Source organism: Streptomyces sp. NPDC004647 (assembly GCF_040609575.1).
Lineage (GTDB): Bacteria > Actinomycetota > Actinomycetes > Streptomycetales > Streptomycetaceae > Streptomyces.
On sequence record NZ_JBEXKU010000012.1, the window covers coordinates 1 to 115343 of the forward strand.

The window sequence follows — 115343 nt, forward strand, 5'->3', positions numbered from 1 at the left end:
TCTCGGCTAACCTGTATTTTGGGTTTGTGTTGGGTTTTACGGCGTTTTCGTGGAGGTTGGGTTGGTGGGGGGGCGGGGGGGGCGGCGGGCGGTAGGGCGAGGCTCCCCCCCCGGCCGGCGTGGTGGCAATCCGTTCGACATCGAGCCGCGGACGCCGGTTCTCCGGGACAGAGTGCGTTCCACAGGTGGTCGACCGGACAGGCCGTCCCGATGCGGTGTCCGGTTCCGCAGGCTCGGTACTGCGCGGAGGAGCCTCGGGCTCGCGTCGTCGGGGCATCGGAGTATCGGAGTATCGGAGTATCGGGAGCGTACGAACCAGTGGGTCAGCGGCAACCGGGGCGGGAGCGGCAGGGCTGCTGCGCCCGGCCCGTCCGGCCCGTCCGGGTCATTGCGCGGGACGACGCGCTGACGCGGCGTTGTCCCGGGTTCCGAAGTACTGCGCCCACCACGGCCCGTCGGGGCTGCCGAAGTTTACTCCGACACCGATCTCCTTGAACCGGCAGTCCAGAATGTTCGCCCGGTGCCCCGGGCTGCGCATCAGGGCCTGCATCACGTCTGCGGCGGTCGGGTAGCCGCGGGCGATGTTCTCGCCGAGGTTGACCCACTTCTGGTAACCCACCCGTGCGGCTCGGGTGCTGGGCTGCGAACCATCGGGGCCGGTGTGGGACAGGCCGCCGCCTTTGGCCATGACGTCGGCGTACCGCTGGGCGGCGAGGGACAGCGCGGGGCTCACCCGCAGCGACTGGCAACCGGCCGCGGCCCGCTCCTTGTTGACCAGCTTGACCACCTCCGCGGTGGCAGTGGCCTGCTCGGGAGACATCCCCGCAGGCGACTGGGCGGCGGGGCCGGCGGACGGCTTGTCGGCAGGCTTGGCCGACGGCTTGGCCGAGGGCTTGTCCGCGGGTTTGGCCGACGGCTTGTCGGCAGGCTTGGCGGACGGCTGGGAAGACGGCCCGGCGGACGGCTGGGCGGAGGGCCCGGCGGACGGCCCGGCGGACGGCCCGGCGGACGGCCCGGCGGACGGCTGGGAAGACGGCTTCGCAGACGCAGGCGGATCGAACGACGGCAGGGTCGAGGGCTGCACCGACGGCGACGGGGTCGTCTCAGGGGACTGCGGCGCGGACGACGGCTCAGCCGACGGCGCGGCGGAGGACGGTTCGGCGGAAGGCTGGGAGGACGGAGCGTCAGCAACCGGTCCTGAAGGCGCTTGTGAGGGCTTCGCCGCGGACGACGGCTCGGCGGAAGGCCGGGAGGACGGAGCGTCAGCAACCGGTCCTGAAGGCGCTTGTGAGGGCTTCGCCGCGGACGACGGCTCGGCGGAAGGCCGGGAGGACGGCTCAGCCGCCTGCTCGGCGGGCGCTTCGGGCGCCTGCTCGGCGGTCGGCGGCTCGGCGGGCGGCGCGGAGGACGGCTCAGCGGACGGAACCGTAGAGGGCTCCGCGGACGGGCCGGCAGGCTGGTCTGCCGAGTCGGCAGGACGGTCGGCAGCTGACGGCCCGGCAGGCTGGTCGGCCGACGGCGCGGTGGACGGCTCCATGGACGGCTGGGTGGAGGGCTCTGCGGAGGGCTCTGCGGAGGGCTCGGACGTCCCCTCAGACGGCTGCTCCGCATCCGTACGGCTCTCCTGCGGTGCGGAAGGCTCCTCCCCCGGGGGCCGGTCCGCCTGCCGCTCGGGCGTGGATTGCGCCGGGGCCCCAACGGTGCCCCTTTCGGTATGGGTTTGAGGCGGTACCGGGCGGGCCCACGCTGCGGCGGGGATGCCCCAGGTCGCCGCCAGGATGACGGCGGCGGGCACGATGAGCCGCAGCTGCGTTCTGCCGTTCCGGTTCGGATGGCGTCGGAGGACGCGGCGGGACCGCCGTCCTCTGGTTTGGGTGATCATGACGCATCCATACCCGTGGGCCGTTCCCGGCTGACTCGGCGAGAGAGCAGATGGGGCATCAGATCAGATAATTTCACTCCGTCAGACTTCCGCCGCCCGGGCGGCTTCGGCCATCCTCCCTCTCGGTCGAGCGGTCGCGTCAACGGCCGTGTGCCATGGCGGATACGTCGTCCGAGCATCGGCCGCCCGTAGGAACCCGGGCGGCCGACGGTGCGTCAGTGCACGGATTGGCCGCGGCCGATGGCTCGTCAGCGGTGCCGGGGGAACTCCACCACCTGCTGGTAGGTCGGCCGGTTCTGCCAGTGGACGGTGTCGTGGGTGAGCCCGCCGACGGGCCGGTGGACGATCGCGTCGGCGCACCACTGGTCGCCGGCCTTGCAGTCGGCGTCACCCGGATAGATCTCGGCGGCGCTCTTCCCCGCCGCCTGCTTCAGTGCCGTGAGGAGCGTGTCACGGCAGGCGGAGAGGTCCCCATTGCCGCAGTAGGTCCTCGCGAGCTTCCCCTTCACCGGCTGCCCGAGGACCTGTCGCAGGTCCTTGTCGACATAGCTCCACCAGCCGAACTGGAAGGCGGAGCCCGCGTGCGAGCCGGTGGGGCCATGGCCCGCGGAGGGGGACTCGTCGATGCCGAGTCCGGTGCGCAGCGCGTCGTAGAGTTCGCCGCCGAGTCCGGGTTTGAACTCGGCCTCGACCAGAAGGGGCCACCAGGCGTCCATGAGGCGTACGGCATCGGGGTGTGTGTAGGTGCGCGAGCCGGGGGTGCTCTCGCGTCGCTGCGCGCCCGCCGCGAGCCAGGACTCCAGCTGCTCGACTGCGGTGGCGAGCCCAGGGTCGGTGACGGGCTCGCTGCGCAGCACCTTCAGCAGTTCCGGCAGTACGGCCTCGCCGCGCAGATCGGCGAGGGCGGCGTCGCCCATGGCACGGGTGAGCGAGGCCCGTGTCACTCCGCCCTCGGCGACGAGCTTCGCCACCCGGTCGTCCAGCAGATCTCCGCGGTGCACGGAGCCGTTGCCGGCACCCGCTGAGGTGTAGTCGCGTGCCTGCTTGTTGTTCCAGGAGATGTAGTAGTCCTGGTCGACGGAGTGCGGATGCTGTGCGGGCGGGGTGTACGCAGCTGTGTTGGCCGCTGGGTCGAAGTCCCGCCATTCGTACGCCTTTTCGGCGCTGATGGGCAGGGACGGGTCGACTCCTTCGGCCCGTACGGGGTTCAGCCCGCTGTTGTAGTACGCGGTCTGCCGGGAGTCGGCGTAGAACCAGTTGAAGGCGTAGCCGATGTGCTGGGCCGCACGCTGGAAGGACTCCGCGTCGCGCACGTAACCGGGGTCGTTCAGCATCTGGAAGCCGATGATCGAGTCGGCCTCGTGGCGGTAGGTGGAGCGCAGCGAGGTGTACACGACGGGCTTGCCGCGGACGGTCGCGCGGTGCGTCACCGTCCCGTACGCCGTGCGGTACACCTGCATCCGGTACGAGCCGGCGGCCGTGGAGTCGGCCAGGGACGGCTTCCAGGCGTTGCGGCGCTCCAGCTTGTCCATCGGCTCGCAGCGGCCGTCGCGGCGGTAGTGGGTGGCGTCCTCGGTGGGCGCCGAGCCGTCCGGGGAGCAGAGTTCGACCGCGTACGTGTCGGTGATGTCCTGGCCCGCGGAGGTCGCGCTCCAGGCGTAGTCCTGGCCGCGCCCCAGCTGGACGTACAGACCGATGCCCGCGAAGGACGCGCCACGGGCGCTGATGCCCGGGCCCTGGAGCTCCTGGAGCATCAGCAGTTGCGGGGCGAAGTAGCCGGTCTGCGGGCCGAAGACGGCGACCGGGTTGCCGCCGGCGGTGCGCTTGCCGGAGACGAGCAGGGCGTTGGACATCCCGCGCTTCCGGGAGAACAGATCCCCGGGCAGCACCCCCTTGTCGTACATGCCCTGGAGCGGCCTGAGCTTCCGCGGGGCCTTCACCGGGTCCTTCACCGGGGTCTTCCCCTGCTGCGCGGCCGCGCCCTCGCGGTCGTACACCAGCGGCTCGGGGGTGACCGAGCCCGGATCGGGCATGGCGGAGCCGCGTGCCTTCGCGGGTTTGCCCGCGTAGGGGAAGCTGCGGTCGTGGACGGTCAGCACGGCCTCGGGGTCGTTGCGCTGCCGGAAGGACTCCCACACCTCGGTGCCCTCGGTGAGGCCGTACTTCTGCTGCGCGGCGAGCAGCGAGAGCGCGGACTGCACTTCACCGCCGCCGCCGTTGCCGAAGAGCCCTCCGACGACGGAGGCGAGCGCGATCAGGTCGGTGAGCCGGAACGGCGCGATCTCACCGGCGTTGGTGACCGCGTCGATGTGGCCGGTGAGTACGTACTCACCGGGGAAGTAGCGTCCGTTCTTCGACTTCTCCCGGTAGGCGTTGATGCCGTCGATGTACGCCTGCGCGTCGGCCATGGCCTGCTTGCCGCGCTCTCCCCCGGTCGCGATGATCCGGTCGATCTGGCCCTGGAGGTCCTGCTCGGTGTACGGGGCCTGGCGCCAGAAATCCTGCTCCAGGCCCTGGTTGGCCGCCGCGCCACCCGCGAAGGGGGTCAGCTCTCCGCGGCCGATGTGCCGGAACAGGTCCATGATCCAGAGCCGGTCCTGCGCGGCGGCGTATCCGGCGCCGAACTCGGTGCCCTCGCGGGTGGTGCCCTGGATGTGCGGCACGCCGGTCCTGCGGTCACGGGTGATGGTCACATCGGAGCGTGGCCGGGTGACCGATTCGACCTGGTTCTCGGGCACGCCGAAGGAGGAGTCGTTGAAGAATTCGGTCAACTTCTCGTCGGTGAGGGAGGAATGGCCGTCGACGAGGTCGTCGTACCGGCCGAGCTGGTCGGAGCTGTGGGCGGGCCGGGTACCGAGGACGCGGTGGGCGAGGATCTCGGCGAGGGTGGCATTGCCGTTCTGGCCGGGCGGCAGAATGTCGGCGCACTGGTTCCCGCAGAGGTCGGCGCCGGCCTCGCTCTCGCTCTTCCCGGCGCCGGCGGCCTGCGGAACGGCGAGAAGCCCCGCACACAGCGCGAGCAGGGCCGCGGCGGCAAGCGGGCTTCGTGGGCGTATGGATCTGCGGACGGTGGGGCGTGGGGTACGCCGTCGCATTCCTGCTCCTCCCGAAGACGGTGGGCCGGAGGTTACCGCCGGTACGACATGGCTGGAAGATGAACAGCCGTCACCTTTTCCGCATCACCACGCCTTTGGGCTCAGGTGTTCGAGGGATCCAAATCGCTCCGCCGTTCGTCTCACTCTTATCGCCGAAGTACGAGCGACGGAGGTGGCAAGGGATGGCCGGATTCAGAAGTCTCGCGGAGCATGTGCGCGACCCCCGGATCGAGACCCGGCAGCGGCGCACCGCTCTGCGCAAGTGCCTGGAGAAATTCGCCCCGTACGGACACCGCGCGACCTGGCACCATCTGTGCTCCCGGGTCGGGATCGGCGCCGAGGACCGGCAACCCGATCCGGGGCGGCTTGTCGCCGCACTGGCCGAGCTGGAGGAGGCGCGAGCCGTGTGGCTCGCGTACGACGTGGAGTTCGCGGCGCGGCGGAAGCGCGAGAAGCTCGACGGCATCCGTAAGCCGAGCGCCCTCGACGACTGGCACCGCTGCACCTGGGGCGGCTGCGGCATCGCCTGGTGCGACGACCCGCGGGTGCATCCGTCCGGATTCCTGCCGGAGGTGCTGCACCGCCTCATCGCCGCCCTGGAGTCGGAGCCGGGCGCCGGCTGCCCGGTCTGCTCGGACGACCGGATCGTCTGGCGCCGGGGCCTCGACCACCACCCGAGCTCCGGGCCGGTCTGCACGAGATGCGGCATCGTCGTGCCGCAGCCCGTACTGACGGCCGAGGCGCTGGTGGAGGCACAGAGACCCCGCCCCGGGACGCTCGTACTGGCGCCCTGATCCCCGGGGAGCGTCCGGGAGCGACTGCCCCCACAGTCCCCACAGCCCCCACAGCCCTCAACTCCCCCGACCTGATGCCCGGGGGACCGGTTGACCCGGCCCGTTGTCCCAGGCCGGTTGTCCCAGGCCGGTTGTCCCAGGCCGGTTGTCCCAGGCCGGTTGTCCCAGGCCGGTTGTCCGAGCCCGGTTGGAGTCGTCCGAAGGCGGGCCGCGGCCCCCGTTCCCGCAGGTGACCAGTGGGGCTGGTCGTTACCATGGAGTAGTGCGAGGATTCCAGCCCACCTCCCGAGAGGACGGACGGGCATGGCCGAGCTGCACGATCTGACAGCGCTGGAGCAGGCGGAAGCGATCCGGCAGGGGACGCTCTCGCCGGTGGAACTCACCGAGCACTATCTGGGACGCATCGACCAACTGGACGAGACCCTGGGCGCGTTCATCACGCTCACGCCCGCGATGGCCCGCAAGCAGGCCGCCGAAGCGGAGAGCGAGGCCGCTCAGGCCCGGCGCGACGGCAGAGGGCTGTCGCCGCTGCACGGCGTGCCCGTGCCGGTGAAGGACCTCATCCTCGTGGCGGGAGTGCGCTGCACCTTCGGTTCCGAGGCGTTCGTGGACCACATACCGGATGTCGACGACCATGTGGTCGGCAAGCTGCGCGCCGCGGGCACCGTGATGCTCGGCAAGACCAACACCCCCGAGTTCGGGCTCCCCTGCTACACCGAGAGCCGGATCGCTCCCCCGGCCCGCACCCCCTGGGACCTGGACCGGTCGGCCGGCGGGTCGAGCGGCGGCGCCGCGGCCGCGGTGGCGGGCGGTCTCGCGCCGCTGGCGCACGGCAGCGACGGGGGCGGCTCGATCCGCATCCCGTCCTCGGTGTGCGGGCTGTACGGCATCAAGCCGAGCCGGGGCAGGGTCAGCGCGGGCCCTGTGCTGCACGACATCAGCGGACTGAGCACGTCCGGCCCCATCGCCCGGACGGTCGCGGATGCGGCCGCGCTGCTGGACGTGCTCGCCGGGACCATGCCGGGGGATCCGTACGGCGCCCCGACGCTGCCCCCGGGCGAGACGTTCCTCGACCACGCCCGGCGGCGCCCGGTGGACCGGCTGCGGGTGGTCTCGCTCCTCGCTCCGCCCGTTCCCGGCGTGGAGCTGCACCCGGACTGCCGGGCCGCGGCGGCGGACGCGGCGGACCTGCTGCGCGAACTCGGCCACCACGTGGACGAGTTGGAGCTTCCGGCGGACGATTCGATACGGCGCTCGTTCTCGGCGGTCTGGGACGTGATGTCCCTGGCCCGCCCGGTGCCGCCCGGCGCCGAGGGTCTCCTGCTGCCGCTCACCCGCCATCTGCGCGAACGCGGGACCCGGGTCTCGGGGCAGGAGTTCGCCGATGCGATGTACGCGTTCCGGGCGCTCGGCCAGATGATCGAGGACGCGCTGCTGACTCCCGGGGCGGGCTACGACGTGATCCTCACCCCGACGCTGGCCCAGCCCCCCGCTCCGGTCGGGAGCCTGCGCAATGACGCCGACCCAGAGGCCGAGTTCGCGGCCCTGGCCGCCTTCACCCCCTTCACCCCGCTGTACAACGCCACCGGCCAGCCCGCCGTGAGCCTGCCACTGCACTGGACGGACGGCGGGCTGCCGATCGGGGTCATGCTCGGCGGCCGGTACGGCGCGGAGACGACGCTGATCTCGCTCTCCGCCGAGCTGGAGGAGGCGCGTCCGTGGTCCGGGCGACGGCCGGCCGTATGGTGACCGGTCTCCGGTGAGGGGCTGTTCCGAGGGAACGGCCCCTCAACGCGGGGCGTAGGGGCGCGGGGGCGAGCGGCTTGCGGGCGGAAATCAGCGCTTGCGGTCGACGAGCAGCGCCGAGCCGCTCCCCAGCTCACCGCTCCGGTCGTCCGGATTGGACAGCACGCACGTGTCGAGCGACAGACAGCCGCAGCCGATGCAGTCGGTGAGGTGGTCGCGCAGCCTGCCCAGCTGCTGGATCCGCTGGTCCAGCTCCCCGCGCCACGCGTCCGAGAGCCGGGCCCAGTCCTCACGGTTGGGGGTGCGCTCATCGGGGAGCTCGGCGAGCGCGTCCCGGATGGTGGCGAGCGGAATGCCGACGCGCTGGGCGGCCCGGACGAACGCGACCCGGCGTAGCGCGTCACGGTCGTAGCGGCGCTGGTTGCCCGTGGTTCTGCGACTCCTGATCAGCCCCTTGGACTCGTAGAAGTGCAGCGCGGACACGGCTGCGCCGCTGCGGGCGGACAGCTGGCCGACGGTGAGCTCATGAACACGGGTGGGAATCTGGGGCACGAATCAGAAGCCTACGTCGCCCCGAGGGCTTCCGCGGCGGCAGTGATCAGCGGCGGACATTGACAGCGAGGCCACGTCCAACCATGCTGAGCAACTGCTTAGTACGTCGGAGTACGGATGGTCAGTGGAGGTATGGAGATGGCGGAACCCCGGGTCTTCGCATCGCTCGACGAGCTGCGGTCCGCGGTCGGTGAGCAGCTGGGCACCAGTGACTGGCTGGAGATCGACCAGAAGCGGATCGATCTGTTCGCGGACGCGACAGGCGACCACCAATGGATTCATCTGGACCCGGAGAAGGCCGCGGCCGGACCGTTCGGTTCCACGATCGCCCACGGCTATCTCACGCTGTCGCTGCTGCCGGCGCTCGTGCCGCAGCTGATGCGGGTCGAGGGCGTACAGATGAGCATCAACTACGGGGCGAACAAGGTCCGTTTCCCCTCACCCGTGCCGGTCGGCTCGCGGCTGCGGGCGACGGCGACGATCGCCGAGGTGACCGAGGTGTCGGGTGGAGTCCAGCTGGCGACGGTCGTCACGATCGAGCGCGAGGGCGGCGAGAAGCCGGTCTGTGTCGCGGAGACGCTCAGCCGCTTCTACCTCTGACGGCTGCCACGGGCGCTACGGCTTCTACGGCTGCCGGGGGGCGGTGACCATGCGCAGGACGAGGTCGGCATACAGCTCGCCGACCTCGTCGGGCGTACGCCGGCCGTCCGCGGTGAACCAGCGGGCCACGTCGATGCAGAGCGACAGCACGGCGAGTGTGGTCCCCGGGATGTCGGGGACGTCGAAGTCGCCCGTCGCCACACCGTCCTGGATGATCGACCGCACCGTGCGGTCGACCTCACGGCGCAGCGCGACGATCTCCGCGTAGTGCTCCTCGCCGAGCGCCCCCAGCTCGTACTGGACCACGCGCGCGGTGGTGTGGCGCTGGGCGTGCCAGCGGACGAAGGAGCGTACGGCCGTCGCGAGCCGCTCGGCCGGGGTTCCCTCGCCCGCCGCGGCCTCCTGGAGGATACCGAGCGAGAGACGGTGGCCGACGCTGCTGATCTGGAAGAGCAGCTCTTCCTTGGTCTTGTAGTGGATGTAGAGGGCGGCCGGGCTCATGCCGGCGCGGCCCGCGATGTCGCGGGTGGTGGTCGCGTGATAGCCGCGCTCGGCGAAGGCCTGGACGGCTGCGACCACCAGCCGCCTGGCCGCGTCAGGGGCGATCTCGGCCCACTGCTCGGTCTGCTGCACCTCGGTGCCCATCGCCAACCACGTCCCGTTCTCCCGGCTCGCGGACTCTCCGCCGACGGGACGAACACCATACCTCGAAGCTGAGCAAGCGCTTAGGGCCGTCCGGTCGATCGGGCCGGACAGGGGCGGGCCAGGGCGGCGGCGGACGGGACCGGCGCGATCGGCCGGACGGACCCCGGGCGCGGGGGCGGGAGGGCGCGGACGGGGCCGGCTGGGCAGGGAGCGCGGCGGACGGGAGGGCCAGCCGTTCAGAAGGCGGAGACGCCGGTCAGCGCACGCCCGATGAGCAGCTTCTGGATCTGGCTGGTGCCTTCGTAGAGGGTCATCACCCGGGCGTCCCGCAGCAGCTTGCCCGCGGGGTACTCGTCGATGTAGCCGTAGCCGCCGAAGACCTGGAGGGCATTGTTGGCGCAGCGCACCGCGGCCTCGCTCGCGTACAGCTTGGCGACGGAGGACTCGGTCGCGAACGGCAGCCCGCGCTCGATGTGGTCGGCGACCCGCCAGGTCAGCATCCGGGCGGCGTCGACGTCCACCGCGATGTCGGCGATCAGCTCCTGGACGAGCTGGTGGTGGGCGATCGGCCGGCCGAACTGCTCGCGCTCGCCGGCGTACCCCACGGCCGCGTCCAGACAGGCCTGCGCTATGCCGACACAGCCCGCCGCGACCGACATCCGGCCCTTGGCGAGCGCCGACATGGCGACGGAGAAGCCCTTGCCCTCGGGGGCGATCATGGCGGAGGCGGGGACCCGGACGCCGTCGAGGACCAGCTCGGCGGTGGCCTGACCGCGCAGCCCGAGCTTGCCGTGGATCTCGCGACGGGTGAGGCCCGCGGTGCCGGTGGGGACGAGGAAGGCGCTGATGCCCTGATGGCCGGGTGCGCTGCCGGTACGGGCGAAGAGCAGCACGACATCCGCCCACGTGCCGTTGGTGATGAACATCTTGCTGCCGTCGATCACATAGGCGTCGCCGTCGCGGACCGCCCGCGTGGTGAGGTTCGCGGCGTCGGAGCCGGTGCCGGGCTCGGTGAGGCCGAAGCAGCCGACGGCCTCGCCGGAGCAGAGCCCCGGGAGCCACGCCTGCTTCTGCTCCTCGCTCCCCCACGCGGCGATCGACTTGGCGACCAGGCCGAGCGATACGGACAGGATGCCGCGGACCGCGGAGTCTCCCCGCCCCAGCTCCTCGGTGACCAGGGCGTACGCGAGGTGGTCGCCACCGGAGCCGCCGTACTCCTCGGGGATCGTGAGCCCCAGGAAGCCCAGCTCCCCCAGCTGCTTCACGATGCCTCGGTCGACGCTCTCCGCCCGGTCCCACTCCACGACGTTCGGGGTGATCTCGCGGTCGGTGAATTCCCTGGCGAGGCGGCGGACGGCGGTCTGCTCCTCGGTGAGCTCAAGGTTCACGGCGCACCTTTCATCCACTAAATTAGCAGTGCTAGTTTCTTGGGCTCTACTATGTGCCGCATGGCGCGACCCCGCAAGCCCCTGCTCAGCCGTGACCGCATCGTCGCGACGGCCCTCGCGTTGGTCGACGCGGAGGGCCTGGACGCGGTGTCGACCCGTCGGCTGGCGGCCGAGCTCGGCGTGAGCGGGCCTTCGCTCTACAACCACTTCAAGGTCAAGGACGAGATCCTGGACGCGGTCGCGGACAAGGTCGTCGGCCAGGTCGATCTGTCGATGTTCGACGGTGGCACCGAGTGGCGGGCCGCACTTCTGGAGTGGGGGCGCTCCTACCGGGCGGCGCTCACCGCGCACCCCAACATCGTGCCCTTCCTCGCCCGGGGCCCCGGCCGCCGCCCGACCGGGCTGCGGATGGCGGACGCCGTGTTCGGCGCGATGGTCGACGCCGGCTGGCCGCACGCCCAGGCCACCCGGATCGGCGCGCTGATGCGCTACTTCGTCGCGGGCTCGGCGCTCGGCTCGTTCGCCCGCGGCTTCGTCGACGACGCGACGGCGTACGACCCGGAGGACTACCCCCACCTCGGCCAGGCCCACCTGCTGGCCGAGCATCAGCAGCAGGTCGACGAGGGCGCATTCGAAACAGGCCTCACGGCGCTGGTGGACGGGCTGGCGCTGCAGTACGAGCGGCTGCGGCCGGCCTGAGGTCCGCCCGGGGGCTGCCGAACGGACGCCGTACGTGCCGCACGATGGCGGCCCCCGGGACCCGCACGAAGGAGCCCCGGAGCGCCGCCGACAGGCTCTAGAAGACCACCAGCGCGCGGCCTCCGCGGCCCGCGAGCATGGCGTCGAAGGCGGCCGGGATGCCGTCGAGGCCGATCCGGTCGGTGACCATGGCGCCGAGGTCGAGCCGGGCCTCACGTATGTGCTCGGCGAGGACCGGGAGATCCCGCGCCGGGTCGCAGTTGCCGTAGACGCAGCCCGAGAGCGTACGGCCGAAGTGGAAGATCTCCAGGGCGGAGAAGGAGACCAGTTCGTCCTTGCCGCCGATGCCGACGACAGTGGTACGGCCGCCGCGACGTGTGGAGTCCCAGGCGGCGCGGATCGTCTCCGCACGGCCCACGCACTCGACCGCGACGTCCGCGCCGTGCCCGCCGGTGAGCTTGCGGATACGCTTCGCGGTGCCGTCGGCCGCGACCAGGAAGTCGGTGGCACCCGCGGCGCGGGCCAACTCCTCCTTCCCGGGGGAGACGTCGACGGCCACCACGGCACCGGCTCCGGCGATACGGGCCGCCTGGATCACGGCGAGGCCGACACCGCCGATGCCGAAGACCGCCACGGACTCGCCGCCGCGCACCTTCGCCGAGTGGTGGATCGCGCCGTAGCCGGTGAGGACGGCACAGCCGAGCAGGGCGGCGTCCGTGAGCGGCACCCCGGCCGGCAGCGGCAGCACGGCCCGCATCGGCACGACGGTCTCCTCCGCGAAGACGGCGCTGCTCAGGCCGGGGTACAGCTCCCGGCCGTCGGCGGTACGGGCGTACGGTGCGCCCGCGCCCGCCATGGCGTTGGCGCACAGCCAGGGCTCGCCCAGGCCGCAGTAGTGGCAGCTCCCGCACGCAGGCGCCCAGTTGATGACGACCGCGTCGCCGGGGGACACACCGGCGACATCCTCGCCGACCGCGGTGACGGTGCCCGCGCCCTCGTGGCCGAGGACGGCGGGGACAGGCTGGCGCAGCGTGCCGTTCGCGAGGGACAGATCGGAGTGGCACACCCCGGCTGCGGCGAGCCGTACGCGCACCTGGCCGGGGCCGGGCCGGGGCAGATCGATCTCGGTCAGCTCCAGCGGAGCACCGACGGCGGGCAGTACGGCGGCACGGATCACGGTTTCTCCGAAAGTAGTCGGGGCGGCTTCGGGGGGCGGTGCTTGGCGGGGCGGTTCGGCAGGGCGGTTCGCGGTGTCGGCCCGCCCTGGCACCGACCGGCCCGCGGCGGACGGGCCGTGCCGGGGAAAACGCCCCCAATGACGCGGCGGGACCGGCCGTACCGGACGGGCCGCTCGGACGGATCGGCGTCGTAGGCCGGGCGGGAACGGGGACGGGGCGGGAACGGGGCGGGCGCAGGGACGGGGCCGCCGTACCGGGGTGGCTCGGCGGCCGGTGCCGGACGACCGGTGCCCGCCGTGCGTACGACGACTCGAACCGGCGGGCGGCCGGGACCGGTTCCGGCCCCGGTCCCGGCACAGCCGCCGGGTCAGAACTGCAGCGACTTGGTCTGGAGATATTCGGCCAGGCCATGCGCGCCCAACTCACGGCCCACGCCGGACTGCTTGTAGCCGCCGAAGGGCGCGAGCGGGTTGAAGCGGCCGCCGTTGATGTCGACCTGGCCGGTGTCGAGCCGGCGGGCGAAGGCGACGGCCTCGTCCTCGTCGTCCGACCAGACCGCTCCCGCGAGTCCGTACACCGTGCCGTTGGCGATGCGCAGGGCGTCCTCCTCGTCCTCGTACTTCAGGATCACGATGACCGGGCCGAAGATCTCCTCCTGGGCGATGGTCATCTCGGGGGTGACGTCGGCGAAGACGGTCGGGCGGACGTAGTAGCCGCTCTCGCGGCCCTCCGGGACATCGGGGCCGCCGACGACGATACGGGCGCCCTCCGCCGCGCCGCGCTCGATGTAGCCGCGCACGCGGTCGCGCTGCTTGGCGTTGACGACCGGGCCGAGGCGGCTGACGCCGTCGTGCGGATCACCGGGCACGTACTTCGCGGCCGCCTCCGCGGCCAGCTCCACCGCCTCGTCGTAGCGCGCCGCGTCCACCAGCATCCGGGTCCAGGCGCTGCACGTCTGCCCGGAGTTGGAGAAGACGTTGGCGACCCCGACCTTGACCGCCCGGGCCAGGTCCGCGCTCGGGAGGATGACATTGGCGGACTTCCCGCCGAGTTCGAGGGCGACCCGCTTGACCGCCGCGCCGGCCGTGGCGCCGATCCGCTTGCCGACGGCCGTGGAGCCGGTGAAGGAGACCAGGTCCACGTCTTCGTGCCCGGCCAGGGCCTGCCCGGCGACCGGACCGAGGCCGGTGACGAGGTTGAACACCCCGGCCGGCAGGCCCGCCTCGTGCACGGCTTCCGCGAACAGCTGGGCGACCAGCGGTGTGTCCTCGGCGGGCTTGAGGACGACGGTGCAGCCCGCGGCGAGCGCGGGCCCGACCTTGGCGACGATCTGGTGGAGCGGGTAGTTCCAGGGGGTGATCGCGCCGACGACCCCAACCGGCTCGTGCAGCACGGTGGAGTTGCCGACCTTCTCCTCGAAGGCGTGGGAGGCGGCGAGCACGGCGTACGAACCCGCGACCGCGATCGGCAGATCGGCGTGCACGGCCTGGGCGAAGCCGAGCGGTGCCCCCAACTCCGCGGTGACCGTGACAGCGATCTCGTCGCGGCGGTCGGCGAGCGCGTCGCGCAGCGCGGTGAGACGGGCCGCGCGCTCGGCGGGCGGGGTGGCGGCCCAGCCGGGGAAGGCGGCGCGGGCCGCTCGTACGGCGGCGTCCACGTCCTCCGCGGTGCCGGCCGGGACGACTCCGATGACCTGCTCGTCGGCCGGGTTCACCACCTCGATCGTGTCCGTGCCGGCGGACGGCCGCCAGCCCCCGTCGATGTACATCCCGTCGTGGGCCTTCATCGCACCTCCTGGAATGAGCTCGTTCGCGACTGCTCCGTCACGACCCCCAAACTAGCGGTGGTAGTTTTTGGACACCAGAGCGGGTCCGCGCCGCGGGCCGAGGGGTGCGTCGAGTCCGGCCTCCTTGTCGGAGCCGGTCGCCCGGTCCCGGCTTCCCGCCCACGAGGTCGCACGGCGGATCACACCCGCTTCCCCGTGCCCATCCCCGTCCCCGCCCCCCTGGAAGTGGAGGAGGCGGTATCGGTCGGCGAGCCGGTCGTGGAATTCTCGCACCGCCGGCTTCCGAGTGCTACGAGGCCGGGGCCCGCGGCAGGGCGGGCGGCAGTGACGGCCGAGGCGAGCAGCAGACCTGCCAGCATGACGAACGGCGCTGCCGCGCCGGCGGCCCCCGCCAGCAGGCCGGCCGCGGCGGGGGCGGCGACCTGGCCGAGGCGATTGCCGGTCAGCCGCAGCGCGAGCGCGGTGCTACGGGCCTCCTCCGGGGCGGCCTGCACCACCGTCGTCATGGACAGCGGCTGGCCGACCCCCAGGCAGAAGCCGAGGGCGGTGAGCAGGATGCCGAGCACCCAGGCGGGGACGGGCGCCGCGATGCCCGCGCAGAGCAGGGCGGCCGCGAGGCAGCCGGCGGCGAGCAGGGCCGTACGGCCGAGGAGCCGGATCATCGGGGTCATGACGAGGCGGCAGGCGATGGTGGCGGCGGCCCGCAGGCTGAGGAGCAGGCCGATCGTCGCCGGGGCGATGCCGCGGTGCTCGCCGACGACCGGGAGGTAGGCGGTGAGGACGTCGGTGGCGGAGAGGACGGCGAGGCTGGTGAAGATGCCGGCGGTCACACCCCGGGTGCGGAGGATCCGGTGGACGGGCACCCGCGCCGGATGCCCGGTCGTCGTACGGCTGGGCATGGCCGCGCGGTGCTCGATCCGCCAGAGCGAGATGACGGCGAAGGCGGCGGCCGCGCCGGCGGCCAGGAGCGCGACGGCACTGGTACGGGCCATGGCTCCGCTGTGTCCCGAGACGAGCAGGCCCGTGGAGATCGGACCCGCGAGCTGGCCGAGGGAGGCGCCGATGGTGAAGTGGCCGAAGTTGCGGTCCTGTTCGGCCGGCGCGCTCTGACGGGCCACGATGCTCTGCGCGCCGATGACAAAGGAGAGATGGCCCAGGCCCATGACTCCGCTCCACGCGGCCATCGCGCCGAGCGACCCCGCCGTACCGCTGAGGGCGCAGCCGCCCGCGATCAGCGCGACGCCGGCCGGGAGCAGCGGGGCGCACCGCCCGTGGTCGGTCCGCCGGCCGAGGGGGACGGCGGCGAACAGCGGCAGCAGCGCGTAGACGGCCGCGATGACGCCCACGGCCCGGGCGTCGGCGCCCAGCGCGAGGGCCCGGTAGGAGACGGCGGGCCGGGCCATGCTCACCGCTCCTTGCGCGAACGCGAAGGCGATGATCAGCCGCAGCAGCCAGCCCCTACCGGGCCTGATGTCCGACACCGGTTCGGACACTCCTCTCCGTCAGATGATTCCGAACAGCAGGCCCGCGCCGAGCACCACCAGGGAGGTGAGTGCGGCCCACTTGACGGTGAACTTGGTGTGGTCGCCGAATTCGACCTTCGCCATGCCGACGAGCACGTAGACGGCGGGGACGAGCGGGCTGGACATGTGGAGCGCCTGGCCGACGAGCGAGGCGCGGGCGATCTCGATGGGGGCGACGCCGTGGGCGGCTCCGGCTTCGGCGAGGATCGGGACGATGCCGAAGTAGAAGCCGTCGTTGGACATGAAGTAGGTGAACGGGAGGCTCAGGATGCCCGTCACCAGGCCCATGTGCGGGCCCATGCCGTCCGGGATGGCGCCGACGACGGCGCGGGCCATCTCCTCGACCATGCCGGTTCCGGTGAGGACACCGGTGAAGACGGCGGCGGCGAAGACCATGCCGGCCACATTGAGCACGTTCTCGGAGTGGGCCGCGATACGGGCCTTCTGGTCGGGAATGTGCGGGAAGTTGACGGTCAGCGCGATCGCGGCACCGAGCAGGAACAGCACCGGGATGGGCAGCGTCTGCATGATCAGCAGGACGAGCAGTGCGGCGGTCAGCAGGGCGTTGAACCAGTAGAGCTTGGGGCGCAGGGTGGCCCGCTGGGGGTCCAGCACCACGGAGTTCTCTTCGGGCTCGTCGTCCGCGTCGGTGCCGGATCCGGAAGTACCGGTGCTTTTGCCGGTCGTGGAGGTGGATCCGTCGCCCGCGCCCGTACCGCCGCCGGCGCCGGTACCCGCGCCCGTACCGGTACCTGCACCCACGAGCACCTGCTCGGTCTCGGGCTCTTCCGTCTGCTCGAGCGTCAGCGAGCCCAGGCGCTTGCGCTCACGCAGGCCGAGGAAGTAGGCGAGGCAGAAGACGAAGACCAGGCCGACGGCGAGCGCCGGGATCATCGGGACGAAGATGTCGCCGGCGTCCAGCTTGAGCGCGGTGGCGGCGCGGGCGGTCGGACCGCCCCAGGGCACGGTGTTCATCACGCCGTTGGCGGTGGCGGCGACACCGGTCATCACCACGAGGCTCATCTTCAGCCGCCGGTAGAGCGGCAGCAGCGCCGAGACGGTGATCATGAAGGTGGTGGAGCCGTCACCGTCGAGCGAGACGATCGCGGCGAGCACGGCGGTGCCGATCACCACGCGCAGCGGGTCGGCTTTGCAGAACCGCAGGATGACCCGGACGATCGGGTCGAAGAGGCCGACGTCGATCATCACGCCGAAGTACACGATGGCGAACATCAACATCGCGGCCGTGGGCGCCAGTTCGCCGATGCCGTCGAGGACATAGTCCCCGAGCTTTGCACCTTGGCCGACAAGGACGCAGAACAGCGCGGGAATCAGGACCAGCGCCGCCATCGGGGTCATTTTCTTGGTCATGATCAGCGCCAGGAATGCGGCAATCATGACAAATCCAAGGATTGTCAGCATGTGGATACCTATCAGTCGCCCGTGCACTCCACCGTGGGGTTCGGCGGTTCGGATGACCGTAGGTGGCGAAACTTCGCGTCAACAAGGCCTTGACGTATGAGCAATAAGCGCAAAATCCCAGGTCAATGAGGTACGGCTCAGAGGTGGACGTCATCGGCACGTGGAATAGCCCGACTGAGCCCGCCGCCCTTTCCCGCGCACTCGCCGAAGGCGACAGGCGCCCCTGCGAGCGCACCAAACGCTTTCCGGGCCGGGCCCTTGCGTGCGGCGCTCAGGGCGGGCTTTGCCCGACGGGCGTTACCCGACGGGCGCCACCTGGACCGGGAAGCCGTTGAGAACCGCGGTACCGGAGAGCGGGTCGAGGAGGCTGCCGTCGAGCAGCTGGTTCACATTCGCTCCGGCGTCGGCCGCCGCGACGGTGAGCCGGGTGCCGGGCCGGTTGTGGCCCCATCCGTGCGGCAGGCTCACGACCCCGGCTCGTACGGATTCGGTCACCTCGACCGGCACCTCCAGCTCCCCGCCGTCCCCCTTCACCCGTGCCGCCCCGCCGTGGGTCAGGCCGAGCCGGGCCGCGTCCTGCGGGTGGACCTGGAGGGTGCAGCGGTTGCTGCCGCCCGCGAGCGCGGGCACGTTGTGCATCCAGCTGTTGTTGGAGCGCAGATGACGACGCCCGACGAGGACGAGGCCCGCCGGACGATCGGCCAGAGCCTGGTGCAGCCTCGTCACATCGGCGGCGATGGGCTCCGGGCACAGCTCGACCTTGCCGCTGCGGGTCCTGAGTACCTGCGAGATACGCGGGGCCATCGGGCCGAGGTCGATGCCGTGCGGGTGAGCCAGCAGCTTCTCCAGGCTCAGGCCGTCCGTCCCCGAGCCGTCGCCGTCGCCGGCGGGGTCCGCGTCACCGTCCGTGTCGGAGACCGCGGCGCCGAACCCGTCCCCGTACGGACCGAGGCGCAGCATGAGGTCGAGCCGCCGCTCGGCGCCGGTGCGGCCGGTGAGCTGCGCCGCGAGCTCCTCGGGGGCGCGGCCGTACACGGGTGAGTGCGGGTCGGCGACAGCCTTGCCGAGGGCACTGTCGATGGCCAGGGTGTCGACGGCCTCCGGGTCGGCGCCGTGCATACCGCTCACACACAGCACGAGACGGGCCAGGATCTCGCACTCGTCGGGCCGGCCCTCCGGCAGCGGAACGGCCGGAGGTGAGTAGCGGGCCTGGTTGCGTACGGCGAAGTTGTTGAACACGAAGTCGTGGTGCGGGGTCTGCGAGGGGCGGGTGGGGGGCAGCACCACGTGCGCGTGCCGGGAGGTCTCGTTCAGATACGGGTCGACGCTGACCATGAATTCGGCGTCGGCCAGGGCCCGGTCGAGCCGGTCGCCGTCCGGCGCGGAGAGCACGGGGTTGGCCGCGACGGCGATCACCGCGCGGACCTTGGCCTCGCCCGGGGTGTCGATCTCCTCAGCGAGCGCGGCGAGGGGCAGCTCGCCCTTGGCCTCAGGGTGACCGCTGACCCGGCTGTGCCAGCGGCCGAGGTCGAAGCCCTTGCCGGGGCCTGCGGGACGGGGGGCGCGGGCGGTGGCTGCGAGCGGGAACATCGCGCCGCCGGGCCGGTCGAGGTTGCCGGTGAGGGTGTTGAGCACATCGACGAGCCAGTTGGCGATGGTGCCGAACTCGACGGTCGAGCTGCCGACCCGTCCGTAGACGGCCGCGGTGGGGGCGGCGGCCAGCTCCCGGGCCATCTCCCTGATCTCATCGGCCGAGACGTCGCACGGGACCGCCACCGCCTCCGGGGTGAAGTCGGCTGTGACGGAGCGGACTTCGGCCACCCCGTCAACGCAGTCCTCGAGCACGCCGAGGTCCACCAGGTCCTCGGCGAAGAGCACCTGGACGAGCGCGGCCAGCAGCAGGGCGTCCGTACCGGGGCGTACCGGTACATGCCGGTCGGCGAGCTTGGCGGTACGGGTGCGGCGCGGGTCGATGACGGTGAGGGTGCCACCGCGCCGGCGCAGCGCCTTGAGGCGGCCGGGGAAGTCGGGGGCGGTGCAGAGGCTGCCGTTGGAGTCGAGCGGGTTGGCGCCGATGAGCAGCAGGTGGTCGGTGCGGTCGAGGTCGGGCACCGGGATGGCGAAGGGGTCGCCGAAGAGCAGACCGCTGGAGACGTGCTTGGGCATCTGGTCGACGGTGCTGGCGGTATAGAGGTTGCGGGTGCGCAGCGCGCCGAGGAGGAGGGGCGGGTAGAGCGCTCCGGCCAGCGTGTGCACGGTGGGGTTGCCGAGGACGACCGCCACGGAGTCCGGGCCGTAACTCTCGATCAGCGGCCGCAGCCCGGCGGCGACCGCGTCGAACGCCTCCTCCCAGCTCGCTTCCTCCAGCTGTCCGTCGCGGCGGACGAGCGGCCGGGAGAGGCGGTCCGGGTCGCCGTCGAGCTCGCCGAAGGCGGCGCCCTTGGGGCAGATGAAGCCGGAGCTGAAGATGTCCTCGCGGTCGCCGCGGGCGCTGGTGACCCGGTCTCCGTCGATCGTCAGGGTGAGGCCGCAGGTGGCTTCGCAGAGCGGGCAGATACGCAGGGCGGTACGGCTCATCAGGTCCCTCCCGGGGACGGCGGCTGCTGTGGCGCGCGGTCGGACTCCGACCATACCGACCGGTACGCACGTTGGTAGCCCCGCGGTGCGGAATTTCCGGGTTCGCTACCTGTCATGTCCTGGATCTCGCTGATATCCCGAATACAACTGGGTGCCCGGTTTTCCCTGATCCCCCCGATCCCCCATCCCCCGATCCCCCCGATCGCTCAGTCGAGGACGCGCGCCAGATAGGCGCGCACCAGTTCCTTGGTCTCGGCGATGATCACCGGGTCGCCCGAAGGATCGGCGCGGAAGGCGAGCTGGAGAAGTGCGTCGGCGGCCTCGACGGCGATGAGGAAGGTGCGCCGGAGATCGGCGTCGGGGGCTCGGCCGAGCCGCTCCGCGAGAAGGTCACAGAGGCGGTCGGCGACGAGCTGGTTGGCATGGTCGGGGAGACCGGCGGCGGGTGCGGGCACGCAGAAGTCGATCCGAGCGAAGCCCGCCATGTCCCGCTTCATGGCGAGATAGACGTCGATGACGACATCGATGGCGTACCGCCACTCGAGAGGCTCGGCGGTGGCGAGCCGCTCGTCCACGCGCGCGATGTAGACGTCGAGATTGCGGTGCGCCAGCGCGTCGGCCATGGCCCGCTTGTTGCTGAAGAAGCGGTAGACGGAGCCGATGGGGACCCCGGCGCGGACGGCCACGGCCCGGGTACTGAGGCTCTCGTAGCCGGTCTCGTCCAGGACTTCGGCGCAGGCGTCGAGGATCCGGGCGAGCCGCTCGGCGCTGCGCTGCTGCACGGGTATACGGCGCAGGGGCGGCGGTATCTGCTGGTCGCTGGGCGTGTGCACGGGCCCATCATGCCGCTCCTGCCGTCCGACCAGGAGACCGGGCACCGGACGCCGCTCCGCATCGCCTCGTTGACGGGCCCTCGCGGTCATTCCTATGGTCTGACATAGGAATCGTTGAGCGGCGGGAGCACGCGATGGTCGGTACGGGTGGCAGCGAGCAGGCGAAGAAGGCGGCCGAGGGGCTGCTCCACTCCCCCGGCTTCGGCAATGAGCACAGCTCCGAGGCGATCCCCGGCGCCCTGCCCACCGGCCGCAACTCCCCCCAGCGCGCCCCCCTCGGGCTGTACGCGGAGCAGCTCAGCGGCTCCGCGTTCACCGAGCCCCGGAACCACAACCGCCGCTCCTGGCTGTACCGGATCCGCCCGTCGGCCGCCCACCCGGCTTTCACGCGGACGGACAACGGCGCCCTGCGCAGCGCGCCCTTCGAGGAGACGGTCCCGGACCCGAACCGGCTGCGCTGGAATCCGCTGCCGCTGCCCGTACAGCCGACCGACTTCGTCGACGGCCTCTGGACCGTCGGCGGCAACGGTGACGCACGGCAGCGCACCGGCATGGCCATCCACCTCTACCGCGCCAACACCTCCATGACCGACCGGGTGTTCTCTGACGCCGACGGCGAACTGCTGATCGTCCCCGAGCAGGGCGGACTGCTGCTGCGCACGGAGTTCGGCCTGCTGCGGGCCGAGCCGGGCCACATCGCGCTGATCCCGCGCGGGGTGCGGTTCCGTGTCGAACTGCTGGAGGACACCGCGCGTGGCTATGTCTGCGAGAACTACGGGCAGCCGTTCACCCTCCCCGACCTCGGCCCGATCGGCGCCAACGGCCTGGCGGCCGCCCGCGACTTCCTCGCGCCCACCGCCGCGTACGAGGACCGCGACGGCCCGTTCGAGGTGATCAACAAGTTCTGCGGCAACCTCTGGTCGACGCTCTACGACCACTCCCCGCTGGATGTCGTCGCCTGGCACGGCAACCATCTGCCGTACGTCTACGACCTGCGCCGCTTCAACGTGCTGGGCAGCATCAGCTTCGACCACCCGGACCCGTCGATCTTCACCGTGCTGACCTCGCCGTCCGACACCCCCGGCCTCGCCGGCGTGGACTTCGTGGTCTTCGCCCCGCGCTGGCTGGTCGGCGAGGACACCTTCCGGCCCCCGTACTTCCACCGCAATGTGATGAGCGAGTACATGGGCCTGATCGAGGGCGCGTACGACGCAAAAGCGGAGGGCTTCGTGCCGGGCGGTGGCTCGCTGCACAACATGATGTCCGCGCACGGGCCCGACCGTGAGACCTTCGACAAGGCGGGTGCCGCCGAGCTGAAGCCGCAGAAGGTCGATGACGGGCTGGCCTTCATGTTCGAGACACGCTGGCCGGTGACCACTACCGCGCAGGCCCTCTCCTCGGACCACCTGCAGAGCGGCTACGACGCCGTGTGGCAGGGTCTGGAACGGAATTTCCGCCCCTAGGCCGTGCCGGAGTCCACCGTGACCGCCTTCGCTCCCGACTCGCTCGTCCTGAACCGCAAGCTGCCGCTGTGGTACCAGGTCTCGCAGTCGCTGCGCGCCTCGATACTGGGCCGTCGCCCGCACGAGCCGCTGCGGCTGCCGACCGAGGGCCGGCTCGCCGAGCACTACGGGGTGAGCGTGCTGACCATGCGCCAGGCCCTCAAGGAGCTGGAGGCGGAGGGGCTGATCAGCAGGCACCGGCGGCGCGGCACCTTCATCGAACCGGCGGCCCGGCGCGGCGCGCCGGTACGGCTGCTGGGCTCGGTGGACGCCATCGTGGCCCAGCAGTCCGGCGAACGGGCCACCGTGCTGGGCCACGGTCCGGCGCCCGTCTCCGCCGAGCTGGCCGAGCACTTTCCGGACCTCGAGGAGGTGACGGAGTACCGGCGGCTGCGCTGCGACGAGACCAGCGGCGACCCGACCAACTGGGCAGAGAACGCGGTACGTCCCGAAATCGCCGAGCTGATCGATCTCGCGGATCTGGCGCGCTGGCCGATGACCAAGGTACTGCGCGACGTGGTGGGGGTACGGATCAGCCGGATCACGGACACGGTCGAGGCGCGGCTCGCCGATCCGGAGACGGCCCGGCTGCTGGACGTGCCGCTGCTGAGCCCGATCCTCCACTACACCGGGGTGACCTTCGACGACGGCGGTCGCGTGGTGGACGTGGCCCGTATCCGCTACCGCGGTGACCGCTTCTCCTTCACCGTGACCCTGGACGCGTGATCGCCTCCCGGCGATACAGCACGAGCAGCACGAGCAGCTGACCGTCAGGCGGTGACGGCCGCTACGCGTGGCCACCCGGCGGCCCCCACCGGAGAGTACGACCGCTTCAGGGGGTGGTGGCCACTTTCGGGTGGCCACCCGGCGGCCCCCAGGGAGAGCACGACGCTGACGCTTCAGGCGGTGACAGCCGCTGCGCGCGGCCGACTGGCGGCCCGGAGAGCACAACGCTGACCACTTCAGGCGGTGGTGGCCGCTGCCGATGGCCGGCCACCCGCAGCGGCCACCACCGCACGTACGAGAGCTGGCCGCTTCCGGCCGGGGCGGCGTGGGTACGATGCGTGGCGATGCGAGGACGGGCCCCGACGCTGTGCAGCGGCGCTGCGTGCCCGCCGCGGGCCGGCGGGGAGCGGGTCCGGTACGACGGGCGAGGCGGTGGCGTCATCCGCCACCGGGGAGGACTACCGCGTGATGGCGGAACGGGTACGTGAGCCGCACGGCGACCGCCCGTCCCCGGACGAGGCTCAGCGCCCGGAGCGTGTCAGCCCGGTGAGCGCTGCCCGGAAGGAAGCCCCGGCAGCCGACGACGCCCCGCTGCTCGCCGACCTCATGCCCTGGTCCGTACCGCCGCTCCGGATCGGCCGGACCTGGCCGCTCGGGCCCGACGCGGCCGCGCTCAGGGCCCGTTGGGACACCCTGGTACGCGCCGCGGACGAATCCGCACGCGAGGCGCTCTTCCAGCCGACGCGCTTCCGCGGGCTGCACACCGCCGTGTCCCAACTGCCCGGCCACACCTCACCCACCGCCCCGCTCGCCGCGGAGACCGGTCCCTGCCCCGAACCGCTCCGAGTCCTGCACGGCCCGTTCGACCTGCAGTGGCTCATCCCCGACCATCGGCTGATCGACGCCGCACGGCCCGAGCTGTGGCGGGTCGCCGACGAGCACCAGATCCACGCGGTCGAGCTGGGCCGCGTGCCGCAGCCGACCGTGGCACCGGCGGCCTCCGGCACCGGCCGTCTCTCCGGCTCCGACATTTCAGGCAGTTCTGGCGGTTCGGGTGGTTCCGGTATCGCGCGGGACCCGGGCCCGGCCGTGGTGTTCTCCGCGCTGCTGCCGGACGGCCGGTCCCCCGCGGGACGCCCGTGCCGGATCCGCCCGCTGTTCCGCCGCCCCGGCGGGCGCGAACCGAATCTGTCGCCGGGCCTGCTCGACGAACTCTCCCGGCGCCTGGACCGCCCGGTGTCGGCGCAGGACTTCCTCGCCTGGGTGGCAGCGGCGGCCACCCGCCGCCCCGACGGCTGCGCCGTACCGCTCCCCCTCTCCCCCGAACTCTGGGACGCCGGAACCGCCCTGGGCCGCCGGATACTGTGGCTGCACACGCACGGCGCCCGCTGCGCCCCCTCGCCGGGTGACCGCCCCAAGCTGCCCGGCGGCCAACGCCCGTACGTACGGGCCGCCATCCCGTCCGACCTCCGCGCCCTGCCCGCCACCCTGCACTACGACCCCGATGAGCAGGCCCTCGGCCTCGGGGAGGGCCTCATCTCCCCGGTGCCGGGCGCCGCTTGGGACTTCCACGCGGGCGGAGTACGCGTGCTGGAGCACTGGTACGAGCGCCGTACGGCCCCGGCGGCGCCCGGCACACTGGACGCGGCCCGGCCCGCCACCTGGCCGCGCGAGTGGACCTCGGATCTCCTCGAACTGATCACAGTCCTGGCGCTGCTCGCCGAACTGCGCCCGGAACAGCACCGGCTGGCAGCCCGCCTGGCCGAGGGACCTCTCCTCACGGGCGCCGACCTCGGCCGCGCCGGGGTGCTCCCCGCTGCGGCCGCGACCCGCCGCCCGGCCTCCGTACTGGACCACCACGAGGAAGGCCCGAACGGCCAGTTCGCCCTGATCTAGTCCGCCGTTCGAACGCCACCAACAAGCGAAGCGTGGCAGCACCCGGACGACTCCACCCCGGCTCGTCGTGGCAGCAGCCCGCCATGTCGCGAAGGCGGCTCCGGCCACGCTGACCCCGGCTTCCGGCGTCGACGGAGGCCGGCGTCCGGGCGGCGCCGGGACGCCGGCGGGTGCTCAGGGGACGCGGAGGTGACAAGGACGTCACCGGCGCGATAGGACCGGTGACCATGACCAGCAGCTCCGCACCGCCGCAGCCCCTCCCGCTCGACGGGATCACCGTCGTCGCCATCGAACAGGCCGTCTCCGCGCCCTTCGCCACCCGCCAGCTCGCCGACCTGGGCGCCAGGGTGATCAAGGTGGAGCGGCCCGACGGCGGCGACTTCGCACGCGCGTACGACACCACGGTGCACGGACTCGCCTCGCACTTCGTCTGGGCGAACCGCGGCAAGGAGTCGATCGCCCTCGATCTGAAGGAGCCCCGTGGCCTGGAGGTCCTCGGCCGGCTGGTGGCGGACGCCGATGTCTTCGTACAGAACCTCGCGCAGGGCGCCGCGGCCCGGCTCGGCCTCGACGCGGCGACGCTGTGTGCCCGCCATCCGCGGCTGGTCGCCGTCGACGTCTCCGGCTACGGTCCGGACGGTCCGTACGCCCACAAGCGGGCGTACGACATGCTCGTGCAGTGCGAGGCCGGGCTCGTATCGGTGACCGGAACGCCCGGGCAGCCGGTCAAGGCGGGTATCCCGGCCGCCGATATCGCCGCCGCGATGTACGCCTTCTCCGGGGTGCTCGCGGCACTGCTGAGGCGCGGTGTCACGGGCCGCGGCGGGCCGGTGGAGGTCTCGATGTTCGATGCGCTCGCCGAGTGGATGGGACATCCGCTGTACTTCGGGATGTACGGAGGTGAACCCCCGGCGCGCACCGGGGTGGCGCACGCCGTCATCTCGCCGTACGACGCCTATCCGACCGCGGACGGGCCCCTGGTGCTGCTCTCGGTACAGAACGACCGGGAGTGGCGGCGGCTCGCCGAACAGGTGCTGGAGCGGCCCGAACTGGCCCGGGACCCGGACTACGCCACCAATGTGGCGCGGACCGGAAATCGCGCCGGGACCGACGGGGTGGTGGCCGAGGCCCTGGCCGTGCTGACGGCCGACGAGGCGATCGGGCGGCTCGAGCGGGCGGGGATCGCCTGCGCCCGGCTCAACTCGGTCGCCGAGCTGGCCGCGCATCCGCAGCTGGCGGCCAGGGACCGATGGCAGGAGGTGTCCTCACCGGTGGGTCCGCTGCGTACGCTGCTGCCACCGGTCACGCTGCCCGGGAGCGAGCCGCCAAGGTTGGGCGGCGTGCCCGGTCTCGGCGAACACACCGACGCGCTGCTGCGCGCCCTGGGGATGACGGACACGCAGGTCACCGCGCTGCGCCGGGACGGTGTGATCGCCTAGAAGCGGCCTGGACCGGGAGCGGGAGAAGTCAGCCGCGGTTGCCGAACAGCGAACGGCGCAGCCGTCGCAGAGGCGCGAAAAGCGAGACCCGGGACACCCGTGCCCCGCGGCTCGAAGCGGTCCGCGGCACGTCGCGCGAAGCTATCTCGCGCATCAGCATGGTGGCCTCCTCCGTCTCACGCTGTGGGACGGCGGGGCCGGCCAGCACAGCGAGATGGCGGTCGAGGCGCGTACTGGACGCGCTGCTTCCGCAGTTGATGGCAGGCACTCGAGCCCTGCCACGCATTGCTATCTGTTCCATGACACTCCCCACCCAAACGAGGGCACCCGGCCCGGGCAGGTTAACCCTACCTTCCCGTCGCGTCACCCACGCATCCGCGACCCCGTATTCACCTTCCAGGCAAGGGCGTTGACGTCCGCGGCCCGAACTGGCGGCCGGATCGGGCGAGTTGGCCGAACCCGGCCGACTGCCCCATGGGAGGTGCTTTGCTCCGGATCGTATCGGTGCGACAGAACTTGGGCCATGCTGGGCGGTGACGTCCGCCCGGGCGTCATCGCGGTCGCACGGCCTGGAACCTTGTCCGGCGGACCCTCGCGGATCAGCCCCGGGACCCCGAGAGCGGAGAGCCGACCTCGTACCGGGTTCGCACCCGGTACGGGTGGAGCTCGGCAACGCGGGGCGGGGCCCCGCCGATGGCTGGGAGTGCGGCGTCCGGGGCGCACCCTCCGGACACCGCCGGGGCGAGCCCGTCCGGACGGAGTCCGGGGCCGCGGCCCCGCGGAGATCCACCGGACAGGGTCGGCCGGACAGGGTTAGGGGGCTCGCCATGAGTGATGGTCCGGGAGTTGAGCGAGTGGTGGCGGGACGCTACCGCCTGCTGGCAGAACTGGGCCGCGGCGGCATGGGCGTGGTGTGGCGGGCCCGCGACGAGGTGCTCGGCCGCGAGGTCGCTGTCAAGGAGGTACGCGCACCGGCCGGGCTGGACGAGGGGGAGGTGCGCCGGCTCTACGCACGGCTGGAGCGCGAGGGCTGGGCGGCGGCCCGTATCTCGCACCGCAATGTGGTGACGGTCTACGACGTAGCGACCCAGGACGACCGCTCGTGGATCGTGATGGAACTGGTGCGTGGGCTGTCGTTCGCGGACGTCCTGGATGCGGAGGGCCCGCTGCCGCCGCAGCGCGCCGCGGCGGTGGGCGCCGAGGTGCTCGCGGCGCTGCGGGCGGCTCATGCGTCGGGTGTGCTGCACCGCGATGTGAAGCCGGGCAATGTGCTGATCGCCAATGACGGCAGGGTGGTACTGAGCGACTTCGGCATCGCCACGATCGAGGGCGGTCCGGCGCTGACGATGACCGGCGAGCTGGTGGGCTCCCCGGAGTTCCTGGCCCCGGAGCGGGCGCTGGGCCGCACGCCGGGGCCCGAGTCGGATCTCTGGTCGCTCGGCGTGATGCTGTACGCGGCGGTCGAGGGGCGGACTCCCTTCCGGCAGGACACTCCGCTGAGCACGCTGCGGGCGGTGGTGGACGAGGAGTTGCCGCAGCCGCACCGGGCCGGCGTTCTCGCGCCCGTCCTGGAAGGGCTGCTGCGCAAGGAGCCGGAGCTGCGGATGGGGGCCGCCGAAGCGCAGCGGATGCTGCGGGTCGCGGCGGCAGGCGGCACCCCGCGGGCGGATTCTCCGGTGGCGCCGGCGGCCGGTTACCCGCCCACGGCTCTCGCGGAGCCCAGGCCGCACCCCGTACCGCAGCCGCCCACCCAGGCGGCAGCGTCGGGCCTCCCCCACGGCGGCCCGACGGCCGGCACCTCGTCACCGGCCGGGCCCGCGGCCCGACCGCGACGTGGCGTCACGACAGTGGCGGCGGGTGCGCTCGTAGCGGCGCTGCTGGCGGGCGGGGTGTGGGCGATCCTCCCCGGCAACAAGCCGCGAGGTGACGGCACCGGTACCTCCTCCTCAGGGAGCTCCGCACCGGGTCGCGGGAAGAACGGCGGAGCGGCCTCCTCCTCGTCGGCGGACAACAATGCGAACGGCAGCGCGGACAGCAAGAGCGGTGGAACGGGGAACGGCGGCGGGAACGGCCATTCCGCGCCGGCCACCGTCGAACTGCCCGGCCTGACCATCATCGTGAAGGTGACGGCGGTGCGCAGCGGCTACAGCGGTGCCTGCCCGCCACCGGCCGCCGAGGCCCCGCACTTCTCTGCGGTGATCACGGTGAGCCGCACCCCGGCCGAGGTGGAGTACCGCTGGCGCACGGGCAGCGGAGAGAGCTCCGCCCCGGGGTGGAAGACGCTCTCGTACGTGAACGGGGCCGGCACCTCGCGGACGGTCGAGCACACCGAACTCACGTACAAGGACGGCGGAAAGCACCGGGACTGGATCGAGGTGGAGGTGCGGAGCCCGAAGCATGCGGAGTCCCACCGGGTTCCGTTCTCGGTGACATGCGAGGAGGCCCCGACGGAGGGGGCCTCCTCCACGGCGCCCGCGGTGGCGCCGTCCCCGGGATCAGGCGGCTGACGTGAAGACGGGCAGGTAACCACCGGACTGGCCGGCGGCCGTCGGGTGGTAGGAGTTCTCGATGGGCCAGGAGACGCTGTGTATCCATGAGTCGCTGGAGCAGATCTCGTGGCCGTTGAAGGTGGTGGTCACGTCGCCGAAGGTGAAGCCGTGGTCGGCGGCGCGCTTGGCGGTGGTGGCGTTGAGGTCGTCGGAGGCGGCGTTGAGAGCGGCCCGCTCCTTCTCGCTGAGTCCGGCGATGCAGCTTCCGTTCAGCTTGTAGAGGCGCGGGTAGCCCAGGACGACGACGTGGGCGGCGGGGGCCTTGCCGCTGATGGCCGAGTAGACCTGGTCGAGCTTGCCCGGCAGCGTGTTGGCGACGTACGCGCGTGCCTCCTGCACGCGCTGGAGACAGGCGCTCTCGGAGTTGAGCACGCAGGTCGTCATGACATCGGCGAAGCCGGCGTCATTGCCGCCGACGCTGATGCTGACGAGCCCGGTGGATGCGCTCAACGGGGCGAGCTGGTTCGCCAGAACATCACCCGTACGAGCTCCCGAGCACGCGGTGAAGGAGAAGGCCGCGGATGAGTGCGCGGCCGCCCAGAGTGCGGGGTAGGACTTGGTGCTGCGCTTGCAGTTACCGCTGGAGCTGTCGTAACTCCCCGCTCCGACGCCGGAGGAGTAGGAGTCGCCGAGCGCTACGTAGCCGGTCGCGGCGGTCGGTTCGGCGGAGTGCGCGGCACCCGTCCCGGCGAGGACGAATCCGGCGGTGAGAAGGGTTGCGGACACACTGGCCGCAAAACGGGACAGTCTCATGGAACCTCCCTTAGCAGGACCTCTGCCACATCTGTCGTAGCAGCGCACATCCAAGACCGGAAGTGTCCATGCCAAAACTGTCGATCGGCCCTTTTGGTGATTTCCCCTGCGTAACGCGCATATGACGACCTGTCGGGAGCCCCGTGGAGGCTCTTCGTCCCCGTGACCTCGCGGGGAACGCCGTTGACGGACGGCGGTGACGGCTCACACCCGCCACGCCGTGAAGGTCTTCTGCACAAGACCTTCGCATCTTGACGACGTCCGTCGGTTGCGCGACATTGAAGCCCGGCATCCGGCGCTTCGGGGGGCAAAGTCGCCAATGCAGACCATCAGTGATGACAGATCCGACAACAGATCCACCGCGGGAAATGTTCTTCTGCTCTTGGCGGGGGCCGCCGTCGGCATAGGAGGGGTCGGCGCGGTGCTCGCGCTCGCCGACGTCGCCTCGCCGCTGCGCGCGCCGTGCACCCTCTTCTTCCTCATCGCCGCACCGGCGTGCGCCGTCGCCGCCTCGCTGCGAGGACTCGATCCGCTGACCCGGGGTGTGGTGGCGGTGGCGGGAGCGGCGGCCGTGGACCTGCTCACCGCGCAGGCCATGCTGGCACTGCACATCTGGTCGATCCGGGGCGGGATCACGGCGGTCGCCGGGCTCAGTCTTCTTCTCCTCCTACCGGCCCTCGTGCGGCGCCCTCGCGGCCGCACGACGAGAACCAGGACTCTCTGACGTGGACATCAGCGTGTACCGCCCCGGCGAACTCAGCGCCGCAGACCGGGCGGTGTGGACCGCTGTCCAGTCGCAGGCGCATCTGCTCGGCAGCCCGCAGCTGGCCAACCCCTTCCTCTCCCCCGAGTTCACCCTCGCCGTGGCCCGCTGCCGGCGCGGCGTACGGATCGCGGTGATCCGGGAGGAGGGCGAACCGGTCGCGTTCTTCCCGTACCGGCGATCGGCCGCCGGAGTCGGGCGCGCCATGGCTCTCGGAGTCTCCGACTGCCAGGGCCTGGTGCACCGGCCCGGGTTCCAGTGGGACGCCCGTGAACTGCTCCAGGCCTGCGGGCTGTCGGTCTGGGAATTCGACCATCTGGTCGAGGGCCAGAAGCCGTTCGAGATCGGGGCGACCGGCTCGTACCCGTCTCCGGTGATCGATGTCGAGCAGGGCTACGACGCCTATCTGGCCGTGCTGCGCAAGCATTCGCCGAAGTTCGCCCGCAGCACGCTCGCCAAGGAGCGCAAGCTGGGCCGGGACGTGGGCGAGGTGCGGTATGTGCACGACGAGCGGGACCCGGCGGCGCTGCGGACACTGATCGACTGGAAGTCCGCGCAATACCGCAGGACCGGGCGCAGCGACCGGTTCTCCCGCCCGTGGATCAACGAGCTCGTCGAGCAGCTGTTCCACACCAGGACGCCGTCGTTCGCGGGGCTGCTGTCGGTGCTGTACGCGGGCGGGCAGCCGGTCGCGGCGCACTTCGGGCTGCGCTCGGAGCGGGTGCTCGGCTGCTGGTTCCCGGCGTACGACCCGGCGTTCTCGAAGTTCTCCCCCGGGCTCGTACTGCATCTGCGGATGGCCGAGGGGGCCGCCGCGGAGGGCACGGCCTATCTGGACCTGGGGCGGGGCGAGAAGGAGTACAAGGACTCCCTCAAGACACGTGAACTGACCGTGTCGGAGGGGTGGGTGATGCGCCGGCACCCGGTGGCCATCGGACATCGGGCGCGGCGCGCACCGGTGCGGGCGCTGCGGAACACGGTGACCGCCCGGCCGGAGTTGTTCGAGCCGGCAGATCGTTTTCTCAAAAAGATCGGTCGCATTCGATCAGGGCACTGACACCGACTGGGTCAAGGAACAGAAAATTCCGTGTGACCGCAAGAGAACAAAAAGCCAAAAAATGCAAAAAGGGGAATTTTCCTTCCGGGCCTTGCCATAGAGTTGTAATTATCAATACTGTCATACATCTAACCGCATCGGTCCATCATGCAAGGCGGCTCCAGGGGAGGGGCTCACAGTCGCGGTGGATCCGGTGCGGGGCGCGGTAGGGGGGTACCGTGATCGGCTGCCGCAGGGCTGTCGAGTCACGGGCCGCGCGGCCTGCTCAATATGCCAACTCACCCATGTCGTAGGGCGGTTCATGCCGCCCTGACCTGGGTGTGCACCCCCCTTTCGAACCGGAAACGCCATCGGACCGCTCTGGGCGGGCGGTCCACCGGACGAGAGGGAACCAGACTCATGAGCGCTTTTTTAAGCCCGGTCGAGCCAGGCGAAGATCGATTCATTTCGCCTGAGGTAACTCCGCCGGAGATCCATCTCAGCCGAATACCCGGCCAGTACCGTCCGGTGTCGTCCTATCTCGCGATCGCACCGCCGGTGAGCGTGGTGATTCCGGCGATGAACGAGGCGGAGAATCTGCCGTACGTCTTCAAGACGCTTCCCGACTGGATCCACGAAGTGGTCCTGGTGGACGGGAACTCCACCGACGACACAGTCCGGGTCGCCCGTGAACTGTGGCCCGACGTCAAAATCGTACCGCAGCGCGGCAAGGGCAAAGGGGATGCCCTGATCAGCGGCTTCGCGGCCTGCACCGGTGAGATCGTGGTGATGGTCGACGCGGACGGCTCCGCGGACGGCGGCGAGATCGTCTCCTATGTCTCCGCGCTGGTCGGCGGTGCGGACTTCGCCAAGGGCTCCAGATTCGCCAACGGCGGCGGTACGGACGACATGACGCCGGTCCGCAAGCTCGGCAACCGCGTCCTCACGGCCGTCGTCAACGCGAAGTTCGGCGCCCGCTACACCGACCTCTGCTATGGCTACAACGCCTTCTGGAGACGCTGCCTGGACGAGATCGCGCTGGACTGCGCCGGGTTCGAGGTCGAGACGCTGATGAACATCCGGGTGGTGAAGGCGGGGCTGAAAGTCCAGGAGATCCCGAGCCACGAGTACAACCGCATCCACGGCGTCAGCAATCTGCGGGCCGTGCGCGACGGCCTCCGGGTCCTGAAGGTGATCCTGCGCGAGCGCGGCGACCGGCGGTCCCGCCGCCGCCCCGCCGCGCTCGTACTGGGCGGCACTGGCCGGAACGAGATGCCGTGACCGCTGACGACTCCGTGCGCCGGTCTCCGGACAACGGCCCCGGTGGCGGCTCCGCGTCCGGCTCCGTGCGCATCTCGGTGGTGATCTGCGTCTACACCGAGGACCGCCTGGACGACATCCTCGAGGCCGTCGACTCGGTGCGCGACCAGTCCTTCCCGGCGCTCGAGACGCTCCTGGTGGTGGACCACCATGCGGCGCTGGGGAGCCGGCTCGCCGGGCGGTACGCGGGTGTGGAGGGGGTGCGGGTGCTCGCCAACGCGGGCCCCCGCGGCCTCTCCGCCGGCCGCAATACCGGTATCGCCGAGGCGGCGGGGGAGGTGATCGCCTTCCTCGACGACGACGCGGTCGCCGACCGGGACTGGCTGCGGCACTTCGCCGCGGGCTATGCGGACCCGGCGGTGATGGCGGTGGGGGGCCGCACCCTGCCCGTCTGGGCCTCCGGCCGCAGGCCGGTGTGGTTCCCCGACGAGTTCGACTGGGTCGTCGGCTGCACGTACCGGGGCCTGCCGCCCGGTCGGGTGCGGGTGCGCAACGTCCTGGGCGGCAACGCCTCCTTCCGGCGAGAGGCGTTCGACGCGGCGGGAGGCTTCGCCACCGGCATCGGCCGGGACGGCGACAAACGGCCGCTCGGCTGCGAGGAGACCGAGCTGTGCATCCGGCTGTCCCGTGCCCGTCCGGACGCGGTGCTGCTGATCGACGACCGGGCGGTGATCCACCACAAGGTCCCGGCCGTGCGTGAGCAGTTCGGGTACTTCCGCACCCGCTCGTACGCGGAGGGACTGTCGAAGGCCTTGGTCGCGCGGAGCGTGGGGGCGCAGGCCGGGCTCGAGACCGAACGCCGGTACGCCACGCGGGTACTGCCCGCGGGCGTCGCGCGCGGGCTGCGGGACGCGCTCCTCGGACGGTCCGGGGGCGTGGGGCGGGCGGGAGCGATCCTGGCCGGGGTGGCCGCGGCCACGGGCGGCTATGCCGTGGGGAGTCTGAGGGCCCGCAGAACGGGCGGGCGGTTCACGGTGGCCCCTGTCCTGGGGGTCCCCGCCTCGGGGGTCCCCGCCTCGGGGGGCCTTACCGCGGGGGTTTCCGACCCGGCGGGTGCCGCTTCGCAGACGGCGCCGACGCCCGGGAACGGAAAGCGGCCGAGAGTAAAGGGCGTCGCGCGGACGGAACCGGGTCCGGTGCCGATCCTGATGTACCACGCGGTGTCACACGCGCCCGCGCGCGCGACGTACGGCCTATCGGTCACCCCGGGCGCCTTCGGCGAGCAACTGGAGCTGCTCGTCGACCGCGGCTTCACCCCGGTCACCACCCGCCGGCTGGCGGAGGCCTGGCGCTCTTGCGGCTCCCTGCCGCTGCCGCGCCGCCCCGTGCTGATCACCTTCGACGACGGCTACGAGGGCGTGCACCGGCACGCCCTCCCCGCCCTGGAGAAGCACGGGTTCACGGCCACGCTGTTCGCCGCGACCGGCTGGCTGCGCGGACCGCGGGAGACACCGGGCGCGCTCGACACCATGCTCGACTGGGACCAGGTACGCGAACTGGCCGCGGCGGGCGTGGAGATCGGCGGGCACAGCCATACGCATCCCCAGCTGGACCAGCTGCCGGACGAGCAACTCCGGTTCGAGGTACGGCGCTGCCGGGAGGTCCTCGCCGACGAGCTGGGCAGGCCGCCGGTGTCGTTCGCCTACCCCTACGGCTACTCCAGCCGTCGGGTGCGCCAGGAGGTACAGAAGGCCGGCTTCGGCCAGTCCCTGGCCGTGGGCAACGCGCTGGCCACGCCCCGCCAGGGCCCGTACGCCCTGCGCCGGGTGACGGTGCGGCGCAGCACGGACATCGAACGGTTCGAACAGCTCGTGGAGGGGCGGGCGATCGGCCGCGCCTTCGCCGGGGACCGCGCGCTGACGAAGGGCTACGCCCTGGTCCGCGGATCACGCCGGGCAGTGCGGCTGCTGCCGCCCGGGAGGTGAGGCAGACGTGCCGGCGCTGAGACAGGAGCGACTGCCGCCGCGACCCACGGCCCAGTGGCGGAGATCCGGGTGGTGCGGCGGGGCACGATCCGGCCGGGCAACGGGGAGGAAGGTACGCGGAGTCCGTGTCTGACACGACGACCACCACCGAGGCCGAGGTGCTCACCGCCGGGCGGGCGGGGACCACGAGCGGCCGGAAGCTGAGGCTGCCGGGGCGGGGCGGTGGGCACAACCCGCTGTTCCGCAACGCCTACGCGCTGATGCTCAACACCGGCATCTCGGCCGTCCTCGGCCTGGGATTCTGGCTGGCCGCGGCCCGCTATTACTCCGAGGAGGCGGTCGGCCAGGGCTCCGCGGCGATCGCGGCGATGAAGCTCCTCGCGGGCCTCACCGCCGTGACGCTCACCGGGGCGCTGGCCCGCTTCATCCCCGTATCGGGAGGCGGCACGGGCCGACTGGTGCTGCGCACGTACGCGGGGAGTTCGGCCGTGGTGGCCGGGGCCGCCGTGGTCTTTCTGCTCACGCTCGACCTGTGGGGGCCGTCGTACCGCTTTCTGCACGGGGCCCTGCACGGTGCCGGTTTCCTGGCGGCTGTGGTGCTGTGGTCGCTGCTCACCCTGCAGGACGGTGTGCTGACGGGGCTGCGCAGCGCGATGTGGGTGCCGGTCGGCAACACCGTCTTCTCAGCGGTGAAGCTGGTGCTGCTGGTGGCCGTTGCCGCCTCGGTCCCCACTGCCGGTGTGTTCGTGTCCTGGGTCGCGGCGATCGCGGTGTCGGTGATACCGCTGGGCTGGCTGGTGTTCCGCCGGCTCGTGCCCCGGCACATCGCGGCGACCGAGAAGACGGTGCAGCCGCCGTCGCTGAGGGAAATCGGCCGCTTTCTCGCGGGCGACTACACGGGCTCGCTGTTCGCCCTGGCCGTGGTGTACCTGGTGCCGGTGATCGTCGCCTCCCAGGTGAGCTCGGCCGACAACGCGTATTTCTACATCACGACCACCATCGGCGGCACGGTCAATCTGCTCGCCATCAACATGGGCGCGTCGTTGACGGTCGAGGGGGCACACGACCCGGCGCGGCTGGCGGAGAACTGCCGGGCGGCGCTGCGCCGGATGGCGCGGATCATGCTGCCGGTGGGGCTGTTCCTGTTCCTGTTCGCTCCGCAGATCCTGGGCGTGTTCGGGCAGGGGTACGCGGACGCGGCGACTCCGCTGCTGCGGTGGTTCGCGGTCGGCGCGGTCCTGCGGGTGATCATCGAGGTGTACTTCGCGGTGCTGCGGGCACAGAGCCGCACCTCGGGACTGGCGTATCTGCAGGGCCTTTTGTGCGTGCTGGTGCTCGGGCTGACGCTGCTGCTGCTGCCGCGGATGGGGCTCACCGGGGCAGGAGTCGCGGAGATCTCCAGCCTCGCGGTGATCGCGGCGATCGCCTCGTACCGGCTGTGGCGCGTGCTCAGGGCGGCTCCCACGGGTGCGTCCGCGGGCGGCCTCGCGGCCGCGCCGGACGGGGGCCCGGCCGACACGGCGGTCGGGGACGCGGCCGCTGACCTCGCGGTCCGGGATTCGGCCGATCTCGCGGTCCACGGCGAAGGTCCCGGCGGGACCGCGGCCCCGGCATCCCCGGAGAGGAACAGTCCCGAATCCGGTGGCTACGGGACGCGTTGGGCGCTGCGTGCCGCGCTCGACCAGGACACGCTTCAGCTGGGCGTCCGGCTGGACTTCGACCATCTGGAACGCCGCCCGGACGTCCGGCCCGGTCCGGCTGCGGGCGACGGTCCTGGTGCGAGACCGGCAAGAGCGACTCCGGCCGGCCCGCCTGGTCCGGATGTCGTACGCGGTGGTCCGGCCGGGGCCGGCGTCAGCGGCGGGGGCGCACGCGGGGCGGGCGCCCCCAGTGCGGGCGTATCCGAAGCGGGCATATCCGGAGCAGGCGTATCCGGAGCAGGCGCCGCGGCGGACGCATCCGGAGCTGCCCTATGCGGCGTCGGCACGCCCGGGGCGGGCACGCCGAAGACGGTGCGGTCGGCGACGGACGGTGGGGAGGCTCCGGCGTCCACTCTGCTCGAGTGGGCGCGGGGGCGCGGAGGCGAACTCGGCCTCTGGGCACTGCTGCTGGCCGCGCTCGCCCTGTACTGGGTGCCGTTGGGCGGGATGGGCGAGGCCGATCTCGCCCGGATGGGCGGGCTCGGGCTGGTCTCGGTCCTGCCCGGCGCGACGCTGCTGGGCGCCGCGCTGCTCGTCGTCGTGTTCGCCTCCGCGCTCCGGCTGGCGAGCCCCGGACGCGCGCTGCTCGCCGTGACGCTCGTCCTCACGGTCGTATCACTGCACGCCTTGCCGGCCATGCTGGAGGCCGAGCCGCGGTTCCCGACCGCCTGGCAGCACGTGGGCTTCCTGGACTACATCGACCGGAACGGCTCGGCCGTCCCCGATCTGGACGCGCGCTGGAGCTGGCCTGGCTTCTTCGCGGCCACGGCCTTCGTCGCCGAGGCGTGTGGGATCTCGGACCTGACCGAGGTGCTGCGCTGGTGGCCCACCGCCATCCAACTGCTCTATCTCGCACCGCTGTTCCTCCTGCTGCACGCCGTACGGGCGAGCCGACGGGCGAAGTGGACGGCGGCCTGGCTGTTCGCGCTGTCCGGCTGGGTCGGGCAGGACTACTTCTCCCCGCAGGGCTTCACGTACCTCCTGTATCTCGCCTTCGTGGCGGTACTGCTCGTCTGGTTCCGGGAGCCGCGTGTGCTGCGGGGCAAACGGTGGCCGGGCGAGGCGGAGGTACGGCCCGCGGGCCGGGCGGACCGGGCCGTGCTCCTCCTGGTGCTCATCGGGCTGTTCGCGGCATCCGTCGCCGCGCACCAGCTGACCCCGTTCGTGATGCTCGGTGTCATCACCGCGCTGGTCGCCGTACGTCGCTGCACGCTGCCCGGGCTGCCGCTGCTGTTCGCGGTGATGGTCGCGGTGTGGGTGGGCTTCCTCGCCGAGCCGTACTGGTCGGGCCACTTCGACGAACTGTTCGGCGGGATCGGCGGCGTCGGGGGCAATGTGTCGTCGTCCGTGTCCGGCCGGATCGAGGGCGGCAGCAGCACGCACAAGCTGGTGCTCTACACCCGGATCGCGCTGGCCGGCGGCACCCTGGCCTTCGCGTGCTACGGCTGGTGGCGCCGCCGGCTCGCCGGATACGGAGAGCGCTCGCTGCTGGTGCTCAGCTTCGTCCCGTTCCTGGGCTTCGGCATGCAGTCCTACGGCGGCGAAATGGCCCTGCGGGTCTTCCTGTTCGCACTGCCGGGCGCCTGCACGCTCGCCGCGCTCGCCCTCTTCCCGCGCAAGGCCGCCTCCCGCGGAGGATTCGGCCCTGCCGCCGCACTGATGGCCGGACTCGTCCTGATGGGCGGCTTCCTGGTCGCGCGCTGGGGCAACGAGCCGTTCGAGCGGGTGCGCTCCGGCGACGTCACGGCGATGGAGTACGTCTACGCGCACGACACGCCGACCGTACGGCTGCTGTGGATGAGCGACGACCCCGTCGAGAACGTCACCCCGGCGATCCCCTGGGGCGCCCGGGACATGGAAAAGGTGCAGTACGTGCCGACGCTCGCCCCGCGCGACCCCGTACTGGTCGGCACGCTCGTCGGCGCGCTGCGCACGGCGGGCCCGCACTCCCTGCTGATGGTCTCCCACGGCCAGTCCGTCTCCCTGAACCTGAACTCCGGCTACTCCGAGGCCTGGGAACGGCGGCTGCTGCGCACCCTGGACGGACGGCCCGAGTTGCGGCGTGTGCTGTCCAACGAGGACGCGACACTGTACGAGTTGCGCAAGCAGCCCGCCGGCCCCGTCGCGGAACCCGCACCGGGCGCGGCAGGCCCGCAGGTCACGTGGACGCCGTGGTCGGTGGCCGGTGCGCTCGCGGCGGTGGCCCTGATACTGCTGCTGGCGGCGCGGGAACTGGTACGGGTGGCGGCTGGGCCGAGCGTGCGGAAACTGTCGTGGATGCAGGCGTCGCTGTGGTTTGCCCTGCCGTTGATGGTGGTGTTACTGGCGTCGCTGGTGCACCGCTTCTGGACGATGTCCTGAGCCCCACGCACAACGACCGTGGTCCGTGGTCCGGAGACATGCGGCGTACACGTTCCGCGCGATCTTCGGCCGCGGCCCTCACGGCAACCGAGACCGCACGGCTAACGGGTACAGGTCATCACGTAGGAGCACCCCTCCAGGAGCCGGCCAAGGCCCCCTCTGCCCTCACATCGCGGTTGCGGGGAGCTCGGGGCGGTGCCTGCCGTCAGCGGTCCCGCAGCCGGTCCGCCCCCTCCCGGACCGCGGGCAGCCGCTGGTACAGCGCGTCGCCGGGACAGCTGGTCTGGTGGCTGTCCCGATGCCCGGAGATGACGTGGAAATGGGCCGTCTCGCCCTTGTCGTACTTGCTCTCGTCGTTCGTCGAGACCAGCCGCACCATGCCGCGCGGGTCGGCCCCGTACCGCAGTTTCCACGCGGCAACCTTCGCGATCCCCTCGATGAGCGCCCGCGGCACCTTCACCCCCGACCCGAACGTGCCCAGCGCGGCGATTCCCACACTGTCGTCGTTGAACCCCTTGGTGTGCGCCCCGTGCACGGCCCGGCCGACGCCGCCTGCCCGGCCTTCGTAGATGGTCCCGCACCGGTCCACGACGAAGTTGTAGCCGATGTCGTCCCAGCCCTGAACCCTGACGTGGTCCGCCTGTAGCGCTCGCAGCATCTCCGGGACATCAGCGCAGGCGTAGCCGTTGGGATGCCCGGTGTGGTGGATGAAGACCGCGCTCACCGGACCCGTGTACGTCGCCCGCTGCCTGACCATGCCCTCATCCGCCCGCCAGGCCGCCCGGCTGACGATCGCGGGCTGCGGCGCCCCGTGCTGCGGCGCGGGGCCGATGGCGACCGGCTCGGGCGGGTCCGGCCGTACCGGGGCGTCCCGCAGCACCAGCAGAGCCAGCGGCAGGGCCATGGCGCCCAGGGCGAGTCGACGGGACCACATGGAAACCACCCTGCGCCCCGATCACGCACCTCGCAGGTGAGCGAACCAATCGAGTGAAAGCCGGGCGCCTGTGCCGCCAGATCCCCGAAAGGCCTGAGGAACGACTTTCTCTGCCTGTTCGAGGCGGCTCGGTCCCGCGCGCCCCGGGCGAGACTGCTCCCGCGGCGCATTGGTTTCGGTTTCTATCTCATTCACTGCGTCCGGCTCGGCCGAACGGGTGACGTGCGCATACGCCGCCGCAGGTCAGGGGACTTCCCCACCCGTCTGCCCACCCGTTGATTGTTCATGGGTACGGGACCGCCTTGCATCGGCCCGAGATCCGAGAGTGCCGGCCGAAAACTCAGGCCGGGGCGGCCGCCGTGATGTGGCTCAGCACGCACAGCCAGCGGCCATCCCGTTTCACGAACACATCGGTCGTCCACTCGTCGGCGTCGAAGCGTCGGCCCTGGTAGTGGGCCGTATTCGTCATCCGCACCGTGAGAACCGCGGTGTCGCCGTAAACCCGGACCCTGGCCTGGTCGACGAGATTCATGGCCGAGTGGGTCAGCTCCCCGGACTCGACAAGTGAGAGGAAGTATGCCTTGGCGGAGACCCCCGACTCGGAGACGATCACCCAGTCGTCGGCGATGAATTCGGCAATCCGTGCCGCGTCGTTGGACACGATCGCAGCCGCCCAGTCCTCCGCGACGGCTACGAGCTGAGCCTGAATCGCGTCGCCTTCCGGGCTTTTCGGGGGTGTACCAGCGGATTCGCCCACTTTCCGATCCTAACCGGCCTGACCGGAATCCGAGTCAGCGTCCGACGGTGAGTGTCTCGGTGCGACCGGGAGTTCTACGGCGAGTGTTACGGCGAATTCTTCGGTGCGGACGAGGAACCGGACGAGGAACCGGACGAACCGGAGGAAGAGGCGCCGATGGCCTCACCCTTGTCGATCGTCCCGCCAAGCTTCTTCTGGGCCGCCTTCATACGTTCCTCGGGCTTGGCGGAGATCACCCAGCGGTTGCCGACCAGGTAGACGCCGCCGTACATCTGCGCGTACTCCAGCCAGTCGCGCTTTCCTTTGTCGGTGTCGAAGCTGACGAACAGGTACTGCGCCTTGGCGGCATGGCACACGCCCTGGCGATAGTCGTCCACCTCCGTGGTGATCTCGGCGGTGCAGCCGACGGTGGACGCGAGCTTCTCCACACTGGCCGGCCGGGCGACCTTGACGGTCTCACGTGAGATAGCCGACTTGCGCTCGGCGACGCTCCGCTTCTCCTTCGGGCCGGCGCCCCCGCCGCAACCACTGACCAGCAGTGCCGAAACCATCACAAGAACCGGAGCCATGAGCAGGCGACGCCGCTGTCGGCAGGACGGATGATCGTCCATCAGGCGCTCCCTCGTCACAGGTGGGTGGGTCACGCCTATCGAGTACGGAACCAGTGACCAGGCCGTTCATCGCGCCGACGCCTTCAACGGGCGGATGACCGATCAGCGGGTGAGCCAGCGCAGTCCGTACGGCCCGAGGTCGAAGGAGTGGCCGTCGACCTTCGCCGCGATCTTCCGGTCGAGTGTGTTGACGACCAGCACGGCCTTGTCGTCGGCGAGGACCTTGAGGTTCCGCTTGTCGTCCGCGGCGACGGAGACGTCCCGGAAGCGGGTGCCGGGCGGGAACTCGCGGGCGAAGCGGCTCAGCAGCTTCAGCATCGGCAGCCCGGACCCGCCGTCGGCGAGTTCGGTGCTGCGCCAGAGGCAGCCCGCGCAGCGCTCGCCCTTCTTCTGCGGATTCCAGTAGAAGCCGGTGGTGGCCCCGCCGCGGGCCATCGCGATCACTCCCGCGGCCTGTACGGCGCTTCGGTGCCGCTCGCTCCAGCCGTCGCGTTCATCGCGCTCATCCCCCGGCTCGACGTACCACTCGGCCCACCACAGCGGCAGGCCCGTCGTCCGGCGCACCCAGCGGCCCACGGCGGCCAGTTTGTCGGTGGCCGCGAACTCGTCCGGGATCAGCCGGTCGTCGCGCGTGTAGCTGGAGCCGTCGACGACGACGAAGTCCGCGCCGGCCTTGTGCTCGTTCCAGTACGTGACGGCCTCGAGAGAGCGGCGGTCGGCTGTGCCCCAGGGGCCGGAGAGGCCGGAGGCATAGGTGTCCTCGCCGGGCGGGTGACTGTCCATGACGACGTACGGCCCGCCGACCAGGATGTCCTTGCTCACCTTCTTCAGGGCCGCGTGGACGAGGTTGTAGAGCCGGGTGTAGCCCTCGTAGTTCCAGCGCTTCCTGCTCTCGTCGAAGAAGCCCTTGAACTCGTTCCAGACGATGAAGTGCCGTACGTCCGGGTAGCGCCGGGCGACGGTGGCCGCGAGCGCGGCGAAGTCCTCGTAGTGCTCGGGGGCGGGGGCCGTCTCCAGCCGCTCCTTCGACCAGTCCGTACGGCCCGCCTTGCCGCCCTTCATCCAGTCCGGGGCGCAGCACAGGGTGATGACCGGGGTGCCGCCGGAGCGGCGGACGAAGGCGATACGGCGGTCCAGCTCGGCGAAGTCGTAGCGGCCCGGGGAGGGTTCGGGATTGTCCGCCCCCCAGCCCATGATGTGCTGGTTCTGCGGCATGGGCTGCGCCGAGAGCAGCTTCTCCGCCCGGCTGCCGGCCGCCGGCTCGCCGTCGTCGGCGCTGAACTCGGTGTGGGTGAACCCCCAGCCGAGTTCCGCTCTCGCCTTCCCGGAGGGTACGGACGGCGTGCCGTACGCACCGGTCGCGCCCTTGCTTCCGCGGTACGGCTCGCTGCCGCCGGGCGGGGCGCCGCACATGGTGAACAGCAGGGCCAGCGCGGCAATGCCCACTCCGAGCAGCGCGGTGACCCCGAACCGCCCTGCCCCCGGTAACGTCCCTCGTGCCCCACCGTGACGTGTCATCGTGGCCAGGGTAGCGACGGTCATGCCCGGTTCGACCGGTTCTTGCGGAAGTGACGGGTAACCGATGAAAAACCTGCGTGCGCAAGGGCTGCCGGTGCCGGATCATGAGCCGCATGCCCGCCGAACGACCGCCCGACCTCAGGAGGCCCACCCTGCCCAGCGAGACCACGCCGCCGCCCGGCGACCGGCCGGCCGAGGCCCAGGACGCGCTGCCGATCCGTCTGCACATGGATGACAGCGATTCGCCCTCCGATGTCGTGGACGCGCTGTTCCTGGGCCGGTTCGCCACCGGTGAGCAGCCCTACTCCCGTAGCTCGTCCATCGACCGGCTGAAGACGGGGGCGTCTCTGCTGCCCCCGGCGGCGAAGGTGCTGCGCTCGGCGCGGGACGACGACCGCAGCGCGCTGCTGGCGGAGGGCGAGGGCTGGACGCTGCTGGTCTCCCGGTGGAACCGCGGTGCGGATGTGACCGTGACCGCCCTCTCGGACGAGTTGGCCGAGAAGGTCCTCGGGCAGAGCGTCGACGGCGCGGAGGACGAGCCGGAGCCGCAGCCCGAGAATGTGCCGATGGGCTTCTGGTACGTCTCGCCCCGGCGCGGCCCGCACCGCACCACCCGGCAGATCTCCGCCGGGACGTGGGAGGAGACCCGGGCGAACTATACGGCGCCGGTCGCTGAAGCGATGGACCGGCTGATGAAGGTCACACCGGACGACATCGCGGGCCGGCTGCTTCTTCTGCACGGCCCGCCCGGTACCGGCAAGACCTCCGCGCTGCGGACGCTGGCACGGGCATGGCGCGACTGGTGCCAGGTCGACTGCGTGCTCGACCCGGAGCGGCTGTTCAACGACGTCGGCTATCTGATGGACATCGCGATCGGCGAGGACGACGGCTCGGCGAAGGGGCGTTGGCGGCTGCTGCTGCTCGAGGACTGCGACGAGCTGATCCGCGGCGAGGCCAAGCACACGGCGGGCCAGGCGCTTTCCCGGCTGCTGAACCTCACGGACGGGCTGCTCGGCCAGGGGCGCAATGTGCTGGTGGGGGTCACCACGAACGAGGACCTGGAGCGCCTGCACCCGGCGGTGGTCCGCCCGGGCCGCTGCCTGGCCCGTATCGAGGTGGGCTCGCTGACCCGCGCGGAATCGGTGAACTGGCTCGGCAGGGAGGAGGGGATCGGGCGGGACGGCGCGTCGCTCGCGGAGCTGTACGCCCTGCGGCGCGGTACGGGCCCGGCGTCGGTCCCGTCCCAGCCGTCGGACGCGGACGCGGGGTTGTACTTGTAGCGCGGATCAGGAACCTTCGTAGACGGCCCGCAGCGCGTCCTCGGCGGCCGCGCGGGCAGCGGCGAGGTCCAGGCCCAGGCGGTGCACCCGCTCGGCATAGGCCGAGGCCGCCGCGGCGGCCTCGCGCTCCGCCGCTTCGCCGGCCGCGGCGATGAAGGTGCCGTTGCGGCCCCGCGTCTCGATCACTCCGTCGGTCTCCAGCGCGCGGTACGCCTTGGCGACGGTGTTCGCCGCCAGACCCAGCTGCTCGGCGAAGCCGCGTACGGTCGGCAGCTTGTAGCCGACCGGCAGGGCTCCCGAGCGGGCCTGGCCGGCGATCTGGGCGCGTACCTGCTCGTACGGCGCCTCGGCGGCCTCGCTGTCGACGACGACCTTCAGTCTCACGGGGGCTCCTCGCGGATCGCTGCGCTTTGTGGCACCCATTGTGTAGGACAGGCCCGGCTCCGGCGCGGCGTGGCACGCGAAACCTGCGCGCGGGTCACCGGGTCGGCGACACGCGTGCACCCCCGGCGGACCGGGCGTGCCCGGCCCCGCCGCTCAGTCGACCGCGGCATCCTCCGGAGTGCTGCGAGCCAGCGCGGCCAGGGTGTCCAGGGCGTTGGCCAGCGTCCCGGGCGGCGGGGATGCGAGACCGAGCCGTACGGCGTGGGGAGCGCTGCGCGAGCCGACCACGAACGCGGCGGCGGGGGTGACGGCGATGCCCCGGCGGGCAGCGGCCGCGACGAAGGTCTCGGCCCGCCACGGCTCCGGCAGCTCCCACCAGCAGTAGTAGGAATACGGGTCGCTGCGCAGCGCGAAGCCCTCGAGATGCCGGCGGACGATCCGCTGCCGGTCCGCCGCGTCACGGCGCTTGGCCGACCCGATGGCCGCCACGGTGCCGTCGGCCATCCAGCAGGTCGCGGCTTCGAGGGCGAAGCCGGTGGCCGTCCACGCTCCGGAGCGCAGCGCGGCGGCGACCGGGCCCGCGTGGGAGGCGGGCGCTACGGCGAGGCCGACGGTCAGGCCCGGAGCGAGCCGCTTGGACAGGCTGTCGACCAGGATGGTGCGCTCCGTCGCGAGGGCCGCCAGCGGGGGCGGACCGTCGTGCAGGAACGCCCAGATGGTGTCCTCGACCGCGTGGAGGTCGCAGGCGCGCAGGACGTCGGCGAGTTCGGTACGACGCCACTGCGGCATGGTCGCACCGAGCGGGTTGTGCAGCGTCGGCTGCACGTAGACGGCCCCAAGCGGGGTGCTGCGGTGGGCGGCGGCAAGGGCGTCGGGGCGCAGCCCGGCCTCGTCGGTGGCGAGCGGGACGAGGGTGACACCGAGCCGGGCGGCCATGGACTTCACCAGCGGGTAGGTGAACGACTCGACGCCGAGCCGGCCGCCTGCGGGGACGAGCGCTGCGACAGCGGCGGCGATCGCCTGGCGGCCGTTGCCCGCGAACAGCACGCTCTCCGGGGCCGGTTGCCATCCGGGACGGGCCAGGAGCGCGGCGGCCGCGTCGCGGGCGACAGCGGTGCCGGCGGCGCCGACGGGCCGCAGGCTCGCGGCCAGGACATCGGGGCGGAGCAGGCGTCCAAGGCTGTCGGCGAGCAGGCCGGACTGCTCGGCCACCACGGGATAGTTCAGCTCCAGGTCGATCCGAGTGCCGGCGGCGGCCGGTTCGGCGAGGGCGTGGCCCGGTGACGGTTGCGCGGCCCGTACGAACGTGCCGCGGCCCACTTCGCCGACGACGAGCCCGCGCCGTACCAGCTCGCGGTAGACGCGCCCGGCCGTGGAATTGGCGACGCCGTGCTGCCGGGCGAACGCGCGCTGGGTCGCGAGGCGGTCTCCCGGTCGCAGCCGACCTGCGGCGATATCGGCCGCCACGGCGTCGGCGATCAGCCGGTAGTCATCCATCCGCGTCCCCTTGTCCGAGATCAAAACCCTGCATTGCACCGAGGGCAATGATTGCATTGCACTCAACTGCTGGAGCTGCTTACGATCACGGTCAACTGCACGGGATTCGCAGGACAGTTGACCGAGAGGATGGAATCCGTGGCAACGACTGCCATCGAGGGGATCACCGTCGGGTACGACGACGAGGGCAGCGGTGAGCCGTTGGTGCTCGTCCACGGCCACCCTTTCGACCGCTCGATGTGGGCGCCGCAGATCGCCGAGTTCGCGGGGGCGGGACAGCGGGTGATCGCACCGGATCTGCGCGGCTACGGCGAGAGCACCGTGATCCCGGGCAAGACGCCGCTCGATGTCTTCGCCCGCGACATCGCCGCTCTGCTGGACCACTTGGCGGTCGACCGCATCGTCCTGGGCGGGCTCTCCATGGGCGGTCAGATCGTGCTGGAGTTCTACCGGCTGTTCCCGGAGCGGGTGCGGGGGCTGCTGCTCGCCGACACCTTCGCCCGTGCCGAGACGGAGGAGGGTCGGAAGGTGCGCAACGAACTGGCCGACCGGCTGCTCCGTGAGGGCATGCGGGGATACGCGGACGAAGTGCTGGCCAAGATGATCGCGCCGTACAACGTCGGGGCGATGCCCGCTGTCGCCGAGCATGTGCACCGCATGATGCGCGGCAGCTCACCCGAAGGCGCGGCGGCCGCGCTGCGGGGCCGCGCCGAACGGCCCGACTACTGCGACCTCCTCGAAAAAATCTCCGTCCCCACGCTGGTGGTGGTCGGCCGGGATGACGAGTTCACCCCGGTGGCCGACGCCGAGTTCATGTACCAGCGCATCCCGGACTCGGCCCTCGCCGTCATCGAGGGCGCCGCCCACATGCCGAATCTGGAGCGCCCGGACGAGTTCCATCGCGCGCTGCACCGTTTTCTCCCCGGCACCGGTGGCTGATCAGCTTTCTCTCGTCGCGTCAGCGTTCATGCGGCCTCGTCCTGTCGGCGCGTCATGGGGTGGCCGGGAGCGGGACGGCCCGGTCCGGGCCCTTCGGGTCGTGGGCAATCGGGTCCCCCGGGCTGTGCCAGTGCAGGACAAAGCGGTGGCCCGCACGGTATGCCTCCAGCCCGGCCCGGCAGTACGCGACCATGTCGTCCGGCAGGCTGTCCAGCGAGAACCAGTCCAGCTGCGAGCACTTGTCGGGCTCACGGTTGACCGGCTCGCCCCCGGCTCCGTACGCGGCCTCGAAGAACCAGCCGATCCGGGGCCGCCCCTCCGGCGCGCGGTGCTGCATGACCAGGGCGACCCGCAGATCCTCCGGGGCGAGGTCGATTCCGGTCTCCTCCCACGCCTCGCGGATCATCGCCTCCCGTACGTCCTCGCCGTCCTCCGCATGGCCGGACGGCGCGTGCAACAGTCCGTCGGCGTAACCGGTGTTGGCCCGGCGGCCGAGAAGCACCTGGTCCCCTCGGCGCAGGATCAGATGGACGTCGACCACCTCGGTGTGGCGCCGGGGCGCGGCCGGGTGGACCACCATCGCGTACCGCTCGTCGGTGACCTTACGTCCCCACAGGGCGGCGTCGGCGGAGAGCCGCTCGGTGTGGATGCGGCCCGCCAGCGGCGCGGCCGCTGCGGAGAGGGTGGCGGCCGGGATACCGGCCGGATCGGTCTCACCCCAGACGCCTTCGACCAGGACGAGCCGTCCTCCTGGGCGCAGCAGTCCCGCCCAGTGGCGCAGCACGGCGGCCGGGTCGGCGAGCATCCACATGACGTGCCGGGCGAGGACGACATCGAACCGGCGCTCCCCCACGGGCGGTCGGGCCGCATCCCCGACGAGGACGCGCGCGCCCGTCCCGGCGAGTTTGGCCCGGGCCTCTCCGGCCATGCGCGGTGAGCGGTCGACCGCGGTGACCCGGTGGCCCCGTCCGGCCGCCAGCAGGGCCAGACTGCCGGTGCCGCACCCCAGGTCGAGGACGTCGGACGGCTCGCCCGGCAGCCAATCCGCGAGCCGCGCCGCCCAGGCGGCCCGTACGGCGGGGTCGCGCAGGCCGTGGTCCGGCTCGTCGTCGAAGTGCGCCGCGGCGGCGTCCCAGTATGCGGCGGTCAACGTCTCATCGCTCATACCGCGATCGTCGCATCGGCCACTGACAGTCCGCCCGGACCCGGTTGCTTGCCGGGCCGGGCCCAATTGCTCCCCGGACCCAGCCGCTCCCCGGACCCAGACGCCTCACGGACCCAGACGCCTCACGGGACCCCGGTCGCAATGCCGCCCAGGCGCTCAGACCCTCTTGCGGTAGTGGATACGGTCGTACGGGCCGTCCTGCCGGCGCTCCGTCACTTCGTAGCCGTAGCACGGGTAGAGCTCCTGGTTCTCCCACATCAACGCGTTGGTGTAGAGCCGGATCTCCGGCAGACCGCGCTCGCGCGCGTACCTTCGGCGAAGGCGAGCAGGGCCCGGCCCACACCCTGGCCGTGCGGCCCGCGGGTGGACCGCGACGCTCTCCAGGAAGAGGTGGTCCGCCTCGGGCACGAGCACCAGCGCGCCCACGCGCGCGGCGGATCCGGCCGACCCCCGCGGCTCCGGGTCGCCGGTCACGAACACCCGCCCTGCCGCGATGTCGGCTGTGTGGTCGGCGTCCATCGGGGCGGGGCGGATGCCGATCCGGTCGATGCAGTGGTGGTACGCGGCGTCGGTGGCAGCCCGTACGGCGGGGCCGTCGGCCGGGGCCGCGGAGCGGATGTCGTTCATGATCGGGCCGGTGTCCTCCTCCGCACTCGGGTCAGCGGGCACCGAGTCCGCGGTGCCGGAGGCGCCGGGCGGCCAGTCGCGCAGTGGGCTTCTCGGCGCGCAGGGCGGCCAGTTCGCTGCCGAGCACGGTACCGAGGCGGGTGAGGAACGCGCTCGGGCCGTCGGCGGCGTCGCCGTCCCCGCCGTCTTCCGGGGCTTCCTCGATGACGCGGTCCACGATGCCGTGCGCGAGGAGGTCGGCGGAGCGTACGCCTTGGCGGGCGGCTGCCTCCTCGGCCCGGTCCGTGGTCCGGTACATGATCGCGGAGGCGCCCTCGGGCGGCAGCGGGGAGAGCCAGGCGTGCCGGGCCGCGAGCACCCGGTCGGCAGGTAGCAGCGCAAGCGCGCCACCGCCCGCCCCCTGGCCGAGCAGCAGGCACAGAGTCGGCGCCGACAGCGTGACGAGGTCCGCGAGGCAGCGGGCGATCTCGGCGGCGAGGCCGCCCTCTTCGGCCTCGCGGGAGAGCGCGGCGCCCGCCGTGTCGACGACCGTGAGCAGCGGAAGATTCAGCTCGGCAGCTATCCGCATACCGCGCCGGGCCTCGCGCAGGCCCCCCGGGCCCAGTGGCGGGGCCGACTCGGCGCGGCGGTCGTGGCCGAGGACAACACAGGGCGTGCCGCCGATCCGGGCGAGCGCGAGCAGCAGCCCGGGGTCGTGCTCCCCGGCCGCGGTCCCGCTGAGCGGGGTGACCTCACGGCCCGCGACCTTCAACAGGGCGCGTACGCCGGGGCGCTCGGGGCGCCGCGAGCGCTGGAGGGACTCCGCTGCCGGTGTGTCCGGTGCGGCGGCGGTGTCGCGCCCGGCCGGTTCGTGGGACCGGCTGTCCGGACCTTCGGGATCCGCGTCCCCGCAGAGGACGGCGAGCGCGCGCGCCGCCACGCCCGGAAGCTGACGGGCGGGGAACACCGCGTCCACCAGGCCGTGGGCCAGGAGGTTTTCCGCTGTCTGGACGCCAGAGGGGAACTCCTCGCCGTAGAGGGCCTCGTGGACGCGCGGGCCCAAAAAGCCGATGAGCGCTCCCGGTTCGGCCCCGGTGACATGCCCCAGGGAACCCCAGGAGGCGAGCACCCCTCCCGTCGTGGGGTGCCGCAGATAGACCAGATACGGCAGCCCGGCCGCCTTGAGGCTCGCGATGGCCGCGGTGACCTTCACCATCTGGACGAAGGCGACAGTCCCCTCCTGCATACGGGTGCCGCCGGACGCAGGTACGGCGAGCAGCGGTAGCCGCTCCTCCGTGGCCCGTTCCACGGCCCGGACGAGCCGTTCGCCCGCCGCGACCCCGATCGACCCGGCCAGGAAGCGGAACTCGCAGGCGACGAAGGCGACCCGGCGCCCGCGGATCCGGCCCTCGCCGGTGACGACGGACTCGTCGAGACCAGTGAGCTCGCGCGCCCGTTCGAGGTCGGCGCGGTAGCTCTCGTCCTCGGTGGTGACGGCCACGGGCTCGTCCCAGCTCCGCCGGCTGCCGGGGTCGACGACGGCTTCGATCAGGTCGAGGGCGGGAGTACGAGGGCTGGGTCCGGTCATGGCACACACCTTGCCACGGCCGTCCCCCGGCCAGGTTCTCGCATGACCGCCGAGTGACACCCCGGTCGCACGGTCACCTGTCGGGTGGCGCCCGGCCGGCACCGGAAATCAACCCTTGTTCAGGCGTGGACCGCGGAGGCCGGGGAGCTTCGACGACCCCGCTTCCTCAGGCCCTTCTTAGCCTCGGCTTAAACGCACCATAAGGATCCCCTTCAGCCCGCTCCAGCAGCGGAATTCGCCGTTCTGCGGGTCTAGCGTGCTGATCGCCGAGGCAGGGCCCGACCCCGTCGGCGCCGTTCTTTCGGGGGGCGGTGCCGCCGTCCCGGGCGCCCCCCACACACACGCCCCCGAGGCCTCGGCAGGAGCAGCACCCGGACAAGAGCAGCCCCAACGATGCAGCACCACCGATGAGCAGCCCCACCGAAGGAGCCCCCACCATGACCGCACGTCGTCAGGCCGCCGGGATCGCCGTCATAGCCGTCACGCCACTTGCGCTCACCGCACTGGCCGCCGCGCCCGCGGCAGCGCACGGTTCCATGACCGACCCCGTCAGCCGGGTGTCCGCCTGCTTCAGCGAGGGACCGGAGAGCCCCAAGTCGGCGGCGTGCAAGGCGGCCGTGGGGGCCGGCGGCACCCAGGCGCTCTACGACTGGAACGAGGTCAACATCCCCGACGCCGCCGGGAAGCACAAGCAGATCATCCCGGACGGCAAGCTGTGCAGTGCGGGCCGCGACAAGTACAAGGGCCTCGATCTGCCGCGCGCCGACTGGCCGTCCTCCAAGCTCGCCGCGGGCAAGCACACCTTCCGCTACAAGGCCACCGCCCCGCACAAGGGTTCGTTCGAGCTCTACGTCACCAAGGACAGCTACGACCCCGCCAAGCCGTTGAAGTGGTCGGACCTGGAGCCGGCGCCGTTCGCGAAGGTGACCAACCCGAAGCTGGTGAACGGCGAGTACGTCTTCGACGGCACGGTGCCCGGCAAGTCCGGCCGCCACCTGATCTACAGCATCTGGCAGCGCTCGGACAGCCCGGAGGCCTTCTACACCTGCTCCGACGTCGTGTTCGGGCAGGACAGCGGCCGCGGTTCCGCCCCGGCTCCGAAGGCGAGCGCTCCGAGCGAGAAGCAGATCGACAAGGCCATCGACAAGTCGACGGTGGACCACAACGGCCACGGCGGCGACGGCGACCAGCACAACACCGCATCGCGCGGAGCCACCGGGAGCCCCGCAGAGCAGTCGGCGAAGGACGCGGCCGCGGACACCGAAGCGGCGGGCAACGCGCCCGCGCCGAACGGCTCGGCGGCACCGGCGGACGACGACAAGCTCGCCCAGACCGGCGGCGACAGCAGCACCACCCCGATCGCCCTCGGCGGCGCCGGCGTGCTCGCGCTCGGGGCGGCCGTGCTGTTCGCAACGGGCCGCCGCAAGGCCGCCCGCAGCCGCGGCTGAACCGCCAAGCGCCCCCGACGAGGATGGGTAAGGCCTCGTCGGGGGCGCGACTCAATCGAGTGATCAGGCGTTGAAGCAGGTCGTCGGGGTGGCGTGGTCGGGGTCGAGGGCGTTGGCGGTCTCGTGGAAGGCGAGCCGGTCGAACAGGCCGATGGCCAGATGCTCGGAGAAATCGACCGAACACAAGTCCTGCAGTAGGACGTTGCGCACGCCGGGCCCGGAGAGGTACTGCGAGGCGTACGGGGTGACGACCTCGTCGTACTTGGTCGCGATCACGGTGTAGCTCACGCCGGGGACGGTGTCACCGCCCTCGTTGAGCTCGCGCAGGAAGTCCGACCCGGCGATCTGGTCGGCCAGCCCGGGGGCCATGCCGTCGATGGCGTCCTCCGCGCCGGGGAAGAGGTCGAGCAGCCGGGTGAGCCCGTTCAGGGTGGTGCCGTGGTTGTCGGGCGCCAGGCCGATCAGCGCGTGCACCTTGTCCGCGCCACCCAGGAACTTGAGGTAGTGACGCGGCATCATGCCGCCCTGGCTGTGGCCGACCAGGTCCGCCTCGGCAGCCCCGGTCGCCGACAGGACGCGGTCGACGTAGGCGGAGAGCTGCCGGGCCGAGTCCTCGATGGGTCCGAGACCGTGGAAGAGGGGCACCCCGGGCAGCTGGCCGTAGTCCAGGGAGAAGACGCAATAGTCGCGCTTGACCAGATAGGGAGCGAGACCGAGCCAGTTGTCGACCGAGTTGCCGAAGGTGCCGTGCACGAGCACGACGGGGCGGGGATGGTCGGCGGACGGTTTGCAGGAGAAGTTGTTCCAGCCGCTGGTCGTACGTGCGGTGGAGTCGTCGGCCACGGCGGGTGCTGTGGTGAGCGCGGCCATGAGCAGGAGGACGGGAAGGAGCTTCAGCGCTCGCTTCCAGGGCAGCTTCATGCGATCTCCTCGCGGGGCAGAACGGAGTGGGGTAGCCGTCACCCTGTGATCCGGATCACAAGAGAGCTGTTCACCTGTCAAATTACGGACGAGTAGCAAAACTTGCCAGTCACGCGGCGGTAAAGAAACCGCCATACGGCTTTTACATGACGCTCACAGTGATAATGAGCGCGTCCCGGCCGCGGCTACGGTGAGCCTGGCCGAGACCCGACGGCCCTCACGCCGCGCGCAGGGTTCCGGCCGGCCGGACCGCCCCCGCGCCGAAGCGGGCGCGGGCCCGGTCCGCGGCGGCCTCGATACGGCGGGACTTCTCGTCGGCGGGATCGAAGGTCAGCTGGTGGGAGGCGAGTTCGGCGGGCATCAGGCCCTCGGCCCGGAGGGAGACCCCCCGTACGCGGGCCCGCTGCAGGGCGAGGGAGGCATGCAGCGCGTACGCGGCGGCGGTCAGTGCCGGAGTGTGCGCCGTGGGCTCGGGGAGGACGCGGCTGCGGGTGGTCGTGGAGCGGTCGGCGTAGCGGACGGTGAGGGTCAGGGAGCGGGCGACCTGCCCGTCCGTACGCAGCCGGGTACCGAGCTCATGGGCGAGTGTGAGCAGCGCGCGGCGGCGGTGGTCGGGGTCCAACTCATCGTGGTCGAAGCGGTGTTCCGCACCGAGAGAGCGGGCGGGGGCGTTCGGGGTGACGAAGGCCGGGTCGATGCCGCGCGCCCGCTCGAGGACGCGCCGCCCGGCGCTCGCCCCGAGGATCCGCTGGAGGGCGGCGGGCGGTGCGGCCGCGATCCGGCCGACGCTGTCCAGACCGTACGCGCTCAGGGTGCGGGCCGTGGCCTGGCCGACGCCGTACAGAGCGGCGGCCGGCTTACGGGCGAGGAACGCGCCGACCTCGTCCGGGTCGTCGGGGACGGTACGGATCGCTTCGCCGGGCGCGGGGTCGTGGGCCGCCATCCGGGCGAGCAGCGGGTTGGCGGCGACACCGATGGTGCAGTCGACGTCGTAACGGGCGAGCGCCCGGACCCGCACGAGCGCGGCGATCCCGGCCGCGTCCCGTCCGAAATAGCGCAGCGCGCCACCGACATCGACGAGCGCGGCGTCGGGCGGCAGCGCCTCGATGACGGGGCTGAACTCGGCGAGCAGCCCGAGGAGTCCCGTATACGTCCGCTCCCCCGGGGCGGCCTCCGTCCCGGCGGCCCGGAACCGTACATACAGCACGCGTGTCGGCCCCCGGTCCTCCGGGCTGGCGGGCCCGGAGTTCGCCGCCGGCGCCTCGCGTTCCCGGCCCGTCCCGGGGAGATCCTCGCGCACGCGCGCGTGCCGCGCGTCCGCCCCCGCCCTGTCCGCGGCGGCAGTCCCGGCCCCTGCACGCGCGCGTGGCCGGGGGCCGCGGGCCGGGACGGTCGCGGCGGTTCGTTCGGGGGGACGGGGCGGCGGTGTCATCGGCCCGCGCTCCCCGGGCTGGAGTGCCACAACTTGCGGCCCGTGGCGGCGGTGTCGCCCGCGGGGCGGAGGTCCGCCCAGGGGTGCATGGCGTAGCCGGTCGGCATATGGATGCGACGGCCGCTCGTGGGGTCGCCGGCGGAATCGCGGGTGCCGTCAGGGCCGCCGGCGCCGTCAGGACCGTCGCCGCCGGGTCCCGCGGGCTCCGGCACCGCGCCGGGCTCACCGTCGGGACCCACGGCCGCCAGGCGGGCCGCGACCGCGTCCAGGCCGCCCACCCGGCGCAGTTCCGCGAGCTCGGCGAGGTTCCACGCCGCCGCACCGACCACGCTGAGGCTGCGCGGCCCGCGCCGCTGGACCGTACCGCGGACGAGCAGCAGCCAGGAGTGGAAGACGGTGTGCGCGCATCTCCCGTGGCTGTCGTCGAAGAAGGCCAGATCGACCAGGCCCGTACCGTCGTCGAGGGTCGTGAAGATGACCCTCCGGCCGGAGCGGATCGGCGGGGTCTGCGTGGCGGCCTTGGCGCCGGCGACGAGCACCGTCTCGCCGTGCCGCGCAGCGCGCAGCCGCCGCGCCGGAATCGCGCCCAGCTCCTCCAGGAAGTCGGCATGGTCACCCATGAGGTGCCGGGAGGTGTCCATACCGAGCACATTCAGCTCCGCGCCGAGGCGTTCGGACGCGTCGAGGTCGGGCAGCCCGACGGGCTCCGTGACAGCCGCGGTACGCGTACCCGCATCCAGCGGCAGCTGTCCCGCGTGGGCCCCTCCTTCCCGTCGGCCGGCTCGCTGCCTGCGGTGCAGTTCGGCGATATGCAGCAGCAGGTCGCGGCGGTTGCCGCCGAACGCGTCCAACGCGCCGACCTGGGCGAGCCGTTCGGCGACCGGCAGCCCCGGCCGGGCCCGCCGCCACAGGTCCTGGAGCGAGGCGTACGGCTGTCCGGCCGTGATCCGCTCCGTCTCGGCCTCGCTGATGCCGTGGACTTCGGAGAGAGCGAGGCGTATGCCCCACTTACCACCAGACTCCAGTTCGATTCGATAAGCGGCCGCCGACCGGTTCACATCCAGCGGCAGGATCGGCACCCCGCGCCGCCGCGCGTCCGCGAGCAGCAGCCGCTTCGGGTACATCCCCGGGTCGTGGGTGAGCAGCCCCGCGTAGAAGGCCGCCGGGTAGTGCGCTTTCAGCCAGGCCGATTGATACGTCGGCACGGCGAAGGCGACGGCGTGGGCCTTGCAGAAGCCGTACGAACCGAACGCCTCGACGATCTCCCAGGTGCGCGCCACCACCTCCGGCGCGTAACCGCGGCCCCGCGCCTCCCGCGCGAACCAGGCCCGTACCCGCCCCTGCCGCTCGGAGTCCGACAGTGCGCGCCGCGCCTCGTCGGCGCGGCCCGGGCCGCAGCCGGTCATGATGCTCAGGATCTCGATGATCTGCTCGTGGAAGACCACCACGCCATAGGTCTCGCTCAGCACCCCCTCCAGGTCGGGGTGCGGGTAGTCCGGCGCCTTCCGCCCGTGCCGCGCCTCGATGAAGGGGCGCACCATGTCGGCCGCGACCGGCCCCGGCCGGAAGAGCGAGATGTCCACGACCAGATCGTGGAAGGTGCTGGGCTGCAGCCGTCCGATCAGGTCGCGCTGGCCCGGCGACTCGATCTGGAAGCAGCCGAGCGTCTCGGTGGACCGGATCAGGTCGTACGTCGCGGGGTCGCCCGGCGGCACCTGCGCCGGGTCGTCCAGATCCAGCCGGTGGCCCGGTTCCGGCGCGGCCCGCTCGATCTCCGCGACCGCGTGCGCCATCGCGGACTGCATCCGCACCCCGAGGACATCCAGTTTGAGCAGCCCCAGGTCCTCGACGTCGTCCTTGTCGAACTGCGACATCGGGAAGCCGTCGCCGCTCGCGACGACGGGTGTACGGGCGTGCAGCGAGGCGTCGGACAGCAGCACCCCGCAGGGGTGCATGGCGATCCCGCGGGGCAGCGCGTCGAGCGCCTCCACCAGCTCCCACAGCCTGCCGTAACGGTCCTGCCCGGCGGCGACCGCTCGCAGTTCGGGCAGTTCGGCGAGCGCCGCCCGCGCATCGCGTGCCCGGATGTGAGGGAACGCCTTGGCGAGCCGGTCGACCTCGGCCGGGTCCATGCCGAGGGCCGCGCCCACGTCCCGGATGGCGTGCCGTACCCGGTAGGTCTCGGGCATGGCGACGGTGGCGACCCGCTCCGATCCGAAGCGATCGAAGATCGCGCGGTAGACCTCCAGCCGGCGGGCGGACTCGACGTCGATGTCGATGTCGGGCAGCACGCGCCGGTCCTTCGACAGGAAGCGCTCCATCAGCAGGTGGTGCTCCACCGGGTCGGCGTGCGCGATGCCGAGGAGGTGGTTGACGAGCGAACCGGCGCCGGAGCCGCGGGCGGTGACCCGGATGCCGAGCGCACGGGTGTCGTCGACGACCTGGGCGACGGTGAGGAAGTACGAGGCGAAGCCGTGGTACGCGATGATGTCCAGCTCCTTGTGGAGCCGTTCCCAGCGCTCACGGTCCCGGTCGTGGCCGCGCAGCACCATGGCGGCGGCGCAGCGCGAGCGCAGAGCCCGGTCGGCGGTGCGCCGCTCCGCGCCGACCAGGTGGGGTTCGGGGAAGTGCACGCTGCCGAGCCCGAGGTCGTCCTCGGGGTCGACCAGACACTCGGCGGCGGTCCGCTGCGTCTCCTCCAGCAGACGGTACGCCGCGTCCCGCCGGAAACCCGCCGCTTCCGCGATCCGCTCGGCGACGCGCGCCATGTCCCCCGCGTCTTTGAGCCAGCGTTCACCGCTGTCGAGAGTCTCCGGTTTGCGCGGGTCGACCGGTACGAGACGGCGAGCGGCGTCCAGCACGTCGGCGACCGGCCCCTGCCCGGGGTCGGCATAGCGCACGGCGTTCGTCAGCACGGCCCGTACGCCCTGGTCAGCGGCGAAGCCGACGGTACGGGCGGCGAGCCGCAGCGAGCCCGGACCGGTGCCGGCGCGCCCCAGGTGCACCGCCTCCAGCCGGAGCGCGTCGCCGTGTATCTCCCGCCAGGGCACGAGCAGCCGCGCGGCGCGGTCGGGGCGGCCCGCGGCGAGGGCGCGGCCGATCTCGGAGTCGGGGCCGAGCAGCACGGTCAGCCCGCTGTCCGCGGACTTCTCGAGGTCCGGCCGGCCCAGGACGGGCCGCTCGGCGCCGTCCGCGTGAGCGGCCGAAACCAGCCGGCACAGGGCGGCCCAGCCGGTGGCACCGTCCCGGGCGAGGAAGACCGCACGGGGCGTGGACTCGTCGATGAACGCCCCGCCGCGCACCGGACTCCTCCTCTCCGCAGAGGACGAGGAGGAAGTGCGTCCGCGCTGTGCGCTCCCCTTGCCGTCCCGTGCCCGCTCCCCCACGGCAAGGCCGGTCCCGAACAGCGGCCGCACTCCGGCCGTCGCACACGCCTTGGCGAAGCGGACCGCCCCGGCGAGGGTGTCCCGGTCCGCCAGTGCGATGGCGTCCATGCCGCGCTCCGCGGCGCGTCCGGCAAGCCGCTCCGGGTGCGTGGCCCCGTACCGCATGGAGAACCCGGAGACGGTGTGCAGATGCGTGAACCCGGGCATCCACACCTCCTGCCATTCGCCCACCCCCTGGCTGAAACCTTTCCGTCCTCCCTTCCCCCACCATAGACCAAGCTTCGAACATTCGTGCGACACGATGCGAGCGGCCGACCCTGGACACCACGCCCGCCCCGTTCGACCATTCGCCGCCCGCGTCGGACACCCGCCGTCCGCGCCGCCGGATTACGGATCTCCCCCCGGCCGCCCCCGCAGGGTCAGAGGATTTGCGCCTGCCGGAGCGACGCCCCCGCCGACCCGACCGAAGAATCTCCCCCTACAGGCGCGGATCGACGGAAGATCGTGCGACACGCCGATGAAAAACAGCACTTTCCAGCCGAGGTGGGTTGACCCGGGGACCTTTACGTAGGGGCATTTCTGCAGGTCAGAGTGTTGTTTTTGCTTGAACTAGGGAATTTCGTCCACATGGTGGACGTTCTTCACAGGTCCTCCACACCCCCTCCGAGCTGCCCGAATGTACATTCGGGCACGATATGTTGGCGGTCGGCGACTGAAAGTGACCGATCAAGATGCGTTCACCGTTCGCATGAGCAAGACTCCCGTTCGGCATCTGCACCTGCGAACAAACAAAGGAGTTTGAAATGCGGTACACCATGGGGACGTTGGGAGCGGCAGTGGCTCTGGCCGTCGGTTGCCTGGCGGGCACGAGCGGCGTGGCCCAGGCCGAGTCCGGGGACTCGGGCCGGCTGTACTCCCCTTCGGCCCTGGTGCTCTCCGTCGGCAACGGCGAGGACGCGGCGACGGCCTCCGTACAGCGAGCCGTGACGCTGCGCTGCGCCCCCACCCCCGGCGGCGACCACCCGACAGCCGCACAGGCCTGTACGGAACTCCGCGCCCTCAACGGGGAGTTCACGACGCTGACCGACTCCGACGCACCCGGCCGGGTGTGCACCAAGATCTGGAACCCGGTCGTGGTCACCGCGGACGGCGTCTGGGAGGGCCGCAGGGTCTCCTGGTCGCACACCTTCGCCAACCCGTGCGTGATGGAAGCGGCCCAGGCCACCCAGAAGGGCGTCTTCGCCTTCTGATGCGAGTCTGATACGGGTCTTCCGACCTGCGGGAAGGGGTCGTGGCGCACGGGGCCGTGGGGGACCCGCCGCAACGGCGCCGGCCCCCGGACACCACACAGGTGTCCGGGGGCCGACGGCCCGCAGCTACTGCCGTATCAGCCGATCTCGGCGCCGAACGCCTGGAGCGCCTCCGGTACCGGCTGGAAGAAGGTCGTACCGCCGGCGGAGCAGTCACCACTGCCGCCCGAGGTCAGACCGAGCGCCGTGTCGCCGGCGAAGAGCGAGCCGCCACTGTCGCCCGGCTCGGCACAGACCGTGGTCTTGATCAGGCCCTCGACCGTGCCCTCGGAGTAGTTGACGGTCTCGTTGAGGCCGGTGACCTCGCCGTCGTGCACCTGGGTGGTGCTGCCGCTGCGCTGCACCTGCTGCCCCACGGTCGCCTCACCCGCCTTGGCGATGGCCTGGGTGCTGCCGTTGTACAGGTCCACCGCACTGGGGTGCTCGGCACTGCCGGAGTACTTCACGAGTGCGAAGTCGTTGCCCGGGAACTGGGAGTCCTCCATCGTCCCGATCGCCGGGCCGCCCGCGGACTCGGACCACTCGCTGCCCTGCTTACCGCAGTGGCCGGCGGTGATGAAGGCCGGCTCGCCGCCCACGGTCACGTTGAAGCCGAGCGAGCAGCGTCCGCCACCGCTGTGGATGGCGTCGCCGCCCGCGATGAAGGTCTTGTACTCGCCGGCGGTCCGCTTCACCTCGACCCTCTTGCCCAGCCCGTCGGCGACCGTGTTGAGCTTCGCCAGCTTGGCGCCCTTGACGGTGCGGTCCGCCGTGACGACAACCTTGTTCGAGACCGGGTCGACGGACCACGAGGTGCCGGGAATCGTCGCCTTGTCCGCCAGCGCCTTACGGGCGGAGTTCAGCTCACCCAGGGTGTGCTGCACGAGTCTCGCCTCGGCCCCCTTCGCGCGGACCTTCTCCGCCGCCGCCTTGTCCACGACGTTGACCACGAGCTTCTTGGCCTTGGCGTCGTAGTACGAACCGGCCGTGTCGGCGCCGAGGTCGGAGGCGACCGTCGAGGCCAGCTTCGTGGCCGCCAACGCCGACAGCGGGTCCGGGGTCGGGGTGGTGGACGCGTTCGCGTTCGACAGCGTGAACGCTGCGGCGACGACGGCCGCCGCTCCCGCACCCGCGATGGCCGTGCGGCGCTTATTGATCCTTCGGTGCTTCAACTCAAGACCTCCAGTGGGGGGTTGGGCCCTGCTGTGGGGAGCAATCGGGCCGGAGGACGTACGTATGTACGAAAGTCGAGATGTCCGATTTGGGGTCGCGTTCATGTCAATTGGGCGCCGCCGAGTATGCCGAGGCTGTCGATGGCGCACAAGTCCGAGTTCGGATCGCACGTACGAAAACGCCGGTGCGCCCTCTCAGGGGCGCACCGGCGCGGGCACGTCAGTACGGGTACGGCGACTCACGGCGAGCCGCCGGTCAGCAGCGGGTGAGGACTACATCTGTCCGGAAACGGCCTTCCCTTGTCCGGATTCCGAGGACGGTCGGTCGGTGGTCGGACGGCCCCCGTCGGCCGGGGGCGTCTCTGCTTCGGGGGCGCCGGCGGCCGCGGTCCCGGGAGAGGCCGCGGTCCCGGGAGAGGGTGTCTCGACGGGAGGCGCCTCGGAAGAAGCGGCGCCTCCGGAGGCGTCAGAGGAGGCAGGCGCGGGCGCGGCGGGAGCAGGGGCCGCGGGCGCGGGTTCGGCGGACCGGCCCTCGGCAGGCACTTGCTGCGGCGGCGCTGCCGTGACCTGCGGCCCGGCTTCGGGATACCCCTGAACCGCTGGAGCCGGACCCTGCTGAGCCCGCTCCAGGAAGCGCAGCAGCTCCACGGGGAACGGCAGCACCAGCGTGGAGTTCTTCTCGGCCGCCACCGCCACCACCGTCTGCAACAGCCGCAGCTGGAGCGCGGCGGGCTGCGCGGACATCTGCTGAGCGGCCTCCGCCAGCTTCTTCGAAGCCTGCAGCTCCGCGTCGGCGTTGATCACCCGGGCACGCCGCTCACGGTCGGCCTCGGCCTGGCGGGCCATCGACCGCTTCATCGTCTCGGGCAGCGACACGTCCTTGATCTCGACCCGGTCGACCGTCACTCCCCAGCCGAGGGCCGGGCTGTCGATCATCAGCTCCAGGCCCTGATTGAGCTTCTCGCGGTTGGACAGCAGATCGTCCAGCTCGCTCTTGCCGATGATCGAGCGCAGCGAGGTCTGCGCCATCTGCGAGACCGCGAAGCGGTAGTCCTCGACCTGGACGACGGCGTCCGCCGCGTCCACGACCTTGAAGTAGACGACGGCGTCGACCCGCACGGTGACGTTGTCGCGGGTGATGCCCTCCTGCCCCGGCACCGGCATCGTGACGATCTGCATGTTCACCTTGCGGAGCCGGTCCACGATCGGAACGATCAGCGTGAACCCAGGTTCACGCACCTTCGGCAGCAGCCGCCCGAGCCGGAGGACGACCCCGCGCTCGTACTGCTTGACCACGCGGGCCGCGGCCATGGCGTACACCGCGCCGCCGGAGAGCGCTACGGCTCCCGCTGTCAGGAGCTCCTCGACCATTTCGGCCACCTGCCCGTCCGTCATCGCGAGCGATACCCCGTACGAGCGATGCCCCGTGCGGGGTCTGCTCTCCACGATAATCCCGCGCCGATCCATAGAGGAGGCCGCGGACGCGGACGAGCCCCCGGCCTGTGCACGGGCCGGGGACTCGCCTGCTGAAGGCTGTGGATCTCAGCGGTGGATCGGAGGTGCTGGGAGGTGGATCAGTGCGTACGGATCACACGCACGGATCACACGTACGGATCAGTAGACGCTCACGCCGTACGCGCTCAGTGCCTCGGTCACCGGCTGGAAGAAGGTCGTACCTCCGGAGGAGCAGTCGCCGCTGCCCCCAGAGGTCAGGCCGACGGCCCTGGTGCCGGAGTAGAGCGGGCCGCCGCTGTCCCCGGGCTCGGCGCAGACGTTGGTCCGGATCATGCCGTAGACGATGTCACCGCCGCCGTAGTTGACCGTGGCGTTCAGGGCGGTGACCCTGCCGCTGTGGATGCCGGTGGTGCTGCCGCGGCGGGTGACGGACATGTTGACGGTGGCGTTGACGGCGCTGGTGATGTCCTGGCTGCCGACGGTGCCCGGGTGGGAGATGGAGGTGTTGGTGTAGCGGACCAGACCGTAGTCATTGCCCGGGAAGCTCGAACCGGCGGTCGGGCCGATGACGGTGGAGCGGGCGGAGTTGGTGTACCAGTTGCCGGCTCCCTCGGTGCAGTGACCGGCGGTGAGGAAGTAGTACGTGCTGCCGCTGCGCACGTTGAACCCGAGCGAGCAGCGCCAGCTGTCGGCGTAGATGGCGTCGCCGCCGGAGAGAAGTTTGCTGATCTTGCCAGGAGTGCGCTCGATACGGATGGCACCGGCGTTCGGGCCGGCTTCCTGCTTGATCTCCTCGATTTCGGTCTGGGAGACCGTGCTGTCTGCCGTGACGACAAGGGTGTTGGTCGCCTTGTCGACATGCCAGGCAGTACCTGCCACATCGGCGGCGAGCACCGCATTGTCCGCGTCGGAGAGCTGCGCGGCGCTGTAGGTGGGGGCGGGAGGTTCGGCGTTGGCGGCTGGTACCGCGAGAGCCGAGACGGCGACGAGTCCGGAGGCCACGGCGATCAGCCGGGCGCGTCTCGCGACGCCGCTGTGGGGGGCAGTGCGCTTGATCCTCACTTGTTCCTCCAAGAGGGGAATCGGGGGTCCGCTTGGGTGGGCAGTCCCGTGAGGCGCAGCCAGAGAACACACCGGATTCCGGATACGTCGTGCTCCTGACAAGCGCTCGGGGGGAGTATTGGCGGCCGGGACTGGAGCCGCAAGGGTGCCTTTCGGCCGTGATCCGCGCATAGCTGGTGCCCCGGCGGCCGATGGCCGCCGGGGCTTCGCGGTGCGGTCCCGGCCGGGGCTTCGACGCGTCAACGCGTCGACAAATTCCGCTTCCCCGCTGCCACAGCAAGGGGGAAGGTGTGCACGGCGGGCGGGAACGACCGGCCGCGGGCGGCCGGTCCGTCGGCGATAGTCGCGCTCAGCCCGGACGGCCGGCCGGCCGTCCACGGCAGACGGCCGGGACTGTCCGGGATCCGCCCCTCCGGTGCGTCGGCGAGCCAGTGAGTGCCCGTCAGTGACAGCGGCCCGCGAGGCGCCGGGACTGTCTCCGCACGCCGCACTCGCCACGCCTTCCGATGCCGCTGTGCGTCTTCATCGCTCATAGTGATCAACCTTTCCGGGCGGGTCTGGGGAGCCCGAGGTGCTCGCGCAGCGTCGCACCCTCGTACTCCGTACGGAACGCGCCGCGCTCCTGGAGCAGCGGGACCACCCGGTCGACGAACTCATCCAGCCCGCCCGGGGTCAGATGGGGGACCAGGATGCAGCCGTCCGCCGCGTCAGCCGGCACGAACTCGTCCAGCTCGGCCGCGACCGATTCCGGGGTGCCGATGAAGGACTGCCGCCCGGTCGTCTCGATGACCGTCTGCCGGATGGACAGCCCCTTGGCCTCCGACAGCGCGCCCCATCCGGCGGCGACGGCGCGTGGGTCGGCGATCCGGACCCGGCGATCGACGGTGACGAGAAGTCAGTTCTCAGTAGTCAGTTCCAGTGCCGCGACCGGCAACGTTTGCCGGTCGAGGAGCGTCGTCCGGTGCGTGCGATCGCAAGGCGGCCGGAAGCCCTCGTAGCGGAGCTACTGGGGCTTTGGCCAACGCGGCTCGGGGCACTCCCCCAGCTACCGCTGGGGGTACCCCCCACCCGGCCGAAGGGTGGGGGGCACCACGGCGTCGGCCATCGAGAAGTCGAGGATCAGCCCGCCCGAGATCGGGTGAGCCGCCGGCCCGCGGTCAGCAGTCGCAGGAACAGCAGTCGCAGCAGTCACAGCAGTCGCCGCACCCGTCGCAGCAATCGCAGCAGTCATCGCACTTGTGGCACCAGCCCTCCCGGTCCTCACCGGTCCACGCGTCCTGGTACGGGTCCTTGCAGCACACCTGGCACGTGCAGAACAGCCCCGTCCACACGGCGCACCCGGCGATCAGCCCGCGCCGTCCGCGGTGCGGGGGCTCGGGGGGCGCGCCGCCCGGGCCCGGGCCGCCGGGCCCGGGACCGTACGGGTGAGCGCTCCCGGGCGACTGCTGCGGCGGCCCGCCCGGTATGTGCGAGCAGGTCGCTCCGAAGGCCCGGTCCACCGACCGCTTCAGCTCGTGGGCGAGGAGGACATGGGCGAGCTCACCGGCCCCCTCCTCCGCGAACTCCACCTCGCGCAGCGCGAGCCGTACGCCGTGCACGGCGTCGTCGCACAGCCGCCGCACCTCCGCGAGGCCGGTGCCGGTGGCGGCGATGGGGTTCCAGGCCCCTGACTCGGCGTCATCCGCCAGGTCCTCCACCGCGTCCAGCAGGTGGGCCAGCCGCCCGAACAGCCGGCCCGCCTCCTCCAGGGGCGCGATGTTCCCGGGCCGCCCGGCGAGGACGGCGGTGTGCCCGAAGGCCGCCGCGGTCGCGGTCTCGGTGGGTTCGGTGACCGCCGGCAGGGAGGTCCCGGGGCCGGCCACCGCTTCGATCCCGGTCTGCCGGTCGACCGCTCCGACCAGCACCGCCGTATCGAAGCCGAGGTCCGCACCGGTACGTGCGCCGGCCCGGTCCCAGCCGGCCGCCACGCGCCGGGCAGCCGCTGCGACCGGTCGCCGGCCCAGCAGTCCGTCCCGGTCGGCGACGTGGTCGCGTACCTTCGCCGAGGCCAGCACCAGGGAGACGGTGGCCGCCAGCCGCGCCCCCTCGCCCCGGGCGACCGAGGCGGTACGCATACCGCGCAGCGGGCAGGGCCCGGCGGTGCGCCGCCAGCCGCCCGGGCGCTCCGACTGGGCCTCGGCGAGGACGGAAACGATCAGCCCGTCGTAATTGGTGGCGACCCGGGCGAACTGGCCGTGATCACCCCGCAACGCGAGGCAGAGCCCGCAGAGATGAGCCATCCACTGGGTCCGCAGCCGCTCCGGCAACCGGTGCCGGCACGGCCTCACTATTCCGAACAACGCTCCCCCTGTACACGCGATTCACGGCGCCGGTCATCGTAGCGAGCACGCTGATCACCCGTACGCCCCCCGTATCACCCGTCCGGGGGGGTGGATTTCATCCGGCGCCCCGTCAGCAGCCCTGCACAGCAGGAACTCTGAATCCCCGCCATCCGTTGTGCACCAGTACCGTCACGAAACCCCTGCGCGGGGTCTATTCGCTTGGCGCATCATCAGCATCATGGACGACCATAGGGGAGCGGACAGCACGGACCGCGTGTGAGAGAGGAGGCGTCCATGGGATCGGTGCGAAAGGCGAGTGCCTGGCTGGGCCTCGTCGATGACAACGATGACGACCGCTACTACGACGACGAGTACGCCGAGGGGCCCGAGCCCGGGGACGCCTGGGTGACCGACCCCCGCGTGCGGGTGGCCGACGAGGCGGCGCAGGAGCAGGGCACCCGGATCGCCACGATCACCCCGGACAGCTTCCGGGACGCCCGCGGGATCGGCGAGCTCTTCCGGGACGGCGTCCCGGTGATCGTCAACCTCACCGGCATGGAGCCCTCCGACGCCAAGCGAGTGGTGGACTTCGCGGCCGGGCTGACCTTCGGGCTGCGCGGTTCCATCGAGCGGGTCGCCACCCGGGTCTTCCTGCTCACCCCCGCCGACTACCGGATCGTGAGCGGCGAGGCCGGACGCCCGGCCGACGGATTCTTCAACCAGAGCTGAGGGCAGGGCCGCTCACCGGCCGCTGTTCACCGGAACGCCTCGATTCCGGTGAGCGCCTTGCCCAGCACCAGCTGGTGCATCTCCACGGTGCCCTCGTACGTGAGCACCGACTCCAGATTGGTGGCGTGCCGCATCACGGGGTACTCCAGTGAGATCCCGTTGGCGCCGAGGATCGTCCGGGCCGTGCGGCAGATCTCGATCGCCTCCCGCACGTTGTTGAGCTTGCCGAAGCTGACCTGCTCGGGCCGGAGCCTCCCCGCGTCCATCCGCCGCCCCAGGTGGTGGGCGAGCAGGATGCCCTTGTGCAGTTCGACCGCCATGTCCGCGAGCTTGGCCTGGGTGAGCTGGAAGCCGCCGATCGGCTTGCCGAACTGCTCGCGGGCCTTCGCGTATTCGACCGCCGTTTCGAAGCAGGTGCGCGCAGCGCCCATCGCGCCCCACACGATGCCGTAGCGGGCGTGCGACAGGGCACCCAGCGGTCCGCGCAGGCCGGTGGCTCCGGGGAGGACGGCGTCGGCCGGCAGCCGGACGTCGTCGAGAACGAGCTCGCTGGTGACCGAGGCGCGCAGGGACCACTTGTGCTTGATCTCCGGTGCGGAGAAACCCGGCGCATCGGTGGGGACGACAAAGCCCCGGATTCCTTCGTCGGTACGGGCCCACACCACGGCGACCCCGGCCACCGAACCATTGGTGATCCACATCTTGCGGCCGGTCAGCACCCAGTCCGAGCCGTCGCGCTTGGCGTAGGTGCGCATCCCGGCCGGGTCGGAGCCGTGGTCGGGCTCGGTCAGCCCGAAGCAGCCGATGACCTCACCGGCCGCCATGGGGGGCAGCCACTGCTGCTTCTGCTCCTCCGAGCCGTAGCTGTGGATCGAGTACATCGCGAGGGAGCCCTGCACGGAGACGAGCGAGCGGATACCGGAGTCGGCGGCCTCCAGTTCCAGGCAGGCGAGGCCGTACTGCACGGCGGAGGCGCCCGCGCAGCCGTACCCCTGGAGGGACATGCCGAGGGCGCCCATCGAGCCCAGCTCGCGGGCGAGTTCGCGGATGGCGGGCAGCGCGCCGCGCTCGTACCAGTCGGCGATGTCCGGCAGCACCCGGTCGTCGGCCCACTGCCGCACGGTGGCGCGCAGCGCGAGGTCCTCGTCGTCGAGCAGATCGTCGAGCCCGAGCGGGTCACGGGGGTCGAACGGGGGCAAGGTGCGTGCGGACATGGATCGGCCTCCGGCTCACTGCGGCTCCGCGTACCGGATCACCCCGGCGCGGTGATCATCAGGTACAGCCCGACGCTACGGCCGGTCGGCCCGAGCGTCCAGCCCCGGGCCGTATCGGCCGGATCACTCGGCCGCCGCGCCGTCACCGGGCCGCGTCGACGGAGGCCCCGCCGACACGGGTTCCGGGGACAGGGGTTCCGGGGACGGGGGTACCGGCGACATTCCAGCGACAGGGTTCCTCCGGCGGAACATCCCGAGCTCGGTGCCCTCCCGCCGTCATCCGGCTCTGGCGGCAGAACACCCGGAGCCCGTGGCTCCGGCTCGGCAGGGCCCGAGGGGTGGCACTCCGGTCAGCCGGAGGAATCGGCGCCGACGGTGGCCCGCCCGCGGGCCTGCTGGGGCGGGACGGTGTCCGCGGGGCGGCCGGCGGCGGACCTGCCTGCGGGCCGCTCGTCCGGCTTCACAGCGGTGTCCGGGCACTCTCCGCACTCCATGGCCCGTGGCAGGCGCAGTGCGGCGACCGCGCCGAGCAGCAGCAGGACGGCGCTCGTGACGAGGGTGATGTGCAGCCCGTGGACGAAGGAGTCGCGGGCCGCCTGGCGCAGGGCGCTGCCGGACGGGCCGCCGATGCGCCGGGCCACCTCGTACGCCTCGCCGAGCGAGTGCCCCGCGGCGCGTCCGGTCTCGGACGGCACCCCCGGCACCGAGGAAACCCCGGGCGCGTACGCGGCATTCATGACGCTGCCGAGCAGGGCGATGCCGATTCCGGCGCCGAGCTGGTAGGAGGTCTCACCGATGGCGGCGGCACCGCCCGCCTGGGCCGCGGGGGCATCGCTGAGCATCGACTCGTACGCGCCGAACAGTGTGGTCTCCAGGCCGAAGCCGAGCAGTACGAAGGCCACGGTCAGCAGCCACAGCCGGTCCTGCTGGCCCATCAGGGTCAGCGAGAGCACGGCGCCGGCAGTGACGGTGAAGCCGGCCGCGACCATGGAGCGCGGGCCGAACCGCTGGAGCATGCGGGAGCCGAGGAGCCCGGCGGCCATCGCGGCGAGGGTGAGCGGGACCATGCGCAGCCCGGTCTCGAGCGGGGACATCCCGAGGACCAGCTGGAGGTACTGGGTGGCGATCAGCTGGAGGCCGACCAGCGCGAGCATGGCGAGGACGATGCAGCCCACCGAGGTGCCGAAGGCGGGCCGGGCGAACATCGTCAGATCGACGAGGGGGTGCCTGCGGCGGCGCTGGCGGCGCGCGAAGAGGACGAGCAGCACGGCGCCGACGAGCAGCGGGCCGAGGGTGGCGGGGTGGAACACGGCCTCGCCGCCGCCTGCCCGCTTCACACCCAGGACGACGCCGAAGAGCCCGAACGCGGCCATCAGCGCGCCGAGTACGTCCCACGGGCCCTCGCCGTCCCCGGTCGACTCGGGCAGCAGCCAGCGGCCGACCGGCAGACAGACCGCCATCAGCGGGATGTTGATGAGGAAGACCGAGCCCCACCAGAAGTGCTCGAGGAGGAAGCCCCCGAGCAGCGGCCCAACGGCCGCTCCGACGGCGGCGATCGCGCTCCAGATGCCGATGGCGAGGGCCCGTTCGCGCCGGTCGGGGAAGACCTGGCGGAGGATCGACAGGGTGGCGGGCATGATCATCGCGCCGCCGACCCCGAGCAGGGCGCGGGCGGCGATGAGCACGTGCGGGCTGTCGGCGCAGGCGGCGGCGGCCGAGGCGACGCCGAAGAGGGCGTAGCCGAGCAGCAGGATGCGGCGGCGGCCGACCCGGTCGCCGAGGGTGCCGAAGAGGATGAGGAGGGAGGCGGCGACGAGCGGATAGGCGTCGACGATCCAGAGCAGTTCTATCGCGCCGGGGCGGAGGTCCTCGGTGACGGCGGGAACCGCCACGTGCAGCACGGTCGCGTCGAGCGCGACGAGCAGCAGGCTGACACACAGGACGACGAGCACGGCCCAGCGGTTGGCACCGCCCTCACCCGGGCCGCGCCGATGCCGAGGAACGTCCGCCGCCCGTTGGTCGCGGGGCGTGGTCGTTCCGGACATGTACGCACCTCCCATGTTTGCGCTCGCGGTCGGCGGGCCCGGGACAGGTACTTCGGCCCGGCAGGCCCGGCGGCGAAAGGCGAGTGAGCAGCCAGAGTACGCGAGTCCGGAAGCGGGCAGCGTGGCTCCGCTCACCTTTGTCAACGACGCCACGTGGTCTTCGCCACGCACTTTCGGGCGATCCGCTACGCACGGGTGGCCACAGATGGACACAGTGTGATGGCCGCGGGGGGACCAGACGGCGCCCCCCAGGGCCCCCGGCGGCCGGCCGCGGGGCGATGAGCCAGGTCATGAGCTTGATCACGATCCCGGAGGATGCATACTGCTGGTGCGTCCGCAAAGGGACTCCGCAACTTCCCGGATAATTCCCGGGCAAGTGGAGGTAAACGCACCGGCGAACCGGAAAGAAAACCCCGGTCGATAGTGCGAATTAATTCACGCCGAGGTCACTCCGGTTTTGCCGAATGGACCGGAATGAGGGATTTCCGTGAGACCTACTCCACATCACATCGTCATCACAAAGCCGGTAGTTCGGCCGGGGGCGTCGCTCACCCCCTGTAACGTCGATTGAGTGCGTACCGACCAAATCTTCGCCCGACTGGAGCAGGAGCCGGAGCGACCCAGCAGCCGCGATGTCCCGCGGATGAGCCGAACACGCAAGGTGTTGTTGGGCTCGGCGGCGGCGTTCTACATGGCCTTCGTCGCGGCCGTATTCATGAGTGACCGCCTCATCCGCCTGGACTGGCAGGTGATGCTCTTCCGGCCGTACAAGCAGTGGCCCGACCTCCACGCATTCCTCGACTACTTCGTGGTCCTGGGGCAGCGCGGTCCGACCGCCGTCCTGGTCGCCGCATGGCTGGGCTGGAGGTCCTGGCGGCAGCGCACACTGCGCCCGCTGCTCGCGCTGGGCGCGGCGCTCCTTCTGCTGAACATCACGGTGGGAGCGGTCAAATACGGCCTCGGGAGGCTGGGCCCGCACTACGCGACGACCGTCGGCTCGGCCGAGATGTTCTCCGGCGGCGACATACTCCCTTCGGGTCACACCGCAAATGCCGTGGTGACCTGGGGAATTCTGGCTTATCTGGCCACCACTCCGCGCGCCCGCCGGGTGCTGTCGGTGGTCGCCGCGGTCTTCGCGCTCGGCGTCGGCGCGACCACCGTCTACCTGGGTACGCACTGGGTCAGCGATGTACTGCTCGGCTGGGCGGCGGGCCTGCTGGTCCTGCTGATGCTGCCCTGGTTCGAGCCCGCCATCGCCTGGGCCGAGTACTGGATCCTCACCACCCGGGACCGGCTCCGCGAGGGCCGCGGGCTCGCCCCGCTGCCGCTTCCGCCGACGGCGGCTCCCCCGCCGCTGGTCCTCCCACGCAGCGCCTTGGCGGAGGACGAGGCCGGCGTGCTCGAGCCCGTCGGTGCGGGCGGTGGACGCGCGGGCTCCCCGAGCGCACGGAACCCCGATCCGCGGCCCCATTATCCGGCGAGGCCGCACACCACACGGTCCGAGCGCACGCCGGTCACGCCGACCGGCAGCCGCCGACCACCGCACTCGGACCGCACGCCGCACACGGACCGTGCGCCGCGCACCGCTCCGCTGGGCCAGGCCGGCCAGCGGGGACGTACCGGCGGCTGATCCCGCAGGCAGCGGGGGAAGCGGTACGCACAGCCTCTCCCCCGCACCACAGCGGCCCCGGCGCTCCTGCTCGAGCGCGGGGCCGTTGTCCTGTCCACGGCGCGTGGCGCGGCGTGGAGCGCCGGTCCCGGGGCCCTCAGCGGCCAGCCGCCGGCGAAGTACGCCGGCTCTCGGCCGAAGCCGCCGGGGCGGGCCGCCAGAGCGGGGCCGTCAGCCCTTCCAGCAGCGCACGACCTCGCCGTCCTTCACCGCCAGATTGATACGGCCCGACATGTACTCCATGGTGATGATCGCGTCCGGGGGAAGCACGCGAATGGTGCTCCAGCCGTGCTGCCGGGCCCGTTCCTCGGCGGCCACACCATCGAGTCCGACATAGGCCTCGAGGTCGTCGGCCGCCGGTTCCGGGGGAATCGAAGAGTCGTTCATGACAACCACCGTAGGCCCCTGCCGTGACCGGTGGAAGGCACGGCCGTGCCACCGGCCGATCTACGGATCGTCACGCTTGTGTCACAAGCCGACCCGGCCCGTTCACCCCCTCCGGGGTCACTCGTACGTGCCTTCCTGCGCCTTCTGGAGCGCCCTGAAAAACGGCTGAATTGCGTTTCTGACACCGCATCGAATTACTGCGGAAATAGGCGGCCCCACATGGTCGGCGAGGGAATTCCCCACCCTCTCGTACCGCATGTTTGTCCTGGCCGGATTGTGGTACTCCACGCCGGGCCTGCGCCGCCATGTCCGAGCGCCGGGAACAGTCATGGCAGACAAAATCCGAAAACCCCTGACAAGAGTGCGGCAACAACGGTCCGCAGGGTCGGGACATCCTGCACAAAGCCGGTATTCGGCGCCCGTCCCACCCGCCTTCGCTGTCCTGGCCCCGTACCCCGGTTCGAACGCGCGGAAGAGGGCTGGATCTTGGCGGCGCCCTCTCGCGCTGGCCGGTGATGGAGCGAGCATCATGACCGGTGCTCCGCTGCGGCGCGCTGCCATGGGAACCCGGCGAATCGGGCATAGCGTTCCCGTGGAGCACCAGCCCGAGAGCCTGCACTGCGATGCGCGAGGGGGCGTAGATGAGTACCCGGGCCGCGGAGGCGAGCGCCGAACCCGTACCGGTGAGGACACCGGGGCAGGTCGTGGTCGACTGGCTGACCACCACCGACCACAAGAAGATCGGGCACCTCTACCTGATCACCTCGTTCGGGTTCTTCCTGGCGGCCGGAGTGATGGCGCTGCTGCTGCGCGCCGAACTGGCCCGGCCAGGGATGCAGGTGATGTCGAACGAGCAGTACAACCAGACCTTCACCCTGCACGGCACGATCATGCTCCTGCTGTTCGCGACGCCGACCTTCGCCGGGTTCGCCAACGAGATCATGCCCTTGCAGATCGGCTCCCCCGATGTGGCCTTCCCGCGGCTGAACATGCTGTCCTACTGGCTGTTCCTCTTCGGCGGACTGATCGTGCTCGGCAGTCTGATGGTTCCGGACGGGGCCGCGGACTTCGGCTGGACGGCGTACGCCCCACTCAACGGCCTGGAGCGGTCACCGGGCATCGGCGCCGACATGTGGATCATGGGACTGGCGCTGGCCGGCTTCGGCACGATCCTCGGAGCGGTCAACTTCATCACCACCATCATCTGCATGCGCGCCCCCGGTATGACGATGTTCCGGATGCCGATCTTCACCTGGAACATCCTCTTCACCTCGATCCTGGTGCTGATGGCCTTCCCGGTACTGGCGGCCGCGCTGCTCTGTCTGGAGGCGGACCGGCGCTTCGGTTCGATGGTGTTCCAGCCGGAGTTCGGCGGGGCGCTGCTGTGGCAGCACCTGTTCTGGTTCTTCGGCCATCCCGAGGTCTACATCATCGCGCTGCCCTTCTTCGGCATCATCACTGAGATCCTGCCGGTGTTCTCCCGGAAGCCGCTCTTCGGCTATGTCACCCTGGTCGGCGCGACCATGGCGATCACCGGTCTTTCGGTGGTGGTGTGGGCGCACCACATGTTCGCCACGGGCGCGGTGCTGCTGCCGTTCTTCTCCCTGCTGTCGTTCCTGATCGCCGTACCGACCGGTGTGAAGTTCTTCAACTGGTCCGGGACGATGCTGCGCGGCTCGCTGTCCTTCGAGACGCCGATGCTGTGGGCGGTCGGCTTCCTGGTGACCTTCCTGTTCGGCGGCCTGACCGGGGTGATCCTGGCTTCTCCCCCGCTGGACTTCCACGTCACGGACACGTACTTCGTCGTCGCCCATTTCCACTACGTCGTCTTCGGTACGGTCGTTTTCGCGATGTTCGCGGGCTTTTACTTCTGGTGGCCGAAGTTCACCGGGACGGTGCTGGACGAGCGGTTGGGGAAGATCCACTTCTGGACTCTGTTCATCGGCTTCCACACCACCTTCCTGGTGCAGCACTGGCTGGGCGCGGAGGGGATGCCGCGGCGGTACGCCGACTACCTGGCGGCCGACGGGTTCACCGCCCTCAACACCGTCTCGTCGATCGGGGCATTCCTGCTCGGTCTGTCCACGCTGCCGTTCGTCTACAACATCTGGAAGACGGCGAAGGAGGCCACGAAGGTGACCGTGGACGATCCCTGGGGCTACGGCCGTTCGCTGGAGTGGGCGACCTCCTGCCCGCCGCCACGGCACAACTTCGTGACCCTGCCGCGGATCCGCTCCGAGGCGCCCGCCTTTGATCTGCACCACCCGGAGGTGTCGGCGCTGGAACCGGAGCCGCCCGGCCGGGAGGAGAAGATCGCCGAGTGGGAGGAGTGAGTCTCCCCGCGCGGTCAACACCCTGGCCGTAACGCCGTAACGCCGTTACGGGTTCGGGCGGGTCCCGAGTCCCCCGCGCGGTCAGCGCCCGGTTCCGGACGTACCCTCCACGGCCCGGGAGAGCCGTCCGGCCATCTCTCCGATGCGGTCGTTCAGTTCGGCCGGTTCACGTACCTCGAAGTCGAAGCCCAACAGCAGGATATGGATGACCAGCACATCGAGGGACTGCGCCCCGGTACGCAGCAGACAGCTGTGCTCGTCGACCGCCTCCAGCACCCCGTCCGACGGAGAGATCCGCCGTGCGGCCTCCTCCGCGGACACATGCAGCAGGACGACCGCCTTGGCCGCGTAGACCGTGGTGGACACGCCGCGCGAGACATACGCCGCGAGGTCCTCGGCCGGCGGCTTGCGCGGCTCGAAGCGCGGACCGTGCGGCGGCCTGGGCGTGATCCGGTCCGCGCGGAAGGTACGCCAGTCCTCCCGGTCCACATCCCAGGCGACGAGATACCAGCGGCGTTCGGTGAAGACCAGCCGGTGCGGCTCGGCGACCCGCCGCGTCGCCGCCCCGGCGTGGTCGCGGTACTCGAAGCGCAGCTGCTCACGGTCCCGGCAGGCGTGTACCAGCTCGGTCAGCGTGCCGGCCTCGACGGTCGGTCCGCGGTGCCCGCCGAGCATCGGCACGGTGAAGGAGTTCAGCGCCTCTACGCGCCGCCGCAGCCGGGACGGGAGCACCTGCTCCAGCTTGGCCAGCGCCTGTACGGAGGTCTCCTCGATGCCCTCGATCCCGCCGCCGGCCGCCGTGCGCAGGCCGACCGCCACCGCGACGGCCTCCTCGTCGTCCAGCAGCAGCGGCGGGAGCGCGGCCCCCGCACCGAGTTGATAGCCGCCGCCTGTACCGGGGCTGGCATGCACGGGGTAGCCCAGCTCACGCAGCCGGTCCACGTCCCGGCGTACGGTCCTGGGGGTCACCCCGAGACGGTCGGCGAGGTCCGCACCGGACCATTCGCGGTGGGCCTGCAGTAGGGAGAGCAGGCGGAGCAGCCGTGCCGAAGTCTCCAACATGGTTCGAGTCTGCCCGCGCATGAGGACACGTGCTGTCCGCAAGGTGCGGGCCGCCGAATTCCCCCAGCACGCAGAACCTGGGCGGGGGCAGCGGGCGGCCGGGCAGTGGTGGGCCGGCCAAGCCGGACCGCCGGCCCCCCGGCGGCCCGCCCGCTTCAAGGAGCGCTCAAGGCCTGTGGTCGTCACCGGTCCCGGGCGACACACCTAGCCCGCCGGATCGATCCGGACGGCCAGGTCGTTGTCCTTCGTGTAGTACGGGCCGACCTCGGCGGGCCCGTACGGGGTGGAAAGCGCCTGTCCCGGGTAGCTGAAGATGTGTTTCCTGTCCGGCACGTCGTCCAGGATCCGGGCGATGCGCGCGGTCTCCGCTCCGGCGGCCGGACGCAGCCACAGGTCCCACGGCTCGCGGACGCCCTGCCAGTTCTCCGCGAGCTCCTTGTAGGAGAGCGTGAAGGCGAAATGCCGGTCAGCGCCCCCGGAGCGGGCCGCGCCCTCGACGGACACAGGCATCGTCAGGGCTTGGGACGGGTCACGGCGGCAGCGCGCCTCGACCGTCGCATCCGGTCCCGCCTGCGCTCCGTACAGCCGCCCCTGCACGGTCATCGTCCCGTCCGACAGCCGGATTTCACCCGCCTCGGCGTGCGGTGCGCGCAGCCAGCTGCGCACCGAGAGATTGCCGTGCTTGGTCGCGTACGGGATGCGGACGGCCACCGATGAGCGGTCGACGTCGGGGCGGCGGTCGACGAGCGAGCGGAGGTCCAGGAGGCCGGGCGCGAGGCGCTCGCCCTCGGGACTGCCACCCATCGCTGTGCAGACGTCCCACCGGCCCTCGGGCAGCGTGACGGTGCTCGGCAGCACGGCCCGCAGCCGGCCGTCGCCCGCGTGCACGAGCGGCAGCCGTACCTCCTCCACGGCGGCGGTGTCGCCGCTGCGCCGGCGCAGAAGCAGTGCGGCGTCCCAGGTGTCCGGGGCGCCGGGCGGCCCGGCGTCGGGGAGGTCGAAGGTGAGGCCGCCGGCGGAATCCGCGATGCAGTCGGCGCTGGGGTCCCCCATGCCGGAGGCCAGGGGAGGGACGGACACGGCAGGGAGCTCCTCGGGGGTTCCGGGCTGGGGCGATGCGGACCGGTCGGCGACGGTGCGGAGGGGGAGTTCGGCGGAGGTGGTCATGCGGTGCGACCCTTTCGCAGACCTCCGCGGCTCGCGTCCCGGACGGCGTACGCGCCGCCCAGCAGCGCGCCACGGGTGCGGTGCAGCGAGCCGCGCAGCCGGGCCCGCGCGCTGCCGCGGCCCGCGCGGGCGACCAGGTCGGAGAAGAGCGACTCATAGCGCCCGGCGACCTGCGACGGGTCGAAGCGGGTGGCGCCCGCGAGGGCGGCACGGCCCATCCGCTGCCGCTTCTCATCGTTGTTGATCAGCTCCAGCAGGGCGCCGGCCACGGCGTCGGCGTTGCGCGGCGGCACCAACAGGCCGTCCACGCCGTTGTCGATGATCTCGCCGGGCCCGTGCGGGCAGTCGGTGGAGACGACCGGGAGGCCGCAGCGCATGGCCTCCACAATGGTCATGCCGAAGGATTCGAGGCTGGAGGTGACCGCGGCGATCGAGCCCTTGGCCCACTCCGGCTCGATGGGGTTGGCGGGCCCCATGAGGAACACATGGTTGTAGAGGCCCAGTCCGTCGATCTGACGGCGCAGCTTGTCCTTCTCCGCGCCGCCGCCGTAGATCCGCAGCCGCCAGTCAGGGCGCTGCTCGACCACGGTGGCGAAGGCCCGGATGAGCAGGTCGTAGCGCTTGACCTTGGCAAGCCGGCCGGCCGCGACGACCCACTTGCCGGTGCCGTCGGCGGGGTCGATGCCGGGCGCGGGCACGCTGTTGGGCACCGCCTCGACCCGTACGCCGGGCAGCCGCAGCTTGCCTCGGTAGGCGGTGGCGTCGGCCTCGGTGACGGTGGTGACGGCGTCCAGCCGGGGGTAGAGCCCGCGCAACTCCTTGCGCAGCTCCGCCGAGTGGCTGTCGAGGGTGAGGTGCTCCTGGCCCACCCGCACCGGGCCGCGCCGGGCCTGCCGGGCGATGTGCACATTGATGCCGGGCCGGGTACCGACGACGACATCGGCGTCCACCGTGCGCAGATGACGGGCGATCCGCTCGTCGGTCAGCTCGCTGTACTGCTTATAGCGGCCCTCGGCCTCCGGGAAGACCCGGGCCGGCCGGCGGTGGGCCGGGGAATCGCCGTCGTACGTGGGGGCATCCTTGCGGATGTCGACGAGGTGGCTCAGCCGCACGTTCGGTCCGGTCTCGAAGACCGGCTGGTCACGGTGGCGGAACACCGAGACGATCTCCACATCGTGTTGCTCCGCAAGCGTTCGGGCGAGGTTGTAGGTCGTACGGATCGTCCCGCCGATCCCGTACGCGTTGTGAATCAGGAATGAGATGTGCATCCGTCCCCGTATCCCACGGTTCCCCGCGGACGTCCGTCTCGTCCGCCTAACGAAGGGTTAGACCGTGTCAGCCGCTTCAGGGTTGGTCTCTATCACCGTCTTGTTCCAGAAGAGATATGACATCGGTAGCAAAGATCGGGAACTCGTTCGCTTGCCCGCACATCAGGGGGTGTAAGGCAGCTGTGGCACGGTGAAGCAGTTGTCCGTCATTTCACCACCCTGAGTGACCCAGCCCCCGTCGCCACTCCGTGCGTCGTCACTCCAACGAGCGACGGACAAACAGCTCCGCCGGGCCTTCGGGGGCTCCTTCGACGCCTGATACGTCACCGGCAGCAACAGCCCGCGCGCGGTGTACGGCTCACTGCGCGTCATAAAGCGCTCGACGCACGCGCGCGTGAGCCGGCTGCCACAGGACGTGGCGGCGTCCGTGAACCACATCGCGGCCGCCCACCCCTCCAACTCCCACTGGGACAACGTCTCTGCACCCGGCTGTCCTCGCATCCCCGCGCGAAACACCCGTACGGCGGGGTGGCCGGTGTCGTCGTAGTTTCGGCTGGATCCTGTCGCCCAGAGTGCGTTGCGGCAGCCCTTCGCGTGCTGGTAGTCCTCGGGCACCGCGTCGGACCAGTTCTGCACATTGGTGACCTTGGCGGTCACCTTCACCCCGGCGGCGTCCATCGCTTCACAGAGCCGGGAGTTGCCGTTGGTGTCCATCGCGTCGAACACGAGGTCGACGCCCTGGGACCGCAGATCGGCCGCCACCGCCTGGAAGTTGGGCAGGGCGAAGTCGACCTCTTCGGTGACGACACGGTAGCCCTCGGCCTTCAGACCGCGGGTGATGAGGCGGGCGTACGCGGCCGAGGCAGCCTGGTTGTACGAGACGACGGCGGCGCTGCGGGCCCCTTGCTCGCGCTTGAAGAAGCGGTAGATCTCAGTTCCGCCGTAGAGGGTCCCGTTCCAGCCGGGCTTGCCGCCGGTGCGGGGCGCCTGGCTGCCGTAGATTCCGTAGAGGTGCGGGTAGGTGTCGTACGCGGGGCCGACGGGCTGTCCACCGACGTCGGGCACTCCCGCCTCGCTGACCCGGGGCGCACCCGCGTAGTCCAGCGCTGTAGTGGCGACCAGCGCGAACACCTTGTCCTCGTCGAGAAGCCGGTGCACACATTCGTTGTTGCCGACTCCGCTGCCGCCGTCGTCGCAGGTGACGATCTGGACCGGACGGCCCCTGATCCCGCCCCGGGCGTTGAGAGCGGCGAAGTAGGCCTTGGCACCGTCGCGCGGGCCGGTGAAGGTGGCGCCGCCGACCGGGCTGGTGGCGCTGGTGATGATGCCGATCCTGATGGGCTCGCCGCGCGCCGGCTCCGGCGTCGCGGGCCGGCTGTTCCCGCGCGGTGGGCGGTTCTCGAACTCGCTCTCCGGCAGGCGGCTGCCACAGGCGGCACTCACCAGGAGCAGTACCGCCAGCAGCGCCGCCAGGAGCCCAGCCGTCCAGGCATGCTCAGCAGCCCGGGGCCTTGACGTCATTGCCGCTCATCTGCACCAGGGCGCACAGAGCCTTCACGGAGACCTTCCACACCTTGTTCTGCTCGACGGAGGTGCCGGAGGCGTTCGGCAGCGCGGTTGCGCCCCGGAGGGTGAGGGTGTAGGTCACGTCGGCGGAGGTCGCCGAGGTGAAGCTGACCTTGGTGACCTTCGCCGCGACCTGCCGGGCACGCGCGTCGCCGTTGAAGGCCTGGAGAAGCGGCCCCAACTGATCACCGTTCTCGAGGAGTTTCGTTTTCTCGTCGTTCGGCACGGACGGGTCGAAGAACTTCTCCCAGTTCTGTTTGACCTGCTTCTCGGCCGCCGCGGGATCGGCCGGCTGGTCCGCCCGCGTGGTCGTGGTCGTCGGTGACGGCTTCTCCGTACCCCCGCCGTCGTCCCCGCAGCCGGCCGCCGCAGCCCCCACGAACAGGACTCCGGCCGCTGCCCATGCCACTGCCCCCGCGCGTCTGCCAGTGACCATCCGGCTCACCACCAGGTGTAGTCGCGCCAATGCTGATCGATGCTTTCAGGGTGTGACTCCACAGGGCATAGTGCAACTCATCGCATGACATGACGAGACATGTGCACGGTGATACGCACAGATATGTGCGCGCGACGGGCGCAGCCATCGGCGACCTCAAGGGGGCCGGATGCGGACAGCTCGACAGCATCCCTGGGCCAGAGCCCTCCTGCACTGGGCCGGCTGGCTGGCGCTCGCGGGCGGAGCGGTGCTGTGCGCGATCGGCTGGTACGGGGTGTCCGGCGAGCGCTTCGTCGAGCGGCAGATCCCGTATCTGGCGTCCTGCACCGTGCCGGGCGCGGCGCTGATCGTGGCGGGCGCCGTCCTGTTGGCCCGCGGCGAGCAGGGGCTCGCGGCTGAACGGGTGGAGGAGCTGCACCGGCTCCTCGTCTCGTACGGGGAGGCCCCCGGCTCGGGCGGCGACGACGGTACGGAGCCGGGATCGGCCGCCGGTGACCGGGCTGCGCAGGGCGTGCGGGGCGAGGCGCCGGCACCCCCGGCACCCGGGGCTCCGGCGACCGCGGGGCCGGTAACGGGGGAACTGGGCGGCCTCGGACCCTCCGAGGGCGGGGGCGGGGGCGAGGATGCGGCGATGGGCTCTGCTCCCGGCCGGGAAGCGGTCCAGGAGGCGGCCTCGCCGACCGGGCAGCCGGAAGGGCTCGCGGGCGGGCGGGAGCCCGCACTGTTCGCGGTCCCCGGCGGTACCTTGCTGCACCGCTCCGACTGCCCGCTCGTCGCGGGCAAGCCGCAGGCGTTTCCTGTCGCGGAGTCCAACCGCCGCGTGTTGGGGCTCGTCCCCTGCCCGGTGTGCGAACCGGAGGTCACCCACGGCACTGAGGGGTCGGCCGGCCCACGACCGGAGTCAGGGCCACCGCCTCGGTCCGCGGAGGACCCGGGCCACGAGCCCGGGTCGGGAACAGAGACAGGGGACGAGGACGCGGCCGGTGCCGGGGCCGCGGTGGAAGGCGCGCCGGGCGACCGACCCGCACCCGACACCGGCCGGCCCGACAAGGGCTCCGAGACGCGCCGCCAGGCAGGGCAGGAGCCGGGGAGGGAGCCCGGCACACAGTCGGATGCCCCGCCAGAAGCGGGGCCCCGGCCCGGAACACAGGACGCCACCGGGTCCGGCCCCGAATCCGGGACCGGAAACCGGCCGCAGGGCGGAACCACGTCCGGGACCGGACCGCAGAACGAAAACCGTCCGAGGTTCGAACTCGGTCCCGAACCGGGGTCCGGAAGCGGACCCGAGGGCGGATCCGGGTCCGGGAGCGGACACCAGGGCGCGAGTCCACCTCAGGCAGAGCCCCGAACCCCGCCGGAGGCGTGACCATGGCGGCGCTCGGCTATGAGCTCACCCTCGCCGGGATCGCCGTCGGCAGTGCCGCCGCGCTCACCGGCATCGGGCTCATCGTCACCTACCGGGCCACCGGCGTGCTCAACCTGGCGCACGGCGCCGTCGCCATGGTCACGGCGTACGTCATGCGGCAGTTCGCCGTCGAATGGCAGTGGCCGCTCGCCGTGGCCGCAGTCGTGAGCCTGCTGGTGATCGCGCCCGGAATCGGACTGCTGCTGGAGCTCGCGGTCTTCCGCCCGCTCTCCCGTTCCCGCGATCTCATCGGCGCCGGCGCGGCTCGGACCCTGGTCGCCTCGCTCGGTGTGTTCGTCCTCCTGGTCGGCGCGGCCACCCTGCTCTGGGGCCCGGGAGCGCAGGCCGACGCCCCTGTGCTGCTCCCCGAGGACCCCTGGGTCCAGCTCGGCACGGTCCTCGCCCTGGCCGCGGCAGTCGGCGTGGTGACCCGCTGGACACCCTTCGGGCGGGAGCTGCGGGCCGTCGTCGACAACCGGCGGCTGGCCGTGCTCGGCGGCGTCGACGCCGACCGGGTGGCCGCGGCGGGCTGGGCGTTCGGCTCGTTCACCGCGGGACTGACGGGCGTACTGCTCGCCCCGTATCTGCGGCTCGACCCGTACGGACTGCCGCTCCTGGTCATGGAGGTCATGGCCGTCGCGGTCGCGGCTGCGATGCGGAGCCTGCCGGTGGCGATCGGGGTGGCACTCGCGATCGGCATCGCACAGAGCCAGATGACCCGGCTGCACCCGGAAGGCTGGGCGGAATCGCTGGTCCAGGCGGTCGGTGCGAACCTCTTCGTCGTCGCCCTGCTGGTCGCGGCTCTGGTGCTGCCCGGGATCGGCGCGGGCCAAGGCTCCCCGGCCGAAGCGGAATCCGCTGTCCCGGCGGACCACCGCGGGGGCCGGCACCGTGTCGGGGCGTGGCTCGTCTGCGGAGTGCTGTTCCTGCTGCCGCTCGGCCTCGCGGGACGAGACCTGCAGACCTCGGTTCAGGTGCCGGCGCTGGGCGTCGTCCTGCTGTCGCTGGTCGTCGTCACCGGTATGGGTGGCCAGATCTCCCTCGGCCAGGCCGCGTACGCCGGACTGGGGGCGCTGTTCACCGCGCTGCTCGCGGCCGGGCGGTTCCCCGGTCTGCCCGAGCTCCCCGAACTCCCCGCCCTGGCGGCGGCGGTGGCCCTGGTGGCTCCGCTCGGTCTGCTGACCGGGTGGCCCGCGATTCGCCGGCACGGGCTGGCACTGGCACTGGCCACCCTGGCCATCGGGGTCGCGGTCAGCCGCTTCGTGTTCGCACAGCCGTACGCCACGGCAGGGCTCGGCCTCGACCGGCCGGCGGGGTTCGGCGGTGACCGCGCGTACTACCTCCTGGAACTCGCGCTGCTGGGGGGCGCGCTGGCTGCCGTCGCTGCGCTGCGCCGGGGGCGGGAGGGCCGGGCCCTGGCCGCGATGCGCGACCACGAGCCGGGCGCGGCCGCGGCGGGAGTGCCGGTGCCGGAGCTGAAACTGGGGGCGTTCGTGGCGGGTGCGGCCCTCGCGGCACTCGGCGGCGGAATGCTGGGCATGGGCACACAGGCCTTCGACGCGGCGGCGTACGACCCGGTGCGCGGTCTGCTGTGGTTCGCGGCCGTGGTGGTGCTCGGGGCGGACAGCCTGCTGGGGGCGATGGCCGCGGCGGTACTCCTCGTGGGGCTCGACGCGGGGGCGCGGGGCGGTGTCTCGGCGGCGGTGATCGGCGTGCTGGCGGTGCTTCTGGGGCGTTTCCCCGACGGCCTACCGGGAGCGGTCCGCTCCGCGACGCGCGCGTTCCACGGCCGAGGGCACGCCCGGCTGACCCCGCTGGGCGTACGGGTCGCTGCCTCGCTCCGTCCCGCCGACGGGCACCGTGCCGGGCTGCGGAAGGACGTCCGGCACCTGGCCGAGCACACCCCTCGCCCCCTGCGGCCGCATCCCACCGGGCCCCCGGCGGCGGGGTCTTCGGCATCGGGAGAGCAGCCACGCCCCGGACGGCCCGCCGAACACCCGGTCGAACGTGGCGAACCCGCCGCGTCCCGGAGCGCCACAGCCGCCGGGCTCGTCAAGGCAGGCCTGCACAGCCACTTCCCCGGCACGGGCCGCAGTTCGGGCGGCGGCGCTGCCGTGCCGTCCTCCGGACAGGGCCGGGCGGCCGGACTGCCGCCCCGCGCCGGGCGGCTCACCGCCCGCGGGGTGCGGGTGACGTACGGGAGTTTCGTCGCACTGGACGGAGTGGATCTTGTCGTCGCGCCTGGCCGGGTGACCGCGCTCATCGGACCCAACGGAGCCGGCAAAAGCACCCTCTTCCACTGTCTCTGCGGTACTCTGCGCCCGCGTTCCGGGCTGATCGCGCTCGACGGGCGGGACATCACCCGCCGGCCCGACCACTCCCGTACCCGCCTCGGCATCTCCCGCACCTTCCAGCAGCTCGCCGTCTTCCCCTCCCTCACCGTCGCCGAGAATGTCCGGATCGGCGCCGAGCAGGGCCGGGTGCGCGACCCCGCGGCCGTAGAGCCGGTGCTCCGGCTGCTCGGACTCGACGGGCCCGTTCGGGACGTGCCCGCGGCCGGGCTGTCCACGGGCACCCTGCGCCGGGTCGAGCTGGGCCGTGCTCTGGCCGGCGGTCCGCGCACCCTGCTGCTCGACGAACCCGCCGCCGGGCTCGACACGGCCGAGATCGCCGCGCTGGCCCGCGTGCTGAAGGCACTGGCCGCCGACGGGATGGCGCTGCTGGTCGTCGAGCACGATCTGGACCTGGTGGGCGGTCTTGCCGACACCGTGTACGCGATGGCGGCGGGCAGGATCGTCGCCTCGGGGCCCGCGGCACGGGTCCTGGCGGAGGCGGCGCCATGACCGTGGAGATCGCCCTGCGCCACGCGCGCGTGCGCTACGGCCCGTTGGAGGCCGTGCACGGCGTGGACCTGGTGGTACCGGCCGGCCGGCTGACCGTGCTTCTCGGCCGCAACGGCGCCGGGCGTACGACCGTTCTGCGGGCCCTGGCTGGCACGGTCCCGCTGGCGGCGGGCAGGGTGGAGTGGCGGAACGAGGACGTGACCCGGCTGCCCGCGCACGCCCGGGCACGCCGCGGACTGGCGTTCGTACCCGACCAGCGCGCCGTGTTCGCCTCCCTCACCGTCGCGGAGAATCTCGCGCTGGCCACCCGTGCCGCCACGGACGAGGGATCGGACGGGGACGGGGACACGGCAGCCGACCGGGCGACGGCGGCCTACCCGGCGCTGAGCCCGCTCCTCGCCCGGCGTGCGGGCACCCTGTCGGGAGGCGAGCAGCGCATGCTCGCGGTGTCACGGGCGCTGCTCTCCCCCGCGCGGCTGCTGCTGCTGGACGAGCCGGCGCAGGGCATGTCGCCCGCCACGGCAGCCCGTACGTACGCGCTGCTCGGCCGGGCGACGGCCGAGCAGCACCGCACGGTGGTCGTGGCCGAACAGGCGCTGTCACCCGCGCTGGGCGACGTAGCGACGGTGGTGCATGTGCTGCGCCGGGGGGCGGTCGTGTTCAGCGGCGAACCTTCGGAGCTGCGACCACCGCCGGACGACGGGCGGGAGCCTTCCGGCCCGGCAGCCGGAGCGCCGTTCCGACTCTGAGCCGGTCCGGGTTACGGCCGACTCTGTCGGCGTTGGCTCTGTAGAGCGCCTGCCATCCGCCACGCACCTTGTAGCGCCGGGCGATCGAGGCCAGCGTGTCCCCGGGCCGTACGCGGTGGACACGGCCGGCCGGGAGAGTGCGCAGGGAGCAGACGGGCCACGCCTGCCAGCCCTGGGTGCGCTGCACGGCTCTGGCCACCGTGATCTGTTCCTTGCGGGTGGCGAGGTCGGCGCGCCTGGCGTACGCGAGGCCGCCGAACGCCTCCCAGGTGGACTGCGAGAACTGCAGTCCGCCGTAGTAACCGTTGCCGGTGTTGGCGCGCCAGCGCCCGCTGCTCTCGCAGTGCGCGAGGCGGTCCCAGAGCGCCCGGTCCTCCGCACCGGCCGGTGCGGCGGCGGCGCTGCGGACTGCGGACGGCTCGGCGTGCGCGCCTTCGGGCGCCAGCGCCAGGAGCGCGGTGAGGGTGACGACGACAGGCCTGGTGACACGTAGGTGTGACATCGGCACACGCTAGGCACGTGATCTCCCGGAGCCCGGGGAGCCGCGCCCCGGTCGGGGGGCGGCCCCACCCGGTCGGACGATCGGATGACCGGATGGGGCTGCGGATTTCGCTGCGATCCTCTACGGGATCGGACCGCGGATTTCGCCGCTGTCCCGTACGGGATCAGACCGCGAGCCGCTGACCGGGCAGGATGAGGTTCGGATCGCTGCCGATCACGGCCCCGTTGGCCGCGTGTACGGCGCGCCAGGTCGTGCCGTGAGCCGCTGCGATGGCGCCGAGGGTGTCACCCCGCTTGACGGTGTAGTTCCCTCGGACGTGGCCGCGGTCCGAGTGTTCCGGGGCGCGGACGGGTGCCTGACGGGTCTCGTCGGCCCCGGTACGGGTCTGCGCACCGCTCCGGGTCTCCGGCGCGGCCGGGGCAGGCGCGGCGGGCGCCTGCGCGGCCGCGGGTGCGCTGCCGGACGCGCCGGCGCGGGCCCCGCAGGTGGGCCAGGCGCCCCAGCCCTGGGCGGCCTGGACCTTCGTGGCGACGGCGATCTGCTGGGCCCGGCCGGCCCGGTCGGCGGTCGGGGCGTAGGCCGTGCCGCCGTACGCCCGCCAGGTGCCGGCGGAGAACTGCAGCCCGCCGTAGTAGCCGTTCCCGGTGTTGATGTGCCAGTTTCCGCCGCTCTCGCACTGTGCGATGCGGTCCCACACTCCTCCCCCGGCTGCCGCCGGGGGCGTCCCCACAGCCGCGCCGGCCTGGCCGGCGGTGGCGAGCAGTGCCAGCGGGGCGGCGAACAGGGCGGCCCCGGCGAGCGCTGCTGTCTTGCGACGACGTATGGACATGTATTCCCTCTCCACGAACCCGGGTTCCCCCGGGCGGTGCGGCCACTGGACGCGTCGGACGCCGTTGGGCCGCTCCACCCCGCCCGCCGATGGGGGGTGCTGCGGTGGTGCGTGGTCGGTGGTGCGGTCGGCGGGTGTTCCCGGGCGGTGCTCGTTGCACACGGCGGGGAATCTATGGAGCCCCGCACCCCGGACTCAACCAACTCCCCGTCGTGCCAGGCCAGTTGAGGGTTACCCAGGGTATTGGCGGTCTTCCGCCACCCACTTGATCGGTAGATTTCAGGATGTATCCAGCCGTTGTTCCGGCGGCGTGTGGCTCACCTCACCTCCATCAACCTCCATGCTCTAACCAGGGGTTGACATGGAGTGAGGCATTCCGTCCCCGACTTCACCCTCCGCGCTCGATGCTGCGATTCCGCCGCCACGCACGCGTGACTCCGGCCACAGATCACCCGTTGTCCTCTTATGAGCCGGGTCCGCCCGGCGCCCACCCCCGAACCGAGGAGCCCTCCAGTGCCGCGCATGCTCGACGTCAGCGATGACGTACGCGCCGAGATCGGCGACGAAGAAGCCGACCGGCTGATCGCGGGCGACAACGCCCCGGGCAGCTACGACTGCACCTCCTGCCGGACCCCTGGCGACACCGAGCAGGAGCGCACCAGCACGGTGCTGTTCGTCGGTGACGAGACCGCGGTGCTCGCCTTCGCCCACGCCTCCTGCATCCCCTCCCAGGTCGTCGCGGTCTCGGAGGAGCAGCTCCAGGGCGCCGTGCGGAGCATCACCGGCGACGCGGACGCCGACCTCGACGCCGGATCGGCTCCCCCGATCGCGGTGCCCGCCGATCTCGAGGCCGATTCGCGCCTGGCTGTGATCGGCGCGACCAGCGGTCTCGTACTGATCAAGGGCGAGCTGCACCCCGCGCTCGTCGTGGAGCCCACCGGCCCGATCGCCCGGCCCGGCACAGACGGCCCCGGTGACGAGTTCCTGCCGCTGCTCATCGAGCACGGCTTCACGCCCGTCAACGACGTCGAACAGATCCCCGATCAGCTGCCCGGCTGGTCCGTACTGCTCGCCATGGGCCAGCTGCACGCGATCCTGCAGCCCGGCACCGGCGGCGGCCGGCCGGTGGCGTGGTGGCAGGCCCACCAGCCGCTGACCGTGACCGACGGCTGGCGGCGGGCCGCGAACAAGTCCTCCAAGGTCCTGGTCTTCGCCGCCCCGGTGGGCTCGATCGGCCAGCAGCCGCGCGAGGACCTGCTGCGCGCCGCCCTGGACAAGGCCTCCGCCCGCCGCGAGCTCGTCGCCGCGCTCCTGCCGCTGGCGGGCACGTGACCCGGAGCACCTCCGGCGCCCCGGGGACCGCGGCCCACATCGCGGCCTGGGCCGCCGCCCTGCGGGGCGCGCACAGCGGGTCGGCGCACGGCTCGTCCGGGGGTCGGCACGCTGCCGGCGGTCCCGCTGTGCGTGGCGGCTCCGCCACCGGGCCCGTCGTGTACAGGACCGGCTCCGCCGCCGAGCCGGTGCTGTACTCCGGCTCGGGGTCCGGCTCCGGGCCCGGACCCGCCCCGCAAACAGGCTCAGCCGCCGGGTCCTACAACACGCCCCGAACAGGGGTTTTCACTCCGCGCCCGCATCCGTCGGGCGCCGAGGTCGTTGGCAGATACGTGCACGCATACGACCCCTCGCCCCGGACCCCGTACCCGAGCCACATCCCCGGAATGCGCCCCTCGCATGACGGCCCGGTCAGCAGCAGCAATCAGTCGGCCACGCCGATCTATGACGCGCTGTACGCCGAGTACCGCCGGTCGTTCCGGGCGCTGCCCGGCGACCGCTCCGGCGAGGAGGATCTCGGGTTCGTGGCCTTCGGCAACAGCCGCGATCACCGCAGCTCGTGGGAGCGTGTCCGGTCCTGGGAAACGACCGGGCGCCAGCAGCGGGCACTCCCGCCGGCACTGCCGCCCGCCCAGCGGGACAACCGGAGGCACGGTTTGTAGGGCCTCCCCCGCCCCGCTCCCGCCGCTGCACCGCTGAGACAGCCACGGCGGATCTTCGCGAGCTGCGGACATCAGCGGCTCAGCCGCGGAGTCCGCGGCTGCCGTGCAGGGCTTCCCCGTCGCACGGCACAGGGGAACCCCTGAGGGGAATCCGGGGGTCCTTGCCCGCGGCGCGCCCGGACGATTCGACCAACGTGAAGGGCGAGCCCTCCGGGCCGGACTCCGAAGGCTGAGTCTGAGGGGTTCGGGGCCCGGGGGCTCCTCAGGACCCGGGTCCTGAGGCCGCGTGCCGCGCCCCCGGACAGGTCCGGTCCCTGCCGCCGCTGCTACTTCTTACGGCCGCGCTTCTCGCGCACGCGTACCGAGATGTGGATCGGAGTGCCCTCGAAGCTGAACTCCTCGCGCAGCCTCCGCTCGATGAAGCGGCGGTATCCCGCTTCCAGGAAGCCCGAGGCGAAGAGAACGAACCGCGGCGGCTTGATCCCGGCCTGGGTGCCGAAGAGGATGCGGGGCTGCTTACCGCCACGGACGGGGTGCGGGTGCGAGGCGACGATCTCCCCGAGGAAGGCGTTGAGACGCCCGGTCGGTACGCGTGTCTCCCACCCGGCGAGGGCGGTCTCGATCGCCGGGACCAGCTTCTCCATGTGCCGGCCCGTACGCGCCGAGACGTTGACCCGCGGCGCCCACTGGATCTGCGCGAGCTCCGTCTCGATCTCGCGCTCGAGGTAGTAGCGGCGCTCCTCCTCGAGGGTGTCCCACTTGTTGTACGCGATGACCAGCGCGCGTCCCGCCTCGACTGCCATCGTGATGATCCGCTGGTCCTGGACGCTGATGGTCTCGCTCGCGTCGATCAGGACCACCGCGACCTCGGCCTTCTCCACCGCGGCGGCGGTACGCAGCGAGGCGTAGTAGTCCGCGCCCTCCTGGAGGTGCACGCGGCGCCGGATACCGGCCGTGTCCACGAATTTCCAGGTGACACCGCCGAGCTTGATCAGCTCATCGACCGGGTCACGGGTGGTGCCTGCCAGCTCGTCGACGACGACCCGGTTCTCGCCCGCGACCTTGTTGAGCAGGGACGACTTGCCGACATTCGGGCGGCCGATCAGGGCGACCCGGCGCGGCCCGCCGAGGGCGTTGCCGAAGGTCTGGGCGGGCGCGGTGGGCAGCGCCTCGAGCACGGCGTCGAGCATGTCGCCCGTACCGCGGCCGTGCAGCGCCGAGATCGGGTGCGGCTGGCCGAGGCCGAGTGACCACAGCATCGCGGCGTCGGCCTCGGCGTTCGGGCCGTCGACCTTGTTGGCGCAGAGCACCACGGGCTTGCCGGCCCGGCGCAGCAGCTTGACGACCGCCTCGTCGGTGTCGGTGGCGCCGACCTGGGCGTCCACCACGAAGACCACCGCGTCGGCGGCCTCGATGGCGAACTCGGCCTGGGCGGCGACGGACGCGTCGATGCCCAGCACATCCTGCTCCCAGCCGCCGGTGTCGACGACCTTGAAGCGGCGGCCGGCCCACTCGGCCTCGTACGTCACCCGGTCCCGGGTCACGCCGGGCTTGTCCTCGACGACGGCCTCGCGGCGGCCGATGATCCTGTTCACCAGGGTCGACTTGCCGACATTCGGGCGGCCGACGACAGCGAGTACGGGCAGCGGACCGTGCCCGGCGGCGGCGAGTTCGCTGCCGACCTCGTCCGGGTCGAAGCCCTCCTGCGCGGCGAGCTCCATGAACTCCGCGTACTCGGCGTCGCCAAGCTCACCGTGCTCGTCGCCGGTGTGGATCTGGTCGTTCATGAAGTCTGTTCCTCGTCGTCCATCGTCCGTGCCGGACTCGTGCAGTCCGGCACTCAAGTCTTGGGGGGCCCGGGGTTCTCCCCCAGAGAAGCACAGCCGTGCTCCGTGGTGCGCCTGGCTTTTTCCAGGTGGGCGGTCAGCCGCTGCTGGATGCGCACCGTGGCCTCGTCGAGGGCCTTGCGGGTGGCCCTGCCGGTTGCGTCACCGGCGGAGAAGGAATCGCCGAAGACCACGTCGACCCGGCTGCGCAGCGGCGGCAGAGCCGATACCAGGCGACCGCTCCGGTCGGCGCTGCCGAGCACCGCGACCGGCACGATGGGCGCGCCGGAGCGCACCGCGAAGTACGCCAGCCCGGAGCGCAGGGACGCGAAGTCGCCCTCGCCACGGGTGCCCTCGGGGAAGATGCCCAGCACGCCGCCGCGCTCCAGTACGCCGAGTGCATGGGTGATCGCGGTCCGGTCGGCGCGCGAACGGTCCACCTTGAGCTGCCCGATTCCGCGCAGGAACGGGTCGAGCGGACCGACGAACGCCTCTTTCTTCACCAGAAAGTGCACCGGCCGGGGTGCGGTGCCCATCAGGATCGGGCCGTCGATGGCATGGGAATGGTTGACCGCGAGGATGACCGGGCCCGAGGCGGGGACCCGCCACGCGCCGAGCACGCGCGGCTTCCACAGCCCGTACATCAGGCCGATGCCGATCCGGCGGCCGACCGCCGCGCCGCCGGGACCGGGCACGGTGTCCGGGGGTGTCACGCGGTCCGCTTCTCCTCGATGAGGGTGACGACGCACTCGATGACCTGGTCGAGGGTGAGCTCGGTGGTGTCCACCTCGACCGCGTCGCCGGCCTTCGCGAGCGGCGAGGTCTTACGGCCCGAGTCCGCGGCGTCCCGCTTGACGAGCGCCTCGCGGGTGCTCGCCAGGTCGGCGGAGTCCTTGCCCTTGAGTTCCCCGCTCCGCCGCGAGGCCCGCGCCTCCGGCGAGGCGGTGAGGAAGATCTTGAGGTCGGCGTCGGGCAGGACGGTGGTGCCGATGTCCCGGCCCTCGACCACGATGCCGCGGGCCGCGGTGGCGGCGATGGTGCGCTGCAGTTCGGTGAGCAGGGCCCGCACCTCGGGCACCGCGCTCACGGCGCTGACCGCGGCGGTGACCTGCTGGGTGCGGATCGGGCCCGCGGCGTCCGCTCCGTCCACCGTGATCGTCGGGGCGGCCGGGTCGGTGCCGGAGACGATCGACGGCTTCGCCGCCGCGGTGGAGACCGCGACGGAGTCCTGCACATCGACGCCGTTGTTCAGCATCCACCAGGTGATCGCCCGGTACTGGGCGCCGGTGTCCAGGTAGCTCAGACCGAGCTTGGCGGCCACGGCCTTCGAGGTGCTCGACTTGCCCGTGCCGGAGGGGCCGTCGATGGCGACAATCACTGTTGCCGGTGCGGTCCGGGCGGCGGTTTCCACGGTGACGAACACCTTCCTTGTGCACGGGGCGGGGTCTGCTGGGGGTACCTCCCAGCGGTAGCTGGGGGACCGAAGCCTTCGGACAAGGTTACTGGCTACCGGGACCGCCCCCGTACAGAGCGTCGTCGACGCCCGAGCGGCCCACGGCGCGCAGCCGCCCTGCCGCGGAATTCGCACGGCTCGGCGCCGCTGAGCCGGGTCGGCGGCCGCAGCGGTGCGATCACCCCCGCCGGGCTGCGCCGACCTGCGCCGACCTGCGCCGAACCGCCCGCGCCGCTACTGCCGGATCGACCACCCGCGCTCGCGCAGGGCCGCGATGAGCGCGGGCGCAGCCTTCGGCTCCACCATCAGCTGGATCAGACCGGCCTGCTGCCCGGTCGCGTGCTCGATCCGTACGTCCTCGATGTTGACCCCGGCGCCGCCGGCGTCGGCGAAGATACGGGCCAGCTCGCCGGGCTGGTCGCCGATGAGGACCGTGACCATCTCGTATGTGGCCGGGGCGGCACCGTGCTTGCCCGGCACCCGCTCGCGGCCCGCGTTCCCGCGCCGCAGCACGTCCTCGATCCCGGTGACGCCGTCCCGCCGCTTGTCCTCGTCGGCGGACTGCAGGGCCCGCAGCGCCTGCACCGTCTCGTCGAGGTCGGAGGCGACCGCGGCGAGGACGTCGGCGACCGGCCCGGGGTTCGCGGACAGAATGTCGATCCACATCGCGGGGTCGGAGGCGGCGATCCGGGTGACGTCCCGGATGCCCTGGCCGCACAGCCGTACAGCGGACTCGTCGGCCTCCTCCAGGCGGGCCGCGACCATGCTGGAGAGCAGCTGCGGAGTGTGGGAGACGAGGGCGACGGCCCGGTCGTGGGCATCGGCGTCCATCACCACGGGCACGGCCCGGCACAGGGCGACGAGCTCCAGACCCAGGTTGAGCACCTCGGTGTCGGTGTCGCGGGTGGGGGTCAGGACCCAGGGCCTGCCCTCGAAGAGGTCGGCGGTGGCGGCCAGCGGGCCGGAGCGCTCGCGGCCGGACATGGGGTGCGTACCGAGGTACTGGCGCAGATCGCAGCCGAGCGCCTCCAGCTCGCGGCGCGGGCCGCCCTTGACGCCGGCGACGTCGAGGTAGCCGCGGGCCACGCCGCGGCGCTGGGCGGCCGCGATCGTGGCGGCGGCGTGCGCGGGCGGTACGGCGACGATGGCCAGATCGACCTGGCCTTCCGGCGCCTCGTCGGTGCCCGCGCCGAGCGACGCCGCCGTACGGGCCTGGGCCGGGTCGTGGTCCTCGAGGTGGACCCGTACACCCCGGCTCGCCAGGGCCAGTGCGGCCGAGGTGCCGATCAGGCCGGTACCGATGACGACGGCGGTTCTCACTGGGCGATGTCCTTGCGGAGGGCGGCGGCCGCGCCGAGGTAGACATGGGAGATCTCGGACTTGGCGAGGCCGCTCTCGACGTGCGCCAGGATCCGTACGACGCGCGGCATGGCACCGGCGATGTCCAGCTCCTGGGCGCAGATCAGCGGCACGTCGACGATGCCGAGCTTGCGGGCGGCGGCCGCCGGGAAGTCGCTGTGGAGGTCCGGGGTGGCCGTGAACCAGATGCTGATCAGGTCGTCGGCGGCGAGACCGTTGCGCTCGAGGACGGCGGTGAGCAGCTCACTGACCTGGTCCTGCATATGGCCCGACTCGTCGCGCTCCAGCTGGACGGCTCCACGGACCGCTCGTACCGCCACGTCTGACTCCTTCGCCACCGCCGAACTCCTGATCAGGACAGCCTAGTCAGCGCGGCGGGCGGACAGCCGCGGCGACCGCACTGCGAGACGGTGCCGCCCGGGCGCTTCGGCCCCGCTTCCGGGGCAACCCGCGGTTTCATGAATCCACTGATGACAGACATGTCCCCCCATCGGCCGGTGGGGGGACGTGGCGGGGCGCGGTCCGGTAGAACGTTTCGCATGATCTTCCATGTGGTGCCGCTGGACGACTGGCTGGCCGTTCCGGACCGCCCGTACGCCCCTCCCGCGCTCGCCGAGGAGGGCTTCATCCACTGCTCCCCCGACGAAGCGACCGCCCTTGCCGTCGCCGACGCCTTCTACCGGGACGCGGTGGGCCCGCTGATGGTCCTGCTCATCGACGAGCAGGTGCTGGACGCCCCGGTCCGCTGGGAGCCGGCGAGCCTCCCGGCTCCCCCGGGGGCCGGGCCGTCCGTCCTCTTCCCGCATGTCTACGGACATATCAACCGGACCGCGGTGGCCGGGATGCTGGAGGTCCAGCGGGACGAGGACGGCCACGCGACCGGTCTCGCCCTCTGGTCCTGACGGCACGGCGCCCGGACCGTACGCGGCGCCCGACCGTACGCACAGACCGACTGTCTACAGATCGACCTCGCGCATGAGCATGCCGACCTCGGTGTTGGTCAGCCGGCGCAGCCAGCCGGACTTCTGGTCGCCGAGCGGGATCGGGCCGAAGTTCGTCCGCACCAGCCTGTCCACCGGGAAGCCCGCCTCGGCGAGCATCCGGCGCACGATGTGCTTGCGGCCCTCGTGCAGGGTGACCTCGACCAGGTAATTCTTGCCGGTGTTCTCGACGACCCTGAAGTGGTCGGCGCGAGCGTAGCCGTCCTCGAGCTCGATGCCGTCCTTCAACTGCTTGCCGAGATCGCGCGGGATCGGGCCCTGGATGGCGGCGAGATAGGTCTTCTTCACGCCGTACCGGGGGTGGGTGAGGCGGTGGGACAGCTCACCGTGGTTGGTGAGCAGGATGATGCCTTCGGTCTCGGTGTCGAGACGGCCGACGTGGAAGAGCCGGGTCTCGCGGTTGGTGACGTAGTCACCGAGGCACTGGCGGCCGTCCGGATCCTCCATGGTGGAGACGACCCCGGCGGGCTTGTTGAGCGCGAAGAACAGGTACGACTGGGTCGCGACGGTCAGTCCGTCGACCTTGATCTCGTCCTTCTCCGGGTCGACGCGGAGACCCTGTTCGGTGACGATCTCACCGTTGACCTCGACGCGGCGCTGGTCGATCAGCTCCTCGCAGGCCCGGCGGGAGCCCATACCGGCGCGGGCGAGCACCTTCTGCAGCCGCTCGCCCTCCTGCTCGCCGAAGGTCTTGGGAAGTTTGACCTGCGCCTTGCTGTGGCGGGCGCGGTTGCGCTCCTCGATCTGGGCGTCCAGCTCCCGCGGCCGGGCCGGGGGCTGCGATCGGCCGCCGCGACGGGGTGCTCCGCTCTTGCCGGCCGCGGGGCCCTTGGGCCCGCCCTTGGCGCCGCCGCGGGCTCCCGCTCCGCGACCGCCGCTGCCGCCGCCCGAGGCGGGCTTGCCCGATCCCGTGCGGCCACCGGCCGACGAGGGCTTTCCGGAGCCCGAACGGCCGCCACCGGAGGCGGGCTTGCCCGAGTCCGCACGGTCCGAGGAACCGCCCACGTCGTAGCGGCGCTCCTCGGGACGGGGGCGGCCCGCGCGCTTCTGCTGGTCGTCGCGCCCTCCGGCGCCCGACGACCGACGCGCACCGTCGGCACCCGACGACCGCCGCGCACCACCGGAGCCCCGCTGGTTCTGGCTGCCGTTGTCCCTGCTGTTCCTGCCGCTGCTTCGCATCAAAGTTCCGTCTGAGAGTGGCCGCTGTCGTCTACGTCTGCGGCCCGGGCTCCTCGTCGGGAGCGTCCGGGTCGAACGACGGCACGCCTTCCTGGGACTCGCCCTCGACCGCGTCCACCTCCGGGAGGAACGGCGCGAGCTCCGGGAGCTCGTCCAGGCCGCGCAGGCCCATCCGCTCCAGAAAGTAGTTCGTCGTCGTGTACAGGATCGCACCTGTTTCGGGTTCCGTCCCCGCCTCCTCCAGCAGACCGCGTTGGAGGAGGGTGCGCATCACGCCGTCACAGTTCACACCGCGCACGGCCGAGACGCGGGACCGGCTGACCGGCTGACGGTACGCGACTACGGCCAGGGTCTCCAATGCGGCCTGGGTGAGCCGGGCGTGCTGGCCGTCCAGAACGAAGCCCTCGACGGCGTCCGCGTACTCGGTCCGCGTGTAGTACCGCCAGCCGCCGGCCACCAGCCGCAGGTCGAAGCCCCGGCGCTGGGCCGTGTACTCGTCGGACAGCTCGCGCAGCGCGTCGGCGACGGCCCGGCGGGGGCGCTCCAGGACCTTGGCGAGGTGCTCCTCGGTGGCGGGCTCGTCGACGACCATGAGGACGGCCTCGAGGGCGGGCTTGAGATCGAGCTCTGCGACGGCCGAGGCGCCCGTGGGGGCCGCCGCGGGCCCGTCCAGGGGTGCCGGGGGCCCCGGGGCCTCTTCGGGCCGCTGCGGTTCGTTCGCCGCGTCGTCGCTGCTCATACCTTCTCCTTCTGCTCGGCCTGTGGCTGGGCCTCCTGGTCGAACTCGTCGGTGACCATGGGCTGTTGGCCCGCAGCGCCGGTCCAGCGGACCATCAGCGAGCCGAGCGCCTCCTCCTGGTCGAGTACGACCGCGCGCTCGCGGTAGAGCTCGAGCAGCGCGAGGAAGCGTGCGACGACGGTGAGGGTGTCGGGGGCGTCCTCGATCAGCGAGTGGAAGCTCACCTCGCCCGCGTCGCGCAGCCGGGCGATCACCAGATCGGCCTGTTCACGCACACTGACCAGTGGTGCGTGGATGTGGTCCACGTACACCTGAGGCTTGGCCTTGGGCTGCATCGCCTTCACCGCGAGCTTCGCGAAACCCTCGGCGCCGATGCTGATGACGACCTCGGGGAGCAACTCGGCGTGGTGCGGCTCCAGGCCGACGGTACGGGGGTAGCGGCGGGCCTCGGCGGCCAGCCGCTCGCTGAAGATCTCCGCGATCTGCTTGTACGCACGGTACTGCAGCAACCGTGCGAACAGCAGGTCGCGCGCCTCCAGCAGCGCGAGGTCGGCCTCGTCCTCGACCTCGGCGGCGGGGAGCAGCCGGGCCGCCTTGAGATCGAGGAGGGTGGCGGCGACGACGAGGAACTCGGTGGTCTGGTCGAGGTCCCAGTCCGGCCCCATGGCTCGGATGTACGCCATGAACTCGTCGGTGACCTTGGAGAGTGCGACCTCGGTGACATCGAGCTTGTGCTTCGAGATCAGCTGGAGAAGCAGATCGAAGGGCCCCTCGAAGTTCACCAGCCGGACGGTGAACCGGCCGGTGGAGTCCTCGGGGCGGGCGGTGTTCTCCGGGCCGGGGGCATGGCGGGGCGAAGTCCCGGGCGGGTGCTCCCCCGCGTGCTGCGGGCCGTCGCTGCCGCCGGCCCCCGGTCCCCCGACCTCGGGCGTGGCGGCGGGGCCTGCCGGCGTGGCGGCGGTCTCGGCCTCGATGGGGCGCGGGGCCTCGGGCACTGCTGGAAGCCTGTCCCCTTCCGGTGGCGGAGCGCTCGTACGGGGCAGCGGCACGGGCCGGACCTGCTGAGCAGGTTCCGGGGCCTCAGCCGACTCCGGCATCTCGATCGGTGCCGGTGCCGGCGCCTCAGCCGGCTCCTCCGCCCCAGCCGGCTTCAATGCCTCAGCCGGCTCCGTGGCCTCCGGTTCGGCGTCGACCGAGAGAACCCCCTCGCCCTCCCCGCCGGCCGCGTCCTGGCCTTCAGGGTCCCCCTCCGGGCCGGGAGCCCGCCCCGGAGGCCGCTCCTCGGCCGGGGCCGGTGCCGGGGCGGGCTCCGGCTGCGGCTCCCGTACGGCGGCGACGTCGGCCGTGACCGGGCGCGCACCGGGTCCCCGTCCGAGCGAGCGGCGGGGACTACGGGGCGGGTGCGTGGGCGGCGTGGCGTCGTCGTTCGGTGGCATTGCGGTCCAGGGTGCCGGGGATCCCGGCCGGAGGCCGGGGCGGGGGGTCCCCGGGCCGGAAGCCAGGGCGCGGCCCGCGGAAACGGCAGGTTATCTCCCCCGGCCCGGGCCATGAGGGACCCCGGCCGTTTCAGCGCCCGCGCAGCCGGCGCACCAGGATGCTCGCGTCGCCGCGCGACTCGAGGTCGGCCAGGACCACCGCGACCGCCTCGCGGACGATCCGGCCGCGGTCGACGGCGAGCCCGTGCTCGCCCCGCAGCACCAGCCGCGCGTGTTCCAGGTCCATGAGCTCCTCGGCGGAGACATAGACGGTGATCTTCTCGTCGTGCCGCTCCCGGCCGCTGGGACGGCGGTTCGCCCCCCTGGTGCCGCGCCGGGGCTGGCCGGCCCCGGCCTGCGCGGAAGGGTGCTGCCCGGCGGCTGGGCGGGCACCGGGGACCTGTGCGGCCGCGGGAGGCCCGTCCCGCTCCGGGCGGCCCTTTGGCCCCGCCTGGGCCGACGTACGCACCGCGGAGGGATGGTCCTGGTCGTTCTCGCGCCCGGAGTGCTCGGCGGAGCCCGCGTCCTCATCGGCGGCGGGCGAGGCGTCCGAACCGGGGCCGTCCTCGTCGGACGACGACACCGGATCGGACTCACCGGCGGGTGCGGGCACCCGCGGCGCTGCCCCGGACTTCTCTCCGTTGGCGTGCTGCCGGGCGGACCCCGCAGACGATGCCTGCAGCGCCATCCCCCCGGTGGTGCGGAACAGTTCGTCGGCTCCCGGAAGACTCACTCGGCGTGGCACCGGGCGAGCACCTCCCTGGCGAGCTGACGATAAGCGGCGGCGCCGACGGAGTTGGAGGCGTACGTGGTGATCGGCTCGCCCGCGACGGTGGTCTCCGGGAAGCGGACGGTACGGCCGATCACCGTGTGGTAGACGTGCTCGTCGAACGCCTCGACCACCCGCGCCAGCACCTCGCGGCTGTGCACCGTACGGGAGTCGTACATGGTCGCGAGGATGCCGTCGAGCTCCAGCTCGGGGTTGAGCCGCTCCTGCACCTTCTCGATCGTCTCGGTGAGCAGGGCGACCCCGCGCAGCGCGAAGAACTCGCACTCGAGCGGCACGATCACCTTGTGCGCCGCGGTGAGCGCGTTGACGGTGAGCAGGCCCAGCGAGGGCTGGCAGTCGATGACGATGTAGTCGTAGTCCGCCAACAGCGGCTTCAACGCCCGCTGCAGGGTGGACTCACGGGCCACCTCGCTCACCAACTGCACTTCAGCGGCTGACAAATCGATATTGCTCGGCAGCAGGTCCATGTTGGGCACCGCTGTCTTGAGGAGCACCTCGTCGGCCGCCATGCCCCGCTCCATGAGCAGGTTGTAGACCGTCAGGTCGAGTTCCATCGGGTTCACCCCGAGGCCCACGGACAGCGCGCCCTGCGGGTCGAAGTCGACCAGCAGCACCCGGCGTCCGTACTCCGCGAGTGCGGCACCCAGGTTGATGGTCGAGGTGGTCTTGCCGACCCCGCCCTTCTGGTTGCACATAGCGATGATCTTCGCGGGGCCGTGGTCGGTCAGCGGACCCGGGATCGGGAAGTACGGCAGCGGCCTCCCGGTCGGGCCGACCCGCTCCCGGCGCTGGCGGGCAGCGTCCGGGGCGAGCGTGGCCGCGTACTCGGGATCGGGCTCGTACTCCGCGTCGGGGTCGTAGAAGTGCCCCTCGGGCAGGTCGTCGTAGTCGGCGAGACGGGTGGCGGGGTCTTTACCGCCGTGGTCGCCGGCCATGGCGTTCACGTGATGGCCGTCCATGCTCTGGTGGGCTGTCGTGCTCTGGCGGGCTGTGAAGGTACGGACGGCGACGGAGCCGACAGCCTCGGGCCCGGAGGGACCCTGGCCCCGCGCAGCCATTCCTTGACCACCCCCGGGAGTAAATGTCGACTCATTCACAAGTCGTCTTACCTCCTTGGACGTGACCAGGAAACTTTATCGATAGGTCAGCGTGGCACCATGCCGACGGTTTGCGACTCTATGGCGTGTCGACGGTTCACAGCAACACAATCCGCCGGACCCGGCCTGATGTGTCGGCAAGTGAACGCCCCGATGTCAAGGGCGTAAGGACCGCAACGCCGATGTTTCACTGCTGTACGAAACAGCTAAAGGGCTACGTTCAAGGCGAATTGACCGGGCATCCGGAAAGGCGGAACGCCTCCGGCCGGACCCTGATCCACAAGGCCCGGCCGGACACGTGCTGTTGACGGTGCTGTTGACGATGTCGCTTGACGCCGCCCAGGGGTGACGCTCCGGGGGCTCAGCCCAGGAGCGTGCTCAGCTCGACGGAGGCGAGGCCGTGGGCCTCGGCGACCGGGCCGTAGACGACGTGTCCGTCATGGGTGTTGAGGCCCCTGGCGAGCGCGGCGTCCCTGCGGAGCGCCTCCTGCCAGCCGCGATTGGCCAGCTCAACGATGTACGGGAGCGTGGCGTTGGTCAGCGCGTAGGTCGAGGTGTTGGGCACCGCGCCCGGCATGTTGGCGACGCAGTAGAAGACCGAGTTGTGGACCTGGAAGGTCGGCTCGGCGTGCGTGGTGGGACGCGAGTCCTCGAAGCAGCCGCCCTGGTCGATCGCAATGTCGACAAGCACACTTCCGGGCTTCATCCGCGACACGAGCTCGTTGGTGACCAGCTTCGGCGCCTTGGCGCCCGGGATGAGCACCGCGCCGATGACCAGGTCGGCCTCGAGGACGGCCTTCTCCAGCTCGAAGGCGTTGGAGACGATGGTCTGGATCTTCGTGCCGAAAATCTTGTCGGCCTCGCGCAGCTTGTTGACGTCCTTGTCGAGCAGCGTCACGCGGAAGCCCATGCCAATGGCGATCTGCGCGGAGTTCCAGCCGGAGACGCCGCCGCCGATGACGACGGCCTTGCCCGGGGCCACGCCCGGGACGCCGCCCGGCAGCACGCCGCGGCCGCCGGCCGAGCGCATCAGGTGGTAGGCGCCGACCTGCGGGGCGATCCGGCCGGCCACCTCGGACATCGGGGCGAGCAGCGGCAGCGCGCGGTTCGCCGTCTCGACCGTCTCGTACGCGATGGCGGTGGTGCCGGACTCCAGCAGCGCGTCCGTGCACTCCCGGGAGGCCGCGAGGTGCAGGTAGGTGAAGAGGGTCTGGTCCTTGCGAAGGCGGTGGTACTCCTCCGCGATCGGCTCCTTGACCTTCAGCAGCAGATCGGCGGAGCCCCAGACCTCGTCGGCGGTGCCGAGGAGGGTGGCGCCGGCGGCGATGTACTCCTCGTCCGGGATGTAGGAGCCCAGGCCGGCGCCCTGCTCCACGAAGACCTGGTGGCCATGGCGGACGAGCTCGAGCACGCCGGCGGGGGTGATGGCCACCCGGAACTCGTTGTTCTTGACCTCGCGGGGGATGCCGACCTTCACGTCGATCACGGTCCTTGGATGAGGGGGATTAGGTACAAACCCCAGCATGCGACTGCATACGGGATGCCACCGCTTCGTGGCGCGGCCCGACCAGTCTATTGAAGGATGTCTCGCTGTCTAGCCTTTCAAAGCATCAATCCCTCGGCGAAGTGCCACGGATTTCGTAGGTGGACCCCGGGGTGTCACTGAGCAGACCCTCAGCCGCACCGCGGTGCAGCCTTGCCGCCGCGGGATCGCCGAGGTGGTCGAGGGTGTCCGCCATCCGCAGCTGCACCGCCGCCCGCAGCCGGTCGTCCCCGGCCCGGCGCGCCCAGGCCAGCGCCTCCTCGCAGGTGCGCAGCGACTCCTCCGGCCGCCCCGCGTACTCCTGCACCCTGGCCATCTCGCCGAGCGCCCGCGCGTGGCCCTGCGGATCGCGAAGCCTGCGGTATCCGGCTGCGGCAGCGCGCCAGTTGCGCAGCGCCTCGCCCCAGTGGCCCGCATAGCTGTGGAGCGCCCCGAGCCGGCCGTACAGCCGCGCCTGCTCGGCCACATCCCCGCGGGAGAGCCGCAGCGACAGCGCCCGCCCGTACCAGTCGGCCGCCCGCTGCCAGTCGGCGAGCTCCTGGTACGTACCGCCGAGGGATTCCAGGGCGCGGCAGGTGAGCATCGGGTCGCCGACGGACCGTGCGGCCTCCAGCGCGCCCCGGTAGCGGTCCAGCGCATCCCCGGACCGGCCCGCCGCGGCGTCGAGGTCGGCCAGATTGAGCAGCGCGGCCGCTTTCTCCAGCGGCAGACCACGCCGCTCCGCGACGCCCAGCACGAGCTGGTGCAGCGGGTACAGCTCCGGCGCGGCGCCCTCCTCGCCCCGGTGGGCGATCAGCGCCCGCGCGAGTGCGGCGACCATCCGGCGCGCCTGGTTGTCCAGTTCTCCGTCCTCGACGGCGAGTTCGGCCCCGGCGAGCAGCGCGGGCAGCCGGGAGTCGAGCCAGCCGGCCGCCACTCCGGGAGAGGGAAAGCGCAGCGCGCGCGGCAACCCGGCCAGCCGCTTGCGGGCGGGAGAGTCGACGGGCTCGGCGGTCGCCCGGCAGGACTGCAACTGCCGTACGGTCCGCTCCAGCATCCTGGCGCGGGCGAGCAGGAGTTCGGCGGGCTTCTCCTGTGTCCGGAGCAGCGCGCGCAGCAGCGGGGCGAGGCAGCCCGGCACCCGGTACTGGGGGGGCAGGCCGGAGGGCGAGGCCACGGCGCGCAGCAGGCCGTGCGCGGCGAAGCCGTCCAGCGCCGGCTGGGCGGCGGTCACCGAGCAGCCCGCCAGCGCCGACGCGGTATGCGCGTCCACGAAGCCCGCGGGGGCGAGCGCCAACAGCCGCAGCGTCCGGGCGGCGGGCTGCGGCAGGGATTCGTACACCAGCCGGAAGGCGCGGGCCAGCGGCCGGGTTCCGGCGGCCTCCGGCAGCGGCGCCGCGTCGGGCAGGTCGCGCAGCCGCTGCGTCACATCGGCGACGGACGCCTTGGGGCGGGCCGCGAGCCAGCCGCCGACGAGGGCCAGCGCGGCGGGCTGTCCCGCGCACTCCTCGACGAGGGAGTCGGCGGAGCGCGGGTCGACGGTGATACGGGTCGTGCCCGCGTACCGGGAGAGGAGCTCGACGGCGGCGCCGACGCCGAGCCCGCCGAGCGTGCACGGCCGTACGTCCGGGACCCCGGTCAGCGGCCCTTCGGAGGTGGCCAGGACCAGGCAGTCCGGGGCGTCCGGGATCAGCGGGTGCACCTGCTCGGGGTCCCCGGCGTCGTCCAGGAGCAGCAGGGTCCGGCGGCCGTGGAGGGCGGCCCGCAGCGCCTCGGTGAGCTCGTCCTCACCGGCGCCCGCGGCGGCCGTCGCGCCGAGCGCGTCGAGGAGGTCGCGGGCGGTGCGCCGGGTGGGCACGGGCTGCCCTTCGGGCGTGGTGAGCCGGGCGCGGAGCACACCGTCGGAGTAGGCGCCCGCCTGCCGCCGGGCGAACTCCTCGGCGAGCGCAGTGCGTCCCGATCCGGGCCGGCCCGCGATGAGCAGCACCCGGGCGCGGGCAGGCTTGCGCCCGGAGAGGGTGTCGAGCCCGGCTCGTGCGATGTCCTCGCGGAGCGACTTGAGCTCCCGGGTGCGGCCGAAGAAGCGCTCGGTGGCGGGGGGCGGTGTGGTGGTACGGGCCCTGGCGCGCGCCGCCCTCGCCTGCCCGCTGGTGTCCACCGCCTGATCCGTCACGGGCCACGCTCCCGTCCGTCTGCGCACGAGCCCGCCGCGGCTGCGGGCGGGAACGATCCGAGAGTAGTTCACTCTGTGCGACGGCCCGTGCGGAGCGGGGCGGTTGTCCGGTCCGAAAATCACCGCATCGGATGAGCCCATCGCGCCGCTCGCCCGCTGTGTGGTCCGCCCGCGGGGACCGGTCCGCACGGCGCCGCCGCGTCGTCGGCGCTCAGCCGCAGCCCGGAGCGGGGCAGGAGCGGAGTGCACCGCCGGTAGGGGCGGGGCGAGGGCGCGGCTCCCGTACGGGGTCGTCGCTTCCCCGGCACGACGGGAAGAGGCTCCGCCCCCGGCAGCGGCCCGGCCACTCTGCGGACGCTGCAGATGGGCTGCGGCTGAGAGCCGGGCGCGGCGGGACCTCCACTCGCACGGGTCGGCGCTGGGCCCGGCAGCGAGTCCGCCGCGCGGTGCACGGGCGGCGGCGACGTGGCACACAGGGCACCCGAGAAGCATCAGCGCTGCCAAGTTCCGGAGGAACCGGGAGCCGGGCGCAGAACCACCGGTCGTCTTGTGAACCGATGGCCGGATGCGCCTCGACCTCGCACGGACTGGCGCTGAGCACCCCGGCAACGTGCCCGCACCGAAGCTGCCGCCGCCCGTGAGCGGAGAGGCGTGCGCAAACCGCCGGCTTTCCCGGTGGCGAGCGGACGGTCGGGCAGCGCGGCGGGGCCGGCGCAGGACCGCGACCGCCCGGGCCCTTGGCCGAGGGCGCGTTGGTTCTGCCCGCGGTAGCCGGAGCGGCCGGGGCCCGGAGCCGCGCCCGAGGCGGGTCGGCCCGTTAGACCGTGAAGGGGCGGGCCGGCCAGGGAGCGTCTGCCGGGCGCAGCGAGTCGAGGCCGTCGCCCGCGAGGGCTGCGGTGACCGCGAGCACGCCGACCACCAGGCAGTTGTTGTGCAGCTCGCCCGCCAGCACGCCGCGTACGAGCTCCTGGAGCGGGACCCGGGCGATCTCCATGTCGGCCTCCTCCTCCGAGACCTCGAAGCGGTCGCCGTCCGCCGCGGAGAGGTCGCGGGCGAGGAAGATCCGTACGGCCTCGTCGCAGCCGCCCGGAGAGGTGTAGACGTCGGCCAGGACGCGCCAGTCCTCGGCCTTGACGTGGACCTCCTCGTACAGCTCACGCTGGACCGCGTGCAGCGGATTCTCGCCGGGGATGTCCAGCAGGCCGGCGGGGATCTCCCAGAGCTTCTGCCGCACGGGGTGACGGTACTGGCGCAGCACGATGACGCGGTCGGCGTCGTCGAGGGCGAGGACCGCCACCGAACCGGGGTGGACCTGGTAGTCACGGCTGACGGTGCTCCCGTCGGGCATGACGACGTGGTCCGTCCGGACGCTGGTCTTGTTGCCGGTGAAGGGGGTGGCGGTCTCGGTGACCTGCCACTCCTCGGGTGTGTCGCGCAGGGGCTCGGTGTGCTCGCCCATGGGGTGGTTCGACCTCCGGAAAGAACGATGGTGCCGGGGCACGGACCACGCAGGCCCGTACCCCGGCAACCGTATCGGTCAGAGCTGAGCGCCCCGGCGGCGCTCCACCGCGGCCTTCACCAGGCCCGCGAAGAGCGGGTGCGGGCGGGTCGGGCGGGAGCGCAGCTCCGGGTGGGCCTGGGTGGCGACCAGGTACGGGTGCGTGTCGCGCGGGTACTCGACGTACTCCACCAGCTTGTTGTCCGGCGAGGTACCGGAGAAGAGAAGGCCGGTCTTCTCCAGCTCGGCGCGGTAGGAGTTGTTGACCTCGTACCGGTGCCGGTGGCGCTCCTCGACGTACGGCTGGTCTCCGTAGACCTCGCGGACGATGGAACCCTCGGCGAGCTTTGCCGGGTACATGCCCAGCCGCATGGTGCCGCCCATGTCGCCCTCGCCGGCGACGATGTCGAGCTGCTCGGCCATGGTGGAGACCACCGGGTGGCCGGTGGCCGCGTCGAACTCGGTGGAGTTGGCGTCCTCGATGCCCGCCAGGTTCCGCGCGGCCTCGATGACCACACACTGCAGGCCGAGGCAGAGGCCCAGCAGCGGGAGCTTGTTCTCGCGGGCGTAAGTGATCGCGGAGACCTTGCCGTCGACACCGCGGTCACCGAAGCCGCCGGGGATGCAGACCGCGTCGACGTCCCCGAGCTGCTTCTTGGCGCCCGCCGGGGTCTTGCAGTCGTCCGAGGTGACCCACTTGATCTTCACTCGGGCGTTGTTGGCGAATCCGCCGGCCCGCATCGCCTCGATCACCGAGAGGTACGCGTCGGGCAGGTCGATGTACTTGCCGACCAGGGCGACGGTGACCTCGTGCTCGGGCTGGTGGACCCGGCGGAGCAGGTCGTCCCACTGGGTCCAGTCGACGTCCCGGAACGGCAGGTCGATACGGCGGACGACGTAGGCGTCCAGCCCCTCGGCGTGCAGCACCTTCGGAATGTCGTAGATCGACTTGGCGTCGATGGCGGCGACGACCGCGGCCTCGTCGACGTCGCACATCAGGGAGATCTTGCGCTTGATGGACTGCGGGACCTCGCGGTCGGCCCGCAGCACGATCGCGTCCGGCTGGATACCGATGCTGCGCAGCGCCGCGACCGAGTGCTGAGTCGGCTTGGTCTTCAGCTCGCCCGACGGCCCGATGTACGGGAGCAGGGAGACGTGGACGAAGAAGACGTTGTCCCGGCCGACCTCGTGGCGGACCTGGCGTACGGCCTCGAGGAAGGGCAGCGACTCGATGTCGCCGACGGTGCCGCCGACCTCGGTGATGACGACGTCGACGTCGTCGGTGGCCAGCCGGCGGATGCGGTGCTTGATCTCATTGGTGATGTGCGGGATGACCTGCACGGTGTCGCCGAGGTACTCGCCGCGCCGCTCCTTGGCGATCACCGTGGAGTAGACCTGGCCGGTGGTGACGTTCGCCGAGCCGTCGAGGTCGACGTCGAGGAAACGCTCGTAGTGGCCGATGTCCAGGTCCGTCTCGGCGCCGTCGTTGGTGACGAACACCTCACCGTGCTGGAACGGGTTCATCGTGCCCGGGTCGACATTGAGGTACGGGTCGAGCTTCTGCATCGTGACCCGCAGGCCGCGCGCTTTCAGCAGCGCACCCAGGCTGGAGGCCGTGAGCCCCTTGCCGAGCGAGGAGGCGACACCCCCGGTGACGAAGAGGTGCTTGGTCGTCATTGATTTGGGCGGCAGTGCCAAGAGGGGGCTCCCGTGGTCGCGAAGTGGGTGCTGGCCGGCCTTACCCTGGTTCACGAGATGGTTCCGAGGGGTGCCGTCGCTGCGGTTCGGGGGTGCCTTCACCTGGGGTGGGGCCCACCGCTCCACGGGCTACCAGGGTATCAGCGCCTGAGCGGGGCTGCTTCCGGCCATGCTTCGGCGGTGTCCCACCAGCGGCTCACTCATCCGGCTCAGGCGCCTTGCTGAGACGGTCGCCCAGATCACCTGGGTGCGTCGTATCCTTCTCGGACACATCAGCGAGCAAGCCGGCACGGCACCACCCCAGCCCCGCCTCCCGGGACAAGAGCTCGTCAATGTTTTTGACCGCAAGACGCCCTGACGGGCAACGAGGCCGTTCGACTGGAGATGCACGTGGCCGGGCGCATCGAGGATTACGCACTCATCGGGGACATGCAGACCGCCGCCCTGGTCTGCCGGGACGGTACGGCCGACTGGCTGTGCCTCCCCCGCTTCGACTCCCATGCCATCTTCGCCGGGCTGCTCGGCACGGACGAGCACGGTTTCTGGCGGCTGGGCCCTGCGTACCCGGACGGCGTCGAGCCGCCCACGGCGGACCGGCGCCGCTACAAGGGCGACTCGCTCGTACTCGAATCGGAGTGGGACACACCGCGCGGCACGGTCCGCGTGACCGATTTCATGCCGCCGCGCGACGGGGCTCCCCAGCTGATCCGGATCGTGGAGGGCGTCAGCGGACGGGTTCCGATGCAGTCGGCGCTGCGGATGCGCTTCTCCTACGGCTGGGTGGTGCCCTGGGTCCACAAGGTGGACGGGCGCACGGTCGCCGTCGCCGGCCCCGACTCGGTCTGGTACGACACGACCGCCGAGACGCACGGTGAGGAGCTCACCACGTACTCGGACTTCACCATCTCCCCGGGTGAGCGGATCGCCTTCACCCTCAGCTGGCAGCCCTCGCACAAGGAGGCGCCGCCGCTGCCCGAGCCGGAGGCCTCACTGGAGGCGACCGAGGACTTCTGGCGCGAGTGGGTCGAGCAGTGCACGTACCACGGCCCCTACCGGGACGCGGTGGTCCGCTCGTTGATCACGCTGAAGGCACTGACGTACGGTCCGACGGGCGGCATCGTGGCCGCGCCGACCACCTCGCTGCCGGAGGACATCGGCGGGTCCCGGAACTGGGACTACCGCTTCACCTGGCTGCGGGACGCGGCGATCACGCTGTCGTCGCTGCTGCGCACCGGATACCGGGAAGAGGCGCGGGCCTGGCGCGAGTGGCTGCTGCGCGCGGTCGCCGGCGACCCGGAGAACCTGCAGATCATGTACGGGATCGCGGGCGAGCGGGAGCTGGGCGAGACCGATCTGCACTGGCTGCCGGGCTACGAGGGCTCCGCCCCCGTCCGGGTCGGCAACGGCGCGGCGGGGCAGTTGCAGCTCGACGTCTACGGCGAGGTCACCGAGGCGCTGCACCTGGCCCATATGACGGGTCTCGCCCGCAACGACTACGCGAGCCTGCTCCAACTGAAGCTGATCCGCTACCTCGAGGGTCACTGGAACGAGCCGGACGAGGGCATCTGGGAGGTCCGCGGGCCGCGCCGGCACTTCGTCCACTCCAAGATCATGGCGTGGGTCGCGGTCGACCGGACGGTGAAGCTGATCGAGTCGGGCGATGTGGACGGGCCGCTGGAGCGGTGGTGCGAGCTGCGCGACGAGATCCATCGCACGGTGTGCGAGAAGGGTTACGACAAGGAGCGCAACACCTTCACCCAGTACTACGGCTCGAAGGAGCTGGATGCCTCGCTGCTGCTGATTCCGCAGATGGGCTTCCTGCCGCCGGACGACAAGCGGGTGATCGGCACGATCGAGGCGATCCAGCGCGAGCTGGGCACCGAGGACGGCTTCGTGATGCGCTACCCGACCCAGGGCGAGGAGAAGGGCGTCGACGGGCTGCCGGGCGACGAAGGAGCCTTCCTGGCCTGCTCGTTCTGGCTGGCCGACGACCTCGCGATGATCGGCCGGGTGGACGAGGCACGGAAGCTCTTCGAGAAGCTGCTGTCGCTGCGGAACGACCTGGGGCTGCTCGCGGAGGAGTGGGATCCGCGTCTGCAGCGGCAGGTCGGCAACTTCCCGCAGGCGTTCAGCCACGTGCCGCTGATCGACACCGCGCTGCGGCTGACCGCCTCGGGCGCGTACGGGGGCTGACGCCCCGCGGGCCCGGGGTGGCTCGCCCCGGGCCGCACGGGCCGCACGGGCCGCACGCCCGACTCGCTGTTCTCAGAAGCCCGTCAGGGTGAGGGTGATGGCCTTCGGTGCGCCGTCCTCGATGTACGAGGCGAAGCCGGCGACGTCGTCGAAGGCGAATCCGTAGGCCTTGCCGTCCTCCGTCGCCGCGTGCATGGCCTTGGCGTAGTGGTGGGTGATCCCGGTCCGGTAGAAGCGGGCGGGGTCGGTGGACGGCTGGGCGGCCTGGTCGTGCAGCGTGCTGCGGTTGAGGCCCGCGCCGAGGATCGCGGCGACCGGGCCGGTGATCTCATCGTTCGGCGCGGCCAGGGCACCGTCGCAGAAGAGCACGTCGCGGGTCGACGGCTTGTCGAAGGAGACCGTTCCAGGGCCGGTGAAGGACAGCTTCCCGCCACTGACCCTGCCAGTGAACTTCCCGGCGTTCGTGGTGACGACGAGGTCCCTGGTCTCGTAGGTGCTCCACACCTGGTCGATGTAGGGCGCGAGATAGTCCCGGGCGAAGAGCCCGGCGTCCAGGCCGTGACCGGGGGCGATGACGCGCCGGTCGCCGATCACGAGCGGGACGAAGGCGTCTTCGGCGGCGAGGCCGGAGAAGACCTGGGCGCGGGCTCCGTCGCGCAGGGTGCCGGTCCTCTGGTCCTTGGCACCGGTGAGGTGAATGGCCATCGGGACGCTGAACATGTCCACCATGGTCGTATTGCAGAACATGCCGCGGTCGTTGTACGTGAACTCCGCACAGTCGTGCAGCACGGGGTAGTTGGGGTCGGAGGCGACCCAGCCGGCCGGGTACTGGAGGGCGGCGTTGCCGCTGCCGTCGGTGACGGCCTTGAACTTGAGTCGGTCGCCGAGCGCGGCGTAGATACGGCCGGACAACTTCGGGAGCGTGAGGGTCGTGGGGCCGCTCCCGGAGAGCGGGATGGCGTAGTCGGTCCAGCCGTCGGAGCCGTTGTCGGAGAGCGCGACGGGCGCCAGGGTTCCATCGGGGGTGACGCGCACCTGGCGGGTGCCGTCGTTGCCGACGATGTAGATCCATATCGATGAATTGGCATACTCACCCGTCTTGTTGACGACGGTGAGCGATATGCCGTCGGCGGCGGAGGCGGCCGAAGCAGCTGCGGGGGCGGAGCCTTCCGACGCCCGTGCCGACCCGAACGCCATACCCGTCCCGATGCCCGCGGCAGCTCCTGCCGCGAGTCCGAGGGCCCGGCGACGGCTGATGTTCGGGGCGCTGAACCGATGCTTCTTCGTGCTCATGGATGTGCTCCTCGTGGAGGTGGGGGGCATGAGGAGAGGCGGTGCAGGAATGAGAGCATGGAGTGAGAGCGCTCTCACTCCATGACCCAGCACAGTGCCCACATCAGGCGGTAGCGTCAAGTCTCCGTGACGGAAAAGGAGTTGGCCGTGTCCGATCCACGCCCCACGCTGGAAGCCGTCGCCGCGCGCGCCGGGGTCTCCCGAGCCACCGTGTCGCGCGTGGTCAACGGCAGTGCGGGGGTCCGCACCTCGGTCCGGGAAAAGGTCCAGCAGGCCGTGGCGGAGCTCGGCTACATACCGAACAGCGCGGCCCGCAGCCTGGTCACCCGGCGTACGGGGGCGGTCGCCGTCGTCATCGCCGAGCCGGAGCAGCGGGTCTTCTCCGACCCGTTCTTCGCGCAGCAGCTGCGCGGTATCAGCCGTGAGCTGTCGGCCTGTGACACCCAGCTCCTGCTGCTGCTCGTGGAACATCCGCGGGACTACGAGCGCATCGGCCGCTATCTCTCGGGCGGCCATGTCGACGGCGTCCTGATGTTCTCCCTGCACCGCGACGACCCGCTGCCGTCGATGGCTGCCGCCTCGGGCCTGCCCACCGTGTTCGGCGGCCGCCCCGGCTGGGCGGGCGCCGACCGCGACCCGGACCTGCTGTACGTCGACACCGACAACCGCGGCGGCGCCCGGCAGGCCGTCGAGCACCTTCTGGAGCGCGGCAGGCGGCGTATCGCCGTGATCACCGGCCCGCTCGACCAGACCTCCGCCCTCGACCGCCTCGACGGCTACCGGGACGCGCTCGGCACCCCGGAACCGGACCCGGCGCTGGTGGCCCTCGGCGACTTCACCGCCGAGGGCGGCGAGCGTGCCATGGCCACGCTCCTCGACCGCGCCCCCGACCTGGACGCGGTCTTCACGGGCTCCGACCTGATGGCCTCCGGCGCACTGCGCGCGCTGCGCGCCCGTGGGCTGCGGGTGCCGGAGGACGTCGCCGTCGTCGGCTACGACGACATGGAACCGGCGGCCTGGGCGGAGCCCCCGCTGACCACGGTCCACCAGGACGTCGAGGAGATGGGACGCATGATGGCCACGCTGCTGCTGCGCCGTCTCGGCGCGGCGCCGGCCGACGATTCCGGCGAGGGGCCCTCTCCCGTCGTCACCGCTGCCCGGCTCGTCGTACGCGCTTCGAGCTGAGCACGGCTCCTCGCCCGGCGTCTGCGACGGCGTCGAGGACGGGCGTTCGCGCGCTGTGCATACGGCGCGCGGACTTGCGGCAGGTGCACCTCATACGAGTCCCGGGTAGCGTCCGCGTCGTGACTCCTGCACCCCGTGAACGGGGTGGCTCTCACGTGGCTCCGTAGAGCCTCATGACGGCCAGGCCCTGACCGCTGCCCGAGGGCAGGGCCACAACCTACGACGCCGCTCGGCAGCTCCGAGGGCGGATGCCGCCTCCCTCCTGAAGGGGGGATTCCCACGCAAGGAGAGAGATGGAAGCGCAGGCCGGGATCACCGTGCGACGGGCGCTCGAGCTGCCCGCCCTCCGTCGCGGCCTGCCCGAGGTCGTCGCGTCCGAGGACCAGCTGGACCGCCCGGTCCGCTGGGTCCACGCGGGCGAGGTGCCCGACATCGCCTCCCTGCTCAAGGGCGGCGAACTGTTGCTCACCACCGGCCTCGGCCTGGGCACACGCCCGGCCGAGCAGCGCAGCTTCGTCCGCACACTGGCCGAGCGGGGCATCGCGGCGCTCGTCGTGGAGCTGGGCGGCCGCTTCACCGAACTGCCGGCCGCGCTGCTGGACACGGCGCGCTCCTGCGGCCTGCCACTCGTACAGCTGCACCGCCAGGTGCCCTTCGTCACCGTCACCGAAGAGATCCACACCGAGATCGTCAACGGGCACTACGCGCTGCTGCGCAGCGCGGAGGAGGTCCACCGGCGCTGCACCGAGCTGCTGCTGCGCGGCGGCGGGGCGCCGCAGGTGCTGCGGCTGCTCGCCGACTTCGCGGGCAATCCGGTCTTCCTCGAAACACCCGACGGACAGCTGCTGTACGCGGCCGGGCAGGACGGTGGCGCCACCGATCCGGTACAGGTGTGGGACGGGCTCCGTCGGCAGCGGTCCTCCGGCCGGGGCTCCGCTCGGGGCTCCGAGCCGACGGCCGGCGGGGTGACCGTGGACATCCCGGGCGGCGGCCCCGGGCCGGGCTCGGTCCGGGCCCGGCTGGTGATCCTCCCGGTGGACGGCCCGCTCGCACCGGTGCACCGGATCGCGGCGGAGCGTACGGCGGGGCTGCTGGCGGTCGTCCTGATGCAGGCCCGCCAGGAGGAGGAGCTGGCGGCGCGCGGCCGGGGCGACTTCCTCACCGATCTGGCCGAGGGCCGGACCGCGGCGGAGGACGCTCCGGCGCAGGCCCGCGTACTCGGCTTCCGCCCGGCCGACGGGCTGCTGCTGCCGGTCGTCATGCGGCTGCCGGCCGAGCTGATCCCGCCGGGCGACTGGGCGGTGCTGGTCAGGGCGGTCCAGGAGGAACTGACCACGGTCGGCTTGCCGGTACTCATGGGCGTACGGCCGGTGGAAGGCCGCGTGCCGCTGCTGGTAGGTCTGCGCTCGGAGTCCGAGCGGTCGGCGGCGGCCGATCGGGTCGCGGCCGCGCTGCGGGCAGGTATCGAACGGGCCGGGCTGGAACGCGCCGGGGTACTGCCGCCCGCGGTGGTCGTCGGCGTCGCCGGGGACTGGGCGGGTGCGGGCCCCGGGCTGCGGCATGCGGCTGAGGCGGCGGCCGCGGCGCAGGGGCTGCCTCCGCGTCCTTGGTACGACGCGCGGCGGCTGGATATCGACTTGTTGCTGTGGCGACTGCGTGAGCACCCCGACCTGGCCGCCTTTGTGGACCGGGCGATCGGGCCCCTGATCGCCCATGACCTGTCGGCGCGGCCGCCGTTGCTGCCGACGTTGGAGACGTATCTGACGCATGCGGGGCGGAAGGCGGAGACGGCGCGGGAACTGCATCTGAACCGGCAGACCCTGTACGACCGGCTGGCCCGTATCTCCCAGCTCCTGGCCACGAACCTGGACGACCCACAGACGGTCCTGACCTTGAACCTGGCGCTCCAGGCCCGCCGCCACACGCCCTGAGCGGGCGGGTCGGAGCGGGTCGCGAGCCCTGGCCGGCAAGCCTCGCGCTCGAGGGGCGGTTGAACACGGGGCCGTGGCGGGGGCCCAGGACGGGTCAGGGCTGGGCCGGTCAGGGCTGGGCCGGTCAGGACGGGGCCGGGTCGGGTCGGGACGGGGACGGGTCAGGACGGGGACGGGTCAGGACGGGGACGGGTCAGGACGGGGACGGGTCAGGGACTCGTCGTAGACGCTCAGCACCTGGGCCACCGTTCTCGACCTCAGTCGGCCGCGTACGAGCCGCGTGCCCGCCCGGCCGCAGCAAGTTGGCGCCCGTCCCGGCGGTGAACCCCCCGCCGCAGCAAGTTGGCGGCTTTCACCGCGGTCAACACCCGGCCCTGGCCGGATACCCGGGCCGGACAGTCCGGTCAGGGCTCGGCCAGCTCGTCGTAGACGCTCAGCACCTGGGCCACCGTGTCGTCCTCCGTCGGCCACGTCAGTGCCTGCGCCCGCCCGGCCGCAGCCAGTTGCGCCTGTCGCTCCGGATCCGCGAGCAGCCGGGTGACCGCGCCCGCCAGCGCCTGCACGTCCCCGTACGGCACGAGTTCAGCCGCGTCCGCCACCAGTTCCGGCACTCCGCCGACCGCCGTGGCCACCAGCGGAACACCCGCGCGCAGTGCCTCCTGCGCGAACAGTGCCCGGGCCTCCCACCGGCTCGGCAGCACCGCGACATCCGCGGCGGCGAGCAGGGCCGGTACGTCCTCGCGGCGGCCGAGCAGCCGCACCGGCAGGCCCTCCGCGGTGATACGGCGCTGGAGCAGGGCCCGCTCGGGCCCTTCGCCCGCGAGCACGAGAAGCGGCTGGGGCTCGAGCGCGCTCCAGGCGCGGGCCGCGTCGAGCAGCCGCGTATGCCCCTGCCACCGTTCGAGCCTGCCGACGGTGAGCAGCAAGGGACGGTCCACGGCGCCCAGTTCGGCGCGCACCTTGTGCCGTCCCCGGTCGCATTCCTCCATGTCCCCCATATCCCCGTCGGGGGACGGCGTCCGGGGCGCAGGCACCGCGAGCGGCGCGAGGCGGGCATCGCGCGCCCCCCGGCGGCGGGCGCGGACCACCAGGTCCGAGGACGTGCCGAGCAGGACAGTGGCGGCTCGGGCGGCCCGGCGTTCCATCAGGCGCACGAGATGGGCTCGCGCGCCCTCCACGTGCGCCTTGGTGTGCCAGGTCACGACCAGCGGCGTGCGCTCCCCACCGAGCGCCAGCGAGGCTCGTACAGCGGCCCGTATCCCATGGGCGTGCACGAGATCCGCTGCCGCACATGCCGCCCGCAGGGCTGCGACGGTCACGGGGTCGGTACGCGGCGGGGCGGGCACGAAGTGCGCTCCGGCGCCGGTGAAGTCGTAGGCGTGCTCTGCCGCGTGCGGGGCGCACACGGTCACCTGTACGCCCCGTGCGACGAGCCCGTCGGCGAGCGAACGCACGTGCGCGCCGCTGCCCGAACTGCCGCGCCCCAGCACCTGGACGGCGTGCAACGGCGAATGCCCGTTCAGCGGGACCGGTGTGCTGCTCACGCGGGTGGAGCTCCTGATTCGGCGTCGGACGGGCGGCGCGGGGGGCCGCCCCCAGGATGCCAGCCCGGGTGGCCGGGCGGGCACTGATGTCCGGCAGTTTCTGCTTCCTGGCGCTCCGGTGCGTCAGCCCGTCACCCGACCGGGGGACGTGCGGAGTTCAGCGGCCGGGAGCGCCGCTCGGTCGTACGGGGGTCGCCCCGCGCGAGAAGACGGAGACCGGCTCCGCGCGGCGGCCCAGGGCATCCCACGCACGGAGCGCCGGGTGTGCCCGCCAGGCGGCGCCGTTGCCGACCGTGTCCCCGACAGCCGCTGCCGCGAGGACGGCGGCGGCGTGCAGAGCCAGCCCCGCACGGCCGTTGCCGGCCACGATCGCCAGGCCCGCTGCGGCACCGAGCGCGTGCGCGCCGGAGTCACCGAGCATGGTGCGCTCGGCGAGGTCGTCGGCGAGGACGGCGGCGGCGGCCCCGAGCGGCGCGGCCGCGAGCACCCCGGCGTGCCCGCCGCGCAACATGCCGGGTGCCCCGGCAGCCAGCACGGCCTTCGCAGCGCGGCCCGGGCGTACGTCCAGGAGGTTGACCAGATGGGCGCTACCGGCGATGACCGCTCCGGCGAGGAGCTTGTCGACCGGCTGCTCCTTGAGCAGCGCACCCGCGGCCAGTCCGGCGGCGCCGATACCGAACAGCTTGACGCTCCCCGAGGTGATCTCGCCGTCCCGCAAGGCGGTGAGATGCGCCCGGAAGCCGCGTCGGCGGTCGCCCCGGCCGACCATGTCGTCGTACGCCCCGCCGGCCCCGGCGGCGAGCACGGCGAGGACGGCGGCGCCCCGGGTCCGCAGCGGCAGCGTGGGGGCGCTCGCCACGGCGAGCGCGGTGCCCAGGGTCACGGCGGGTCCTGCGTAGAGGTCGACGGTCCGGCCGGAGTGATTGCGGCGCTCCCACAGTGCGGGCTCGCCCGGCGGCTTGTGGCGCATACCCGCATAGACCGCACGAACCGCCCCCACCGCGGCGAACAAGGCCGAAACCCGCCCCCGCCCCCTGCCGTCCGGCTCCGCCATCGCTTGCTCCCCTCACTGCTGAATCGCACGTCACCCTACGGCGCCCACCCGCGGCTCCGCCCCACGGTCCCGCCCAACTGCGCCCGGCACCGTGTCTCCGTGCGCCATCGCGGTGTCTCCGCCCGGGCGCACAACTCGTCACGACCGAGTCACCCACAAGCGGACCCACCGTGATCGCGACTTTGCCCGTACCCCGACGAGAACGCCCCACGGAACAGAATCTGAAGGCGGATCTGGCAGGAGCGGATCCAGAGGTGATACGAAACCGCGGAGGGGCCCGTGCTGTCGGACGGGCACCGACAGCACGAGGTGCTGGAACCGAACCCCTTCCCCCGGGGCACGGGCACCCGGAACGACGGCCACCCTGCGAGCGCACATGAGGAGTCCCCCCACAGCGCACCAGAGCCGCACACCCCCAAGCGCACCGGCGAAGCCCCCCGCCCGGCTGGGGCACCGGGGGACGCCGCAAGAGGGGGCCAGGCACCGCGGAACGCCTTCGACGCGAGAGCACACCGAACTGCCCCCGCGAAGGCACACGCCGAGCGGCCCGCCGGCCGGCGACGCCTCAGTTGCCCGACCGGGCCGCCTCCAGCAGCTCCTCCGCGTGTGCGCGGGCCAGTTGGGAGTCCTCCTGTCCCGCGAGCATCCGTGACAGCTCGCGCACCCGGTCCTCGCCCTCCATCGCCTGCACACCGCTCCGCGTCACCGAGCCGTCGTTGGTCTTCTCGACCACCAGGTGCCGGTCCGCGAAGGCCGCCACCTGCGGCAGATGTGTGACGACCACGACTTGCGCGGACCTGGCCAGCCGGGCGAGCCGCCGCCCGACCTCGACCGCCGCCTTACCCCCGACACCCGCGTCCACCTCGTCGAAGAGATACGTCGGCACGGGTGCGGAGCCTGCGAAGACAACCTCCACCGCGAGCATCACGCGCGACAGCTCACCACCCGACGCCCCCTTGGCGATGGGCCGCGGCTGCGCCCCCGGGTGCGGGGCGAGCAGCAGTTCGACCTCGTCGACACCGCTCGCGCCGTAGGCGACGGTACGGCCACCGACCTCGATGCCGTCCGGGTCCTCGACCTGACGCATCTCGATGCTCACGCGCGCGTGCGGCATGGCCAGTTCCGACAGTTCCGCCGTGACCGCGTCGGCGAATCGCTGCGCCGCCTCGCTCCGCGCATCGGTCAAGGCCTGAGCGAGCCCGGAGAGTTCCCCGCGGAGCGCGTCCCGCTCGGCCGTCAGCTCACCGATCCGGTCGTCGTCGCTCTCCAGCTCCGTCAGCCGGGCGGCGCTCTGCTCGGACCAGGCCAGCACGGCCGAGATGTCCTCGCCGTACTTCCGGGTGAGCTGGGTGAGTGCCGCCCGCCGCTCCTCCACCACGGCCAGCCGCAGCGGATCGGCGTCGATGTCGTCGGCGTAGCCCGCCAGCTCACCCGCCACGTCGGACAGCAGGATGCCGACCTCGCCGATCCGGTCGGCCAGCGCGGCCAGGGCCGGGTCGTGGGACCGTACGGCCTCCAGCGCGCGGTGGGCGCCCGCGACGAGGGTCGCCGCGTCCACCCCCTCCAGGTCCTCCGGGTCCCCTGCGAGTCCACGGTGCGCGGTGGTCGCGGCGGAGGCCAGCGCCTCGGCGTGGCCGAGCCGCTCCGCCTCGGCGGCCAGTTCGGCGTCCTCGCCCGGCT

The 115343-nt window shown here is 72.0% G+C and carries 88 protein-coding genes and 3 pseudogenes (1 of these 91 running past the window's edge); 32 read left to right on the forward strand and 59 right to left on the reverse strand.

The annotated features are described in order from the left end of the window. Positions 1–385: 385 nt before the first annotated feature. On the reverse strand, positions 386–820 hold the full coding sequence (locus ABZW18_RS07535; RefSeq protein ID WP_356183476.1) for a CAP domain-containing protein: 435 nt from the start codon (positions 818–820) through the stop codon (positions 386–388). A gap of 97 nt (positions 821–917) precedes the next feature. On the opposite strand from ABZW18_RS07535, the gene ABZW18_RS07540 reads away from it, so the two are divergent. Beyond that, positions 918–1724, forward strand: a complete 807-nt coding sequence (locus ABZW18_RS07540) for a hypothetical protein (RefSeq protein ID WP_356183479.1) — start codon at positions 918–920, stop codon at positions 1722–1724. A gap of 406 nt (positions 1725–2130) precedes the next feature. Here the strand turns inward: ABZW18_RS07540 and ABZW18_RS07545 are convergent, their stop codons facing one another. Then, complete coding sequence (locus ABZW18_RS07545; RefSeq protein ID WP_356183482.1) at positions 2131–4977, reverse strand: penicillin acylase family protein; 2847 nt, start codon at positions 4975–4977, stop codon at positions 2131–2133. Between the two features lie 182 nt (positions 4978–5159). Between ABZW18_RS07545 and ABZW18_RS07550 the strand changes: the two genes are divergently transcribed. Together ABZW18_RS07550 and ABZW18_RS07555 are read left to right on the forward strand one after the other, a co-directional pair. Beyond that, on the forward strand, positions 5160–5771 hold the full coding sequence (locus ABZW18_RS07550; RefSeq protein WP_356183485.1) for a hypothetical protein: 612 nt from the start codon (positions 5160–5162) through the stop codon (positions 5769–5771). Between the two features lie 303 nt (positions 5772–6074). Then, positions 6075–7520 carry an amidase gene (locus ABZW18_RS07555; protein WP_356183488.1) on the forward strand — a complete coding sequence of 482 codons (1446 nt, stop codon included), beginning with the start codon at positions 6075–6077 and terminating at the stop codon, positions 7518–7520. An 87-nt stretch (positions 7521–7607) separates the two neighbouring features. Here ABZW18_RS07555 and soxR read toward each other — a convergent pair whose 3' ends face one another. Then, a complete protein-coding gene (gene soxR / locus ABZW18_RS07560; RefSeq protein WP_356183491.1) occupies positions 7608–8069 on the reverse strand; it encodes a redox-sensitive transcriptional activator SoxR in 462 nt (153 codons plus the stop codon). A 138-nt stretch (positions 8070–8207) separates the two neighbouring features. On the opposite strand from soxR, the gene ABZW18_RS07565 reads away from it, so the two are divergent. Then, positions 8208–8669 carry a MaoC family dehydratase gene (locus ABZW18_RS07565; RefSeq protein WP_356183493.1) on the forward strand — a complete coding sequence of 154 codons (462 nt, stop codon included), beginning with the start codon at positions 8208–8210 and terminating at the stop codon, positions 8667–8669. 24 nt (positions 8670–8693) lie between these two features. Here ABZW18_RS07565 and ABZW18_RS07570 read toward each other — a convergent pair whose 3' ends face one another. Continuing rightward, complete coding sequence (locus ABZW18_RS07570) at positions 8694–9314, reverse strand: TetR/AcrR family transcriptional regulator (RefSeq protein WP_356183496.1); 621 nt, start codon at positions 9312–9314, stop codon at positions 8694–8696. 236 nt (positions 9315–9550) lie between these two features. Then, entirely contained in the window at positions 9551–10702 is a 1152-nt protein-coding gene (locus tag ABZW18_RS07575) for an acyl-CoA dehydrogenase family protein (RefSeq protein ID WP_356183498.1), read from the reverse strand. 60 nt (positions 10703–10762) lie between these two features. Here ABZW18_RS07575 and ABZW18_RS07580 point away from each other — a divergent pair, with 60 nt between their 5' ends. Continuing rightward, positions 10763–11401 (forward strand): TetR/AcrR family transcriptional regulator, encoded by a 639-nt coding sequence (locus ABZW18_RS07580; protein WP_356183501.1) that lies wholly within the window; start codon positions 10763–10765, stop codon positions 11399–11401. Between the two features lie 97 nt (positions 11402–11498). On the opposite strand, the gene ABZW18_RS07585 is transcribed toward ABZW18_RS07580, so the two are convergent. From ABZW18_RS07585 to ABZW18_RS07615, 7 genes are all read right to left on the reverse strand, one after another. Further along, positions 11499–12578: a Zn-dependent alcohol dehydrogenase gene (locus ABZW18_RS07585; protein WP_356183503.1), complete on the reverse strand. Its 1080-nt coding sequence runs from the start codon at positions 12576–12578 to the stop codon at positions 11499–11501. A gap of 368 nt (positions 12579–12946) precedes the next feature. Then, positions 12947–14365: an aldehyde dehydrogenase family protein gene (locus tag ABZW18_RS07590; protein ID WP_356183506.1), complete on the reverse strand. Its 1419-nt coding sequence runs from the start codon at positions 14363–14365 to the stop codon at positions 12947–12949. 51 nt (positions 14366–14416) lie between these two features. Next, positions 14417–14548: a hypothetical protein gene (locus tag ABZW18_RS07595; RefSeq protein WP_356183509.1), complete on the reverse strand. Its 132-nt coding sequence runs from the start codon at positions 14546–14548 to the stop codon at positions 14417–14419. Then, complete coding sequence (locus tag ABZW18_RS07600; protein ID WP_356183686.1) at positions 14545–15837, reverse strand: MFS transporter; 1293 nt, start codon at positions 15835–15837, stop codon at positions 14545–14547. The genes ABZW18_RS07595 and ABZW18_RS07600 overlap by 4 nt, the downstream gene beginning before the upstream one ends. Positions 15838–15867: 30 nt before the next feature. Then, complete coding sequence (locus ABZW18_RS07605) at positions 15868–17310, reverse strand: citrate:proton symporter (protein ID WP_356183512.1); 1443 nt, start codon at positions 17308–17310, stop codon at positions 15868–15870. A gap of 297 nt (positions 17311–17607) precedes the next feature. Beyond that, positions 17608–19887, reverse strand: coding sequence for a molybdopterin-dependent oxidoreductase (locus ABZW18_RS07610; protein WP_356183515.1), 2280 nt, complete (start codon positions 19885–19887; stop codon positions 17608–17610). A gap of 206 nt (positions 19888–20093) precedes the next feature. Next, positions 20094–20720: a TetR/AcrR family transcriptional regulator gene (locus tag ABZW18_RS07615; protein ID WP_356183517.1), complete on the reverse strand. Its 627-nt coding sequence runs from the start codon at positions 20718–20720 to the stop codon at positions 20094–20096. 134 nt (positions 20721–20854) lie between these two features. Here ABZW18_RS07615 and hmgA point away from each other — a divergent pair, with 134 nt between their 5' ends. The 4 genes from hmgA to ABZW18_RS07635 all read left to right on the forward strand — a co-directional run bounded on the left by hmgA (position 20855) and on the right by ABZW18_RS07635 (position 26283). Continuing rightward, a complete protein-coding gene (gene hmgA, locus ABZW18_RS07620; RefSeq protein WP_356183519.1) occupies positions 20855–22183 on the forward strand; it encodes a homogentisate 1,2-dioxygenase in 1329 nt (442 codons plus the stop codon). An 18-nt stretch (positions 22184–22201) separates the two neighbouring features. After that, positions 22202–22948, forward strand: a complete 747-nt coding sequence (locus tag ABZW18_RS07625) for a GntR family transcriptional regulator (RefSeq protein WP_356183522.1) — start codon at positions 22202–22204, stop codon at positions 22946–22948. A 606-nt stretch (positions 22949–23554) separates the two neighbouring features. After that, a complete protein-coding gene (locus ABZW18_RS07630; protein WP_356183689.1) occupies positions 23555–24844 on the forward strand; it encodes a type ISP restriction/modification enzyme in 1290 nt (429 codons plus the stop codon). 227 nt (positions 24845–25071) lie between these two features. Then, complete coding sequence (locus tag ABZW18_RS07635; RefSeq protein WP_356183525.1) at positions 25072–26283, forward strand: CaiB/BaiF CoA-transferase family protein; 1212 nt, start codon at positions 25072–25074, stop codon at positions 26281–26283. A 28-nt stretch (positions 26284–26311) separates the two neighbouring features. On the opposite strand, the gene ABZW18_RS07640 is transcribed toward ABZW18_RS07635, so the two are convergent. Further along, complete coding sequence (locus ABZW18_RS07640; RefSeq protein WP_356183526.1) at positions 26312–26584, reverse strand: hypothetical protein; 273 nt, start codon at positions 26582–26584, stop codon at positions 26312–26314. 526 nt (positions 26585–27110) lie between these two features. Here ABZW18_RS07640 and ABZW18_RS07645 point away from each other — a divergent pair. Beyond that, positions 27111–28790, forward strand: coding sequence for a serine/threonine-protein kinase (locus ABZW18_RS07645; RefSeq protein WP_356183529.1), 1680 nt, complete (start codon positions 27111–27113; stop codon positions 28788–28790). Here the strand turns inward: ABZW18_RS07645 and ABZW18_RS07650 are convergent. Next, positions 28779–29585 (reverse strand): SGNH/GDSL hydrolase family protein, encoded by an 807-nt coding sequence (locus ABZW18_RS07650; RefSeq protein ID WP_356183532.1) that lies wholly within the window; start codon positions 29583–29585, stop codon positions 28779–28781. The genes ABZW18_RS07645 and ABZW18_RS07650 overlap by 12 nt on opposite strands. Positions 29586–29967: 382 nt before the next feature. Between ABZW18_RS07650 and ABZW18_RS07655 the strand changes: the two genes are divergently transcribed. From ABZW18_RS07655 to ABZW18_RS07680, 6 genes and pseudogenes are all read left to right on the forward strand, one after another. Continuing rightward, positions 29968–30309: a hypothetical protein gene (locus ABZW18_RS07655; protein ID WP_356183534.1), complete on the forward strand. Its 342-nt coding sequence runs from the start codon at positions 29968–29970 to the stop codon at positions 30307–30309. Position 30310: 1 nt separating this feature from the next. Next, entirely contained in the window at positions 30311–31405 is a 1095-nt protein-coding gene (locus tag ABZW18_RS07660) for a GNAT family N-acetyltransferase (RefSeq protein WP_356183536.1), read from the forward strand. Positions 31406–31804: 399 nt separating this feature from the next. Further along, the gene (locus ABZW18_RS07665) at positions 31805–32665 is read left to right on the forward strand and encodes a glycosyltransferase family 2 protein (RefSeq protein ID WP_356183538.1); all 861 of its coding nucleotides are present in this window, start codon (positions 31805–31807) and stop codon (positions 32663–32665) included. Between the two features lie 65 nt (positions 32666–32730). Further along, a pseudogene (locus tag ABZW18_RS07670) lies at positions 32731–33681 on the forward strand (glycosyltransferase family 2 protein); the annotation flags it as partial. 171 nt (positions 33682–33852) lie between these two features. After that, positions 33853–34629 (forward strand): polysaccharide deacetylase family protein, encoded by a 777-nt coding sequence (locus ABZW18_RS07675; RefSeq protein ID WP_356183692.1) that lies wholly within the window; start codon positions 33853–33855, stop codon positions 34627–34629. Positions 34630–34754: 125 nt separating this feature from the next. Beyond that, positions 34755–38690: a lipopolysaccharide biosynthesis protein gene (locus ABZW18_RS07680; RefSeq protein WP_356183541.1), complete on the forward strand. Its 3936-nt coding sequence runs from the start codon at positions 34755–34757 to the stop codon at positions 38688–38690. 205 nt (positions 38691–38895) lie between these two features. Here the strand turns inward: ABZW18_RS07680 and ABZW18_RS07685 are convergent, their stop codons facing one another. The 4 genes from ABZW18_RS07685 to ABZW18_RS07700 all read right to left on the reverse strand — a co-directional run bounded on the left by ABZW18_RS07685 (position 38896) and on the right by ABZW18_RS07700 (position 42510). Then, complete coding sequence (locus ABZW18_RS07685) at positions 38896–39624, reverse strand: peptidoglycan recognition protein (protein ID WP_356183543.1); 729 nt, start codon at positions 39622–39624, stop codon at positions 38896–38898. Positions 39625–39964: 340 nt separating this feature from the next. Continuing rightward, complete coding sequence (locus tag ABZW18_RS07690) at positions 39965–40381, reverse strand: nuclear transport factor 2 family protein (protein WP_356183545.1); 417 nt, start codon at positions 40379–40381, stop codon at positions 39965–39967. Positions 40382–40467: 86 nt separating this feature from the next. After that, a complete protein-coding gene (locus ABZW18_RS07695; protein ID WP_356183547.1) occupies positions 40468–40992 on the reverse strand; it encodes a hypothetical protein in 525 nt (174 codons plus the stop codon). 102 nt (positions 40993–41094) lie between these two features. After that, complete coding sequence (locus ABZW18_RS07700; RefSeq protein WP_356183550.1) at positions 41095–42510, reverse strand: xylan 1,4-beta-xylosidase; 1416 nt, start codon at positions 42508–42510, stop codon at positions 41095–41097. A gap of 113 nt (positions 42511–42623) precedes the next feature. Here ABZW18_RS07700 and ABZW18_RS07705 point away from each other — a divergent pair, with 113 nt between their 5' ends. Then, on the forward strand, positions 42624–43790 hold the full coding sequence (locus ABZW18_RS07705) for a DUF5925 domain-containing protein (RefSeq protein ID WP_356183553.1): 1167 nt from the start codon (positions 42624–42626) through the stop codon (positions 43788–43790). 6 nt (positions 43791–43796) lie between these two features. Here ABZW18_RS07705 and ABZW18_RS07710 read toward each other — a convergent pair whose 3' ends face one another. Together ABZW18_RS07710 and ABZW18_RS07715 are read right to left on the reverse strand one after the other, a co-directional pair. Next, positions 43797–44174, reverse strand: coding sequence for a GntR family transcriptional regulator (locus ABZW18_RS07710; protein ID WP_356183556.1), 378 nt, complete (start codon positions 44172–44174; stop codon positions 43797–43799). A 153-nt stretch (positions 44175–44327) separates the two neighbouring features. Then, positions 44328–45671, reverse strand: coding sequence for a PLP-dependent aminotransferase family protein (locus ABZW18_RS07715; protein WP_356183558.1), 1344 nt, complete (start codon positions 45669–45671; stop codon positions 44328–44330). A gap of 138 nt (positions 45672–45809) precedes the next feature. On the opposite strand from ABZW18_RS07715, the gene ABZW18_RS07720 reads away from it, so the two are divergent. Further along, positions 45810–46610, forward strand: coding sequence for an alpha/beta fold hydrolase (locus ABZW18_RS07720; protein ID WP_356183560.1), 801 nt, complete (start codon positions 45810–45812; stop codon positions 46608–46610). A gap of 52 nt (positions 46611–46662) precedes the next feature. Here the strand turns inward: ABZW18_RS07720 and ABZW18_RS07725 are convergent, their stop codons facing one another. The 3 genes from ABZW18_RS07725 to ABZW18_RS07735 form a co-directional block, all read right to left on the reverse strand. Continuing rightward, a complete protein-coding gene (locus ABZW18_RS07725; protein WP_356183562.1) occupies positions 46663–47775 on the reverse strand; it encodes a methyltransferase domain-containing protein in 1113 nt (370 codons plus the stop codon). A gap of 156 nt (positions 47776–47931) precedes the next feature. Continuing rightward, positions 47932–48402, reverse strand: a complete 471-nt coding sequence (locus tag ABZW18_RS07730; RefSeq protein ID WP_356183694.1) for a GNAT family N-acetyltransferase — start codon at positions 48400–48402, stop codon at positions 47932–47934. A 31-nt stretch (positions 48403–48433) separates the two neighbouring features. Beyond that, the gene (locus ABZW18_RS07735; RefSeq protein ID WP_356183565.1) at positions 48434–49969 is read right to left on the reverse strand and encodes a carboxyl transferase domain-containing protein; all 1536 of its coding nucleotides are present in this window, start codon (positions 49967–49969) and stop codon (positions 48434–48436) included. Between the two features lie 437 nt (positions 49970–50406). Here ABZW18_RS07735 and ABZW18_RS07740 point away from each other — a divergent pair, with 437 nt between their 5' ends. Next, a complete protein-coding gene (locus ABZW18_RS07740) occupies positions 50407–51417 on the forward strand; it encodes a lytic polysaccharide monooxygenase (protein ID WP_356183568.1) in 1011 nt (336 codons plus the stop codon). Positions 51418–51480: 63 nt separating this feature from the next. On the opposite strand, the gene ABZW18_RS07745 is transcribed toward ABZW18_RS07740, so the two are convergent. The 3 genes from ABZW18_RS07745 to ABZW18_RS07755 all read right to left on the reverse strand — a co-directional run bounded on the left by ABZW18_RS07745 (position 51481) and on the right by ABZW18_RS07755 (position 57363). Further along, positions 51481–52338, reverse strand: coding sequence for an alpha/beta fold hydrolase (locus ABZW18_RS07745; protein WP_356183571.1), 858 nt, complete (start codon positions 52336–52338; stop codon positions 51481–51483). A gap of 217 nt (positions 52339–52555) precedes the next feature. Then, complete coding sequence (locus ABZW18_RS07750; protein WP_356183697.1) at positions 52556–53545, reverse strand: hypothetical protein; 990 nt, start codon at positions 53543–53545, stop codon at positions 52556–52558. A gap of 221 nt (positions 53546–53766) precedes the next feature. After that, a complete protein-coding gene (locus ABZW18_RS07755) occupies positions 53767–57363 on the reverse strand; it encodes a DNA polymerase III subunit alpha (RefSeq protein WP_356183574.1) in 3597 nt (1198 codons plus the stop codon). Between the two features lie 596 nt (positions 57364–57959). On the opposite strand from ABZW18_RS07755, the gene ABZW18_RS07760 reads away from it, so the two are divergent. After that, complete coding sequence (locus ABZW18_RS07760; RefSeq protein ID WP_356183577.1) at positions 57960–58406, forward strand: subtilase-type protease inhibitor; 447 nt, start codon at positions 57960–57962, stop codon at positions 58404–58406. 137 nt (positions 58407–58543) lie between these two features. On the opposite strand, the gene ABZW18_RS07765 is transcribed toward ABZW18_RS07760, so the two are convergent. From ABZW18_RS07765 to ABZW18_RS07785, 5 genes and pseudogenes are all read right to left on the reverse strand, one after another. Further along, positions 58544–59617, reverse strand: a complete 1074-nt coding sequence (locus ABZW18_RS07765) for a S1 family peptidase (RefSeq protein WP_356183580.1) — start codon at positions 59615–59617, stop codon at positions 58544–58546. A gap of 273 nt (positions 59618–59890) precedes the next feature. Beyond that, positions 59891–60988, reverse strand: coding sequence for an SPFH domain-containing protein (locus ABZW18_RS07770; protein WP_356183699.1), 1098 nt, complete (start codon positions 60986–60988; stop codon positions 59891–59893). 243 nt (positions 60989–61231) lie between these two features. Further along, positions 61232–62134, reverse strand: coding sequence for a S1 family peptidase (locus ABZW18_RS07775; RefSeq protein ID WP_356183582.1), 903 nt, complete (start codon positions 62132–62134; stop codon positions 61232–61234). Between the two features lie 538 nt (positions 62135–62672). Next, positions 62673–63008 (reverse strand): annotated as a pseudogene (locus ABZW18_RS07780) (F420-dependent methylene-tetrahydromethanopterin reductase); the annotation flags it as partial. A 283-nt stretch (positions 63009–63291) separates the two neighbouring features. Then, positions 63292–64473 carry a DUF5685 family protein gene (locus tag ABZW18_RS07785; RefSeq protein WP_356183585.1) on the reverse strand — a complete coding sequence of 394 codons (1182 nt, stop codon included), beginning with the start codon at positions 64471–64473 and terminating at the stop codon, positions 63292–63294. A 276-nt stretch (positions 64474–64749) separates the two neighbouring features. Between ABZW18_RS07785 and sepF the strand changes: the two genes are divergently transcribed. Beyond that, positions 64750–65184 (forward strand): cell division protein SepF, encoded by a 435-nt coding sequence (gene sepF, locus ABZW18_RS07790; RefSeq protein WP_356183588.1) that lies wholly within the window; start codon positions 64750–64752, stop codon positions 65182–65184. 26 nt (positions 65185–65210) lie between these two features. On the opposite strand, the gene ABZW18_RS07795 is transcribed toward sepF, so the two are convergent. Further along, positions 65211–66398 (reverse strand): acyl-CoA dehydrogenase family protein, encoded by a 1188-nt coding sequence (locus ABZW18_RS07795; protein ID WP_356183590.1) that lies wholly within the window; start codon positions 66396–66398, stop codon positions 65211–65213. A 350-nt stretch (positions 66399–66748) separates the two neighbouring features. Further along, positions 66749–68443, reverse strand: coding sequence for an MFS transporter (locus ABZW18_RS07800; protein WP_356183592.1), 1695 nt, complete (start codon positions 68441–68443; stop codon positions 66749–66751). A 571-nt stretch (positions 68444–69014) separates the two neighbouring features. Here ABZW18_RS07800 and ABZW18_RS07805 point away from each other — a divergent pair. Beyond that, positions 69015–70073, forward strand: coding sequence for a phosphatase PAP2 family protein (locus ABZW18_RS07805; protein ID WP_356183595.1), 1059 nt, complete (start codon positions 69015–69017; stop codon positions 70071–70073). A gap of 210 nt (positions 70074–70283) precedes the next feature. Here the strand turns inward: ABZW18_RS07805 and ABZW18_RS07810 are convergent, their stop codons facing one another. Further along, positions 70284–70499, reverse strand: coding sequence for an I78 family peptidase inhibitor (locus tag ABZW18_RS07810; protein WP_356183597.1), 216 nt, complete (start codon positions 70497–70499; stop codon positions 70284–70286). A 641-nt stretch (positions 70500–71140) separates the two neighbouring features. On the opposite strand from ABZW18_RS07810, the gene ctaD reads away from it, so the two are divergent. After that, complete coding sequence (ctaD, locus tag ABZW18_RS07815) at positions 71141–72832, forward strand: cytochrome c oxidase subunit I (protein WP_356183599.1); 1692 nt, start codon at positions 71141–71143, stop codon at positions 72830–72832. An 81-nt stretch (positions 72833–72913) separates the two neighbouring features. Here ctaD and ABZW18_RS07820 read toward each other — a convergent pair whose 3' ends face one another. From ABZW18_RS07820 to ABZW18_RS07840, 5 genes are all read right to left on the reverse strand, one after another. After that, positions 72914–73894, reverse strand: a complete 981-nt coding sequence (locus ABZW18_RS07820) for a YafY family protein (protein WP_356183601.1) — start codon at positions 73892–73894, stop codon at positions 72914–72916. A 204-nt stretch (positions 73895–74098) separates the two neighbouring features. Next, positions 74099–75061, reverse strand: a complete 963-nt coding sequence (locus tag ABZW18_RS07825) for a hypothetical protein (protein ID WP_356183604.1) — start codon at positions 75059–75061, stop codon at positions 74099–74101. Next, a complete protein-coding gene (locus ABZW18_RS07830; RefSeq protein ID WP_356183607.1) occupies positions 75058–76329 on the reverse strand; it encodes a glycosyltransferase family 4 protein in 1272 nt (423 codons plus the stop codon). The genes ABZW18_RS07825 and ABZW18_RS07830 overlap by 4 nt, the downstream gene beginning before the upstream one ends. Before the next feature lie 162 nt (positions 76330–76491). Further along, positions 76492–77850 (reverse strand): ABC transporter substrate-binding protein, encoded by a 1359-nt coding sequence (locus ABZW18_RS07835; protein WP_356183610.1) that lies wholly within the window; start codon positions 77848–77850, stop codon positions 76492–76494. Beyond that, a complete protein-coding gene (locus ABZW18_RS07840; RefSeq protein WP_356183613.1) occupies positions 77825–78331 on the reverse strand; it encodes a hypothetical protein in 507 nt (168 codons plus the stop codon). Before ABZW18_RS07840 ends, ABZW18_RS07835 begins: the two co-directional genes overlap by 26 nt. Positions 78332–78500: 169 nt before the next feature. Here ABZW18_RS07840 and ABZW18_RS07845 point away from each other — a divergent pair. From ABZW18_RS07845 to ABZW18_RS07855, 3 genes and pseudogenes are all read left to right on the forward strand, one after another. After that, a pseudogene (locus ABZW18_RS07845) lies at positions 78501–78764 on the forward strand (hypothetical protein); the annotation flags it as partial. 935 nt (positions 78765–79699) lie between these two features. Beyond that, positions 79700–82579, forward strand: coding sequence for an ATP-binding cassette domain-containing protein (locus tag ABZW18_RS07850; RefSeq protein ID WP_356183701.1), 2880 nt, complete (start codon positions 79700–79702; stop codon positions 82577–82579). Next, on the forward strand, positions 82576–83328 hold the full coding sequence (locus tag ABZW18_RS07855) for an ATP-binding cassette domain-containing protein (RefSeq protein ID WP_356183616.1): 753 nt from the start codon (positions 82576–82578) through the stop codon (positions 83326–83328). Before ABZW18_RS07850 ends, ABZW18_RS07855 begins: the two co-directional genes overlap by 4 nt. Here the strand turns inward: ABZW18_RS07855 and ABZW18_RS07860 are convergent. Together ABZW18_RS07860 and ABZW18_RS07865 are read right to left on the reverse strand one after the other, a co-directional pair. Next, complete coding sequence (locus ABZW18_RS07860; protein WP_356183618.1) at positions 83240–83830, reverse strand: transglycosylase family protein; 591 nt, start codon at positions 83828–83830, stop codon at positions 83240–83242. The genes ABZW18_RS07855 and ABZW18_RS07860 overlap by 89 nt on opposite strands. Positions 83831–83993: 163 nt before the next feature. Then, the gene (locus ABZW18_RS07865) at positions 83994–84659 is read right to left on the reverse strand and encodes a transglycosylase family protein (RefSeq protein ID WP_356183621.1); all 666 of its coding nucleotides are present in this window, start codon (positions 84657–84659) and stop codon (positions 83994–83996) included. A 513-nt stretch (positions 84660–85172) separates the two neighbouring features. Between ABZW18_RS07865 and ABZW18_RS07870 the strand changes: the two genes are divergently transcribed. Further along, a complete protein-coding gene (locus ABZW18_RS07870) occupies positions 85173–85991 on the forward strand; it encodes a hypothetical protein (RefSeq protein ID WP_356183624.1) in 819 nt (272 codons plus the stop codon). 332 nt (positions 85992–86323) lie between these two features. Further along, positions 86324–86653 (forward strand): hypothetical protein, encoded by a 330-nt coding sequence (locus tag ABZW18_RS07875; protein ID WP_356183626.1) that lies wholly within the window; start codon positions 86324–86326, stop codon positions 86651–86653. A 326-nt stretch (positions 86654–86979) separates the two neighbouring features. Here ABZW18_RS07875 and der read toward each other — a convergent pair whose 3' ends face one another. The 5 genes from der to aroH all read right to left on the reverse strand — a co-directional run bounded on the left by der (position 86980) and on the right by aroH (position 91611). Then, positions 86980–88440, reverse strand: coding sequence for a ribosome biogenesis GTPase Der (der, locus tag ABZW18_RS07880; RefSeq protein WP_356183628.1), 1461 nt, complete (start codon positions 88438–88440; stop codon positions 86980–86982). A gap of 53 nt (positions 88441–88493) precedes the next feature. Further along, positions 88494–89192, reverse strand: coding sequence for a lysophospholipid acyltransferase family protein (locus tag ABZW18_RS07885; RefSeq protein WP_356183631.1), 699 nt, complete (start codon positions 89190–89192; stop codon positions 88494–88496). Beyond that, positions 89189–89902, reverse strand: coding sequence for a (d)CMP kinase (gene cmk / locus ABZW18_RS07890; protein ID WP_356183634.1), 714 nt, complete (start codon positions 89900–89902; stop codon positions 89189–89191). Before cmk ends, ABZW18_RS07885 begins: the two co-directional genes overlap by 4 nt. A gap of 264 nt (positions 89903–90166) precedes the next feature. Beyond that, positions 90167–91252 (reverse strand): prephenate dehydrogenase, encoded by a 1086-nt coding sequence (locus tag ABZW18_RS07895; protein ID WP_356183636.1) that lies wholly within the window; start codon positions 91250–91252, stop codon positions 90167–90169. Then, a complete protein-coding gene (aroH, locus tag ABZW18_RS07900) occupies positions 91249–91611 on the reverse strand; it encodes a chorismate mutase (protein ID WP_356183704.1) in 363 nt (120 codons plus the stop codon). The genes ABZW18_RS07895 and aroH overlap by 4 nt, the downstream gene beginning before the upstream one ends. A gap of 219 nt (positions 91612–91830) precedes the next feature. Here aroH and ABZW18_RS07905 point away from each other — a divergent pair, with 219 nt between their 5' ends. Further along, positions 91831–92193, forward strand: coding sequence for a DUF952 domain-containing protein (locus ABZW18_RS07905; RefSeq protein ID WP_356183639.1), 363 nt, complete (start codon positions 91831–91833; stop codon positions 92191–92193). Positions 92194–92247: 54 nt separating this feature from the next. Here ABZW18_RS07905 and ABZW18_RS07910 read toward each other — a convergent pair whose 3' ends face one another. From ABZW18_RS07910 to ABZW18_RS07950, 9 genes are all read right to left on the reverse strand, one after another. Further along, a complete protein-coding gene (locus ABZW18_RS07910; protein ID WP_356183642.1) occupies positions 92248–93471 on the reverse strand; it encodes a pseudouridine synthase in 1224 nt (407 codons plus the stop codon). A gap of 31 nt (positions 93472–93502) precedes the next feature. Next, the gene (gene scpB / locus ABZW18_RS07915; RefSeq protein WP_356183645.1) at positions 93503–94210 is read right to left on the reverse strand and encodes an SMC-Scp complex subunit ScpB; all 708 of its coding nucleotides are present in this window, start codon (positions 94208–94210) and stop codon (positions 93503–93505) included. Beyond that, positions 94207–95646: a segregation/condensation protein A gene (locus ABZW18_RS07920; protein WP_356183648.1), complete on the reverse strand. Its 1440-nt coding sequence runs from the start codon at positions 95644–95646 to the stop codon at positions 94207–94209. The genes scpB and ABZW18_RS07920 overlap by 4 nt, the downstream gene beginning before the upstream one ends. Before the next feature lie 130 nt (positions 95647–95776). Then, positions 95777–96418, reverse strand: a complete 642-nt coding sequence (locus tag ABZW18_RS07925; RefSeq protein WP_356183651.1) for a hypothetical protein — start codon at positions 96416–96418, stop codon at positions 95777–95779. Beyond that, entirely contained in the window at positions 96415–97533 is a 1119-nt protein-coding gene (locus ABZW18_RS07930) for a ParA family protein (protein WP_356183654.1), read from the reverse strand. The genes ABZW18_RS07925 and ABZW18_RS07930 overlap by 4 nt, the downstream gene beginning before the upstream one ends. Positions 97534–97933: 400 nt before the next feature. Next, positions 97934–99049, reverse strand: coding sequence for an alanine dehydrogenase (gene ald / locus ABZW18_RS07935; RefSeq protein ID WP_356183706.1), 1116 nt, complete (start codon positions 99047–99049; stop codon positions 97934–97936). 133 nt (positions 99050–99182) lie between these two features. Continuing rightward, positions 99183–101267: a tetratricopeptide repeat protein gene (locus tag ABZW18_RS07940; protein WP_356183655.1), complete on the reverse strand. Its 2085-nt coding sequence runs from the start codon at positions 101265–101267 to the stop codon at positions 99183–99185. Between the two features lie 817 nt (positions 101268–102084). Continuing rightward, positions 102085–102726 carry an NUDIX hydrolase gene (locus tag ABZW18_RS07945; RefSeq protein WP_356183657.1) on the reverse strand — a complete coding sequence of 214 codons (642 nt, stop codon included), beginning with the start codon at positions 102724–102726 and terminating at the stop codon, positions 102085–102087. A gap of 78 nt (positions 102727–102804) precedes the next feature. Further along, positions 102805–104457: a CTP synthase gene (locus tag ABZW18_RS07950; protein WP_356183709.1), complete on the reverse strand. Its 1653-nt coding sequence runs from the start codon at positions 104455–104457 to the stop codon at positions 102805–102807. Between the two features lie 396 nt (positions 104458–104853). Between ABZW18_RS07950 and ABZW18_RS07955 the strand changes: the two genes are divergently transcribed. Then, positions 104854–106656: a glycoside hydrolase family 15 protein gene (locus tag ABZW18_RS07955; protein ID WP_356183659.1), complete on the forward strand. Its 1803-nt coding sequence runs from the start codon at positions 104854–104856 to the stop codon at positions 106654–106656. Positions 106657–106728: 72 nt separating this feature from the next. On the opposite strand, the gene ABZW18_RS07960 is transcribed toward ABZW18_RS07955, so the two are convergent. Next, complete coding sequence (locus ABZW18_RS07960) at positions 106729–107853, reverse strand: glycoside hydrolase family 64 protein (protein ID WP_356183712.1); 1125 nt, start codon at positions 107851–107853, stop codon at positions 106729–106731. Positions 107854–108090: 237 nt separating this feature from the next. Between ABZW18_RS07960 and ABZW18_RS07965 the strand changes: the two genes are divergently transcribed. Further along, positions 108091–109134, forward strand: a complete 1044-nt coding sequence (locus ABZW18_RS07965) for a LacI family DNA-binding transcriptional regulator (RefSeq protein ID WP_356183714.1) — start codon at positions 108091–108093, stop codon at positions 109132–109134. A gap of 293 nt (positions 109135–109427) precedes the next feature. Then, positions 109428–111065: a PucR family transcriptional regulator gene (locus tag ABZW18_RS07970; protein WP_356183662.1), complete on the forward strand. Its 1638-nt coding sequence runs from the start codon at positions 109428–109430 to the stop codon at positions 111063–111065. Between the two features lie 404 nt (positions 111066–111469). Here ABZW18_RS07970 and ABZW18_RS07975 read toward each other — a convergent pair whose 3' ends face one another. The 3 genes from ABZW18_RS07975 to recN form a co-directional block, all read right to left on the reverse strand. After that, positions 111470–112609, reverse strand: coding sequence for a glycosyltransferase family 4 protein (locus ABZW18_RS07975; RefSeq protein WP_356183664.1), 1140 nt, complete (start codon positions 112607–112609; stop codon positions 111470–111472). A 157-nt stretch (positions 112610–112766) separates the two neighbouring features. Continuing rightward, entirely contained in the window at positions 112767–113663 is an 897-nt protein-coding gene (locus ABZW18_RS07980) for a hypothetical protein (RefSeq protein ID WP_356183665.1), read from the reverse strand. A gap of 565 nt (positions 113664–114228) precedes the next feature. Beyond that, on the reverse strand, positions 114229–115343 hold the 3' portion of the coding sequence (recN, locus tag ABZW18_RS07985) for a DNA repair protein RecN (protein WP_356183717.1). 604 nt of this gene lie beyond the right edge of the window; only the last 1115 of its 1719 coding nucleotides appear in the window; its start codon lies beyond the right edge, outside the window — the gene reads right to left on this strand; the stop codon is at positions 114229–114231.

Coding starts and splice junctions, on each gene's coding strand:
- ABZW18_RS07980 (WP_356183665.1), bottom strand. CDS start 113,663: ATGGCGGAGCCGGACGGCAGGGGGCGGGGGCGGGTTTCGGCCTTGTTC.
- ABZW18_RS07705 (WP_356183553.1), top strand. CDS start 42,624: ATGCCCGCCGAACGACCGCCCGACCTCAGGAGGCCCACCCTGCCCAGC.
- ABZW18_RS07830 (WP_356183607.1), bottom strand. CDS start 76,329: ATGCACATCTCATTCCTGATTCACAACGCGTACGGGATCGGCGGGACG.
- ABZW18_RS07610 (WP_356183515.1), bottom strand. CDS start 19,887: ATGAGCCGTACCGCCCTGCGTATCTGCCCGCTCTGCGAAGCCACCTGC.
- ABZW18_RS07760 (WP_356183577.1), top strand. CDS start 57,960: ATGCGGTACACCATGGGGACGTTGGGAGCGGCAGTGGCTCTGGCCGTC.
- ABZW18_RS07675 (WP_356183692.1), top strand. CDS start 33,853: ATGTACCACGCGGTGTCACACGCGCCCGCGCGCGCGACGTACGGCCTA.
- ABZW18_RS07640 (WP_356183526.1), bottom strand. CDS start 26,584: ATGGAACAGATAGCAATGCGTGGCAGGGCTCGAGTGCCTGCCATCAAC.
- ABZW18_RS07730 (WP_356183694.1), bottom strand. CDS start 48,402: ATGAACGACATCCGCTCCGCGGCCCCGGCCGACGGCCCCGCCGTACGG.
- ABZW18_RS07715 (WP_356183558.1), bottom strand. CDS start 45,671: ATGGATGACTACCGGCTGATCGCCGACGCCGTGGCGGCCGATATCGCC.
- ABZW18_RS07970 (WP_356183662.1), top strand. CDS start 109,428: ATGGAAGCGCAGGCCGGGATCACCGTGCGACGGGCGCTCGAGCTGCCC.
- ABZW18_RS07580 (WP_356183501.1), top strand. CDS start 10,763: ATGGCGCGACCCCGCAAGCCCCTGCTCAGCCGTGACCGCATCGTCGCG.
- sepF (WP_356183588.1), top strand. CDS start 64,750: ATGGGATCGGTGCGAAAGGCGAGTGCCTGGCTGGGCCTCGTCGATGAC.
- ABZW18_RS07820 (WP_356183601.1), bottom strand. CDS start 73,894: ATGTTGGAGACTTCGGCACGGCTGCTCCGCCTGCTCTCCCTACTGCAG.
- scpB (WP_356183645.1), bottom strand. CDS start 94,210: ATGAGCAGCGACGACGCGGCGAACGAACCGCAGCGGCCCGAAGAGGCC.
- ABZW18_RS07800 (WP_356183592.1), bottom strand. CDS start 68,443: ATGTCCGGAACGACCACGCCCCGCGACCAACGGGCGGCGGACGTTCCT.
- ABZW18_RS07860 (WP_356183618.1), bottom strand. CDS start 83,830: ATGTCACACCTACGTGTCACCAGGCCTGTCGTCGTCACCCTCACCGCG.
- ABZW18_RS07550 (WP_356183485.1), top strand. CDS start 5,160: ATGGCCGGATTCAGAAGTCTCGCGGAGCATGTGCGCGACCCCCGGATC.
- ABZW18_RS07605 (WP_356183512.1), bottom strand. CDS start 17,310: ATGCTGACAATCCTTGGATTTGTCATGATTGCCGCATTCCTGGCGCTG.
- ABZW18_RS07645 (WP_356183529.1), top strand. CDS start 27,111: ATGAGTGATGGTCCGGGAGTTGAGCGAGTGGTGGCGGGACGCTACCGC.
- ABZW18_RS07910 (WP_356183642.1), bottom strand. CDS start 93,471: ATGCGAAGCAGCGGCAGGAACAGCAGGGACAACGGCAGCCAGAACCAG.
- ABZW18_RS07960 (WP_356183712.1), bottom strand. CDS start 107,853: ATGGCGTTCGGGTCGGCACGGGCGTCGGAAGGCTCCGCCCCCGCAGCT.
- ABZW18_RS07945 (WP_356183657.1), bottom strand. CDS start 102,726: ATGGGCGAGCACACCGAGCCCCTGCGCGACACACCCGAGGAGTGGCAG.
- ABZW18_RS07855 (WP_356183616.1), top strand. CDS start 82,576: ATGACCGTGGAGATCGCCCTGCGCCACGCGCGCGTGCGCTACGGCCCG.
- ABZW18_RS07635 (WP_356183525.1), top strand. CDS start 25,072: ATGACCAGCAGCTCCGCACCGCCGCAGCCCCTCCCGCTCGACGGGATC.
- ABZW18_RS07840 (WP_356183613.1), bottom strand. CDS start 78,331: ATGGTCACTGGCAGACGCGCGGGGGCAGTGGCATGGGCAGCGGCCGGA.
- ABZW18_RS07630 (WP_356183689.1), top strand. CDS start 23,555: ATGCCCTGGTCCGTACCGCCGCTCCGGATCGGCCGGACCTGGCCGCTC.
- ABZW18_RS07755 (WP_356183574.1), bottom strand. CDS start 57,363: ATGCCCGGGTTCACGCATCTGCACACCGTCTCCGGGTTCTCCATGCGG.
- ABZW18_RS07545 (WP_356183482.1), bottom strand. CDS start 4,977: ATGCGACGGCGTACCCCACGCCCCACCGTCCGCAGATCCATACGCCCA.
- ABZW18_RS07795 (WP_356183590.1), bottom strand. CDS start 66,398: ATGTCCGCACGCACCTTGCCCCCGTTCGACCCCCGTGACCCGCTCGGG.
- ABZW18_RS07700 (WP_356183550.1), bottom strand. CDS start 42,510: ATGACACGTCACGGTGGGGCACGAGGGACGTTACCGGGGGCAGGGCGG.
- ctaD (WP_356183599.1), top strand. CDS start 71,141: ATGAGTACCCGGGCCGCGGAGGCGAGCGCCGAACCCGTACCGGTGAGG.
- ABZW18_RS07865 (WP_356183621.1), bottom strand. CDS start 84,659: ATGTCCATACGTCGTCGCAAGACAGCAGCGCTCGCCGGGGCCGCCCTG.
- ABZW18_RS07650 (WP_356183532.1), bottom strand. CDS start 29,585: ATGAGACTGTCCCGTTTTGCGGCCAGTGTGTCCGCAACCCTTCTCACC.
- ABZW18_RS07555 (WP_356183488.1), top strand. CDS start 6,075: ATGGCCGAGCTGCACGATCTGACAGCGCTGGAGCAGGCGGAAGCGATC.
- ABZW18_RS07850 (WP_356183701.1), top strand. CDS start 79,700: ATGGCGGCGCTCGGCTATGAGCTCACCCTCGCCGGGATCGCCGTCGGC.
- ABZW18_RS07695 (WP_356183547.1), bottom strand. CDS start 40,992: ATGGACGATCATCCGTCCTGCCGACAGCGGCGTCGCCTGCTCATGGCT.
- ABZW18_RS07725 (WP_356183562.1), bottom strand. CDS start 47,775: ATGAGCGATGAGACGTTGACCGCCGCATACTGGGACGCCGCCGCGGCG.
- ABZW18_RS07570 (WP_356183496.1), bottom strand. CDS start 9,314: ATGGGCACCGAGGTGCAGCAGACCGAGCAGTGGGCCGAGATCGCCCCT.
- ABZW18_RS07920 (WP_356183648.1), bottom strand. CDS start 95,646: ATGCCACCGAACGACGACGCCACGCCGCCCACGCACCCGCCCCGTAGT.
- ABZW18_RS07565 (WP_356183493.1), top strand. CDS start 8,208: ATGGCGGAACCCCGGGTCTTCGCATCGCTCGACGAGCTGCGGTCCGCG.
- ABZW18_RS07905 (WP_356183639.1), top strand. CDS start 91,831: ATGATCTTCCATGTGGTGCCGCTGGACGACTGGCTGGCCGTTCCGGAC.
- der (WP_356183628.1), bottom strand. CDS start 88,440: ATGAACGACCAGATCCACACCGGCGACGAGCACGGTGAGCTTGGCGAC.
- ABZW18_RS07835 (WP_356183610.1), bottom strand. CDS start 77,850: ATGACGTCAAGGCCCCGGGCTGCTGAGCATGCCTGGACGGCTGGGCTC.
- ABZW18_RS07825 (WP_356183604.1), bottom strand. CDS start 75,061: ATGACCACCTCCGCCGAACTCCCCCTCCGCACCGTCGCCGACCGGTCC.
- ABZW18_RS07590 (WP_356183506.1), bottom strand. CDS start 14,365: ATGAAGGCCCACGACGGGATGTACATCGACGGGGGCTGGCGGCCGTCC.
- ABZW18_RS07685 (WP_356183543.1), bottom strand. CDS start 39,624: ATGTGGTCCCGTCGACTCGCCCTGGGCGCCATGGCCCTGCCGCTGGCT.
- ABZW18_RS07930 (WP_356183654.1), bottom strand. CDS start 97,533: ATGGCTGCGCGGGGCCAGGGTCCCTCCGGGCCCGAGGCTGTCGGCTCC.
- ABZW18_RS07810 (WP_356183597.1), bottom strand. CDS start 70,499: ATGAACGACTCTTCGATTCCCCCGGAACCGGCGGCCGACGACCTCGAG.
- ABZW18_RS07535 (WP_356183476.1), bottom strand. CDS start 820: ATGTCTCCCGAGCAGGCCACTGCCACCGCGGAGGTGGTCAAGCTGGTC.
- hmgA (WP_356183519.1), top strand. CDS start 20,855: ATGGTCGGTACGGGTGGCAGCGAGCAGGCGAAGAAGGCGGCCGAGGGG.
- ABZW18_RS07735 (WP_356183565.1), bottom strand. CDS start 49,969: ATGACCGGACCCAGCCCTCGTACTCCCGCCCTCGACCTGATCGAAGCC.
- ABZW18_RS07770 (WP_356183699.1), bottom strand. CDS start 60,988: ATGGTCGAGGAGCTCCTGACAGCGGGAGCCGTAGCGCTCTCCGGCGGC.
- ABZW18_RS07665 (WP_356183538.1), top strand. CDS start 31,805: ATGAGCGCTTTTTTAAGCCCGGTCGAGCCAGGCGAAGATCGATTCATT.
- ABZW18_RS07745 (WP_356183571.1), bottom strand. CDS start 52,338: ATGAAGCTGCCCTGGAAGCGAGCGCTGAAGCTCCTTCCCGTCCTCCTG.
- ABZW18_RS07740 (WP_356183568.1), top strand. CDS start 50,407: ATGACCGCACGTCGTCAGGCCGCCGGGATCGCCGTCATAGCCGTCACG.